Source organism: Micromonospora sp. CP22, from assembly GCF_009712475.1.
In the GTDB taxonomy this organism is placed as follows: domain Bacteria; phylum Actinomycetota; class Actinomycetes; order Mycobacteriales; family Micromonosporaceae; genus Micromonospora.
Window position 1 is genome coordinate 1 of sequence record NZ_VCJO01000006.1, and the last position, 115082, is coordinate 115082.

100 protein-coding genes and 1 pseudogene are annotated in these 115082 nt (G+C 71.5%); 47 read left to right on the plus strand and 54 right to left on the minus strand.

The window, feature by feature from the left end:
• The first annotated feature begins 21 nt into the window (after positions 1-21).
• From FF096_RS12735 to FF096_RS12755, 5 genes are all read left to right on the plus strand, one after another.
• The gene (locus tag FF096_RS12735) at positions 22-7344 is read left to right on the plus strand and encodes a non-ribosomal peptide synthetase (RefSeq protein WP_309223192.1); all 7323 of its coding nucleotides are present in this window, start codon (positions 22-24) and stop codon (positions 7342-7344) included.
• The gene (locus FF096_RS12740) at positions 7344-8327 is read left to right on the plus strand and encodes an ornithine carbamoyltransferase (RefSeq protein ID WP_155217761.1); all 984 of its coding nucleotides are present in this window, start codon (positions 7344-7346) and stop codon (positions 8325-8327) included. The genes FF096_RS12735 and FF096_RS12740 overlap by 1 nt, the downstream gene beginning before the upstream one ends.
• Positions 8297-9697 carry an MFS transporter gene (locus tag FF096_RS12745; RefSeq protein ID WP_155217763.1) on the plus strand — a complete coding sequence of 467 codons (1401 nt, stop codon included), beginning with the start codon at positions 8297-8299 and terminating at the stop codon, positions 9695-9697. Before FF096_RS12740 ends, FF096_RS12745 begins: the two co-directional genes overlap by 31 nt.
• A gap of 115 nt (positions 9698-9812) precedes the next feature.
• Positions 9813-10748 carry a TauD/TfdA family dioxygenase gene (locus FF096_RS12750; RefSeq protein WP_155217765.1) on the plus strand — a complete coding sequence of 312 codons (936 nt, stop codon included), beginning with the start codon at positions 9813-9815 and terminating at the stop codon, positions 10746-10748.
• A gap of 88 nt (positions 10749-10836) precedes the next feature.
• Positions 10837-11586 carry a thioesterase II family protein gene (locus FF096_RS12755; protein WP_155217767.1) on the plus strand — a complete coding sequence of 250 codons (750 nt, stop codon included), beginning with the start codon at positions 10837-10839 and terminating at the stop codon, positions 11584-11586.
• 17 nt (positions 11587-11603) lie between these two features.
• Here FF096_RS12755 and FF096_RS12760 read toward each other — a convergent pair whose 3' ends face one another.
• The 13 genes and pseudogenes from FF096_RS12760 to FF096_RS12820 all read right to left on the minus strand — a co-directional run bounded on the left by FF096_RS12760 (position 11604) and on the right by FF096_RS12820 (position 31508).
• Positions 11604-12533, minus strand: coding sequence for an NAD(+)/NADH kinase (locus tag FF096_RS12760; protein WP_155217769.1), 930 nt, complete (start codon positions 12531-12533; stop codon positions 11604-11606).
• A gap of 94 nt (positions 12534-12627) precedes the next feature.
• A complete protein-coding gene (locus tag FF096_RS12765; protein ID WP_155217771.1) occupies positions 12628-15732 on the minus strand; it encodes a M14 family metallopeptidase in 3105 nt (1034 codons plus the stop codon).
• Positions 15733-16025: 293 nt separating this feature from the next.
• Positions 16026-17870, minus strand: a complete 1845-nt coding sequence (locus FF096_RS12770) for a nucleoside-diphosphate sugar epimerase/dehydratase (protein ID WP_230462570.1) — start codon at positions 17868-17870, stop codon at positions 16026-16028.
• 325 nt (positions 17871-18195) lie between these two features.
• Positions 18196-19464: a glycosyltransferase family 4 protein gene (locus FF096_RS12775; protein ID WP_155217775.1), complete on the minus strand. Its 1269-nt coding sequence runs from the start codon at positions 19462-19464 to the stop codon at positions 18196-18198.
• 43 nt (positions 19465-19507) lie between these two features.
• Positions 19508-21721, minus strand: coding sequence for an acyltransferase family protein (locus tag FF096_RS12780; RefSeq protein WP_155217777.1), 2214 nt, complete (start codon positions 21719-21721; stop codon positions 19508-19510).
• On the minus strand, positions 21718-23274 hold the full coding sequence (locus FF096_RS12785; RefSeq protein ID WP_155217779.1) for an oligosaccharide repeat unit polymerase: 1557 nt from the start codon (positions 23272-23274) through the stop codon (positions 21718-21720). Before FF096_RS12785 ends, FF096_RS12780 begins: the two co-directional genes overlap by 4 nt.
• Complete coding sequence (locus FF096_RS12790; protein ID WP_155217781.1) at positions 23271-24617, minus strand: lipopolysaccharide biosynthesis protein; 1347 nt, start codon at positions 24615-24617, stop codon at positions 23271-23273. Before FF096_RS12790 ends, FF096_RS12785 begins: the two co-directional genes overlap by 4 nt.
• Positions 24614-25411: an N-acetyltransferase gene (locus FF096_RS12795; protein ID WP_155217783.1), complete on the minus strand. Its 798-nt coding sequence runs from the start codon at positions 25409-25411 to the stop codon at positions 24614-24616. The genes FF096_RS12790 and FF096_RS12795 overlap by 4 nt, the downstream gene beginning before the upstream one ends.
• Positions 25396-26031, minus strand: a complete 636-nt coding sequence (locus FF096_RS12800) for a sugar transferase (RefSeq protein WP_155217785.1) — start codon at positions 26029-26031, stop codon at positions 25396-25398. The genes FF096_RS12795 and FF096_RS12800 overlap by 16 nt, the downstream gene beginning before the upstream one ends.
• Positions 26032-26098: 67 nt before the next feature.
• Positions 26099-27190, minus strand: coding sequence for a GNAT family N-acetyltransferase (locus FF096_RS12805; RefSeq protein WP_155217787.1), 1092 nt, complete (start codon positions 27188-27190; stop codon positions 26099-26101).
• 31 nt (positions 27191-27221) lie between these two features.
• Entirely contained in the window at positions 27222-28394 is a 1173-nt protein-coding gene (locus FF096_RS12810) for a DegT/DnrJ/EryC1/StrS aminotransferase family protein (protein WP_155217789.1), read from the minus strand.
• A 124-nt stretch (positions 28395-28518) separates the two neighbouring features.
• Positions 28519-28950, minus strand: coding sequence for a hypothetical protein (locus tag FF096_RS12815; protein WP_155217791.1), 432 nt, complete (start codon positions 28948-28950; stop codon positions 28519-28521).
• A 94-nt stretch (positions 28951-29044) separates the two neighbouring features.
• A pseudogene (locus FF096_RS12820) lies at positions 29045-31508 on the minus strand (Tex family protein).
• Between FF096_RS12820 and FF096_RS12825 the strand changes: the two are divergent.
• The 3 genes from FF096_RS12825 to FF096_RS12835 all read left to right on the plus strand — a co-directional run bounded on the left by FF096_RS12825 (position 31507) and on the right by FF096_RS12835 (position 34740).
• Positions 31507-33018 (plus strand): deoxyguanosinetriphosphate triphosphohydrolase family protein, encoded by a 1512-nt coding sequence (locus tag FF096_RS12825; RefSeq protein WP_155217795.1) that lies wholly within the window; start codon positions 31507-31509, stop codon positions 33016-33018. The pseudogene FF096_RS12820 and the gene FF096_RS12825 sit on opposite strands and share 2 nt — an antisense overlap.
• Positions 33019-33142: 124 nt before the next feature.
• Positions 33143-34072 (plus strand): methionyl-tRNA formyltransferase, encoded by a 930-nt coding sequence (locus FF096_RS12830; RefSeq protein ID WP_155217797.1) that lies wholly within the window; start codon positions 33143-33145, stop codon positions 34070-34072.
• Complete coding sequence (locus tag FF096_RS12835; protein WP_155217799.1) at positions 34069-34740, plus strand: PIG-L deacetylase family protein; 672 nt, start codon at positions 34069-34071, stop codon at positions 34738-34740. Before FF096_RS12830 ends, FF096_RS12835 begins: the two co-directional genes overlap by 4 nt.
• Before the next feature lie 17 nt (positions 34741-34757).
• On the opposite strand, the gene FF096_RS12840 is transcribed toward FF096_RS12835, so the two are convergent.
• The 5 genes from FF096_RS12840 to FF096_RS12860 form a co-directional block, all read right to left on the minus strand.
• A complete protein-coding gene (locus FF096_RS12840) occupies positions 34758-35909 on the minus strand; it encodes an MBL fold metallo-hydrolase (protein ID WP_155217801.1) in 1152 nt (383 codons plus the stop codon).
• A gap of 126 nt (positions 35910-36035) precedes the next feature.
• A complete protein-coding gene (locus FF096_RS12845) occupies positions 36036-37217 on the minus strand; it encodes a zinc-dependent alcohol dehydrogenase (RefSeq protein WP_155217803.1) in 1182 nt (393 codons plus the stop codon).
• Positions 37218-37367: 150 nt separating this feature from the next.
• Positions 37368-38129, minus strand: a complete 762-nt coding sequence (locus FF096_RS12850; RefSeq protein ID WP_309223193.1) for a succinate dehydrogenase/fumarate reductase iron-sulfur subunit — start codon at positions 38127-38129, stop codon at positions 37368-37370.
• A complete protein-coding gene (locus tag FF096_RS12855; protein ID WP_155217805.1) occupies positions 38126-40063 on the minus strand; it encodes a fumarate reductase/succinate dehydrogenase flavoprotein subunit in 1938 nt (645 codons plus the stop codon). Before FF096_RS12855 ends, FF096_RS12850 begins: the two co-directional genes overlap by 4 nt.
• A 2-nt stretch (positions 40064-40065) precedes the next feature.
• Positions 40066-40758, minus strand: a complete 693-nt coding sequence (locus FF096_RS12860) for a succinate dehydrogenase cytochrome b subunit (protein WP_309223194.1) — start codon at positions 40756-40758, stop codon at positions 40066-40068.
• A 77-nt stretch (positions 40759-40835) separates the two neighbouring features.
• Between FF096_RS12860 and FF096_RS12865 the strand changes: the two genes are divergently transcribed.
• Positions 40836-41768, plus strand: a complete 933-nt coding sequence (locus tag FF096_RS12865) for a LysR family transcriptional regulator (protein ID WP_155217809.1) — start codon at positions 40836-40838, stop codon at positions 41766-41768.
• A 70-nt stretch (positions 41769-41838) separates the two neighbouring features.
• Here FF096_RS12865 and hrpA read toward each other — a convergent pair whose 3' ends face one another.
• Positions 41839-45900, minus strand: a complete 4062-nt coding sequence (gene hrpA / locus FF096_RS12870) for an ATP-dependent RNA helicase HrpA (protein ID WP_155217811.1) — start codon at positions 45898-45900, stop codon at positions 41839-41841.
• Between the two features lie 431 nt (positions 45901-46331).
• On the opposite strand from hrpA, the gene FF096_RS12875 reads away from it, so the two are divergent.
• Entirely contained in the window at positions 46332-46754 is a 423-nt protein-coding gene (locus FF096_RS12875; RefSeq protein WP_155217813.1) for a cytidine deaminase, read from the plus strand.
• Between the two features lie 41 nt (positions 46755-46795).
• Here FF096_RS12875 and FF096_RS12880 read toward each other — a convergent pair whose 3' ends face one another.
• The 4 genes from FF096_RS12880 to trmB form a co-directional block, all read right to left on the minus strand.
• A complete protein-coding gene (locus FF096_RS12880) occupies positions 46796-47689 on the minus strand; it encodes an endonuclease domain-containing protein (RefSeq protein WP_155217815.1) in 894 nt (297 codons plus the stop codon).
• A 153-nt stretch (positions 47690-47842) separates the two neighbouring features.
• Positions 47843-48484, minus strand: a complete 642-nt coding sequence (locus FF096_RS12885) for a hypothetical protein (RefSeq protein ID WP_309223195.1) — start codon at positions 48482-48484, stop codon at positions 47843-47845.
• Between the two features lie 119 nt (positions 48485-48603).
• Entirely contained in the window at positions 48604-51108 is a 2505-nt protein-coding gene (locus FF096_RS12890) for an RNA helicase (RefSeq protein WP_155217819.1), read from the minus strand.
• Positions 51109-51232: 124 nt separating this feature from the next.
• Positions 51233-51859, minus strand: coding sequence for a tRNA (guanosine(46)-N7)-methyltransferase TrmB (gene trmB, locus FF096_RS12895; protein ID WP_230462583.1), 627 nt, complete (start codon positions 51857-51859; stop codon positions 51233-51235).
• 229 nt (positions 51860-52088) lie between these two features.
• On the opposite strand from trmB, the gene FF096_RS12900 reads away from it, so the two are divergent.
• Together FF096_RS12900 and FF096_RS26660 are read left to right on the plus strand one after the other, a co-directional pair.
• On the plus strand, positions 52089-52766 hold the full coding sequence (locus FF096_RS12900; protein WP_375335331.1) for a hypothetical protein: 678 nt from the start codon (positions 52089-52091) through the stop codon (positions 52764-52766).
• 342 nt (positions 52767-53108) lie between these two features.
• Positions 53109-53825: a class F sortase gene (locus tag FF096_RS26660; RefSeq protein ID WP_375335332.1), complete on the plus strand. Its 717-nt coding sequence runs from the start codon at positions 53109-53111 to the stop codon at positions 53823-53825.
• Between the two features lie 43 nt (positions 53826-53868).
• Here FF096_RS26660 and FF096_RS12910 read toward each other — a convergent pair whose 3' ends face one another.
• The 4 genes from FF096_RS12910 to FF096_RS12925 form a co-directional block, all read right to left on the minus strand.
• The gene (locus FF096_RS12910) at positions 53869-54180 is read right to left on the minus strand and encodes an antibiotic biosynthesis monooxygenase (protein ID WP_155217824.1); all 312 of its coding nucleotides are present in this window, start codon (positions 54178-54180) and stop codon (positions 53869-53871) included.
• A 179-nt stretch (positions 54181-54359) separates the two neighbouring features.
• Positions 54360-55538, minus strand: a complete 1179-nt coding sequence (locus FF096_RS27285) for a PASTA domain-containing protein (protein WP_155217826.1) — start codon at positions 55536-55538, stop codon at positions 54360-54362.
• Positions 55539-55799: 261 nt separating this feature from the next.
• Positions 55800-56597 carry an exodeoxyribonuclease III gene (locus tag FF096_RS12920; protein WP_155217828.1) on the minus strand — a complete coding sequence of 266 codons (798 nt, stop codon included), beginning with the start codon at positions 56595-56597 and terminating at the stop codon, positions 55800-55802.
• A gap of 48 nt (positions 56598-56645) precedes the next feature.
• The gene (locus FF096_RS12925) at positions 56646-57569 is read right to left on the minus strand and encodes a PAC2 family protein (RefSeq protein ID WP_309223196.1); all 924 of its coding nucleotides are present in this window, start codon (positions 57567-57569) and stop codon (positions 56646-56648) included.
• A 195-nt stretch (positions 57570-57764) separates the two neighbouring features.
• On the opposite strand from FF096_RS12925, the gene FF096_RS12930 reads away from it, so the two are divergent.
• The gene (locus tag FF096_RS12930; protein WP_155217830.1) at positions 57765-58529 is read left to right on the plus strand and encodes an EcsC family protein; all 765 of its coding nucleotides are present in this window, start codon (positions 57765-57767) and stop codon (positions 58527-58529) included.
• Here the strand turns inward: FF096_RS12930 and FF096_RS12935 are convergent.
• Complete coding sequence (locus FF096_RS12935; protein WP_155217832.1) at positions 58517-59365, minus strand: GDSL-type esterase/lipase family protein; 849 nt, start codon at positions 59363-59365, stop codon at positions 58517-58519. The two genes, FF096_RS12930 and FF096_RS12935, sit on opposite strands and share 13 nt — an antisense overlap.
• A 223-nt stretch (positions 59366-59588) precedes the next feature.
• On the opposite strand from FF096_RS12935, the gene FF096_RS12940 reads away from it, so the two are divergent.
• The 3 genes from FF096_RS12940 to FF096_RS12950 all read left to right on the plus strand — a co-directional run bounded on the left by FF096_RS12940 (position 59589) and on the right by FF096_RS12950 (position 62345).
• Positions 59589-59852, plus strand: coding sequence for a DUF6343 family protein (locus FF096_RS12940; RefSeq protein WP_155217834.1), 264 nt, complete (start codon positions 59589-59591; stop codon positions 59850-59852).
• A 14-nt stretch (positions 59853-59866) separates the two neighbouring features.
• Positions 59867-61279, plus strand: coding sequence for an NADP-dependent succinic semialdehyde dehydrogenase (locus FF096_RS12945; protein ID WP_155217836.1), 1413 nt, complete (start codon positions 59867-59869; stop codon positions 61277-61279).
• Between the two features lie 106 nt (positions 61280-61385).
• Positions 61386-62345 carry a TIGR03885 family FMN-dependent LLM class oxidoreductase gene (locus tag FF096_RS12950; protein WP_155217838.1) on the plus strand — a complete coding sequence of 320 codons (960 nt, stop codon included), beginning with the start codon at positions 61386-61388 and terminating at the stop codon, positions 62343-62345.
• 125 nt (positions 62346-62470) lie between these two features.
• Here FF096_RS12950 and FF096_RS12955 read toward each other — a convergent pair whose 3' ends face one another.
• Positions 62471-65080 (minus strand): glycoside hydrolase family 9 protein, encoded by a 2610-nt coding sequence (locus FF096_RS12955; protein ID WP_309223197.1) that lies wholly within the window; start codon positions 65078-65080, stop codon positions 62471-62473.
• 221 nt (positions 65081-65301) lie between these two features.
• Between FF096_RS12955 and FF096_RS12960 the strand changes: the two genes are divergently transcribed.
• Positions 65302-66030, plus strand: coding sequence for a PP2C family serine/threonine-protein phosphatase (locus tag FF096_RS12960; RefSeq protein WP_155217840.1), 729 nt, complete (start codon positions 65302-65304; stop codon positions 66028-66030).
• A gap of 15 nt (positions 66031-66045) precedes the next feature.
• Here the strand turns inward: FF096_RS12960 and hrpB are convergent, their stop codons facing one another.
• The 3 genes from hrpB to FF096_RS12975 form a co-directional block, all read right to left on the minus strand.
• Entirely contained in the window at positions 66046-68607 is a 2562-nt protein-coding gene (hrpB, locus tag FF096_RS12965) for an ATP-dependent helicase HrpB (RefSeq protein WP_309223278.1), read from the minus strand.
• 158 nt (positions 68608-68765) lie between these two features.
• Positions 68766-68957 (minus strand): DUF397 domain-containing protein, encoded by a 192-nt coding sequence (locus FF096_RS12970; protein WP_155218102.1) that lies wholly within the window; start codon positions 68955-68957, stop codon positions 68766-68768.
• Between the two features lie 44 nt (positions 68958-69001).
• Complete coding sequence (locus FF096_RS12975; RefSeq protein WP_309223198.1) at positions 69002-69844, minus strand: helix-turn-helix transcriptional regulator; 843 nt, start codon at positions 69842-69844, stop codon at positions 69002-69004.
• 143 nt (positions 69845-69987) lie between these two features.
• Here FF096_RS12975 and FF096_RS12980 point away from each other — a divergent pair, with 143 nt between their 5' ends.
• Genes FF096_RS12980 through FF096_RS12990 form a run of 3 tightly spaced genes read left to right on the plus strand, consistent with a single transcriptional unit; the run spans position 69988 to position 72763 of the window.
• Positions 69988-70614, plus strand: coding sequence for a GPP34 family phosphoprotein (locus FF096_RS12980; protein WP_309223199.1), 627 nt, complete (start codon positions 69988-69990; stop codon positions 70612-70614).
• A 32-nt stretch (positions 70615-70646) separates the two neighbouring features.
• On the plus strand, positions 70647-72170 hold the full coding sequence (locus FF096_RS12985; RefSeq protein ID WP_155217842.1) for an APC family permease: 1524 nt from the start codon (positions 70647-70649) through the stop codon (positions 72168-72170).
• Positions 72167-72763: an N-acetyltransferase gene (locus FF096_RS12990; RefSeq protein ID WP_155217844.1), complete on the plus strand. Its 597-nt coding sequence runs from the start codon at positions 72167-72169 to the stop codon at positions 72761-72763. The genes FF096_RS12985 and FF096_RS12990 overlap by 4 nt, the downstream gene beginning before the upstream one ends.
• 60 nt (positions 72764-72823) lie before the next feature.
• On the opposite strand, the gene FF096_RS12995 is transcribed toward FF096_RS12990, so the two are convergent.
• On the minus strand, positions 72824-73648 hold the full coding sequence (locus FF096_RS12995) for a SigB/SigF/SigG family RNA polymerase sigma factor (protein ID WP_155217846.1): 825 nt from the start codon (positions 73646-73648) through the stop codon (positions 72824-72826).
• On the opposite strand from FF096_RS12995, the gene FF096_RS26325 reads away from it, so the two are divergent.
• The 3 genes from FF096_RS26325 (at position 73542) to FF096_RS27080 (ending at position 75064) form a co-directional block, all read left to right on the plus strand.
• Positions 73542-73814 (plus strand): hypothetical protein, encoded by a 273-nt coding sequence (locus FF096_RS26325; protein ID WP_196222527.1) that lies wholly within the window; start codon positions 73542-73544, stop codon positions 73812-73814. The genes FF096_RS12995 and FF096_RS26325 overlap by 107 nt on opposite strands.
• A 227-nt stretch (positions 73815-74041) precedes the next feature.
• Positions 74042-74776: a hypothetical protein gene (locus FF096_RS13000; RefSeq protein WP_309223200.1), complete on the plus strand. Its 735-nt coding sequence runs from the start codon at positions 74042-74044 to the stop codon at positions 74774-74776.
• 159 nt (positions 74777-74935) lie between these two features.
• Positions 74936-75064, plus strand: coding sequence for a hypothetical protein (locus FF096_RS27080; protein WP_255456636.1), 129 nt, complete (start codon positions 74936-74938; stop codon positions 75062-75064).
• Between the two features lie 97 nt (positions 75065-75161).
• Here FF096_RS27080 and FF096_RS13005 read toward each other — a convergent pair whose 3' ends face one another.
• On the minus strand, positions 75162-76148 hold the full coding sequence (locus tag FF096_RS13005) for a pirin family protein (RefSeq protein WP_155217848.1): 987 nt from the start codon (positions 76146-76148) through the stop codon (positions 75162-75164).
• Between the two features lie 10 nt (positions 76149-76158).
• Positions 76159-76638, minus strand: coding sequence for a MarR family transcriptional regulator (locus FF096_RS13010; protein ID WP_309223201.1), 480 nt, complete (start codon positions 76636-76638; stop codon positions 76159-76161).
• 158 nt (positions 76639-76796) lie between these two features.
• Between FF096_RS13010 and FF096_RS13015 the strand changes: the two genes are divergently transcribed.
• Positions 76797-77318, plus strand: coding sequence for a GNAT family N-acetyltransferase (locus FF096_RS13015; RefSeq protein ID WP_309223202.1), 522 nt, complete (start codon positions 76797-76799; stop codon positions 77316-77318).
• A gap of 69 nt (positions 77319-77387) precedes the next feature.
• Here FF096_RS13015 and FF096_RS13020 read toward each other — a convergent pair whose 3' ends face one another.
• The 3 genes from FF096_RS13020 to FF096_RS13030 all read right to left on the minus strand — a co-directional run bounded on the left by FF096_RS13020 (position 77388) and on the right by FF096_RS13030 (position 81854).
• Positions 77388-77975 carry a general stress protein gene (locus FF096_RS13020; protein WP_155217850.1) on the minus strand — a complete coding sequence of 196 codons (588 nt, stop codon included), beginning with the start codon at positions 77973-77975 and terminating at the stop codon, positions 77388-77390.
• A 176-nt stretch (positions 77976-78151) separates the two neighbouring features.
• On the minus strand, positions 78152-79531 hold the full coding sequence (locus FF096_RS13025) for a glycoside hydrolase family 6 protein (RefSeq protein ID WP_155217852.1): 1380 nt from the start codon (positions 79529-79531) through the stop codon (positions 78152-78154).
• A 193-nt stretch (positions 79532-79724) separates the two neighbouring features.
• Positions 79725-81854 (minus strand): SpoIIE family protein phosphatase, encoded by a 2130-nt coding sequence (locus tag FF096_RS13030; RefSeq protein ID WP_155217853.1) that lies wholly within the window; start codon positions 81852-81854, stop codon positions 79725-79727.
• Positions 81855-82042: 188 nt separating this feature from the next.
• Between FF096_RS13030 and FF096_RS13035 the strand changes: the two genes are divergently transcribed.
• Complete coding sequence (locus FF096_RS13035; RefSeq protein ID WP_155217855.1) at positions 82043-82903, plus strand: hypothetical protein; 861 nt, start codon at positions 82043-82045, stop codon at positions 82901-82903.
• A gap of 55 nt (positions 82904-82958) precedes the next feature.
• Here FF096_RS13035 and FF096_RS13040 read toward each other — a convergent pair whose 3' ends face one another.
• Positions 82959-83333 carry a DUF6401 family natural product biosynthesis protein gene (locus FF096_RS13040; protein ID WP_155217857.1) on the minus strand — a complete coding sequence of 125 codons (375 nt, stop codon included), beginning with the start codon at positions 83331-83333 and terminating at the stop codon, positions 82959-82961.
• Positions 83334-83491: 158 nt separating this feature from the next.
• On the opposite strand from FF096_RS13040, the gene FF096_RS13045 reads away from it, so the two are divergent.
• On the plus strand, positions 83492-83938 hold the full coding sequence (locus tag FF096_RS13045; RefSeq protein WP_155217859.1) for a hypothetical protein: 447 nt from the start codon (positions 83492-83494) through the stop codon (positions 83936-83938).
• A 21-nt stretch (positions 83939-83959) separates the two neighbouring features.
• On the opposite strand, the gene FF096_RS13050 is transcribed toward FF096_RS13045, so the two are convergent.
• The 5 genes from FF096_RS13050 to FF096_RS13070 form a co-directional block, all read right to left on the minus strand.
• Entirely contained in the window at positions 83960-84247 is a 288-nt protein-coding gene (locus FF096_RS13050) for a hypothetical protein (RefSeq protein WP_230462572.1), read from the minus strand.
• A gap of 105 nt (positions 84248-84352) precedes the next feature.
• A complete protein-coding gene (locus FF096_RS13055; RefSeq protein WP_155217861.1) occupies positions 84353-84610 on the minus strand; it encodes a hypothetical protein in 258 nt (85 codons plus the stop codon).
• A 136-nt stretch (positions 84611-84746) separates the two neighbouring features.
• A complete protein-coding gene (locus tag FF096_RS13060; RefSeq protein WP_155217863.1) occupies positions 84747-85208 on the minus strand; it encodes an SRPBCC family protein in 462 nt (153 codons plus the stop codon).
• A gap of 44 nt (positions 85209-85252) precedes the next feature.
• Entirely contained in the window at positions 85253-85669 is a 417-nt protein-coding gene (locus FF096_RS13065; RefSeq protein WP_155217865.1) for a DUF2795 domain-containing protein, read from the minus strand.
• A 45-nt stretch (positions 85670-85714) separates the two neighbouring features.
• Positions 85715-86692: a YihY/virulence factor BrkB family protein gene (locus tag FF096_RS13070; RefSeq protein WP_155217867.1), complete on the minus strand. Its 978-nt coding sequence runs from the start codon at positions 86690-86692 to the stop codon at positions 85715-85717.
• A gap of 149 nt (positions 86693-86841) precedes the next feature.
• Here FF096_RS13070 and FF096_RS13075 point away from each other — a divergent pair, with 149 nt between their 5' ends.
• Positions 86842-87243 carry a ChaB family protein gene (locus FF096_RS13075; protein ID WP_155217869.1) on the plus strand — a complete coding sequence of 134 codons (402 nt, stop codon included), beginning with the start codon at positions 86842-86844 and terminating at the stop codon, positions 87241-87243.
• Between the two features lie 87 nt (positions 87244-87330).
• Here FF096_RS13075 and FF096_RS13080 read toward each other — a convergent pair whose 3' ends face one another.
• Positions 87331-88764 carry an aldehyde dehydrogenase gene (locus tag FF096_RS13080; RefSeq protein ID WP_155218113.1) on the minus strand — a complete coding sequence of 478 codons (1434 nt, stop codon included), beginning with the start codon at positions 88762-88764 and terminating at the stop codon, positions 87331-87333.
• Between the two features lie 69 nt (positions 88765-88833).
• Here FF096_RS13080 and FF096_RS13085 point away from each other — a divergent pair, with 69 nt between their 5' ends.
• The gene (locus FF096_RS13085) at positions 88834-90447 is read left to right on the plus strand and encodes an NAD(P)/FAD-dependent oxidoreductase (RefSeq protein WP_155217871.1); all 1614 of its coding nucleotides are present in this window, start codon (positions 88834-88836) and stop codon (positions 90445-90447) included.
• Between the two features lie 9 nt (positions 90448-90456).
• Here FF096_RS13085 and FF096_RS13090 read toward each other — a convergent pair whose 3' ends face one another.
• Positions 90457-91224, minus strand: coding sequence for a polyprenol monophosphomannose synthase (locus tag FF096_RS13090; protein WP_155217872.1), 768 nt, complete (start codon positions 91222-91224; stop codon positions 90457-90459).
• Between the two features lie 94 nt (positions 91225-91318).
• On the minus strand, positions 91319-91765 hold the full coding sequence (locus tag FF096_RS13095) for an SRPBCC family protein (protein ID WP_309223203.1): 447 nt from the start codon (positions 91763-91765) through the stop codon (positions 91319-91321).
• 240 nt (positions 91766-92005) lie between these two features.
• On the opposite strand from FF096_RS13095, the gene FF096_RS13100 reads away from it, so the two are divergent.
• The 8 genes from FF096_RS13100 to FF096_RS13135 all read left to right on the plus strand — a co-directional run bounded on the left by FF096_RS13100 (position 92006) and on the right by FF096_RS13135 (position 100703).
• Positions 92006-93697, plus strand: coding sequence for an HAD-IIIA family hydrolase (locus FF096_RS13100; RefSeq protein WP_155218114.1), 1692 nt, complete (start codon positions 92006-92008; stop codon positions 93695-93697).
• Positions 93694-94665: a glycosyltransferase gene (locus FF096_RS13105; protein WP_155217874.1), complete on the plus strand. Its 972-nt coding sequence runs from the start codon at positions 93694-93696 to the stop codon at positions 94663-94665. Before FF096_RS13100 ends, FF096_RS13105 begins: the two co-directional genes overlap by 4 nt.
• Positions 94656-95873: a glycosyltransferase gene (locus tag FF096_RS13110; protein ID WP_155217876.1), complete on the plus strand. Its 1218-nt coding sequence runs from the start codon at positions 94656-94658 to the stop codon at positions 95871-95873. Before FF096_RS13105 ends, FF096_RS13110 begins: the two co-directional genes overlap by 10 nt.
• Positions 95873-96520, plus strand: coding sequence for an SIS domain-containing protein (locus tag FF096_RS13115; RefSeq protein ID WP_155217878.1), 648 nt, complete (start codon positions 95873-95875; stop codon positions 96518-96520). The genes FF096_RS13110 and FF096_RS13115 overlap by 1 nt, the downstream gene beginning before the upstream one ends.
• Positions 96521-96530: 10 nt before the next feature.
• Complete coding sequence (locus FF096_RS13120; protein WP_309223204.1) at positions 96531-97967, plus strand: PfkB family carbohydrate kinase; 1437 nt, start codon at positions 96531-96533, stop codon at positions 97965-97967.
• Positions 97968-98081: 114 nt separating this feature from the next.
• A complete protein-coding gene (locus FF096_RS13125; protein WP_309223205.1) occupies positions 98082-98786 on the plus strand; it encodes an SDR family oxidoreductase in 705 nt (234 codons plus the stop codon).
• Positions 98783-99736 (plus strand): glycosyltransferase family 9 protein, encoded by a 954-nt coding sequence (locus tag FF096_RS13130; RefSeq protein ID WP_309223206.1) that lies wholly within the window; start codon positions 98783-98785, stop codon positions 99734-99736. The genes FF096_RS13125 and FF096_RS13130 overlap by 4 nt, the downstream gene beginning before the upstream one ends.
• Positions 99720-100703, plus strand: coding sequence for a DNA topoisomerase IB (locus tag FF096_RS13135; RefSeq protein ID WP_309223207.1), 984 nt, complete (start codon positions 99720-99722; stop codon positions 100701-100703). The genes FF096_RS13130 and FF096_RS13135 overlap by 17 nt, the downstream gene beginning before the upstream one ends.
• A 9-nt stretch (positions 100704-100712) precedes the next feature.
• Here FF096_RS13135 and FF096_RS13140 read toward each other — a convergent pair whose 3' ends face one another.
• Positions 100713-101504: a TetR/AcrR family transcriptional regulator gene (locus FF096_RS13140; RefSeq protein WP_309223208.1), complete on the minus strand. Its 792-nt coding sequence runs from the start codon at positions 101502-101504 to the stop codon at positions 100713-100715.
• 94 nt (positions 101505-101598) lie between these two features.
• Here FF096_RS13140 and FF096_RS13145 point away from each other — a divergent pair, with 94 nt between their 5' ends.
• Complete coding sequence (locus FF096_RS13145; RefSeq protein ID WP_155217882.1) at positions 101599-102561, plus strand: ATP-binding cassette domain-containing protein; 963 nt, start codon at positions 101599-101601, stop codon at positions 102559-102561.
• Positions 102554-103318, plus strand: coding sequence for an ABC transporter permease (locus FF096_RS13150; protein ID WP_309223209.1), 765 nt, complete (start codon positions 102554-102556; stop codon positions 103316-103318). The genes FF096_RS13145 and FF096_RS13150 overlap by 8 nt, the downstream gene beginning before the upstream one ends.
• Before the next feature lie 66 nt (positions 103319-103384).
• Here FF096_RS13150 and FF096_RS13155 read toward each other — a convergent pair whose 3' ends face one another.
• The 3 genes from FF096_RS13155 to FF096_RS27085 all read right to left on the minus strand — a co-directional run bounded on the left by FF096_RS13155 (position 103385) and on the right by FF096_RS27085 (position 106046).
• Positions 103385-103888 carry a hypothetical protein gene (locus tag FF096_RS13155; RefSeq protein ID WP_309223279.1) on the minus strand — a complete coding sequence of 168 codons (504 nt, stop codon included), beginning with the start codon at positions 103886-103888 and terminating at the stop codon, positions 103385-103387.
• A 125-nt stretch (positions 103889-104013) separates the two neighbouring features.
• Complete coding sequence (locus tag FF096_RS13160; protein ID WP_155217884.1) at positions 104014-105645, minus strand: ATP-dependent DNA helicase RecQ; 1632 nt, start codon at positions 105643-105645, stop codon at positions 104014-104016.
• Positions 105646-105923: 278 nt separating this feature from the next.
• Entirely contained in the window at positions 105924-106046 is a 123-nt protein-coding gene (locus FF096_RS27085) for a hypothetical protein (protein ID WP_255456639.1), read from the minus strand.
• A gap of 137 nt (positions 106047-106183) precedes the next feature.
• Here FF096_RS27085 and FF096_RS13165 point away from each other — a divergent pair, with 137 nt between their 5' ends.
• Positions 106184-107704, plus strand: coding sequence for a glycoside hydrolase family 3 protein (locus FF096_RS13165; protein WP_155217886.1), 1521 nt, complete (start codon positions 106184-106186; stop codon positions 107702-107704).
• Here FF096_RS13165 and FF096_RS13170 read toward each other — a convergent pair.
• Positions 107688-107969, minus strand: a complete 282-nt coding sequence (locus FF096_RS13170; protein ID WP_155218121.1) for a GNAT family N-acetyltransferase — start codon at positions 107967-107969, stop codon at positions 107688-107690. The two genes, FF096_RS13165 and FF096_RS13170, sit on opposite strands and share 17 nt — an antisense overlap.
• A 72-nt stretch (positions 107970-108041) precedes the next feature.
• On the opposite strand from FF096_RS13170, the gene FF096_RS13175 reads away from it, so the two are divergent.
• The 7 genes from FF096_RS13175 to FF096_RS13205 all read left to right on the plus strand — a co-directional run bounded on the left by FF096_RS13175 (position 108042) and on the right by FF096_RS13205 (position 112317).
• Positions 108042-108398 carry a hypothetical protein gene (locus FF096_RS13175; protein ID WP_309223210.1) on the plus strand — a complete coding sequence of 119 codons (357 nt, stop codon included), beginning with the start codon at positions 108042-108044 and terminating at the stop codon, positions 108396-108398.
• A gap of 56 nt (positions 108399-108454) precedes the next feature.
• Positions 108455-109276 (plus strand): DUF1206 domain-containing protein, encoded by an 822-nt coding sequence (locus FF096_RS13180; protein WP_155217888.1) that lies wholly within the window; start codon positions 108455-108457, stop codon positions 109274-109276.
• Between the two features lie 137 nt (positions 109277-109413).
• Positions 109414-110628 (plus strand): mechanosensitive ion channel domain-containing protein, encoded by a 1215-nt coding sequence (locus FF096_RS13185; protein WP_309223211.1) that lies wholly within the window; start codon positions 109414-109416, stop codon positions 110626-110628.
• Positions 110629-110775: 147 nt separating this feature from the next.
• Complete coding sequence (locus FF096_RS13190) at positions 110776-111246, plus strand: phage holin family protein (protein WP_155217890.1); 471 nt, start codon at positions 110776-110778, stop codon at positions 111244-111246.
• Positions 111243-111557 carry a DUF3618 domain-containing protein gene (locus tag FF096_RS13195; RefSeq protein WP_155217892.1) on the plus strand — a complete coding sequence of 105 codons (315 nt, stop codon included), beginning with the start codon at positions 111243-111245 and terminating at the stop codon, positions 111555-111557. The genes FF096_RS13190 and FF096_RS13195 overlap by 4 nt, the downstream gene beginning before the upstream one ends.
• Positions 111554-111826 carry a DUF4235 domain-containing protein gene (locus FF096_RS13200; RefSeq protein ID WP_309223212.1) on the plus strand — a complete coding sequence of 91 codons (273 nt, stop codon included), beginning with the start codon at positions 111554-111556 and terminating at the stop codon, positions 111824-111826. The genes FF096_RS13195 and FF096_RS13200 overlap by 4 nt, the downstream gene beginning before the upstream one ends.
• Before the next feature lie 287 nt (positions 111827-112113).
• Positions 112114-112317, plus strand: coding sequence for a cold-shock protein (locus FF096_RS13205; RefSeq protein ID WP_011905669.1), 204 nt, complete (start codon positions 112114-112116; stop codon positions 112315-112317).
• A 96-nt stretch (positions 112318-112413) separates the two neighbouring features.
• Here FF096_RS13205 and FF096_RS13210 read toward each other — a convergent pair whose 3' ends face one another.
• Both FF096_RS13210 and FF096_RS13215 read right to left on the minus strand, forming a co-directional pair.
• Positions 112414-112608: a hypothetical protein gene (locus FF096_RS13210; protein WP_155217894.1), complete on the minus strand. Its 195-nt coding sequence runs from the start codon at positions 112606-112608 to the stop codon at positions 112414-112416.
• 83 nt (positions 112609-112691) lie between these two features.
• On the minus strand, positions 112692-113675 hold the full coding sequence (locus FF096_RS13215) for an aldo/keto reductase (protein ID WP_155217895.1): 984 nt from the start codon (positions 113673-113675) through the stop codon (positions 112692-112694).
• Positions 113676-113987: 312 nt separating this feature from the next.
• Here FF096_RS13215 and FF096_RS13220 point away from each other — a divergent pair, with 312 nt between their 5' ends.
• Entirely contained in the window at positions 113988-115013 is a 1026-nt protein-coding gene (locus tag FF096_RS13220) for an adenosine deaminase (RefSeq protein ID WP_309223213.1), read from the plus strand.
• The last annotated feature ends 69 nt before the right edge of the window (positions 115014-115082 follow it).

Genomic DNA, 115082 nt, shown 5'->3' on the forward strand with positions numbered 1-115082 from the left:
CCGGTGGTGCCGTTCGCGTTGGTGGGTGAGGCGGATCGGGTGTTGCTGCCCGCCGGACTCACCGACGCCTACCCGGCGTCGCAGACCCAACTCGGCATGCTGGTCGAGCTGGCCACCAGCGGCGACCGCGCGGCCTACCACAGCGTCATCGCCCACCAGGTCCGCGACGGGCGGCCGTTCTCGGCCGACGCGTTGCGCGCCGCCGTCGCCACGGTCATCGCCCGGCACGAGATCCTGCGTACCTCGTTCGACCTGACCGGCTACTCGGTGCCGATGCAACTCGTGCACGCCGAGGCCACCGCACAGGTGACGGTGGTCGACGGCCGAGACGTCCCACCGGGCGAGCAGGTGCGCCTCTTCGAGGAGTTCGTCGCCGCCGAGCGGGCCAACCGCTTCGACCTGGCCACGGCACCGCTGCTGCGGGTCGCCGCGCACCAGGACGGCCCGGAGAGCTGGTGGCTGACCTTCACCATCTGTCACGCCGTGACCGAGGGTTGGAGCACCGCCCAACTGCTCGCCGAGCTGCTCGCCGCCTACGCCGAGCTGGCCGACGGACGGCAGCCGACCGAGACCGAGGCGCCGCCGGTCCGCTACGCCGACTTCATCGCCGCCGAACTGTCCTCGCTCGCCTCCGACGAGGACCGGGACTACTGGCGTACGACGATCGAGGAACACGCCCCGTTCGCCCTGCCCACCGGATGGGGTGACGTCGGCGCGCCGACGGCCATCTCGACCAGCGTCGACATCAGCGACCTGGACGAGGCCGTCGCCCGGCTGGCGTCCGAATCGGGCGTCTCGGTCAAGGCGGTGCTGCACGCCGCGCACCTGAAGGTGCTCAGCCAACTCACCACCGAGGAGAGCTTCCACGCCGGGCTGGTCTGCGACGCCCGGCCGGAGATGCTCGGTGCCGAGCGGGTGCACGGCATGTACCTCAACACCCTGCCGTTCGGCTACGACCGCACCGCCCGGACCTGGCGCGACCTGGTCACCGCCGTCTTCGACCGGGAGGTCGAACTCTGGCCGCACCGGCGCTACCCGCTGGCGGAGATCCAGCGCGGCAGCGGGGAGCGCCTGCTGCGGGTGATGTTCAACTACCAGGACTTCTCCCGGGCCACGGCGGGCGTGACCGCGACGGGCACCGAGCCGGTCGTCGTCGGCAGCGCCGGTGACGGTGCCACCGAGTTCGAGTTGTCGGTCTTCGCACACCGGAGCGCGTACCAGCTCTCCAGCCGCAGCGACGTGCTCTCCCGGGCCAACCTGGAGCGGATCGCCGGCATGTACCGGGCGGTGTTGACCGCGATGCTCGCCGACCCGGACGCCGACGCGCAGGCGGTCTGCCTCCCCGGTGGCGAGCGGGAACGGCTGCTCGCGGTGGTCGACTCCGGCATCGAGGAGCAAGCGACCGGCACCGTCGTCGAGGCGTTCCAGGCCCGGGTGGCCGCCGCGCCCGAAGCGGTCGCGGTGGTCGCCGGCCCGACCCGACTGACGTACGCGCAGGTCAACGCGCAATCGAACCGGCTGGCCCACCACCTACGGGCGGCCGGTGCCGGTCGGGGAACGGTGGTCGGCGTCCGCCTCGACCGGAGCGTGGACCTCGTCCCCGCGCTGCTCGGTGTGATCAAGGCCGGGGCGGCGTACCTGCCGCTGGACCCGGCGCAGCCCGCCGAGCGGACCGCGTACCTGCTGGCCGACGCGGGTGCCCAGGTGGTGGTCACCAACAGTGACCACGCCGACACGTTGGACGGATACGGCGGGACGCTGGTGCTGCTCGACCGCACCGACCTCGACGGCCGACCGGAGACCGACCCGGTGCCGGTCAACGACGCCGACGACGCGCTCTACGTCATCTACACCTCCGGGTCGACCGGCCGCCCGAAGGGTGTCTGCGTCAGCCACGCCAACGTGCTGCGGCTGCTCGCCAGCACCCAGGAGCACTTCGCCACCGACGAGACCGACGTGGTCGCGCTGTTCCACTCGTACGCCTTCGACGTCTCGGTGTGGGAGCTGTGGGGCGCGCTGCTGCACGGTAGCCGACTCGTGGTGGTGCCCCGGGCGGTGAGCCGGTCGCCGGAGGACCTGCTCGACCTGCTGGTCGAGCAGGACGTGACCCTCCTCGCCCAGACCCCGACGGCGTTCCGTGGTCTGGTCAGGCTGGCCGCCGACGGCGACCCACGACTGCGCCGGCTCGCGTTGCGCGCGGTGGTGCTGGCCGGTGAGCGCCTCGACTTCGCCGAACTCACGCCGTGGGTCGACCGGCTCGGGCTGGCCCGGGTCGCCCTGATCAACATGTACGGCATCACCGAGACCACGGTCTACTCCACCTATCACCGCGTCACCCGGGCCGACCTGGCCCCCGGTGTCGGTAGCCGGATCGGCCGTCCGCTGCCCGGCCTACGGATCTACGTGCTCGACCGGTACGGACAACCGGCGCCGCTCGGCGTGCCCGGCGAGATCCACCTGGCGGGGCACGGGGTGACCCGGGGATACCTGAACCAACCGGCGCTGACCGCCGAGCGGTTCCTGCCCGACCCCTACGGCCCCGCCGGTACCCGCATGTACCGCACCGGTGACCAGGGGATCCGACTGCCCGACGGCAGCGTCGAGTTCCTCGGGCGGCTGGACGACCAGGTGAAGCTGCGCGGCTACCGGATCGAGCTGGGCGAGGTGGAGTCGGCGCTGGCCGCGCTGCCGCAGGTCGCCGAGGCGGCGGTCATCCTCCGCGAGGACACCCCGGGTGACGCGCGACTGGTCGGCTACCTGGTGGCCGCGGCCGAGTCGGGCCCGACCGTCGGCGAGCTGCGTGCCGGGCTGTCCCGCAGCCTGCCGGAGTACATGATCCCGTCGACCTTCGTGACGTTGGAGCAGCTGCCCCGCAACAACAGCGGCAAGCTGGACCGGCGGGCGCTGCCCGCGCCGACGGACGACAGCCACGGCGACGGGCGCACCCCGGTCGCCCCCCGCACCGACCTGGAGGCCCGGGTCGCCGAGATCTGGGCCCGGGTGCTCGGTCGCTCGGTGGTGGGCGTCAAGGACGGCTTCTTCGAGCTGGGTGGCCACTCGATCAAGGCACTGGTGCTGGCCAGCGCGCTGCGGGAGGACGGCCTCGACGTCTCCGTCGCGGACATCGTCGACCTACAGACCGTCGCCCAGCTCTGCGCCGCGCTGGTCGAACGCACCGCACCGACCCGCGTCGAACCGGTACGACCGTTCGAACTGGTGAGCGCGGCGGACCGCGCCCTGCTGCCGGATCGCCTCACCGACGCGTACCCGCTGTCCCAGGTGCAGCTCGGGATGCTGCTGGAGATGCTGGCCGACAACGGCTGGCAGCACTACCACAACGTCGTCTCCTTCCTGGTCACCGAGGACGACCCGGTGGACCTACCGGTGTTGCGTCAGGCGGTGGGCCTGGTGGTCAACCGGCACGAGGTGCTGCGCTCCTCGGTCGACCCCACCGGCTACTCGGTGCCGATGCAGCTGGTCCACGACGCGGTGCGGGTGCCGGTCGTCCTGCGTGACCTGCGCGAGATGACCGCCGACGAACGCGAGGCGGAGCTGCGTCGACTGGTCGCCGTGGAGTACGCGTCGCCGTTCGAGCCCGACCGGCCGCCGCTGCTGCGGTTCACCGCATGCCAGGAGACCGACCGCAGTTGGCGGCTGATGTTGACGATCTGCCACGTGATCGTCGAAGGGTGGAGCCTGCACGCACTGGTGGCGGAGATCCTCGACCGGTACCGGTCGCTGCGGGCCGGCAACGACGCCGAGCCGGAGCCGTTGCCCCGGGTACGCTTCGCCGACTTCGTCGCCGCGGAACTGCGTGCCCTGGCATCGGCGACGGATCGACAGTTCTGGCAGCAGTTGGTGGACGGGCACGCCAAGTTCACCCTGCCCACCGCGTGGCGACCGCAGACCCCGTCGCCGACACCGACCGCGCACACCGTGCGGGTGCCGTTCGCCGACCTGGAGCCGGGACTGCGCAAGCTGGCCGCCGACGCCCGGGTCTCCCTCAAGGCGGTGCTGCACGCGGCGCACCTGACCGTGCTCAGCCAGCTCACCGACGAACCCCGGTTCTACAGCGGCCTGGTCTGTCACACCCGACCGGACATGGTCGGCAGCGACCGCGTCTACGCCATGTCGCTGAACACGTTGCCGTTCCCGCACGACCGCGACGCCACCAGCTGGACCGATCTGGTGCGTCGGGTGCACGCCCGGGAGGTGCGGATGTGGTCACACCGGCACTTCCCGGCCCCGGCGATCCGGCCGGCGGTGCCCGGCACCCGCCTGGTCGACGTCTACTTCAGCTACCTCGACTTCGACGAGGTGATCGGCCAGCGGGTGTCGACCGACGCCGGATACGCCGCCGCCAGCTCGGAGTTCGCCCTGGCCGTCGCCGCGGTACCCGGGCAGTTGCAGCTGAGCAGCGACAGCGACCACCTGGACCGCGCGGAGGTCGACCGGCTGGCTGCCCGGTACCGGCTCGTCCTGGAGGCCATGGTGGCCGACCCGGACGCCGACCCGACCGTGGTGCGCCTGCCCGAGGGCGAACGACACGACGTGCTGGTCGGATGGGCCGAGGCGGCCGACGAGGACCGCTCGACGCAGCCCGGCCTGGTGCCCGACCTCGTCGAGCGACGCGTCGCCACCTCGGGTGACGCCGAGGCGGTGGACGGGTACAGCTACGCGGCCCTCGACGCGGCGGCGAACCGGATCGCCTGGCATCTGCGGGACCGGGGTGTCGGCCCGGACCAGGTGGTCGGGGTGCTGCTCAGCCGGGGCGTGGACCTCGTCTCGACGTTGCTCGGCATCTGGAAGGCGGGCGGGGCGTACCTGCCGATCGACCCCTCGTACCCGGCGGCCCGGGTCGCGTCCATGCTGGCCGACGCGGGCGTCACCGTCGTGGTGACCAGCACCGACCACGCCGACCGATGCGCCACCGTGGACCGCGTCCTGCTGGACGTCGAAGCCGACACCATCGCCGCCCGCCCCCAGGAGCGACCGCCCGGCCGGATCGACCCGGACCAACTCGCATACGTGATCTTCACCTCCGGGTCGACCGGACGACCCAACGGTGTGCAGATCAGCCACGGCAGCCTCGCCGGCTACCTGGACTGGGCGGTTCGTGAACTCGTGCACGACCGGCCGGGCGGCGCGCCACTGTTCTCTTCGGTGGCCTTCGACATGGTGGTGACCAGCATCTGGGCACCGCTGGTCGCCGGGCAGCGACTGTGGCTGCTGCCCGCCGACGCCGGGCTGGACGAACTGGGCCCACGACTGGCCGAGGCGGGTCCGTTCAGCTTCGTCAAGTTGACCCCGAGCCATCTCGACCTGCTCGCCGGGCAGTTGACTCCCGAGCAGGCGGCGGCGCTGAGCCCGCTGCTGGTGCTCGGTGGCGAGCCGCTCACCCGGCGGACCTGCGCCCGCTGGCAGGCGCTCGCCCCAGGATCGGTGCTGCTCAACGAGTACGGCCCGACCGAGGCGACGGTGGCGGTCAGCCGCCACCCGGTCACCGCCGCGCTCACTCGGGACGTGGCACCGATCGGGCGGCCGTTGGGCCGGATGCGCACCTACGTGCTGGACGAGCGGCTGCAACCGGTGCCGGTCGGCGCGGTCGGCCAGGTCCACCTCGGCGGGCCGGGGCTGGCCCGAGGGTACGCCGGCCAGCCGGAACTCACCGCCGACCGGTTCGTGCCCGACCCGTACGGGCCGCCCGGCTCCCGGCTGTACCGCACCGGCGACCGGGGACGCTGGTTGCCCACCGGGGAACTCGACCTGCTCGGTCGGGTCGACGACCAGGTGAAGATCCGTGGACACCGGGTGGAGCCGGGGGAGATCCGCGCGGTGCTCCTCGACCATCCGGCGGTGCGGGACGCGGCGGTGACCGCCCGACCGGCACCCGGCGGCGGCAACCAACTCGTCGCGTACCACGTGGGCGACGCCGACGACCTGGCCGAGCACTGTGCCCGGCGGCTGCCCGCCGCCCTGATCCCGGCGGCCTTCGTGCCGGTCGACGCCATCCCGCTCAACCCCAACGGCAAGATCGACCTGCGGGCGCTCGCGGCCGTTCCGCTGCGGGCGGAGACCCGAACCGACCCGCCACAGGGGCCGACCGAGACCACCCTCGCCGGCATCTGGGCCGAGGTGCTGGGTGTGCACAGCATCGGTCGGCAGGACCGGTTCTTCGCCCTCGGCGGGCACTCCCTGCTGGTGGTGCCGGTGGTCACCGCCGCACGGCAGGCCGGTCTCCCGCTGACCCTCCGACAGGCCATGGTGGACCTCCCACTCGCCGACCTCGCCGACCTGCTCACCCCGGCGGTACGCGCCGGTGCCACGGCGGTGACGGTGCCACGGATCGAGCCGCTGCTCGCCGAGGAGCGGGTGCCGGGCGCTTCGCTGGCCCTGCTGGTCGACGGTGAACTGGCCGAGGTCAGGGGGATCGGGCAGCGCGCGGCGGGCGACGACAGCCCGGTGACACCGGAGACCGTCTTCCAGGTGGGTTCGGTCAGCAAGGTGGTGGCCGCGATGGGTGTGCTGGTCCTGGTGGAGCGGGGAGCCCTCCAGCTCGACACGGACGTGAACGCGTACCTCAAGTCCTGGCAGCTACCCGCCGGCCGGGCGGTGAGCCTGCGGCAACTGCTCAGCCACGTCGCGGGGCTGACCTCCACCGGCAGCAGCGGACACCCCCGCGACGGTGCGGTGCCGACCCTGGCGGACCTGCTGCACGGCCGGGGCGTACCCACCGACCCGGTCGGGCTGCTCGACGCGCCCGACGCGGTGGCGGTGGAACGCAACAGCCACTTCGTCGTGGTGCAGCAGGTGATGGAGGACGTCACCGCGACGCCCTTCGCCGACCTGATGGCCGAGGTGGTATTCGAACCCCTCGGCATGACCGGCAGCAGCTTCGACCAGCACTTCCCGGAGACGTCCGGTCGGCCGGTGGCCGTCGGACACGACGAACGGGGCGCACCGCTGCCGGGAGGCTGGCAGGTGCGGGCCGACCCGGCCGCCGCCGGGCTCTGGACCACCGCCACCGACCTGGCCCAGCTGGTCAGGAGCATCCATCTCGGGTACCGGGGCGCTGCGTCCCTGTTCAGTCGGGAGACGACGGCCGCGCAGCTGACCACCGGCCCGGGCGGCGTCTTCGGGCTCGGCTGGATGGTGGACCACGTCGACGGACCGACCGGTACCCGGGTGGAGTTCACCCACCGGGGCCGCACCTCCGGTTACCGGGCGCTCGTGACCGGGCGCGTCCCCGACGGATCCGGGCTGGTGCTGCTGACCAACGGCGACGCAGGCGACGGCGTGATGTCGCGGCTGCTGTCGGACACCGCGCGTACGGAGGAGCAGTGATGACGGCCGTGTTCAGCCCCGCCACCGCACTCGTCGACAACCCGCCGACCCGACCGGTACGGCACCTGCTGTCGATCCGGGACCTCACCGACGAGGACCTGTACTCCATCGTCGCCCGGGGAGCGGCGTTCGCCGCCGGAGAACGCGGCGGCCCACTGGCCGGACAGGTGGTCGGGGCGTACTTCATGAAGACCTCGACCAGGACCCGGACCGCCTTCACCAGCGCGGCGTTGCGGCTCGGCGCGTCGGTGATCCAGTACGGACCGCATGATCTCCAGACGAACACCGGGGAGACCAGCGAGGACACCGGTCGGGTGCTGTCCGGCATGCTCGACGTGCTGGTGGCGCGTACCGCCGGTGATCCGGCCGAGATGCGCGCCTGGGCGGCCCAGGACCGGATGTCGGTGATCAACGCGATGAGCGCCGAGGAACATCCCACCCAGGCGATGACGGATCTGACCACGCTGCTGCGGCAGTTCGGCCGGATCGAGGGGCTTCGGCTGCTCTACGTGGGGGAGGCCAACAACACCGCGACCGCGTTGGCCCTCGCGCTCACCCGCATCCCGGGGGTGGAGCTGGAACTGCGGACCCCACCCGGGTACGGCCTGCCCGAGCAGATCCTGGCCGACGCCACCCGGCAGGCCGCGATCAGCGGGGCGAGCATCGTCGAGCGGCACCACATGACCGACCTTCCCGGCGACCTCGACGCCATCTACACCACCCGCTGGCAGACCACGGGCACCAACAAGCCGGACCCGCACTGGCGTCGGACCTTCGCCCCGTTCCGGGTCGAGCAGGAACTCTGGCGGCGCAGCCCGAACGCGGTGTTCCTGCACGACCTGCCGGCGCACCGGGGTGAGGAGGTCACCGCGGAGGTGCTCGACGGCCCGGCGAGCATCGCCTTCACCCAGGCGGAGAACAAGCTGTACAGCGCGATGGCGGTGCTCGACTGGTGCCGACCCGCACCGCGCGGTACGACGTGATGAGCGCGGCCAAGGCGGCGGGCGCGCCCGCCCGCCGCCGGACGGGTCTGACCGGCAACCGCGACTTCCTGTTGCTCTGGGTCGGCTCCGGCTTCTCCGCGCTCGGTGCCCGGGCCACCTCCATCGGCTACACCCTGTTGGTCTTCTGGTCGACCGGGTCGGCCACCGCGGCGAGCCTCGTCACGTTCGCCGCGCTGCTGCCGAACCTGGTCGCCCAGCTGCCGGCCGGTGCGTTGGTGGACCGGTGGAACCGGCGGACCACGATGCTGGTCTGCGCCACCGGCCGGATCGTGGCGCTGGGCAGCGTGGCGGTGGCGGTCCTGCTCGACGCGGTGTGGTTGCCGCACCTGATGGTGGTCGCCTTCGTCGAGACCACCCTCGGCATCTGCTACGCCCTGGCGGAACGGGCGGCGGTGTGCAGCGTGGTGCCGCGCGACGAGTTGGGCGCCGCGACAGCGGCCAACGAGTCACGGGCCCATGCCGCCAGCATTCTCGGCCAGCCGACCGGCACCGTCCTCTACTCGGTCGCCCGGTTCGCGCCGTTCCTGTTCGCCACCGCGACGCACGTGATCTCGCTGGTGACCCTGCTGTTCCTGCGGCGGGACCTCCGCGCGCCGCGTGCCCGCAGCGACACACCGTCGCGGCTGCTCGCCCAGATCAAGGAGGGCTTCGACTTCGTCTGGGGGCAGGTGTACCTGCGTCGGGCGCTGTGTCTCTTCGCGGCCAGCAACATTCTCTTCCAGATCCTCGGGCTCGGTCTGGTGGTGCTGGTCAAGGAGCGCGGCGGGGAGCCCTCCACGGTGGGCCTGCTGCTGGTGGCCAACAGCGTCTTCGGCATGGTGGGCGCGATGACCAGCAACGCCTACCTGCGCCGCTGGGGCATCCGCCGGATGATGATCGGCATCAACGTGGCCTGGGCGGTGCTGATGCCGCTGCTGGTGGTGGCGCCCAGCCTGTTCGTGGTCGGCGTGCTCCTCGCGTTGATCAACTATGGCGCCGGGATCGGCAACGTGGCCGGCATGCTCTACCTGCTCAAGACCGCCCCCGACGAGATGCGCGGCCGGGCCGGCTCGATCTTCACACTGCTCGCCTCGGGCGCCAACTCCGCCGGGGCGCTGCTCGCCGGCCTGCTGCTCGACCGGGCCGGCATCGAGGTGGCGTTGACGGTGGTGGGCGCGACGATGCTGGTGATCGCGGTGTTCGCGGTGCTGGCCTTCGGCACCCGTGCCGCCGCCGAGGCCGAGCGGGCCGAGGCCGAGCAGATCGAAGCCGAGCGGGCCGAGGACGAGCGGATCGAAGCCGAGCGGGCCGGGGTCGGGCCGGGCGACACCGAGCGGGCCGCCGCGCAGCGGCTGCCGACCGCGCGGTAGCGGTCGACCCCGGCGCACCGACGCCGGGCCGCCCGCAGCCGATATCGAGGAAATATGGGTCCCGCCCACAGACTGGCGGCAGCGGACCGAACTGCACCCCGTAGGAGGCGTTTCGATGAGTGAGCGCGGCACCTGGCAGCCGTACGAGATCACACCCAGCAGCGCCGGAAGCGCTGCCACCGTCGACGGGCTGGTCGACCACCTGCGGGAGCTGGACCTCACGGAGCTGCTCACCGACAAGGGGGCGCTGGTGTTCCGTGGGTTCGGCGTCGAGCCGGGCGCCCTGGACCAGGTGATGGATCTGCTGCTGCCCAACCGACTCGCCTACGTGCACGGCAACTCGCCCCGCACCAAGGTCGGTCGCAACGTCTACACCTCGACCGAATACCCCGCGCAGTACACCATCTCCATGCACAACGAGCTGTCGTACGCCGCACACTGGCCGTCCCGGCTGCTCTTCTACTGCCAGATCGCCGCGGAGACCGGCGGGGCCACCCCGGTCGTCGACGCCCGACTGTGGCTGGAGTCCCTGGACCCGGAGGTCCAGGCCGCCTTCGCCGGTGGCGTGCGATACCAGCAGAACCTCCACGACGGCATGGGGCTGGGCAAGAGTTGGCAGCAGACCTTCGAGACGGAGGACCGCGCGGAGGTCGAAGGGTTCCTCGCCGAGACCGGGGCGACCTGGGAGTGGACCGCCGACGGCCTGCGGATCAGCCACGTGCGCCCGGCCACCACCCGACACCCGGTGACCGGCGTCGAGGTGTGGTTCAACCAGAGCGACCAGTGGCACCCGGCGGCCCTGGACGACGAGGTCGCCAAGGTCATGACCCAGATGATGACGCCGGACGAACTGCCGCAGTCGGTCACCTTCGCCGACGGCAGCCCGATCCCCGACGAGTACGTCCTCCAGGTCCGGGACCGTGGCCTGGAGGCCGCGATCGACGTGGACTGGCGGGTCGGTGACCTGCTGTTGATCGACAACGTGCTGGTGGCCCACGGCCGGCGTCCCTACACCGGGGACCGCCGGATCCTGGTCGCCATGTCGAACTGACTGCGCAACGGCCCGCCGACCGGTCACCCGGACGCGTCCGCGACGGACACGCACCGGGTGCCGGTGGCGGCCGAGGAGAGAGGTCGAGATGAACGGGGCCGAGTCGCCCGGCCGGTGGCTACGGACCTTCCGCCGGACCGAGCAGTCCGACCTGCGGTTGGTCTGCTTCCCGCACGCCGGAGGGAACGCCAACGTGTACCAGCCGTGGGCGCGGCTGCTGCCGGACGCCACCGACCTGCTGGCGGTCTGCTACCCCGGGCGGCAGGACCGGCTGCTGGAACCGTGCGTGGACCGGATGGACGTCCTCGCCGACCAGATCAGCGACGTGCTCGTGCCCTACCTGGACCGGCCACTCGCGTTCTTCGGACACAGCATGGGCGCCTCGGTGGCGTACGAGGTGACGCTGCGGCTGGAGTCCCGCTACGGATTCACCCCGGGCGTGCTCTTCGTCTCCGGCCACAGCGCGCCACACATCTCCCAGGTCGAACTCGACCCGGACCTGGCCGACGACGAATACCTGCTCAACCGCATCGGCGCCCTCGGCGAGGTGGACCCGGCCATGCTGCGGTCAGCCAAACTGCGCGAGCTGATCATGCCCGCCCTCCGGGCGGACCTGCGAATGCTCTACCGCTACCTGCCACGCGAACCGGCCAAGGTGCACGCCCCGATCGTCGGCTACCTGGGCACCGACGACCCGACCTGCACGGAGACGACGGTGAACGCCTGGGCGGAACTGACCATCGGCGGTTTCACGTCCACCACGTTCCCCGGCGACCACTTCTACCTGGTGCCGCAGTACGAACAGGTGGTCGCCGCGGTGACCGCGCGGCTGGGCTGACCGCGGCGCGTCCGGCCCTAACGCGGTGGTGGCAGTTCGCGGCGATCGAACTGTCGGCGTAGATTCTCGGGAAGCAACTCGCGGAGCTGCTCCGGCAACAACGGCAGGTCGAGCAGGCTCAGCTTGAGCTGGCTGCGTTGCTGGTAGCGGCGCGGGTCGAGGCGGACCACCAGACCCGCGTCGGGGCGGTAGCGGATGTGCACCGTACCCTCCGTCGACCCGTCCCGGATGACCAGACCGTCCGCCTCCACGGCGACCGGCCCGGACCCGGGACGCAACTCCAGGTGCACCTTCTCCTCGCCGGAGAGCACCACCGACCGGGAGATGCCCGACATCGGCGCGCTCGGCGTGAGCACGACCGCCTGCGTCGCCGGGGAGACCAACGGCCCGCCCGCAGCGTAACTGTAGGCGGTCGACCCGGACGGAGTGCTCACCACCAGCGCGTCACAGCGGTAGTAGCCGTACCGCTGCCCGTCGACCGCCAGGGTCGCGTTGACGAAACTCTGACCCGGGCGGCGGACCAGCGCGATGTCGTTGAAGGCGACCACGTCGTCGCCGCACACGTCGCAGGCCAGGCAGCTGTGCGACTCGACGGTGTACGCGCCGGCCAGCAGCCGGTCCAGCGCCGCCGGCAGCTCCGGCGGCTCCACCTCCACCAGGAAACCCAACCTGCCCAGATGGATGCCGAGCACCGGCTTCGGATCATTGACGGCCGCCCGCAACGCGCCCAGCATCGTGCCGTCCCCGCCGATGCTGACCAGCACGTCCGACCCGGCGGCCAGCTGCTCCTGCGGCACCGGGCGAACCGACTCGGGTACCCGCTGCCGGTCCTGCGCCCGCACCGTCAGGGTCACCTCGTGCCGCGCGGCCCAGGCGGCGATGGTGTCCACCACCGGCGACACGTCCCGGGTGGGATGGAGCACCAACCCGAGCCGAATCCGGTCCATACCCCCAGCTCATCACAACCCGGCGCAGCTACCCGCCGGTACGCGGCAAGGCGCGCCGACGGCGGGAAACCGTCGGCGCGCCCGTCGCGCCGCGCTACCGGCGCGGTCGGCCCGTCAGATGGGTCAGCGACCGGGCGACCAGCTCGTCGCGCGCCGCCGGAGCCAACCCCTCCAGCCCGAAGCCCAGGTAGACGGTGTCCGAGGTGACCACCACGGAACCCTCCTCGAACGCCTGCTGGCTCCGCGACCAGTCGTTGGCCCCCGGAGCGGACCCGGGCGGCGGACCGGCCACCGTCCAACCCCCGAAGTCCGTCTCGAACGACGTCTCGGCGACGGTGACCCCGTCCACCACGACCCGCGTGTCGTCGACGAACAAGCCGAGGTTCTGGGTGGCCCAGTCGGTGGCGTAGGTGATCGACACCTCCACCTGCCGGCCCGCGTACCCGGACAGGTCGGCCACGAACTCCTTCCACCCGTTGGAACTGCCGGTCGCCGCGTGCCACTGCCCGGTGCTGCCGGTCGGCGAGCAGTCCGCACCCTGGTAGTGGGCGAGGAACGGGTGGATCTGCTGCACCCAACCGGAGGTGCAGCTGTTCCCGGTCTGCTGAGTGGTCAGACCCCCGGCGTCCGGCAGCGTGGTCCAGTCGTCGGTGCCGACCTCACGAGCCTCGACGAACATGAAGTCCCAGTCCGTCTCGATGTCGAACGAGGTGTAGAAGCGCAACTCGCCGCTGCTCGCCCCGGTCAGGTCCACCGTCCGGGACAGCCGCTTGTAGGACTCGTCGGACTGACCGCTGAACGCGTACCAACCACCCGTACGAGGATCGAACGGCGCCCCACCCGGCCGCTCCCAACCCACCGGAGCGGAACTGGCGAACTGCGGGAACTGCTCCGGCGGCAGGAACCCCGACGTGGTCAGGAACGACGCCGAGTGGTCCTGGTTGCCCGCCGAGCCCTCGGCGTTGAGCGCCCCGGAGAAGCCGGCGAACGCCCCGGCGTCGCCCCGGACCGGGTACGGCTGCCCCTCCGGCGAGGTGCCGCCGTCGCTGACATAGGTGTACGCACCCAGCCAGTACTGCTGGAAGTCGTTCAGCAACGGCAGACAGGTCGGGTCGGCGGCGTCCGTACACTCCGGCGGCGCGTCCGGCTGGTAGCCGTACAGACCGTCGGACGCCTGGGCGTAGAGCGCGTACTTGCCGCTGACCAGCAGCTTGCCGCCCTCGTTGAGGTAGTCCCGGACGGACAGCTCGATATCGATCGCGGCCTTCGCCGCAGTGCCCGGCACCTGCCCCTCGGAGCGCAGGATGATGTCGTCGCCGGTCTCCCAGACCACCGCCTGGTAGTGCGACAGCACACCCAGGTGGTGCGGGGCGGTACGCCCCATCACGTCGAAGTCGTAGACGTCGCTGCTGCGCCCGGCCGCCTTCAACGAGGCGGCGATCTCGTCGGCGTACCTCGCGGTGGTGGTGTCCTGGGTCGGGCTCAGACCCGTCACGTCCTCCACCGCCAGCACCAGCACGTCCCCGCCGATGTCGTGATGCACCCGGTAGGTGAACCGCTCGCTGCTGATCTTGCCCCGACCCGGCTTGTTCGCGGTGAACCACACCTGCACCCGGTCACCCGGGCGGGTACCGGTGACCGTGCCGCGCAGTTCGGCGTAGTAGTCGTTGTGGGTGTCGCCGTAGCGTTCACCACCGCGCCACTCGCGGACCGTGGCGGACTTCGCCTTGCCCCCGTTGACCGTCCAGTTCAGCTTCACGTTCTTCAACGACCGCCGGGTGATCGCCGCGACCTGCTGGGTCCGGCCGTACGACACGTCGAAGGCGTCCACCACGAAGTCCGGCGTGCTGCGCCCGACCACCGACACCGGATCGTCCGGCTGCTGCGCCGACTTCGCCACCGCCAGCGCGAACGGGATGTTCTTCGCCACCTCCGCGGCGATCAACCTCTCGTCGTCCGGGAAGGTGAAGATGCTGACGCAGTCCTCCGGACGCCACTGGTCGTCCGGATCCGAGGCGGCGGCCGTCTGGCAGGTCGACATCTCCGGGGTGAAGCCCAACGTGCCGTAGCGCACCGTGGCGTGGCTGTCGGTGTCACCGTTGGTGGTGTACAACTCGGCGGAGATGTCCGGGTCGTACCCGGGAATCGCCGGGTTGGCGTCGTCACCGGCCAACGCCTCGTAGATCACGTCGTCCGGGGTGGGCGTGGCCACCTGCCAACCGACCCCGTAGAGCAGCAACTGCGCCGCCGAGTGGTAGTTGACGAAGAACGTGAACTTGATCCGCTTGAACAGCGCGTCCAGCGCCTTCGTCTCCGGCTCGGAGTTGGGGCTCGGGCCCCGGTAGGTCTCGCTGGTCGGGTTCGGCGAGGAACCCTCGTTGTCGTAGCCCCACTTGTAGCTGAAGTTGCGGTTCAGGTCGACGCCGTCGACGCCGGTGATCTGGCCGTCGCCGTCGTTGTCGCGCAGGTTCTTGCGCCACAGCCGGTTGCCGGGCGTGAAGGTGTGGTCGTAGCCGTCGGGGTTGAGCACCGGAATGAACCACAGCTCGGTGGTGTCCACCAGCCGGGTGATCTCCCGGTCGGAGCCGTACCGGGTCAGCACGTGGTGCATCAGCCGACGGGTCATCTCCGGCGTGATCCACTCCCGGGCGTGCTGGGAACCCCCGTAGAGCACCGCCGGTCGCTTACCGTCCTTCGTGGTCTTCGCGTTCTTGGTGACCTTGATCGCGAGGATCGGCTTGCCCTGGTGGGTCCGACCGATGGTCTCCACCTTGGTCAGCTTCGGATAACGGGCCGCCGTCGCGTTGATCTCGTCGCGGATGCCGCCCGGCTCGCTGTACGACCGGAAGGCCCGCCAACCCGCTGCGGTCTGCTCCCGCAGCACCTGCGAGGCATCCTTACCGCGTACCTTCTTGACCTTGAGGTTGACGCCCTTGCGCGCCAGCCGGTCCGCCTGCCCCCGACTCAGCACCGTCTCGATCTCAGTCCGGCCCGCCCGGTCCGGCTTCGCGCCGTGCCCGATATCGACACCGGCCTCCCGCAACTGGTGCAACTGTGCCGGGTCGACCGTGCCGACGTACACCTCCAGACCGTCGCGACCGCCCGGGTCCGACGGCGGCCGTGCGCTCGCCGGTGCGGTCAGCACCAGCGCACCGACCAGAGTGAACACGCCGGCGATCGCCAGCGGTGTGCGCCTCATCGCGCCCCCTTGGGATGAAAGGACTACTGGGCGCGAGCCTCGCGGGGCGTGCGAAAGGTGTCAATAGATCGATCATGTTCATGTCAGGGGACGCCCGGGACGCTACTCGGCGTTCGGCGGTGCCCATCGGCGTGCTCCGTGGTCGCGGCGCTGACGCGGAGCCCGCAGCCCGCCGCTTCAAGCAGCCTGTGCTCGAAGCGGCGGAACAGCCGATCACGGTCGAATTGGACCTCGGCCACACGCACGGCAGCCCACCGGTGGCGACGCGCGCGTCCTGGCGTCGTGGCCCGTGGTCAGCGGGCGAGCGGTATACCCGCCTTCTGGTTGAGCGCTGTGTTGCGGTGCATGCCGCAGAGGCGGGCGAGTTGGTCGATGATCTTGGCGGGGTCGTCGAACGGGTCCAGTCCGCTGACCTCAAGAGGGTCCAGGACGGGCACCTTGACGTGCGAGATCAGCGGATGCAACGGGCGGTGGTCGGACTCGCCGCTACCCAGCAGGTCCTCGTGCAGCTTCTCACCCGGTCGCAGACCGGTGTAGACGATCTCGACGGGGCTGGCGGCCTGCTCGATCATCCGACGGGCGATGTCGTCGATGCGCACCGGTTCACCCATGTCCAGCACCAGGGCTTCGCCGTCGCGACCGATGTTCGCTGCCTGAAGGACCAGGTGGACGGCCTCCTGCACCGTCATCAGATACCGGGTCACGTCAGGGTGGGTGACGGTCAGCGGCTGCCCCGACTCGATCTGTCGTTGGAAGGCGGTCACGACCGAGCCGCGACTGCTCAACACGTTGCCGAACCGGACGCTGAGGAAGGTGCCCGGGTAGTTCGCCGCCGTGTGCGCGGTCAACATCTCGGTGATCCGCTTCGAGTAGCCCAGCACGCTGATCGGGTCGGCGGCCTTGTCGGTGGAGATGTTCACGAACCGGGCCACGTCCCGGCAGGCGTCCAGCACGGTGAGGGTGCCCCAGACATTGGTCTTGACCGCCTCACCCGGGTAACGCTCCAGCAGCGTCAGGTGCTTGAGGGCCGCAGCATGAAAGACGATCTCAGGGCGGCGTTGCCGCATGATCCGTCGAACACCTTCGTCGTCGCGTAGGTCGGCGAGGATCAGCTCGGGGCCGTCCAACAGTGCCCGACCGGTGAGCGACATCTGAAGGCCGTGCAAGGCCGACTCGTCGCGGTCCAGCATCATCAGCTCACCGGGGTTGGCCCGCATGATCTGGCGGCACAACTCCGAGCCGATCGAGCCGCCCGCGCCGGTGACCAGGACCCGCCGACCGGTGAGCACGTTGTCGTCGAGGGTGAGGTCGCAGACGACCTGGCGTCGACCGAGTAGGTCACTGATCTGGACATCGCGTACGTCCCGGACGGTGATGCGGTGGTCCACCAACTCCCGAACGGGTGGGAGGACCTTGAACGAGGCGCCCGCGTTCAGGGTCGCCTCGCGGATCTGACGGATCAGTGTCGCCTCTGCGTTGGCCACCGAGAAGATCAGGGCGGTGGCACCGGTGCGGCGGATCGCGGTGGACACGTCATGTCGGCCGCCCAGCACCCGGACGCCGGCGATGCGCAGGTCCCGCTTGTCTGGGTCGTCATCGAGCGCCCCGACGGGCAGGTAGCGGCCCTTCGGGTCGCTGAGCATCGCCCGGATCAGCCCTTGCCCCGCCTCACCCAGGCCGAACAGCAGGACGGGCGCGGCCGAACGGACGTTCGGGCGCATGGCGCGGTCGCGCCGGTGGCGGTGGAGTAGCCGCAAGCTCAGCATCGACAGCAACGCCAGCGCTCCGCCGACCAGTGGTGTGCTGGCCGGGACCGGCCGGTCGGCGAATGCGAGGAGGGCGATCAGTGCGATGACGGCGGTGCTGGCCGTGGTGCCAGCCAGACCCCGTACCTCCTCCACACTGCCCAGCGGATGACGGCCGTAGTAGATGCGGCGGAGCACTCCGATTCCGACATGCAGCCCGGCGGCGACGGCGCCGAGTCCGGCGGCGGCGAGCACCTGACCGGTGGTGAGGTCGAGTTCGTACCGGGCCCACCCGGCGACGGCGAACCCGCCGATCCAGGCGAGTACGTCGGTGACCAGGAAGGTTGCGGTACGGCGATGCGCCCGCGCTCGCCCCGCGGTCGTTGCTTGCATTGGCTGGTCGCGCTGTGCTTCCGGCGGCATATGGAATCTCCCTGTCCCGTCCGTAGCCGACGTGACCCACGGCAGGTCAGGGGCCACGTACGTCCCCTACCTGCTTAGCGGACCGGGGGAGGTTTGCCCCGGCTTTCACATTTTTGTGGCTGACTGTCTGATTCGACAGCGTAGGTAGGGTCAGCGCCTTCCGCCGGATCAGCGCGGCAGCGCCCACCTGCGGCTGCGCAGCCGTCGTCCCGGTAGCGGCAGGCGGCCCTGGGCGGAAATGCCTACGGCCGGCCGAACTTGGGCGAGGCGGTGGGGGTGGTTGTCTTACCCACGCTCAACGGCCTTTGGCGGGGGTCGCCGCACTCTCGGGCCGGCGGGTGGCGGGAAGCACCGGACGTGCGGTGTCGAGCAGGATCTGCTCGAACTGATCGAAGAGCACATCACGGTCGAAGCGGGTCTGCGCGAGCCGCTGTGCGGCCCGTCGTGCCCTGGCCGTGCGCTCGGAGTCGTGCAGGAAGCCCGCGACCAAGCGGGCGGCAAGCGCGGGGTCCCCAGCCGGTAGGACCACCCCGCAGTCGTTCTCGCGGATCAGGTCGGCGATCCAGCCCTCGTGGTTCACCGCGACCGGTCGTCCGGCGGCCAACCCGTCGAAGACCTTGTTCGCCGAGTTGGCGTGCAACTCAGGTATGTCACGAACCGTGGAGATGGCCAGGTCGCAGGCACCGAAGTAGGAGGCCATCTCGGACTTCGGTAGCGGATCAAGTAGGAAGAGGTTCCGGCCCAGTACGCCTAGCTGTTCCGCCAGCGAGCGGACATGTTCCCGTTCGGGGCCCTGCCCGATGATCGCGAAACGGATGTCCGGCTTGTCGGCCCACGCCGCAGCCGCCATCCGCACTACATACTCGACCCGGTTGAGGTAACCGAGCGCGCCAGCGTAAAGCACCAGGTGTCGGTCGCCGAGCCAGGGCGTCGCGGCCCGCAGGCGGGTGCCGAACCGGTCCGCGTCGGCGAAGAGGGACCGGTCGCAGCCGTTCGGGATCACGGTGACGGGAAGGCCGGGGAAGCGCCGTTCGATGCTCTCGGCCATCCCCGGCGACAGCGCGATGATGTGCCTCGCCCTGTGGTAGGCCCACCGTTCCAATCGGTGGGCGGCCCACCGGGAGGCGGGCGTGCGCAGGGCGCCGAGCGCCACCGGGACCTCCGGCCACACGTCCCGTACCTCGAGCACCATCGGAACCCGACGCCGCCGAGCGGAGTAAGCGCCCGGGATCGCGATCGTCAGTGGGGTGCTGGTGGCGAAGACGACGTCCTGCGGCAGGGACGCGGCCCTGGTGGCCGCTACCCGGGCGAAGCGGAAGAACGCCCGGATCCGGTCGGGATACGACATGGCCCCTCGATAGGGCACCGCGGCCCAGTGCACAGTGGCCCCCACCTCGGTGGAGACTCGCCACGAGCCGAGCGGCGCGTCGCCTGGCTCGGTGTCGCTGGTGACGACGTGAACCTCGTGTCCGCGGGCCACCAGCCGCCGGGCGAACTCGAAGGAGCGGGTTCCGCCAGACATCTGCGGAGTCCGGAAGTACTGATGCAGGTAGACAATCTTCATCGAAACCGTTCCTGTGAGGCAGTTGCCCGGAGGCTGACTACGGTCACTTGTCGAGTGCCCGGTCCAGGGCGTCGGCCAGTCGGGGCGCCAGCGTCGCGGCGTACGTGGCGGTCAGGTGGTTGGTGTCGCGGTACACGAGCACGCCACCGATCACCGCCGAGCACGGGTCGGTGGGGCAGATGGCGTCATTGAGGTCGATCAAGGTGACCTTGTCCAGGTCCGACGCCGCCCTGGCCTGCTGGTCGCCGATGCCGGCGAGCGCAGCCTCGCGGCTGACCGCGCACTTCTTCATCCGATCGGGGTACTTGGAGGCGCACTCGGCGATGTCGATCCGAGGGTTGGGAGTGTCGCGGAGCACCATGGTCGGTACGCCGGCCGTACCCAGCGCGCGCCACGTCGCTCGCATGCCCGCACCGAGGGCCTCCAGGCTCTCGTCGCTGCCGAGTACCCGACCGTCCTCGACGACCAGGTAGTTCGAACTGCTGGTGATGACCAGATCCGGCCGCTGGTCACCGGTGAGCCGTTCCCGCACCGCCTTGTTCCAGGCCGTGCATGAGGTGTACGCGTTCTGCCCGCTCTGCACCTCGGCGTCGAGGAACGGGCAGGCGGACTTGGTGTAGGTGACGAGCTTCCAGCCCTTAGCGGCCGCGATCGCCTGCAACGCCGGGGCCCATTGCGCGGCGTGCGAGTCGCCGACCAGCGCCATGGTGAACGAGGCTGAGGTATTGCCGTAGGTGCAGGTACGCGGTTCCACGTCGGTACCGCTGGCCTGGCAGCCGTCCGCGTAGAGGGCGGGTAGGTCCGACCGGGCGGTCAACGGGTCGGGTACGAAGTCACCGGGCCGGTTCACCGCGGTGCCCTTGTCGTCGCCACGTGGCCGCGCCGCCAGCACGGCCGCGCCGATCTTCGGTGCCGTCGGGTCTGCCGACCTGTCCAGTCCCTGAGCGGCGACGACCCCGGGGGTGGGCCGTGCCGACGGTGCCGGCCAGACGGTGAACTGGAAGAGCAGCCCGGCGATCACCGGGACGGCGGTGCAGAGCAGGCCCAGTTTGATCGCATGTCCCGGCGAGTACTGGAGCAGGTCGGCGAAGCGGAACGGATTCTCGACGAATCGGTACGTGAGATAGGCCGGAACGGCGGAGCAGGCGACGACCGCCAGGGACTGGGCGAGTTCCAACTCGCCCAGGGCGCTCTCGGCGATGATCAGAAGCGGCCAGTGCCAGAGATACAGCGAGTAGGAGAGGGCTCCGATGGCCCGCATCGGTGCGATGCCGAGGGCGAGCGCCGGTCCCCACCGTCCCGCCGCTGGCCCGGCCGCGATGACCGCTGCGGTGCCGAGGGTCGGTAGCAGCGCCGCGTAACCGGGGAAGGGCATGCTCTGATCGATGACGAACAGCGCTGTCAGGACGGCGGCCAGACCGGCCCAGCCCAACGCGCCGGCCACTACGCGGGGTAGGCGGACCAGACTTCCCGCGCCGATGGCCAACCCGGCGCCGATCGCCAGTTCCCAGGCCCGGGTGGTGCTGTGAAAGTAGGCGCGCCCCGGATCGGCGGTGCTCAGGTGGATGGACCAGAGCAGCGACGGTACGGCGATCAGCGCCATGCAGACGAACAGGGGAGTCCGCACGCTCCGGCCCGGACCACGAAGGCGGTGGGAGAGCAGTACGGCGAGCAGTACCAGAGGCGGCCAGAGGAGATAGAACTGCTCCTCGACAGCCAATGACCAGAAGTGCTGCACCACGCTCGGCGCCTGGTCTGACGCCAGATAGTCGACCGACCGTTCGGCAAGGCGCCAGTTCACCGCGTACAAGCCGCTGGCGACCACGTCCCAGCCGGTCTCCGCCCACCGGATCCGGGGCAGGAAGACGTAGCTCAGCACGAGGGTGGTGACGAGTACGACCGCAGCGCCCGGTAGCAGCCGCTTCGCCCGGCGACCGTAGAAGCCGGTCAGGGAGAGCCGCCCGGTCTCCTCGATCTCTTTCACGATCAGCCGGGTGATGAGGAAGCCGGAGATGACGAAGAAGACGTCGACTCCGACGAAGCCGCCAGAAACGGCGCTGAGCCCTCCGTGCCAGAGGAGCACGGCCAGTACTGCGACAGCCCGGAGTCCTTCGATGTCGCCGCGGAACCTGCTACCCGACCCTTCCTGGCCGCCAGCGTGCGGAGGTCCTGGTCGACGAGGGGCGACGGGTGGTGATGCGCTTTGGACGCTGGGCGTGTTCCACAGGCTCGCGGAAATCGGCGTCGGTCGTGTCATCGTGTAGATCCTCTGTCGAACGGTGAGCGCCAAGGGTTGGCATTCCAGGCGGCAGCTCGTGCGTGCGGCTGCGCCCTATGCGTGGCGCCATGTCGTCGTCCTGGCGTTGTCAGCGGCACAGTTCGGGCCGACCCGGGGTATCGGTGGGTGCCGCCAGCTCCGGCTGCCAGCACTGAAACCACCACCACCAGCAGCAGGATCACCGGAAGTCGAAGCAGTGCCCGGGCGCCGTAGGTGTGGGTTCCCGACCACAGCAGGTCGGGGATTCCCGCGCTGATGATGACCGCCGCAACGATTCCCAGCAGGCGAGCCGGCCCGAGCCGTATCCGCAGCATCGTGGACATCTGCCGGTCGAGGAGCCGCACCGCGATCCCTACCACCAGCAGCATCGCCACCAACCCGGGGTACCCGAAGTTGAAGAACCATTCGCCGAGCATCGAACTCGCGTCCGAGTAGCCGGTGCCCATCCGCTCCGGGGCGGTGATACGTGCCAACTCGTAGCCGAGGGCGATGGGTTTGTCCGCCCAGATCGACTCTGGGATGAGCAACGCGGGAATGCTGAAGAAGGTGCGGCCACCGGCTACTTCGAAACCGTACGTCTGATAGTGGTAGAGCAGTTCGGCGAAGGCGTGAGGTGGACGGACGGCCGACTCGAGACCGGTGCGGCCGTACGAGCCGTCGACAGCCAGCCTGTCCAGGTACGAGAGCCGTTCCCGGGCCATCCAGTACAGGACGGGGGCGGTGGTCAGCACGATGCCGATCTTGATCGCCCGGGTCCGAAACCGGATCGCGTAGAGCGCGGCGATGGTGAGGCCGAGCGTGGCCACGACGAGTCGGCCGGTCCCTCCGTGCACGTATTGCACGAAGACAACGAACTGCGCGCCTATGTAGAGAGTGCGCCAGGACAATGCCTTCGCGTTCGGGTCGAGCACCAGCGCGGCGGCGGTCAGGGTGACCGCTGCGAACGCGGCACCCAGAATGAGGTTCTGTAGCTGCTCGGAGGTTGTTCCACCGGCCGTCGCCGCCACTGCCGCGAGCAGTACTGCCATACCGGCAGCGGCGACGCCGAAACGGGTGCCGGGGGAGAAGTCGAGGAGCCCGGCGGAGTCGTCCTCGTGGGTGGTGCGTCGGTTCCAGAACCCGAAGAAGAGGATTACCTGCGCCACGAAGCCGAACAGCAGCGACTGCCAGAGCCAGGGTTGGATGAAGTCCAACGTCAATATCGCGTGGTACACCCCGCCGACCCCGAAGAAGATCGCGAAGGCGAAGCCGAAGATGCTGACCGTGGTCAGGCGGTGGCCGCCGTGGCCGACGAAGATCCGGATTCCGAGTAGGCAGCAGCAGATGCCGAGCAGCGCGTTCGCCCTGCGGTAGTCCCCGCTGGCGGAGACGGCGGCGGTCGCGGTGACGATCACGGCGAGGGCCAGCCAGGCAGAGCCTTCGAGTAGCCCGGGGCTGAGTCTCGGCCGGTGGTCGGCGCGGACGGGCACGCCGTGCGGACCGGTGTCGAACCGGTGCCGCACTGGAAGTAGCTGTGCGACCTGTTGTGTCACGTGGTCAACCTTCTTCCGTGCTGAACAGCGTCCGTCGAGTCGAGAGACGCTTCCTGGTCGTCAGACGCCCTGCGGGGGAGCCACCCAGCCAGCAGCAGCGCCAGAAGCGCCCCGACGCCGTACGCGATCGCCGAGCCGGTGGCTGCGCCCAACGCGCCGTACCGGGGGATCAGGACGAAGTAGGCGATGAGAGCCACCACCATCGCCGGAATGTCGGCGGCGAGCGCGCCCCGGGCCCGGCCTGCGGCCACGCCAAGGCCGATCGCCACCCGGCTGACGCTGTAACAGACGACGCCGATGGCGAGCGGCACGAGCAGCGCCACGGAATCCTGGTACTCGGTGCCGAATACCGGCACAACGAGTGGGCGCCCAACCAGCAGCAGGGCACAGCCGGCGACCAGACCGTAGGCCGCCGCCGCCAGTAGTGGCCCGGTACGGCGCAGGTCGCCGGAGAGGAATCGCTGGTGCCAACGCGGCGACTGTGCGTCGACCCAGCTCTGCACCGGCCAGATGGCGAACTCCGCCACGGTGGCGACGATGATGTACAGGCCGAGTTGCTCGTAGCTGCCCAGCCAGGGCAGCAGCAGCCGGTCGGCACGGAGCATCACCATGCCCGCCACGGCCGCCGGAAGCAGCCGTAAGCCGAGGCGGCGGGCCGGGACAAGGCTGTGCGGCTGCTCCGGAAGGCCCCGGTCACGCCGCATCGACACCCACGCGGCCGCTGGTCCCGCGCCGAGGGCCACCCCGTACACCAGCAGCCAGAGGTTTGGCGAGTCGACCCCGACGGCGGTGAGCACCACCGCCGCCGCGACCAAGGTCAGCTGACCGACGACTGTGGCGATCAGGTACGGCCGGACGACTCCCGCCGCGGCAGCCCCGGTCCGCAGCGACGCCGTGACCACCAGCACGATCGCGCTGACCAGGAAACCGGTGACGGCCAGCAGACCACCGGTGGGCGTGTCGGAACCGATGGCGTACACGATCGGCGTGGCCATCACGATGACGACGACGGCGGAGGGACTGACGAGGCGCAACATGTCGATGGAGGTGTTGCGTACGCCGCGGCCGAGCGGAACGGTCGCCGGATAGGAGCGGTCCGTGCCCGCGATGGCGAGCATGTTCGCCAGGTAGGCCACCTGTAACAGCAGGGCCAGATTGCCCCGACCGGCCGGCCCCATCGACCGGGCGGCCATCGCGTTGATGGCGAGACTGGCGAAGCCGACGGCTAGTTGCGCCAGGACCAGATTCCCGGCCGTTGCCAGCGACGACAGTCGGGCGGCCGGGCGCGGGGACGGACCTCGGGTGCCGGACGGACCGTCCACGACGGTCTGGGGTTTGGTCATCGTCTGGACGGGTCCGGCAACTCGACGCGCATGCGGGTGAACGCGGCCAGAGCTGGCGCGGAACGCGGCGAGAGCGCCACCGCGGTGGGCTCCAGGGTGTCCACCGTGAAACACCGCTCGACTGGTAGGAGCCGGGCGATTCCGGCGGCCAACCGCCCGGCGTCGGACTCGGCCGGGACACGCAGCGCCGTACCGACCGTTCGGACCTCGAACTGGCGCTCGCCCAGCCGGACGGTGAGATCCCCGAAACCGTACGCCTCCCGGTGCACCTGGAAGGTCGGCCAGTTCACCACCTGGACGGCGGCTGACGCGTCAGGATCCGCGAGGGGTACCGCACGCCAGCGGCACTGGGAGATGTCGACGAAGCCGTGCCGCACGTACAGCCGGCGGGCTGCGGGATTGTCCGTCGAGACGTCCAGCAGAAGAGTCCGGCGCCCCAGCCGCTCGGCGAGTCGTCGTCCGTCATCCAGGAGGCTGGCCCCCAGGCCTCTCCCGCGCTCCGATTCGCGGACCGCCACCCCGTTGAGAAGCAACCCTCCGGGCAGGAGACGCCAGTCGGCCACGGCCCGAATACCCACCCGACCACGCACAGCGCGCAGGATCAGCGTACGGGCGGCCGGCGGGGGAGTGATGGCTGCGGCCAGGAACCGTCGATAGCCGTCGGCGTGGTAGGCCACCAGGCCGGCACAGGTTTGCGGGACCGAGCTGGCCAGCAGTTCAGCCGCAGCGCCGAGGGCGGGATCGCCGGGATCGTCGATCGTCTCGATCTGGGGCTCGGTCAGGACGATATGCATGACAACTGCCGTTCCCGGTCCAGGTCGAGCATCTCGGCGGCCGGATCGACCGCCACGCCGCTGCCGCTGAAGACCTTCTTGACGGTGGCGGCGAGGATGCGTAGGTCCAGCCCGAGGCTCCAGTTCTCGACGTATCGCACGTCGAGTTCCAGGCGGTCGTCCCAGGGAAGGCTGTTGCGTCCACTGATCTGAGCCAGCCCGGTGATGCCCGGCCGGACGTCGAACCGGCGTCGTTCCCGTTGCCGATACCAGTCGTCGTAGCGGGGTAGCAACGGGCGTGGACCGACCAGGCTGAGATCACCACGAACGACGTTCACCAGCTGGGGTAGCTCATCGATGCTGAGTCGGCGCAGCAGACGGCCGACGCCACGGCAGCGGATCCCGTCGGCGAGCAGGTTGCCATCGCTGTCACGCTCGTCGGACATGGTGCGTAGCTTGATGATGCGGAACGGGCGTTGCCCCCGGCCGGTGCGTTCCTGCACGAAAAAAACCGGGGCACCCAATTGGAGCCTTACGCACAGGGCGGCGACCGCCATGACCGGTGCGGACAGGACCAGGACGACCAGCGCGAGCGCGATGTCCAGTACGCGCTTCACGCGTAGTTGTGCGGTTTTCGACATGACCTCGCCTTAGGCGATCGACCTTGACTTCGTACGGTTCATATCAGGAAAGCAGCCGATTCATGGCCTATTTCGTATTTGCCGGGAGGGGCTGCCGGTACTCCGGAAAGAACGCGGGATCCGGACGCCATGCCGGGTCCCGTCGCCGTCCCTCCACCTGGTGGGCGCTGGTCAGCGCCGCATAGCGCGCAGGGTCGAGCACCCTGGTGCCGGTCGAGTAGGTGAGCAGGTTGTGCGGGGCGAAGGCCCGCTTGTAGCGAAAGATGCCATCGTTCGGGGCGTACCCGCCGCCAAGCAGGAATCGCTGATGGCCGTGCTGTCGACCCCACTGAAAGATCTCGTACTTCAGAAGGTCGTTGGGGCGTAGGTCGAACGCCTCCTCATCGGTGCCGCCGAGAAAGGAGTACATGTTTTGCGCGGAGAGGAGGACGAGTTCGGTCGACACCACCCGGCCGCTGTGTAAGGCATGGAAGAGGACCGCACCGCCGGGCAGATCCCGCAGCAACACCTGGAAGAACTCCGGCGGGAAGTGGTAGGTCTCGCTGGCTCCCCGCCGTTGCATCGTCGCGTGATAGATCCGAAGGAAGTCGGCCAGTCGTTCGCCGGTCACGTCGACCTCGACGGTGACCCCGTTTCGCCGTGCCTTGTTCACGTTCTTGCGGACCTTGTGCTCGAACTCCCGCCACATCTGTTCGGGCGGGGTGTCGAGATCGCGTACCACGTTGACCAGCCGTGGCTGGATCTTGCCCGGGTAGGGCAACCGTTGCTCGGGGAAGACATGTAGCCGGCAGAACTCGCTGACCACCCGGCGGGATCGGCAGAAGTCATCGAAGGCGAGCCAGAACTCCTTCGCCTCGACACTGTCGACACCCTGCTGGAACGCTCCGCCACTGCTACTGCCGTAGGGGCTGGCGAGATCGAACACCGGTGGTCCGGCCGCCTGTAGGTGTGGGGCGTCGACCGGACGCAGCAGAAACGGGTAGAGCACGAATCCGCTACGGGTGCGAACGTATGCCGCGAGGGGTTCCTCCCGCTCGTCGGCGAAGAGCCGCACATAGCGCGGGTGGGCGCACACCTCCCGGTTCGCCCATGCCTCGTACGCCCGCAGCCAACGCGCCTCGTCCTGCGGGTCGCGGGCGTTCCAGATCTCAAGCCTCATCGCTGCACACCTTGGGTTCGGCCGGCGCTCCTCATCGGCGGTCGAGGAAGTCGCCGATCGCCGTGGACACCCGCGCGGCCTGACGTTCGCTCATCGCGGAGCCGCTGGGCAGAGTGAGCCCGTCAGTGAAGAGGCTCTCGGCGACGCCGGACAGGACGCCACGAGCACCGGCGAACACCGGCTGCAAGTGCATCGGTTTCCAGATCGGGCGAGTCTCGATGCCCAACGCGTCCAGGTGGCGCGCGAGATCGGCGGCACGCCATCCCGCCACCTCGGGATCGACGACGATGCTGGTCAACCAGCAGTTGGATCCGGCGTCACCGTCGCCGAGCAGCCGAACACCCGGTACGGCGGCGAAGAGCTTCGCGTACCGCTCGCGGTGGGCCCGGCGTCTGGCCAGCATGCCGTCGAGCCGGCGTAGCTGCGCACGCCCGAGGGCGGCCAGCAGGTTGCTCAGCCGGTAGTTGTAACCGAGCTCGACATGCTCGTAGTGCGGCACGGGTTGCCGGGCCTGGGTGCTGAGGTAACGGCACCTGGCGACCAGTTCGGCGTCGTCCGAGACCAGCATGCCACCACCCGAGGTGGTGATGATCTTGTTGCCGTTGAACGACAGCACGGCGGCGCGGCCGAAGGAACCGGCCGGCTGTCCGTCACGAACGGCGCCGAGCGCCTCCGCGGCGTCCTCGACCACCGGCACTCCGGCCGCCGTGCAGACGGACAGGATGCGCCGATAGTCGGCGCAGGATCCGAACATGTCCACCGGCAGCACCGCGGCCACCCGACGGTTCGCGGAGCGTAGCTCGCTCAGCGCCTGGTCGAGCAGAGCCGGATCAAGGTTTCCCGACTCCGGCTCGCAATCGACGAAGACTGGTTCTGCTCCGGTGTAGACGACCGCATTGGCGGTGGCGATGAAGGTCAGTGTCGGCACCACCACGACATCGCCGGGCCGCGTGCCGAGGGCGACAAGAGCCAGGTGTAGTCCGGCGGTGCCGGAGGCCAGGGCGACCGCATGCCGACGGTCCACCCGTGCCGCGACCTCGCGTTCGAAGGCATCCAGATCCGGGCCGACCGGCGCGACCCATCCGGAGCGCAGCGCACTCAGCAGGTACGACTCCTCCAACGGCCCGACGTCCGGCGGCGATAGCAGGACGCGATCCGTCGCCTCTCCCGACCGTCGGCTGGTGTCGTGTTCGCGTACCGCCATCTTCGGTCCCCGTCCGTCCCGATCTGTCTACGGAGGGGTCAACGACCTAGCTGGTCGGGAGTATTGCCCTAATGCGACTTATATTGTCCTTCACGTCTGCAATGTGAATAGCCCACTCCGCCGATCACGTCCAGCTGTTACCGGCTTCGAGGCGTCGGTCGAGCAGGTCACGCAGCGGCACCGACTCTCCGTCGCGACCGCCCCGCCCGATGACCAACGGCGCCGGAGACGGCTCGGGCACGGCACCGAACAACCGTGCGCGCAGACTGGCCGGCACAGACAACAGGTAGAACCGTCCTGACGTGTCGATCGCGCGGAGGCGGGCCTGATCGACGTACCAGCCGGTGAGCGGGGTGCGGTAGCGGGCACGCCCGTCGTAGGAGCGGACGACGAGCCGACTGCTGCGCAAACCGCGCCGGAGCGCCTCGGTGACGAACCCGGCCACCAGCTCGGCAGCCTCGGCATGCTCAGCCGCCCGCCGTCGTGCCTCGGCCTCGGCGTGCGCCCGTACCGCGTGGCGTTGTTGTTCCCGCCACGCCGAGTCGTCCTGTCTCATGTGTTGCTCCTTTGTCGAGCCGCTGCCGGAGGCAGGTCCGGCTACCGCACCGCCGCCGGCGCGTTCGCCGGACCGCCCGTCGGCGATGACTGACTCAGGCGAGGCCGGCGCGGCGTAGCGCGTCTGCCATCGCACCGTTCGCCGGCGCGGTTTCCCCGCCCCGCCCCTGACGCGGCTGCCCGTCGCGTCGGCCGCCCGACCCACCGCGACCGCCGGTGCCGCTCTGGGATCGGCGTCCCCCGTCGCCCCGCTGACCAGCACGATCGCTGTTGCGCTCGCGCCGACCGCCGTCGCCGCGTCCGGTGTCGGCGTCGTCCTCCAGGCGCAGGGTCAGCGAGATCCGCTTGCGCGGCACGTCGACATCCAGCACCTTGACCTTCACCACGTCACCGGACTTGACCACGTCGCGCGGGTCCTTCACGAAGGTGCGCGACATCGCCGACACGTGCACCAGGCCGTCCTGGTGCACCCCGACGTCGACGAACGCCCCGAACGCGGCGACGTTGGTGACGACACCCTCCAGGATCATCCCGGGCGTCAGGTCGCTGATCTTCTCCACACCCTCGACGAAGGTCGCCGTCTTGAACTCCGGCCGTGGGTCGCGGCCCGGCTTCTCCAACTCGGCGATGATGTCGGTGACGGTGGGCAGGCCGAACGTGTCGTCGACGAAGTCGGTCGCGCGCAGCCCGCGCAGGAGGGCGCTCTTACCGATGATCGAGCGCAGGTCCTGACCGGTGCTGGCCAGGATCCGGCGCACCACCGGGTACGCCTCCGGGTGCACGCTGGAGGAGTCCAGCGGGTCGTCACCGTCCGGGATGCGCAGGAAGCCGGCGCACTGCTCGAACGCCTTCGGGCCGAGCCGGGCCACCTTCTTCAGGTCGGCTCGGGTGCGGAACGGGCCGTTGGCGTCCCGGTGCAGCACGATGTTCTCGGCCAACCCGGCCCCGATGCCGGAGACCCGGGTCAGCAGCGGCGCGGAGGCGGTGTTGACGTCCACGCCGACGCCGTTGACGCAGTCCTCCACCACGGCGTCCAGCGAACGGGACAGCTTCACCTCGGACAGGTCGTGCTGGTACTGCCCGACACCGATGGAGCGTGGGTCGATCTTGACTAGCTCCGCGAGCGGGTCCTGGAGGCGGCGGGCGATGGAGACCGCGCCGCGCAGCGACACGTCCAGGCCGGGCAGTTCCTGGGCGGCGTACGCCGAGGCGGAGTAGACCGACGCGCCCGCCTCCGAGACCACCACCTTGGTCAGCTTCAGCTCCGGGTGCTTCTTGATCAGGTCACCGGCCAACTTGTCGGTCTCCCGGCTGGCGGTGCCGTTGCCGATGGCGACCAGCTCGACCCCGTGCGCCGCGGCGAGCGTGGCGAGGGTGTGCAGCGAGGCGTCCCACTGTCGGCGCGGCTCGTGCGGGTAGATCGTGTCCGTGGCGACCACCTTGCCGGTGGCGTCCACGACGGCCACCTTCACCCCGGTCCGCAGACCCGGATCCAGCCCCATCGTGGGCCGGGCACCGGCCGGTGCGGCCAGCAGCAGGTCCCGCAGGTTGGTGGCGAAGACCCGCACGGCCTCCTCCTCGGCGGCCTGCCACAGCCGCATCCGCAGGTCCGCGCCGAGGTGGATGAGGATGCGGGTACGCCACGCCCAGCGCACCGTGTCGGCGAGCCACCGGTCGGCGGGCCGTCCCTGGTCGCTGATGCCGAACCGGCCGGCGACGGCGGCCTCGTAGCGGCTCGGCCCGGTCACCGCCGCGTCGACGTCACCGTCGGCCTCCGGATCCATGGTGAGGTCGAGTACGCCCTCCTTCTCGCCCCGGAACATGGCCAGGATGCGGTGCGAGGGCAGCTTCGGGTACGGCTCGGCGAAGTCGAAGTAGTCGGCGAACTTCGCCCCGGCGCTCTCCTGCCCTTCGCGTACCCGGGACACCAGCCGGCCCCGCGACCACATCTGCTCGCGCAGCGTGCCGATCAGGTCGGCGTCCTCGGCGAACCGCTCGATCAGGATGGCCCGTGCCCCGTCGAGCGCGGCGGCGGCGTCGGCCACGCCCTTGTCCGCGTCGACGAAGGTCGCCGCGACCGTGCGAGGGTCCTGCGTCGGGTCGCCGAGCAGCGTGTCGGCCAGCGGCTCCAGCCCGGCCTCGCGGGCGATCTGTGCCCGGGTCCGCCGCTTCGGCTTGTACGGCAGGTAGATGTCCTCCAGGCGGGACTTCGAGTCGGCCGCCATGATCTGTGCTTCCAGCGCCTCGTCGAGTTTGCCCTGGGAGCGGATGGACTCCAGCACCGCCGCGCGCCGTTCGTCCAGCTCACGCAGGTACCGCAGGCGCTCCTCCAGGGTGCGCAGCTGGGTGTCGTCGAGCAGGCCGGTGGCCTCCTTCCGGTAACGCGCGATGAACGGGACGGTGGCACCACCGTCGAGCAGTTCCACGGCCGCGCGTACCTGGCGCTCGGCGACGCCGAGTTCCTCGGCGATCCGCTGATGAACAGAGAGGGTCACGATGTCGCTCCGCCTTCGGGTCTGGGTTCCGTGGTGCATTCTGCCGGGCTACCGTGGCGATCATGGAACCACCTGTGGCCCCCCGGGCGCGCCGACTCTTCGGCGGCAGCGCGCGGGCCCTCGGCGACCTGGCGGTCAGCCCGTTCCGCGCCGACCGGGACCGGATCGTCGGCTCGCCGTTCTTCACCCGGCTCGGCGGCGTCACTCAGGTGGTCAGTCCGGGCGGGACGGGGCTGCTGGTGCACAACCGGCTCACCCACAGCCTCAAGGTGGCGCAGGTGGCGCGGGCGATCGCCGAGCGGATCACCGCCGACGAGGACCAACGCGACCTGGTGGAGAAGCTGGGTGGCTGCGACCCGGACGTGGTGGAGGCCGCCGCGCTCGCCCACGACCTCGGCCACCCGCCCTTCGGGCACCTGGGGGAGCGGGTGCTGGACCGGCTGGCCCGGCACCGGCTCGGCCTGACCGACGGTTTCGAGGGCAACGCCCAGTCGTACCGGATCGTCACCTCGACCGAGATCCGTGGCGCGGCGACCACCGGCCTGGACCTGACCGCGGCGGTGCGGGCGGCGATGCTGAAGTACCCCTGGACCCGGCTCGACCATCCCGATCCGCATCCGCGCCTGATGGATCCGCCGCCGCGTGGGGCGACGCCGCCGCCGGACGATCCGGGCAGCGGCTCGGCGAAGTTCGGGGCGTACCGCACGGAGCTGGACGACCTGCGGCAGGCGCGGGCACCGTTCGCCGGCCGGATCGCCGAGTGGCAGCAGACCGTCGAGGCGTCGGTGATGGACACCGCCGACGACATCGCCTACGCCATCCACGACGTGGAGGACTTCTACCGGGTCGGCGTGCTCCAGCAGGGCGCGGTGGCCGCCGAGCTGATGGCCTGGCAGCGTGAGGGCGGTCAGCTGCGGGGGGTCACCGACTCCGCGCTGGCCACCTCGGCGCGCCGGCCCGGTTCGTCGATCGAGCGGCTACGCCGCCAACTGCACCACAAGGACGCCTGGATCGCCGATGACGAGGCGTTCGCCGCCGCCGTCGAACACGTCCGGGAGGAACTGGTCGAAGGGCTGCTCGCGACACCGTTCGACGGCTCGATCGAGGCGGAACAGTACATCGCCCGCTTCTCCGCCCGGTGGACCACCCGCTTCGTGGACGCGATCACCGTCGTCGAGCAGCCCGCCGTACGCTCCGGGCACGTGTTGCTGGCCCCGGCCCAGTGGCACGAGGTGCAGGTGCTCAAGTTCGTGCACCACCGGTTCGTGCTGGCCCGCCCCGACCTGGCGCTGCACCAACGCGGGCAGGCCCGGCTGCTGGACACCCTGGTCGAGGCGTTGCGGGAGTGGCTGCTCGACCCGGAGGAGGAGTCCCGGCTGCCGCGCCGACTGCACGACCTGGTGGAGTTGGCCGAGGCGGAACTGCACCCGCGTACCCCGGACCGGATCGGCAAGGCGCGCGGTCGGGCCATCGTGGACTTCGTCGCCCAACTGACCGACAGTCAGGCGGTGGCGATGCTGGACTCGCTCTCCGGTCGGTCCGGCGCCCTCTGGACCGACGCCTTCGTCCTCTGAGCTGCATTGGCCGAAATGGCCTCCTCCGCGATTTGTCCGTCTTAGCCCCTGAAAAGCTCCTAAGATGCGCGAAAGCGGCTGAGGGTGCTGTGGCGGATGAGCCGGCTGAGACGAAGGGGTGCCGATGAGCAAGCGCTTGGTATGGGTCAGTTTCGACACCATAGGCAGAGCCTGTCTGGAAGCTGCCGCCGAGGTGGGGGCCGAGGTGGCGGGCATCGTGACGCTTGCGGGTCCGGTCCGTCCGGAAGTCTCGGGCATGTGCTGCTTCGATGATGTGGCCGATCGGTTCGGCGCGGAGCTGATCGAGGCCCGCAACGTCAACGACCCGGACTGCGTCGCCGCCGTACGCCGGCTGGCTCCGGACACCCTCTGGGTGGTCGGCTGGTCGCAGTTGCTCCGGGAGGAGCTACTCGCGATCCCGCGTCGCGGCACCTTCGGGATGCACCCGACCCTGCTTCCCCGGCACCGGGGTCGTGCCCCGATCCCCTGGGCGATCCTGACCGGGCTGGCCCGCACCGGAGTGACGCTCTTCGAGATCCCCGACGCCACCGCCGACTCCGGGGCCATCGTCGGACAGGCGCAGGTCGACATCGCTGCCGACGAGACTGCGACAACCCTGTACGCCAAGTGCGCGACGGCACACGTCGAGTTGGTGCGCGAGTACTTTCCGCTGATCGCGTCGGGCACCCACCCACGGCTTCCGCAGGATCCGAAGCGGGCAAGTCACTGGCCCAAGCGCACCCCGGCCGACGGCCTGATCGACTGGGAGACCCGCGCGGAGTATCTCGATGTCTGGGTGCGTGCGCAGACCCACCCCTACCCGGGTGCCTTCACCTGGCTCGGGGACCGTCGGTTGGTGATCTGGGCTGCCCGGCCGGAGTCCACCGGGCACCGGGCACCTGCGGGTACGGTCCTGGCGCATCGCCCTGACGGGGTGCTGGTCGCGGCAGGCGCTGGTGCCCTGCTGATCCGTGAGGCGTCGGTCGACGACCGCCCGCCGGCCAGCGGAGACGAGTTGCGCGACCTGCTCGACGTCGGGGCGGTGCTCGGATGAGCGCGCGACGGATCCTCATCTTCGCCGCCCACCCCGACGACGAGATCCTGGGCATGGGCGGCACCATCGCACGGCACGCCGATGCTGGTGACGCCGTACGCATCTGCTGCGTCACCGACGGATCGTCCACCCAGTACGCAGGCGACCTCGAGATCCTGCGGCAGAAACAGCAGGAGGCACGGAAGGCGGCTGAAACCCTCGGCGTCAGCGACTACGTGCACCACGACCTGCCTGACATGCGGCTGGATACGCTGCCGCACGTGGACGTGAATCGGGTGGTCGAGCGGCAGGTGGCCGAGTTCCAGCCGGACACCGTCTACTGCGTGCAGGCCGACATCAACCTCGACCATCGCACCGTCTTCCACTCGGTCGCGGTAGCCACCCGGCCGGTACCGGGACAGTCGGTGCGCAGGCTGCTCACCTTCGCCCCGAGTTCCAGCACCGAGTGGACTCCGGCGCCGGAGAGTTGGTGGCAGCCGAACTGGTTCGTCGACATCTCGGACACGCTGGAGCGGAAGCTGGAAGCGTTCAGGTGCTACCGCTCGGAGTGGCGGGACTGGCCCCATCCGCGCAACGACCGAGCACTGCGGGTACAGGCCGAGCACTACGGCACGGTGATCGGCTGCGACGCAGCCGAGCCGTTCGTGATGGTTCGCGGTATCGAGTGACAGGAGCCGGGTAGCCGTCAGGCGACGGCCTGCCACCAGCCGTCGACCGGCGGCGGGTCGTCGACCACCACCCGCTCGCCGGGGCGCGGCACGGCCAGCCGCACGTCGCGGGCCTTCGCTTCGGCCCAGAGCCGGTCCACCGGCTCGGACCAGTCGTGGATGGCGAGGTTGAACGTGGCCCAGTGCACCGGCACGAACAGACCGCCGCGCAGGTCCAGGTGGGCGGCGACGGCCTCCTCCGGGAACATGTGGATCCCCGGCCAGGCCCGGTCGTACGCGCCGATCTGCATCAGCGTCACGTCGAACGGCCCGTGTGCCGCGCCGATCTCGGCGTACCCGCCGAAGTAGCCGGAGTCCCCGGTGTAGAAGACCCGACGGTGGCGGCCCGCCACCACCCAGGAACTCCACAGCGTGACGTTGCGGCGTAGCCCTCGGCCGGAGAAGTGCTGGGCGGCGGTGCAGGTGATCTCCAGTTCGGCCACCCGGTGGGTCTGCGACCAGTCCATCTCGATGATCCGCTCCGCCGGTACGCCCCAACGGTCGAGGTGGGCCCCGACGCCGAGCGGCACCAGGAACGGCGCCGACTGGCGGGCGGTCAACTCCCGCACCGTGCCCATGTCGAGATGGTCGTAGTGGTCGTGGGAGATGAGGATCGCGTCGAGGTGGGGCAGTTCGTCGAGGCGTACCGGCGGTTCGTGCAGTCGACGCGGGCCGACGGCCGTCGAGGGGGAGCACCTGTCACTCCACATCGGATCGACCAGCACCCGTCGACCCTCGATCTCGATCAGGGCGGAGGCGTGGCCGTACCAGACGACGTTCAGCTCGCGTTCCGGATCGATGCCGGTCTCGGCGGTGGGTCGCAGCAGTGGCACGGGCGCGGCGGGCCGGCGCTTCTGCTTGCCGAAGAGCAGTTCTCGGAAGAGGTTGCGGTCGGAGACCGGCACCATCGTGCGGGTGTCCGTCCGGTTGTGGAAGGTGCCGTCGCGGAACTGCGGTGACCGGGCCGCCCGTGCGGCGCGGTCACCGGCCAGTCGGCCACCCATCGCCGCCGGCACGTTCCGTGCGGCCCAGGCCGCCCCGGCGAGCCCGGCCAACGCGGCCAGGCCCGCCACCGACCCGATGATCCGCCAACCCGTGCTCCGTCCGGTCGGCTCGTTCGGCGCCCGCATGGTCCCCCCTCGGTTGATGCCGTGTCCACATTAGCCGCCGCCGGTCCATCACCCGCCGTCGCTGGGGCGGTACGGGTCCGCGGCGGGCGGGCTCGCCGGGGTCGGCGCGAGCGGGCCCGCGGTCGGTCACGGGGCGAGGACGACCTTCACGCAGCCGTCCTGCTTCTGCTGGAACATCTCGTACGCCTGCGGCGCCTGCTCCAACGGCAGCCGGTGGGTCATCAGGTCGGTCACGCCGAGCGGGTCCTCGTCGGTGAGCAGCGGGATGATCTCGTCGGTCCAGCGCCGCACGTGGCACTGGCCCATCCGCAGCTGGATGCCCCGGTCGAACATCTCCATCAGCGGCAGCGGGTCGACCTCGCCGCCGTACACCCCGGAGATGGAGACGGTGCCGCCGCGTCGGACGGCCTTGAGCGCGGCCTTGAGGGTGACCAGCCGATCCACCCCCACCTTGTCGATCATCGGTTGGGCGAGGGCGTCCGGTAGCAGCCCGGCGGCGGCCTGGCCGAGCTTGCCCAGCGGCGCGCCGTGCGACTCCATGCCGACCGCGTCGATCACCGCGTCCGGCCCACGCCCGTCCACCAGGTCGATCAACGTGCCCGGCACGTCGTCGAGTTGGGAGATGTCGAGCACCTCCACGCCGTGCCGCCGGGCCATCTCCAGCCGCTCCGGCACCAGGTCGAGGCCGATCACCCGGTCCGCGCCCAGGTGTCGGCCGATCCGGGCGCAGAACTGGCCCACCGGTCCCAGCCCGAAGACCGCCAGGGTGCCGCCGCGCGGAGTGTCGGCGTACCGCACCGCCTGCCAGGCGGTCGGGAGGATGTCGGAGAGGTAGAGCCACCGCTCGTCCGGGCCCTCGGTGGGCACCTTGATCGGGCCGAACTCGGCGTGCGGGACGCGGAGGAACTGGGCCTGTCCGCCGGGCACCGCGCCGTAGAGGGAGGTGTAGCCGAACAGCGCGGCACCCTTGCCCTCGGCGGTTACCTGGGTGGTCTCGCACTGGGCGTAGAGCTGCCGCTGGCACATCCAGCAGGACCCGCAGGCGATGTTGAACGGCACCACCACCCGGTCGCCGGGCTTGAGTCGGGTGACCCCGGGGCCGACCTCCTCGACGATTCCCATCGGTTCGTGGCCGAGGATGTCACCCGGCTTGAGGTAGGGCCCCAGGACCTCGTACAGGTGCAGGTCGGAGCCGCAGATGGCGGTGGAGGTGATCCGTACGATCGCGTCTGTCGGGTCCTCGATTCTCGGATCGGGCACCTCCTCGACCCGCACGTCCCGCTTGCCCTGCCAGGTCAGTGCCCGCATGTCCGCTCCCTCTCGCCGCCGTCCCGTAGCTGGACTGCTACCCGTCACGGACCGCTTGAATCGGTCGAGCCGGTGATCGGAGGGATCAGCGCGAACGGCCGCCGCGCCCGTTCCGGGCGAGGCGGCCGTCGCACGGGCGCGAGGGGGCGCTCAGGTGCCGGGGGTGTCGGCGCGTCGGGTGGTCGCCGCCAGGTAATCGCGGTTGAGCCGGCCGATGGTGGTCAACGGGATACCCTTCGGGCAGACCACCGTGCACTCGCCGGCGTTGGTGCAGCCACCGAAGCCGGCCTCGTCGTGCGCCTCGACCATGCCGAGCACCCGGGTGTAGCGCTCCGGCTGGCCCTGCGGCAGCAGCGAGAGCTGGGTGACCTTGGCCGCGGTGAACAGCATGCCGGACCCGTTCGGGCAGGCCGCCACGCAGGCGCCGCAGCCGATGCAGGCGGCGGACTCGAAGGCGGCGTCGGCGTCGGCCTTGGCCACCGGTACGGAGTGTGCCTCCGGCGCGCTGCCGGTGGGTGCGGTGACGTACCCGCCGGCAGCGATGATCTTGTCGAAGGCGTTGCGGTTGACCACCAGGTCCTTGACGACCGGGAAGGCACGGGCCCGCCACGGCTCGATGGAGATGGTGTCGCCGTCGGAGAACTGCCGCATGTGCAGCTGGCAGGCGGTGGTGCCGCGCTGCGGGCCGTGCGCCTCCCCGTTGATCATGAGGCCGCACATGCCGCAGATGCCCTCGCGGCAGTCGTGGTCGAAGGCGATCGGCTCCTCTCCGGCGAGGATGAGCCGCTCGTTGAGCACGTCGAGCATCTCCAGGAACGACATGTCCGGGGAGACGTCTTCGACCTGGTAGGTCACCATCCGACCCTTGTCCTGGGGGCCGGACTGGCGCCAGATGCGCAGGGTCAGATTCACTTGTAGCTCCGCTGCGTGGGGTGGACGTATTCGAAGTTCAGGTCTTCCTTGTGCAACACCGACGGCTCACCGGTGCCGGTGAACTCCCAGGCCGCGACGTACGCGAACCGCTCGTCGTCGCGCTGGGCCTCGCCCTCGGGAGTCTGGTGCTCGGCGCGGAAGTGGCCGCCGCAGGACTCCTCCCGGTGCAGGGCGTCAATGCACATCAGCTCGGCCAGTTCGAAGAAGTCGGCGACCCGGCCGGCCTTCTCCAGCGACTGGTTGAGCCCCTCACCGTTGCCCGGGACCCGTACCCGCTGCCAGAACTGGTCCCGCAGGGCGCGGATCTCGTCGATGGCCTTGCGCAGTCCGGCCTCGGAGCGCTCCATGCCGCAGTGTTCCCACATGATCTGGCCCAGTTCGCGGTGGAACGAGTCCACCGTCCGGTCCCCGTCGACCGCGAGCAGCCGCTGGATGCGGTCCTCCACGTCACGACGGGCCTCGACGGCCGCCGGGTGGGTGGCGTCGACCTTCTCGAACGGACCGGCGGCGAGGTAGTTGGCGAGCGTGTTGGGCAGCACGAAGTACCCGTCGGCCAGGCCCTGCATCAGCGCCGAGGCGCCGAGCCGGTTCGCGCCGTGGTCGGAGAAGTTCGCCTCACCGATGACGAACAGGCCGGGGATGGTCGACTGGAGGTCGTAGTCGACCCAGAGCCCGCCCATCGTGTAGTGCACCGCCGGGTAGATCCGCATCGGCACCTCGTACGGGTCCTCGCCGGTGATCCGCTCGTACATCTCGAAGAGGTTGCCGTACTTGGCCTCGATGGCCTTGCGGCCGAGCCGCTCGATGGCGTCGGCGAAGTCGAGGTAGACCCCCAGCTTCGTCGGGCCCACGCCCCGCCCCTCATCGCAGACGTTCTTCGCGGCGCGGGAGGCGATGTCGCGGGGCACCAGGTTGCCGAAGGACGGGTAGATGCGCTCCAGGTAGTAGTCGCGCTCGTCTTCCGGGATGTCGCGGGGGTCGCGGTCGTCGTCCTTGGCCTTCGGCACCCAGACCCGACCGTCGTTGCGCAGCGACTCGCTCATCAGGGTCAACTTCGACTGGTGGTCGCCGGAGACCGGGATGCAGGTCGGGTGGATCTGCGTGTAGCAGGGGTTGGCGAAGTACGCGCCCTTGCGGTGGGCCCGCCAGGTGGCGGTGACGTTGCAGCCCTTGGCGTTGGTGGAGAGGTAGAAGACGTTGCCGTAGCCGCCGGAGGCGAGGACCACGGCGTCGGCGAACTCCGTGGTGATCTCACCGGTGACCATGTCCCGGACCACGATGCCCCGGGCCTTGCCGTCGACGACGATCAGTTCCAGCATCTCGTGCCGGGCGTTCATCTCCACGTTGCCCAGGCCGATCTGGCGCTCCAGCGCCTGGTACGCGCCGAGCAGCAACTGCTGGCCCGTCTGGCCCCGGGCGTAGAAGGTGCGCTGCACCTGCGCGCCACCGAAGGAGCGGGTGTCGAGCAGACCGCCGTACTCGCGGGCGAAGGGCACGCCCTGGGCGACGCACTGGTCGATGATGTTGACCGAGACCTCGGCCAGCCGGTGCACGTTCGACTCGCGGGAGCGGAAGTCGCCGCCCTTGACGGTGTCGTAGAAGAGCCGGTGCACCGAGTCGCCGTCGTTGCGGTAGTTCTTCGCGGCGTTGATGCCGCCCTGCGCGGCGATCGAGTGCGCCCGGCGGGGGCTGTCCTGGTAGCAGTACGACTTGACCCGGTAGCCCTGCTCGGCGAGCGTGGCGGCGGCGGAGCCACCGGCCAGTCCGGTACCGACCACGATGACCGTCATCTTGCGGCGGTTGGCCGGGTTGACCAGCTTCGCCTCGAAGCGGCGACGCTCCCAGCGGGTCTCGATCGGCCCGTCGGGCGCCCTGGTGTCGGCGATCGGGTCGCCCTCGATGAACAGTTCCATGGTCAGGACACCAATCCGGTGAGTACGGCGAACGGGACCAGGAGGTAGCCGGCGCAGAGCGCGACGGCGAAGACCAGCGCCACCACCCGGGCCCGCTGCTCGCCACGCGGGGTCTGCTGGCCGAGGCTGCGCAGCGCGCTGAACACGCCGTGCCGCAGGTGGAAACCGAGGGTGACGACCGCCAGGGTGTAGAAGAGCGTGACGTACCAACGCTCCGGGGCGAAGTCGGCGACCACGTTCGCGTACGGCCGGGAGGAGTCGCCGACCGGGTTCAGCGTGCCGGTGGTCAGGTCGAGGATGTGGTAGACCACGAAGAGCAGGATGATCACGCCGCCCCACCGCATGGTCCTCGCCGCGTAGCTGCCCCGGACCTTCTTGCGGTGGGCGTAGCGCACCGGGCGGGCGGCGCGGGCGCGCAACGCCAGGACCGTGGCGGCCCAGATGTGCAGGACGGCCGCGGTCACCAGGCCGACCCGCTGCACCCACAGGAACCCGCTGGCGGGAAGCAGCGGCACGCCGAGTTCGCGTAACCAGTGCGCGTAGTGGTCGAACGACGTCGCACCCGAGAAGATCTTCAGGTTGCCCAGCATGTGGGCGATGAGGAACAGCACCAGCAGGATGCCCGTCACCGCCATGACGGCCTTGAGACCGACGTTGGATCGGATGGGCGACCGCGTTCTTGTCGTGACTACCACGCGACCGACGCTAGGAGCAGTTTGATCAGTCGTCCAATGCATCGACGTCGCAGTCTTGATAGCCATAAGCTATGTAGATGCAGCTCCATCAGCTGAAGTACTTCGTTGCGGTTGCCGAAGTACGACATTTCACCCAGGCGGCCGACATCGTGGGCATCACCCAGCCTTCGTTGAGTAAGCAAATTCACGCGCTGGAGGACACCCTCGGTGCGCCCCTGTTCGAGCGGGTAAGGGGCAACATCACCCTCACCGCGGCGGGGGAGGTCCTGCTGCCGCTGGCCAAGCGGATCCTCGCCGACGTCGACACCGCCGTCCGCGAGGTACAGGAACTCGTCGGCCTGCGCCGTGGTCGGGTACGCCTCGGCGCCACCCCCAGCCTGGCCACCTCGCTGGCCCCGCCGGTGCTGCGCCGGTTCCGTGACGCCCACCCCACCGTCGACCTTCGAGTGGAGGAGGGTGGCTCCCAGGATCTCGTCCGTGACCTGCTCCGCGGCGACCTCGACCTGGCGCTGATCATCATGCCGGCCCAGGGCGCCGACCCCGGACTGCGCGCCGACCCGATCCTCACCGAGAGCCTGGTGGTCGCCTCGGTCGACCCGGTGCCGTCCGCCACCCCCGGTGCCGACCTGCGCGTCGCCGACCTGCGCGACCAGCCACTGGTGATGTTCCGCGAGGGCTACGACCTGCGCGACGCCACCCTCCAGGCGTGCCGGGACGCCGGCTTCGAGCCGACCCTGTCGGTCGACGGTGGAGAGATGGACGCCGTGCTCAGCTTCGTCGAGGCCGGGCTGGGCATCGCCCTGGTCCCCGGCATCGCGGTGGCGCGCCGACCCGGCATCCGGGTCACCCGACTCGCCCCGCCCGGCGTACGCCGCACCATCGCCGTGGCCCGCCGCCGCGACGTGGTGCCCACCCACGCCGGCCGTGAACTGCGGCGCATCCTGCTCGACTACGTGCACACCGCCACCGCCACCGCGCAACTGCCACCCGGCGTCGAGCCGCTGAGCTGATCAGCCGGACCGGTGTCGGATCGCGGCCGGACGCGATCGCGGGCGACCTTCGCCCGACGCGCCGGCCGGCCTAGCCGCTCTCGGCGTCGTCCATGGCGCGGTAGATACGTTGCTCGGAAACCGGGTAGGGGGTGCCGAGGGCCTGGGCGAAGATGCTCACCCGCAACTCCTCGATCATCCACCGGATCCGGCGTACCGCGTCGGCGGAGCGTCGAGCCGGTGGCAGCGCGGCCAGCATCTCGTCGTACTCGCGCTGCACCACCGCGACCCGGTCCTGCTGGGACTTGTCCCGCGCCGGATTGCTCGGCAGCCGGTCCAGCCGCCGCTCGATCGCGGTCAGATAACGCAGCAGGTCGGGCAGGCGGGCGTACCCGGCCTCGGTGATGAAACCGGCGTGCACCAGGCCGGTGAGCTGGTTGCGGATGTCGGCCAGGGCGGCCACCACGGCCAGGTTCCTCGTCGCGCCGAGGCGCTGCTGCACCGCGTACGCGGTGGCGAGCACCGCCCGGACCCGCTCCATCACCTCCACCACGGTGTCCACCAGGTCGGCCCGGACCTTCTCCCGCAGCGCGGCGAAACCCGCCTCGTCCCACGCCGGGCCACCCGCGTCGATGACCAGCTTGTCGATCGCCGCGCCGGATGCGTCCTCGATCAACGCCTGCACCCCGCCGTGCGGGTTGCGGGACAACGCCAGCTTCGCCTCGTTGGACAGCCGTCCCTGGAGGAACTTCGCCGGCGAGGGCACGGTCAACCGCAGCAGCCGTCGAGTGCCCGCCCAGTGGGCGGCCTCCTGCTCCGCCGGTGAGTCGAACACCCGCACCCCGACCGTGGCGCCCTCGTCGACCAGCGCCGGGTAGGCGGTCACCGCGTAGCCGGCCCGGACCTGCTCGATGGTGCGCGGCAGCGTGCCGATCTCCCAGCCGGTCAGCCCCGAGCGGGCCAGATCCGGCGCGGCGGCGGCCACCACCTGGCGTACCTCCGCCTTGAGTCGGCGTTGCAGGGCCGGCAGATCCTTGCCCTCGGCGACCGGCTTGTCGTCCTCGCCGAGCACCCGGAAGGTGACCCGCAGGTGCGGCGGAAGTTTGGCCAGGTCCCAGGCGTCCCGAGGCACCGTCACCCCGGTCATCCGCCGCAGCTGGCGGGTCAACGCGTCCAGCAGCGGCGCCGCGCCCGGGGTGATCTCCGCCAGCGCGGCGCGGGCGTAGTCGGGTACCGGAACGAAGTTGCGCCGGATCGGCTTCGGCAGCGACCGGATCAGCGCGACGACCAGTTCCTCCCGCAGCCCCGGCACCTGCCAGTCGAAGCTCTCGGCGGGCAGCTGGTTGAGCAGCGGCAGCGGGATGTCCACCGTCACGCCGTCGGTCGGGGTCCCCGGATCGAAGGTGTACGTCAGCGGCAACGCCACCCCGTCGGCCTGCCACTGGTCGGGGTAGTCGGCCTCGTCGAGCCCGCCCCGACCGGAGTTGACGAGCAGTTCGCGGGTGAAGGTGAGCAACTCGGGCTGCTGGCGGCGGGCCGTCTTCCACCAGCTGTCGAAGTGCCGACCGGAAACCACCTCGGCCGGGATCCGTTCGTCGTAGAACTGGAAGATCGTCTCGTCGTCGACCAGGATGTCGCGTCGCCGGGCGCGGTTCTCCAGCTCCTCCACCTCGGCCAGCAACCGCTGGTTGTCCCGCCAGAACCGGTGGTGGGTGGACCAGTCGCCCTCGACCAGGGCGTGCCGGATGAACAGCTCCCGGCTCAACGTCGGGTCGATCCGGCCGAAGTTGACCTTGCGGGAGGTGACCAGCGGGACGCCGAAGAGGGTGACCTTCTCGTACGCCATCACCGCCGCCTGCTTCTTCTCCCAGTGCGGCTCGCTGTAGCTGCGCTTGACCAGGTGTTGGGCCAGCGGCTCGACCCACTCCGGCTCGATGCGTCCGTTCACCCGCCCCCACAGCCGGGAGGTCTCCACCAGCTCGGCGGCCATCACCCAGCGGGGCGGCTTGCGGAACAGCGCCGACCCCGGGAACAGGGCGAACTTCGCGCCGCGCGCACCCAGGTACTCGTGCTTCTGCGCGTCCTTGAGGCCGATGTGCGACAGCAGGCCGGGCAGCAGCGACTGGTGCACCTTCGCGGTGTCGATCTCCTCCGGCAGATCCGCGCCGACCTGGCGTCGGGCGGCGCCGCCGTCGGGCTCAGCCGCCGCGGGGCCCCGCCGGCCGCGTCTGCGTCCGTCCCCCTCGGGCGTACGCAGGACCTGCCGCAACTGGCTGACGATGTCCTGCCACTCCCGCACCCGCAGGTAGTTGAGGTACTCGGCCCGACACATCCGCCGGAACGCGCTGGAGGAGAGCGCCCGCTGCTGCTCCCGCAGATACCGCCACAGGTTGAGGTACGCGACGAAGTCGGATTCGGCGTCGGCGAACCGGGCGTGCGCCTGGTCGGCCTGGGCCTGCTTGTCCGCCGGCCGTTCACGCGGATCCTGGATCGACAGGGCCGCCGCGATCACCATCACCTCGGTGGCGCAGCCGTTGCGTTCGCCCTCCAGCACCATCCGCGCCAACCTCGGGTCGACCGGCAGTTGGGCCAGCCGCCGACCGAGGGAGGTGAGCCGCCGTGCCGGCTCGGTCTCGGTCGGGTCGATCGCACCCAACTCGTGCAGCAGGTTCACCCCGTCGGTGATGTTGCGACGGTCCGGCGGGTCGATGAACGGGAAGGCGGCGATGTCACCCAGCCCGATGGCGGTCATCTGGAGGATGACCGAGGCCAGGTTGGTCCGCAGGATCTCCGGGTCGGTGAACTCCGGGCGGGAGGCGAAGTCCTGCTCGTCGTAGAGCCGGATACAGATGCCGTCCGAGGTACGCCCACAGCGGCCCTTGCGCTGGTTGGCGCTGGCCTGGGAGATCGGCTCGATCGGCAGCCGCTGCACCTTCAGGCGCTGCGAGTACCGGGAGATCCGGGCGGTGCCGGGATCCACCACGTACTTGATGCCGGGCACGGTCAGCGAGGTCTCCGCCACGTTGGTGGCCAGGACCACCCGTCGCCCGGAGTGCGGGGCGAAGACCCGGTGCTGCTCGGCGACGCTGAGTCGGGCGTACAACGGCAGGATCTCGGTGCCGAGCAGCGACCGCTTGTTCTGCACCAGCTTGCCCAGCGCCTCGGCGGTGTCCCGGATCTCCCGCTCACCGCTGAGGAAGACCAGGATGTCGCCCGGTCCCTCGGCGGCCAACTCCTCGACGGCGTCGCCGATGGCCTGGATCTGGTCGCGGACGTTCTCCTCGTCCGGGTCCTCCTCGTCGCCGTCGGCGACCTCGACCAGCGGCCGGTAGCGCACCTGGACCGGGTAGGTCCGGCCGGAGACCTCCACCACCGGCGCCGGCTCGCCGTCGGGATGTTCGGCGGTCGGTGGCCCGGCGAAGTGCCGCGCGAACCGGTCGGTCTCGATGGTGGCCGAGGTGATGACCACCTTGAGGTCGGGGCGGCGCGGCAGGAGTTGCTTGAGGTACCCGAGAATGAAATCGATGTTGAGGCTGCGTTCGTGCGCCTCGTCGATGATCAACGTGTCGTACTGGCGCAGCATCCGATCGGTCTGCAACTCGGCCAGCAGAATGCCGTCGGTCATCAGCTTGACCAGGCTGTTCTCGCCCACCTGATCGGTGAAGCGCACCTTGTAGCCGACCACGTCGCCGAGTTCGGTGCCCAACTCCTCGGCGATCCGGTCGGCCACCGTCCGCGCGGCCAGCCGCCGAGGCTGGGTGTGGCCGATCAACCCGTGCACACCGCGACCCAGCTCCAGGCAGATCTTCGGCAACTGGGTGGTCTTCCCGGAGCCGGTCTCGCCCGCCACGATCACCACCTGGTGGTCGCGGATCGCCGCGGCGATGTCGTCCTTGCGTCCGCTCACCGGCAGACTCGCCGGGTAGGTGATGGTCGGCACGGCGGCTTTCCGCCGCTCCAGCCGGACCTCCGCCGCGGCCGTCTCGGCGACGATCTCGGTCAGCACCGCTTCGCGTCGCTGTGGGTCGCGTAGCTTCCGCAACCCGTCGAGTCGACGGCGCAGGTGCCGCTGGTCACGGAACATCAACGGTGACAGGCGGCGCTGCAGGTCGCGGACGGGGTCGGTCGAGGTGGGTGAGCCTGGATTCTGCATGTCGTGGCCAAGGATAGGCAGCCACTTCCCGGACCGCCTCCTGGTTACCCCCTGCCCGGCCCTGTCCTGGTTAGCGCCTGTCCGGCCTGGCCGTCTCCCGCCTGGCCGTCTCCTGCCTGGCGCTCTCCTGCCTGGCGCTCCTGCGTGGTGGTGCCCGGCCCTTCCTGCGTGGTGGTCCGGCGCTGGTCGGCGGCACGGTGACAATCCCTCTGGGGCTGCCCCTGCGCCTGCTTGCTCTGCTTCACTCGGCGCAACGGTCGCGGCCATGAACCGGTGCGTGGGTTGAAGCAGAGCGGCACCGGCCGGCCGGGACAGGGGAGTCGAAGGCGGGTAAGACGGGGCGGTGGTCTGGCACCAGCGTGTTGGCGGTCTATCGTTGATCGCCTTGCTGGATGTTGAGCGCGAGCTATGAGCGGACCACGGGGACACCGATGACGATGCGCGACACCGATCGGGCGCTGGTGCAGGCCGCCAGCGCGGTGGCGAAGCTGCGCTGCCGCAGCGCCATGCACACGCTCGCCACGGCGGCCCGTACCCCTGACGGTCGGGTCATCTCCGCCGTGAACGTGGTGCACGCGACCGGCGGCGCGTGCCCTGAGACGGTCGCCCTCGGCACCGCCGCCACCCAGGGCGTGACGGAGCTGGAGACCGTCGTGACGGTCGGCGACCGGGGCCGGTCCCTGGTCGCTCCCTGCGACGCCTGCCGCCAACTCCTCACCGACCGTTTCCCCGCCGTACGCGTCATCGTCGGCCCCCCCGACGCCCCCACCCCCCTCCCGCTAACCGACCTCCCCCGCCACCCGACCCAAGATCCGGACAACTTCCCGGATGTTGCTGGGTCCGACGGCGCCTGAGGCAGCAACTTCCCCGAAGTTGCTCGGATCTTGGACGGGGGTCACCCCGAGCGGCGGGTGAGGGTCTGGCGGAGTTCGGTGAGGAAGCCGTCGAAATCCTCGCGCATCCGCTTGGCAGTGACGTGCAGGACGATCCAGTCCTCGCCGAGGATGCGGTTGAGGCGTCGCCGGTCACGGTGGAACTGCTCAGGATCGTCGTGCCACAGTCCGTCGTACTCGACGGCCACCCGCAACTGCGGCCACGCCAGGTCGACCCGCGCGATGAACCTGCCCCCGCGGGTCACCACGAACTGGGTCACCGGCCTGGGCAGCCCGGCCAACACGATGCGTACCCGCAGCCGTGACTCGGGGATGGACTCGGCCCCGGCGTCGGCGAGCTCGACCACCCGCAGCAGTCGTCGCCAGCCGCGCAGACCGATCCGGCAGCGGGCGTACGCGGCGACCTGGTCGAGGCGCACCGTGCCTCGGGCGGCGAGCTGGTCCACGGTCGCCACCGCCTCCTCGACTGGGCACCACTGCGCAAGGTCCCAGCAGGTGCGCTCAGGGCTGGTCACCGGGACGTCGTCGCGCAGGATGATCTCGTCGCTGCCCAGCTCGGCGGTGTGCACGACCAGACCCGAGACCGGGCCGAACCGTCGTCCGGTCGGGACGAGCACGTCGATCGGCTCGTCGGCGGCCACCCCGCGAACGCCGAACAGCGCCGCGGCGCTGCGGCCCGCCACCGCGGCACCGGTGGGCAGCAGCAGTCGTGCCGCCGCCTGACAACGGGTGCGGTGCGACACCGTGAGATGGGAGTCCGCGTAGACATCCCGGAAGAGCTGACGCCAGGCTTTGCTGCGCAGCTCGGTGCGGGTGAGCAGCCCTCGGGCGACCATCTCGGAGCCTCGGAAGATGCGCCCCCGCAACTGGGCGGGCCGCCTCGGTGACACCGGCATCGCTCCACCTTGGCCGAGCGGTGACCGGCGTCGCTGCCCCTGTGGATAACTCCGGAACCTGTCGGGGACGGCCGGCCCTAACCGCCGACGAGGCGGCGTTGGTGTCGGGTCCGGATGCACGACCGGTGTCCGGACCCGACACCGCTGACGTTCCTAGGCGGCGGACCAGATGGCGCGGAAGGCGGCGGCTTCGCCGGCGAGCCACCGTTCGATCTCGTCGGGCTTGGCGCCCTCGGGCATTCGATGGGTGACGCCTCGGCGCACGTCGACCAGGACCGGCTCGGCGTGCGGGAGGACGGCGTCCATGTGCCGGGCGGTCAGGTGCAGCGCGGCCAGCAGCGCCTCATCACTGGGCGGAGCCTCGTCGAAGTGCAGGCGCACCGCCTCGGCGTGGCCGTCCGCGTACCGGATGCCGAAGTGGGGGTTGATCTTGATCGGGAGGTCGCCGAGCATGGCGAGTGCGTCGCGGGTCTGGGCCAGGTCGACGCCGCGCGGCTCGCCGAGCGAGTGCAGCCACGCCGTCGCGCCGGGCACCAGCGCCTGGTAGAGCGGACGCCACCGGGGCTTGACCACGTCGACCACCTGCGCCAGGTGGGTGCCGCCGGTGTGGAAGGCGATGTCGGCCTTGAGCGCCTTGACGAACTGGCCGTGCGGGTTGAACCCGGAGCGGCTCGCGCGCTGTCGACGCAGGCCGCCGACGAAGCTGGCCTTGGTCGGGCCGGTGCGGTCGACGTACCGGGTGAAACCGAGGAGGGTGGCGTACGGCGAAAGAGGGGCGGAGATGGGCGCGGTCACGAGCATCCTCCCAGGTCAGGAACTCGATTAGTACATATATTCTAATCGACGGGTCTGACATCGCCCAGGGAACGAAAGGGGCCGCCCGGGCATCCCGGACGGCCCCTTTACGGAAAATCTCAGAGCTGGCCGACGTCGGTGATCGCCACGACGGCCGCGCCCGCCTCGTCGGAGGCGGCGAGGTCGATCTCCGCGCTGATGCCCCAGTCGTGGTCGCCCTCCGGGTCGTCCAGAATCTGCCGCACCGTCCAGCGTTCCCGGCCCTGATCGATCATCAGCAGCGCCGGGCCACGGGCGTCCGGACCGGTGCCGATCTCGTCGTACGCCTCGAAGTAGGGCTCCAACGCGTCGGCCCAGGCGTCGGCGTGCCAGCCGGAGTCCGCGTCCAACTCGCCCAACGCGTCCCACTGCCGTAGCGCGGCCAACTCGACCCGACGGAACAGGGCGTTGCGCACCAGCACCCGGAACGCGCGCGGGTTGCGGGTCACCGCCGCCGGTCGGTCGTCCAGAGCCGCGGCGACCTCCGGCAGGTCCGTCGGGTTGCGCAGTCGCTCCCACTCGTCGATGAGGCTGGAGTCGACCTGGCGGACCAGCTCGCCGAGCCACTCGATCAGGTCGACCAGTTCCTCGGTCTTGGCCTCCTCCGGCACCGTCTGCCGCAGCGTCTTGTACGCGTCGGCGAGGTAGCGCAGCACCAGGCCCTCGGAGCGGGACAGCCCGTAGAACTGCACGTACTCGGTGAAGGTCATCGCCCGCTCGTACATGTCCCGCACCACGGACTTGGGGGAGAGCTGGTGGTCGGCGACCCAGGGATGCCCCTGCCGGTACATCTCGTAGGCGTTCTCCAGCAGCTCGGCGAGCGGCTTGGGCCAGGTCACCTCGTCGAGCAGTTCGAGTCGGGCCTCGTACTCGATGCCCTCGGACTTCATCGCGGCGACCGCCTCGCCACGGGCCTTGAACTGCTGCGCGGAGAGCACCTGACGCGGGTCGTCGAGGATCGACTCGATCACCGACAGCACATCCAGGGCGTACGACGGCGACTCCTGGTCCAGCAGCTCGATGGTGGCCAGCGCGAGCGGCGACAGCGGCTGGTTGAGCGCGAAGTCGAGTTGGAGGTCGACGGTGAGCCGGACCCGCCGCCCGGTCTCGTCCGGCTCGGGCAGTTCCTCGACCACCCCGCCGGCCCGCAACGCGCGGTAGATGGCGATGGCCCGGCGGATGTGTCGACGCTGCGCGGCCCGGTCCTCGTGGTTGTCGGTGAGCAGGTGCCGCATGGCCGCGAACGCGTCGCCGGGGCGGCCGATGACGTTGAGCAGCATCGAGTGGCTGACCTGGAAGCTCGACGTCAGCGGCTCCGGTTCGGCCTCCACCAGGCGGTCGAAGGTGGGCTTGCCCCACCCGATCGAGCCCTCCGGCGGCTTCTTGCGTACCACCTTGCGGCGCTTCTTCGGGTCGTCGCCGGCCTTGGCGAGGGCCTTCTCGTTCTCGATGACGTGCTCCGGTGCCTGCACCACGACCCGGCCGAGAGTGTCGAACCCGGCCCGCCCGGCCCGCCCGGCGATCTGGTGGAACTCGCGGGCCTTGAGCAGCCGGGTGCGTACCCCGTCGTACTTGGACAGGCCGGTGAACAGCACCGTGCGGATCGGCACGTTGATGCCGACGCCGAGGGTGTCCGTACCGCAGATGACCTTGAGAAGCCCGGCCTGGGCGAGGGTCTCCACCAGCCGGCGGTACTTGGGCAGCATCCCGGCGTGGTGCACCCCGATGCCGTGCCGGACCAGCCGGGACAAAGTCTTGCCGAAGCCGGAGGTGAACCGGAACCCGCCGATCGCCTGCGCGATCATGTCCTTCTCGGCCCGGGTGCAGACGTTGACGCTCATCAGCGCCTGGGCGCGTTCCAGGGCGGCGGCCTGGGTGAAGTGCACGACGTACACCGGGGCCTGCTTGGTCTCCAGCAGCTCTTCGAGCGTCTCGTGCAGCGGCGTCATCGCGTACGAGAAGAGCAGCGGGACCGGCCGCTCGGCCGAGCGCACGACGGCGGTCGCCCGACCGGTGCGCCGGGTCAGGTCGTCGACGAATCGGGTGGTGTCCCCCAGGGTGGCCGACATCAGCACGAACTGCGCCTGCGGCAACTCGATCAGCGGCACCTGCCAGGCCCAGCCCCGGTCCGGTTCGGCGTAGAAGTGGAACTCGTCCATGATCACCTGGCCGACGTCGGCCTTGGCGCCCTCGCGGAGCGCCAGGTTCGCGAGGATCTCGGCGGTGCAGCAGATGATCGGGGCGTCGGCGTTCACGCTGGCGTCGCCGGTGAGCATCCCGACGTTCTCGGCGCCGAAGATCTCACACAGCGCGAAGAACTTCTCCGACACCAGCGCCTTGATCGGCGCGGTGTAGAAGGTCGTCCGGTCGTCGGCCAGGGCGGCGAAGTGGGCGGCGATGGCGACCAGGCTCTTGCCCGAGCCGGTCGGCGTATTCATGATCACGTTGGCCCCGGAGACGATCTCGATGACCGCCTCCTCCTGGTGGGGGTAGAGGTCCAGGCCGCGCTCGGACGCCCAACTGGCGAACGCGTCGTAGAGGGTGTCGGGATCGGCGGTCTTCGGCAGCGCGGCGGTGAGTGTCATGGCCGCTCCATGGTGCCTGGATCACGCCCCCATACGCCAACCGGCCTTTGGCGGGTGCCTGGGCGGGCGGTGGTGTTAGCAGGGGGCCCTTCCTATACACCAGGCGTTAACAAGGTGCCCTTCCTTACCGGCGGCGGTGGTAGATCAGGTCGGCGATCGGGCGGCCGGCGCGCAGTGCCCGTCGCTCGAACCGGGTCACCGGCCGGTACGCGGGCCGGGGTGCGTAGCCGTCGAAGGCGTTGACCAGACCGGGGTCGGCGTCCAGCGTCGCCCGCATCGACTCGGCGTACTCGGCCCAGTCGGTGGCGCAGTGCAGCGTGCCGCCGACGGCCAACCGGGAACGCAACCGGGCGACGTGACCGGGCTGGATCAACCGCCGCTTGTGGTGGCGGGACTTCGGCCACGGATCCGGGAAGAAGACGTGCACCGCGTCCAGCGACGCGGGTGGCAGCAGGTCGAGCAACTCCATCGCGTCGCCCTCGACGATCCGGACATTGCCCAGGTCACGGCGGTGGATCAGGTCCAGCAGGTTGGCGATTCCGGGGGTGTGCACCTCGACCGCCAGATAATCTCGATCCGGGTCGGCGGCGGCCATCTCGGCGGTCGCGTCGCCCATGCCCGATCCGATCTCGACCACCAGTTTGGCGCGACGGCCGAACAGGGCGACGGGGTCGAACGGGTCGGCGTCGGCGACGCGCAGACCGTACCGGGGCCAGAGCTGCTCCAACGCCGCCACCTGGCGGCCGCTCATCCGGCCGCGCCGTGGGTGGTAGGTGCGAATCGCCCGCGCCACGGGCGGCGCGGCGACAGCGGGAGTCGGGTCGGTGGAGGTCACCACCAACCGAGCCTACGTGAGCACCGCGCCGAACCGGATGTGATGTACGCCCGGTGGTGAGACCATCATCGGTGGAAGGCAGCACCGGGTGCCCGTAGGGCCCGGCGACCGCCCCGGCGCACCGGGAGGGGGCATCGTGCCAGCAGTGACCCGCACTCGTCCGGGGCCGTCCGCCGCTGGTCTGCGTACCCTCGCCACCATCGCTCCGCTGCTCTCGATCGCCCTGGTCGCTCCGCTGCCGACGGCGGCGTCGGCCGGGGCGGTGACCGTCGCGCCGGGCTCGGCGCCCGCGCCGACGCCCGCCTCGACCACTGCCGAGTCACGCACCGCCGGGTGGCCCGCCGTCGCGCCGCTCGCCGCCGGACAGCCCGGCGATGGGCAGCCCGGTGTGCCCGTGGGCGCACCGCAGCCCGGCCCGACCGTGTTCGTGGAGGTCTCGCCGAGCATGGTGGAACCGGGACACCTGGTCGGTCTGCGGGCGAGCTGCCACGACAACTCGGTGGGGGCCATCGTCGTCTCGGACGCGTTCGGCCGGGTCGCCGTCCAGCCGCAGCGCGGCCTGCTGACCGGAACGGCCATGGTGAAGGACCGGGTGCTCCCCGGCAACTACCGGGTCAAGCTGGAGTGCCGGGGCGGCGAGACCGCCTCCACCATGATCCAGGTGGTACGCCACGCGAAGCCCAGCCGAGGGCCGGCGACCGGCTTCGGTGGGTCCGCCAGCACGGTCACCGCCGGTCTGCTGCTCCCCGGCGGGCTGGCGCTGACCGTCACCGGCATGGTCCTCTGGGTCACCGCTACCCGCCGTCGCGGCACCCGGCGGTGAGCCGCCATGGCCGCCGCCCGCGCACCCCGCCCCACCGGCTCGGCCGGTTCTGGTCGTCCGGCCCGGCCCGTCGGCGCCGGTCGTGCGGCCCGTCCCACCGGTAGCCCGCCCCGCCCGACCCACCGTCCCGATCTGTTCGTTCCCCCGCCCGACCCGGCGCGTTCGCCCCACCCCGCGCGTTCGCACGGCTCCGCCCGGCCGTTCGATCCCGCGCGTTCGCACGGCTCCGCCCGGCCGTTCGATCCCGCGCGTTCGCACGGCCGCGACCACGTGCCCGATCCCACGCGCTCGCGCGATCCCGCGCGGCCGTCCGATCGCGCGCGGCCGCGCGGCCGGGCGGCCGTGCCGGACGTCGCCGCCCGGCGCTCCAGCCTGTCGCCGCTGCCCACCGACCGGCGTCGTGCTCCCCGCGCCACCGGAAGGCCCGAGCGGGCGCGGCGGTCCGGGCGCAGCCCGTGGTCGCTGCCGCTCGCGGCGGTGCTCGTGCTGGCCGGCGTCTTCGCCACCGGTGCCGGGCTCGGGCATCGGGTCGGAAGCCCCTTGGACTGGGCCGCCACCGGCGGTGAACGAACGTCCAGCCCACCGGCGGTGGCGCCCGCCGCGCGGCCGGTGAGCCTGACCATCCCGACCATCGACGTCTCGGCGCCGGTGAAACCGGTCGGTGACGCGCCGGACGGTTCGATCGACGTGCCACCGTTGAGCCGACACGAGGAGACCGGGTGGTACGACCGTGGGCCGGTGCCGGGCGAGCCCGGTCCGGCGGTCATCGTCGGGCACGTGGACACCAAGAGCGGCCCATCGGTCTTCTACCACCTGGGCAGGCTGAAGGCGGGAGACACCGTCGAGGTGGTTCGGGAGGACGACTCGGTCGCCGTCTTCACGGTGAACTCGGTGGAACGCTTCCCGAAGGATCGACTACCGGCCGACCGGGTGTACGGCCACGAGGGCCCACCCGGCCTGCGGCTGATCACCTGCGGAGGCCAGTGGGTGGGCGGCGGCACCGGTTACGCCGACAACGTCATCGCCTTCGCCACCCTCACCACCACCCGCCCCGCCTGACGCCGACGCGGCACCTGGCCGTCGCCCGGTGCACGGGCACCGGTCAGGGAACCTGTTGCACGACCTCGAATTCGAGCAGGGTGGCGCCGGAGGCGACCGGGGGCCGTTGTTCGGCGCCGGGCGGGGCGGCATGGGCGGCGCGCGCCGGACCGGAGGCCCAGTCCTGGTACGCCTGCTCGCTCTCCCACCTGGTGTAGACGAAGTAGCGGCTCTCCCCGGCCACCGGGCGCAGCAGCTCGAAGCCGAGGAAACCGGGGGAGTTCTCCACCGCGCGGGCCCGGGCGGCGAACCGCTTCTCCAACTCCTCGCCGGCACCGGGCGGGACGTCGATCGCGTTGATCTTCACGACTGCCATGGCCTCAACCCTAGTCCGGCGGCCACCGCCGGGAATCGTGGCCGCAGTACCCGAGGTCGCGGGTGTGGCAGGGCCATCACTGGCGAGGCAGCGGCCCCGCCACCCCTCCGTCACCCGCCGGATTGCGACCCTGCCCCGGGGGACCGGGCCGGACCGGGCCGGTTACGGGACCGGGCCGGTTACGGGAGCGGGCCGGACTGCATCGTCATCGAGACCGCGCTGTCCGCGACCACCTTCGTCCCACCTGCGGGCGACTGGCTCGCTACCCATGCCGCCGGACTGGTCGACCCGGTGAAGACCGGCACCAGACCGGCGGCTCGTACGGCCTGATCGGCCTGGTGGCGCAGCATCTCGCGGACGTGGGGGACGGTCTTGTCCAGCGGCAGCTCCACCGAGAGGGCGAGGCTGCACGACGAGTTGGCGTTGAAGGTGGACAGCCCGGTGAGGTGGCCACCGGCGTAGAAGCCCTGCTCGGGAGGGAGGTTCAGCGGCGGCGGGACCAGGTTGTTGGGGATGCGACTGGGCAGGTCGGGCCAGAGCTCCGGCGGCAGGTAGTTGGCGAAGAACATGATCAACAGGTCGTCGGTGGCGATGCCGACGTGGGGACAGGCTCCGCTGCTGGTCCGGCAGGGCAGGTCCTGGTTGTACGGGAAGTAGTCGTAGTGGTCGGCTCCGCCGTAGACGGCCCGGTGCCGGGGCTTGGCGATGGCGTTCCAGGTCGGGGCGTCGAGGGTGGCCTGCGGATCGTCGGTTCCCCAGGTCAACAGGCGGGGCACCGTGCCCTGGTGGATGGGCTTGGTGCCGTAGCCGGGCTGCCAGTCGTTCCACACCCCGCTGAGCGAGGCGACGGCAGCGACCTGGATGCGGGTGGCGAGGATACCGGCGTGCAGCGCACCGTAGGAATGGCCGGCCAGCCCGGTCTTCGCGGCGGGCAGCAGCACCTCCTTGCCGGGCCAGCCCTGCCGCATCCAGGTCACGGTGCTGGCCAGCACCTGCTGGGTGCCGGGGCTCTGCGCCGGGTGCACGTGAATGTTCGGCAGTTCGGGTACGGCGACGATGTAACCGGAACGGGCCAGCGCCGCCGGGGTGCGAACCCAGCGCTGGTAGTGGTTGTCGTCCTGCTCGCAGTAGCCGTGGGCGAACACGATCAACGGGTACCTGCCGCAGCCGCTGAGCAACTGCGCCGTGTTCGGAGTGGAATCGATGCTCGGATGGAACACCCGGACCCGGGTGGGTGCGCCGTCGGTCGGCCCGTACTCGCGCCAGCCCCAGAAGACGGGGGCCAGGGCACTGGGCTGCCAGCCGAGGGCGCAGCCGGACGGTGGGGTGAGGGCGGTGGGTCGGATCTCGTCGGTCACGGGCTTACTCCTCGCCGTGCGGACGGTCTGCCAGCGCGTCTGCCGCGCTGCTCAACCCAGCGTATTGGCGCAGGTCAGGCCATGTCCCCTGAGTTTCAGCGAGCTGCCGCTGATCCGACAGACCACAGCGGCCAGGTGCGTCCGACGGACCGCAGCGGCCAGGTGTGTCCGACCGACCACCGGGGGCAGGCGCGTGCGACGGACCGCCGGGGCCAGGTGCGCCCACGGCGGGCGGCGACACCACCCGCAGCTACACCGCGCTCAGAGTGACTCGACGGTCGGGACCAGGTCGGCGTCGACGACGACGGGGGCGTGGTCGGAGGGGCCCTTGCCCTTACGGGCCTCCCGGTCCACGTAGGCCGATCGGACGGCGCGGGCCAGCCGGGCCGAGGCGTACACCAGGTCGATGCGCATGCCCTTGTTCTGGTGGAACATCCCCGCCCGGTAGTCCCAGTAGGTGAACGGATGCTGACCCTTCATCGGGGTGGGCACCACGTCGACCAGGCCGAGATCACGCAGCGCCGCCAGGGCGGCCCGTTCGGGTGGCGTGACGTGGGTGGAGTCGACGAACAGCGCCGGATCCCACACGTCGTCGTCGGTGGGGGCCACGTTGAAGTCACCGCAGACGGCCAGCGGCACCGAACTCGCCAGCTCGGTGTCCAGCGCGTCGCGCAGCGCCGCCAACCAGGCCAGCTTGTACGCGTAGTGCGTGTCGTCGGGCGTGCGGCCGTTCGGCACGTACACCGACCAGACCCGCAGCCCGCCGCAGGTGGCCGAGATCGCCCGGGCCTCCGGCTCGGGGAAGCCGGGCTCGCCGGAAAACCCGACGGCGACGTCGGCCAGGCCGACCCGGGACAGGATGGCCACCCCGTTCCACCGCCCGTCACTGTGACTGGCCACCGTGTAACCCAGCGCGCCCACCTCGGCCACCGGGAAGGCGCCGTCCGGGCACTTGGTCTCCTGGAGGCAGAGCACATCCGGAGCGGTGCCGGCCAACCAGTCGAGCAGCCGGGGCAGTCGGGCCTTCACCGAGTTCACGTTCCACGTCGCCAGGCGCATGGTGCCAGCCTGCCCCATTCCGGTCGGCTCCGCGTGACCCCGCCCCGCTCAGCCTCCCGGGGTGTCGTTGTTCGGGCGGGTCTGCTCGGCGAGGAAACGCTCCAGCTCGGCGCCGAGTTCCTCTGCGGTGGGCAGCGGGCCGCTCTCCGCGGCGAGCAGGTTCTTCTCACCCCGACCCCGGGCGTACGCGTCGTACTGCTCCTCAAGGGCCTGGACCAGGGTGGTGGCCTCGTCGCTCTGGGCGACCTGCCGGTCGATCTCGACCCGTACCACCTCGGCGGCCGACCGCAGCCCGTCCCTCGGCAGCAGCAGCCCGGTGCTCCGGGACACCGAGGCCAGCAGCACCTCGGCGGCGGCCGGATACTCGGCCTGCGCCACGTAGTGCGGCACGTGCGCGGCGAAGCCCAGCGCGTCCCGCCCCGCCTCGCCCAGCCGGAACTCCAGCAGGTGACCCACGCTGCCGGGCACCTGCACCCGTTGCAGCCACGGTTCGTAGCCGGAGATCAGGTCACGCCGGGTGGCGTGCGCGGTCACGCCGGTCGGTCGGGTGTGCGGCACCGCCATCGGGATCGCGTTGAGCCCGACGGTGAGCCGGACGTCCAGCCGGGCGGCGAGCCCGGCGACGGCGGCCGTGAACCGCTCCCACTGGAGGTCGGGTTCCGGGCCGGTGAGCAGCAGGAACGGGGTCTCGTCGTCGTCGTGGAGCAGGTGCAGCTCCAACACCGGGTCGTCGTAGCTCTCCCAGTGGTCCTCGACGAAGGTCATCACCGGGCGGCGGGAACGGTAGTCGAAGAGCTGGTCCAGGTCGAACCGGGCGATCGGGCGGGACTCCAGCGATGTGAGCAGCTGTTCGCGGGCGAGCCGGCTCGCGTTCCCGGCGTCGACGAAGCCGGTGAGCGCCTGGATCAGGACCGGCTGACCGAGGTCGGGCAGATCGTCGGTGAGTTCGTAGAGCTCGTGTGGATCGAGCACCGGTGCGGCCTCCCTGCGAGTGCGTAACGGGACGCCGAACAGACGCCGGCTCCCGATCGCCAAAACGTACCTGCCATCCTCGTCCATTCCTGTGGCGCGGGTCCGCCCGGCCCGACCGTCGGTGGCTGATCGGCCGACGGTACGGCGTTGCCCGCGCGGGGTACATATGGATGCGCGCCACCGAAGGGAGAGGTGATGAGCGATCCCGTGCCCGCCGAGGGCCAGTCCGTCATCCCGCCCACGCCACCGTCGGGCGACCAGGATGACGAGTCGCCCCCGGCCACGCTGTGGGACCGGATGCGCCAGGATCCGCAGTACGCCCCGGAGCACCTCGCCCTGGAGGCGGTGCGCCGGCTCGGTCCGGAGGCCGCGCAGTGGGCGCAACGGATCCGGGCCGCCCAGCCGGGGATCAGCACCGAGGCCCTGGCGGAGCAGGCGGTGCGGCGGTTCGTCAACCAGGCCCGGCTTTCCGGTGCCGTATCCGGCGCGGCCGGACTTCCCGGCGCGGTGATCGACGTCGGCGTACTGGCCTGGACCCAGGCCCGGATGGTCCTGCACGTCGCCGCCGCGTACGGCACCGATCCGACCCACACCGACCGTGCCACCGACCTGTTGGTGCTCCAGAAGGTGCACAAGGCCGCCGCGAGCGCCCGCCTGGCGCTGGGCGTGGCGGCCGGCCGGGAGCGGGCGGGTGCGCTGTTCGGCGGTGGTGCGCAGGCACCGCTCGGCCGGGTGATGCTGCACCTCGGGATCCGGCTCGCCCAGATGGCCGGGGTACGCGCGGCGAAGCGAGTCTTCGCCAAGCTGGTCCCCGGAGCGGCGATCATCCTGGGCACCTGGGCGAACTCCTCGGCCACCAAGAAACTGGCCGAGCGTTCCCGGGCGCTGTACCGCCAGCACGGCACCCCCCGCATCCCGTCACCACGTCCCGGCGATGAGTCGGGCGATCAGTCGGCGTAGCCGGAGGGGCGCCACGTGACCTCGGCGAGGCGGGACTGGCCGCTGGTGTTGGGGTGGAAGTAGTCGAGCGGGTTGACCATACTCAGGTCGAACCGGACCCGGTGCGCGGCGCCGCCGTCGTAGCGGCAGCGGGATCCGTAGGCCCGGCACGCCGCCTTCAGTTGACCGTTGTACGCCGAGATCTGTTTCCGGAAGGCCGCGCGGCGGCTGCGGTCCGCCGGTGCGGTCGACGTCGCGTCGGCCAGCAGCGCCGGACACACCCCGTGCCGCCAGGCGCGTACCGCCCGGGGTTCGTCGTGGCCGACCTCCCAGAGCCGGTACAGGTTCGGGATGCTCACGACCAGCACCCGGGCCTTGGGGCGTCCCTCGCGCAGCACCCGCAACCCTCGGTCGATGTCGGCCCGGAACTGGTCGACCGGCGTCATCGCATCGATCGTGGCGCGGCAGGCGTCGTTGGCGCCGACCAGCACCGTCACGTAGTCGGCGCGGTCGCGTACCGCCGCCTCGGCCTGCCCGGCCAGCGCGTCGGCACGGGCCCCCGGCCGGGCGTGGTTGTACGCCTTGCCGCGCAGCCCCGGGTTGCGGTCGAGCAGCCGTCGGTAGTGACTGTCGACCCGCAGCCCGTCCCCGGTCGACCAGGAGTTGCGCTGACACGAGGTGAGCAGCAGACAGGACCCGAAGCCCGTGGTGATCGAGTCGCCGAGGGCGGCGACGACGCGGGGGGAGCCGGGCTGGGCCGTGCCCGACGGTCGGGGCGCCGCCTCACCACCGGCCTCGCAGGCCAGTGCGACGAGTGCGAGCAGGCAGACGGCGGCGGTGGTCCAGCGTCCAGGCATGACGTCCCCAGCCTCACAGCTCACAGCGATGGCACGGTGACTCTACGCGTAGAGGTCGGGTCGAGCGGGCGCTGCTGTCGGGGATGCGGCAGTGGTCTGTCGTACCGCGATCCGGCGTGCTACATGCGGCGCCGAGCCTCCGGGGGCCGCGACGACCGGTTCTCCGGTGAACGCCGTGCGGGTCGTGACGGTTAGCGCTGGCGACGTGGGGTAGGAGGAGGTGATGACGAGATCACAGCCTCGGCGTGCCCGTGGCACGGTCGGTCACGCGTACAGCGCGCTGAACCTGCGCCTGGCGCTGGCCAGTTTCGGGCTCGTCACCATGATTGTCTTCGCGGTGCTGGCGTTTCGGGCCGACGTGGTCTGGTTGGGTGTCGTCTGCGCCGTCTTCGCGCTGGTCGCCGTCGTCGACCTGATCGTCATCCAGCGTCGTCGCGCCGCCCGCCGTCGGGAGGAGCCCGGCGTGCGGCACTCACTCTTCGAGTGACGGGAGTAGCCCTGATGACCATCGCCACCACCAACCCGGTCAACGGCCAGGTGCTCAAGACGTACGAGGCGATGTCCGACGAGCAGATCGACGGCGCGATCGAACGGGCCGACCTGGCGTACCGGCAGCTGCGCGGCACCACGATCGAGCAACGTGGGCGGTGGTTGACCGCCGCCGCCGAGCTGCTGGAGGCGGAACGGGACGAGATCGCCCGGCTGATGACCACCGAGATGGGCAAGACCCTCGCCGCCGCCAAGGCCGAGGTCACCAAGTGCGCCACGGCCTGCCGCTTCTACGCCGACCGGGCCGCCGAGTTCCTCGCCGACGTGCCGGCCGACGCCGAGGCGGTCTCGGCGACCCGGGCGTTCGTCCGCTACCAGCCGATCGGGCCGGTGCTGGCGGTGATGCCGTGGAACTTCCCCCTCTGGCAGGTCATGCGCTTCGCCGCGCCGGCCCTGATGGCCGGCAACACCGGCCTGCTCAAGCACGCCTCCAACGTGCCGCAGACCGCGGTGCTGCTGGAGGACCTGTTCCGGCGGGCCGGTTTCCCCGAGGGCGCGTTCACCACCCTGCTGGTCGGCTCCGAGGCGGTGGACCGGATCCTGAGCGATCCCCGGGTACGCGCGGCCACGCTGACCGGCAGTGAGGTCGCCGGCCGGTCGATCGCGCAGATCGCCGGCCGGGAGCTGAAGAAGACGGTGCTGGAACTGGGCGGCAGCGACCCGTTCGTGGTGATGCCCTCCGCCGACGTGGAACTGGCCGCCCAGGTGGCCACCACCGCCCGCTGCCAGAACAACGGACAGTCCTGCATCGCGGCGAAGCGCTTCATCGTGCACACCGACGTCTACGACGCCTTCGCCGAGGCGTTCGCCAAGCGGATGGCGGCGCTGCGGGTGGGCGACCCGATGGACGACGCCACCGATGTCGGCCCGCTGGCCTCCGAGCGGGGCCGGGACGAGGTCGACGCGCAGGTTCGTGACGCCGTCGACAAGGGCGCGACAGTGCTCTGCGGCGGCGAGAAGCCGACCGGGCCGGGCTGGTTCTACCCACCGACGGTGGTGACCGACCTGAACCCGGGCATGCGGATGTGGCACGAGGAGGTGTTCGGGCCGGTCGCCGGTCTGTACCGCGCCGCGTCGTACGAGGAGGCCGTCGAGCTGGCCAACGGCACCAGCTTCGGGCTCGGCTCGAACGCCTGGACCCGCGACCCGGGGGAGCAGCAGCGGTTCGCCACCGACCTGGAGGCCGGGGCCGTCTTCATCAACGGGATGACGACGTCTCACCCCGAGCTGCCCTTCGGCGGAGTGAAGAACTCCGGCTACGGCCGAGAGCTGTCCGCCCAGGGCATGCACGAGTTCTGCAACGTCAAGACGGTCTGGGTGGGGGAGGGCACCGCCTCCGCCGGTGCCGGCGCCCACTCCGAATAACCCGCCATGCGACGCAGGGGTGTAAGGAAGGGGCCCTTCCTATACACGAGGCGTTAGCAAGGGGCCCTTGCTTACATCCGTCCTGGGGTGGGTAGTGGAACGCGGTATGACGGCGATCGCTTTTCACGCTTCCCACGAGCAGATCCACCCGCGTGAGCTGCTGGCGGCGGTGGTCCACGCCGAGCACGTCGGCTTCGACGCCGCCATGTGCTCGGACCACTTCGCGCCCTGGAGCGAACGTCAGGGGCACTCCGGATTCGCCTGGTCCTGGCTCGGCTCGGCGTTACAGGCCACCGGCCTGTCGTTCGGGGTGGTCAACGCGCCCGGACAGCGCTACCACCCGGCGATCATCGCCCAGGCGATCGGCACCCTCGCCGCCATGTATCCCGGGCGGTTCTGGGCCGCGCTGGGCTCCGGCGAGGCCGCCAACGAGCACATCACCGGCGACGTGTGGCCGCGCAAGGAGGTACGCAACGCCCGGCTGCGCGAGTGCGTGGAAATCATCCGGGCGCTGCTGGCCGGTGAGGAGGTCAGCCACGACGGTCTGGTCCGGGTCGACCGGGCGAAACTGTGGAGCTGCCCGGAACAGCCGCCGGCGCTGGTCGGCGCCGCGGTCAGCGTGGCCACCGCGCGCTGGTGCGCCGAGTGGGCGGACGGCCTGATCACCGTCAACGCGCCGACCGACCACCTGCGCCGCATGGTCGACGCGTACCGGGAGGCCGGAGGCCGTGGACCGGTGCACCTCCAGGTGCACCTGAGCTGGGCACCGTCCCAGGACGAGGCCGAGGCGATCGCCTACGACCAGTGGCGTAGCAACGTCTTCGCCCCGCCGGTCTGCTGGGACCTGGACACTCCGGAGCACTTCGACGTGGTCTCCGAAGCGGTACCGATGACCCGGCTCGCGGAGGTGGTCAACATCTCCGCCGACCTGGGTCGGCACGTGGGCTGGCTGGAGGAGTACGTCGATCTCGGCTTCGACCAGATCGCACTGCACCACGTCGGGCAGGAGCAGCGGCCCTTCCTGGACGCCTTCGGCGACCAGGTGCTGCCGAAGCTGCGCGCCTGAGCCGACGAGTCCGGTCCGGTGAGCCGACGAGTCCGGTCCGGACCCCGCGCGGGGGGTCCGGACCGGACGTCGATCAGATGGGGGCCGGGTGGGGCGCCGGTCGCCGTCGGCACCCCACCCGGGGATCAGGAAACGGTGCAGGCTGCGCCGTTGACCGTGACCAGGTTCGGCGCGGGGTTCGCGCCGCTGCCGGTGGTGGCGTTGAATCCGAACATCACCGAGCTGCCCGGGTTGATCCGCGAGTTGTACGACTCACCCTTCGCGGTCACCGTGGCCCCGGACTGCGTCACGTCGGCCATCCACGCGTCGCGCACCTTGGCGTCGCCGGTGAAGGCGAACCGGGCGGTCCAGCCGTTGACCGGCGCGGTGCCGGTGTTGCGGATGTTCACCTGGGCGGTGAAGCCGGTGCCGCCCTCCCACGAGCCGTAGTTGGTGTAGGAGACCGTGCAGGTCGGTGCCGGCACCGCCGCGGAGTCGCCCTGGTCGGCCACGAACGAGGCGACCCAGGCCAGCGCCGAGTTCCAGTTGATCGCCACCTCGTTGGTGGAGTACGAGGCGATGTCGTCGACGAAGCAGAACATCGGCGCGCAGCCCTCGAGCAGCTGCTCCACGAACGGGTCCTGGAGCGCGGCGTTCGGTCCACCGGCGATCGACCCGGCGGGCGGCTTCGGCATGCTCGGGTCGAGCTGGTAGCCGAAGATCCGGCTGTGCTGGTTCTCCGCCGCGTGCTCGCCCCACCCGGTGACGTACGAGATGTTCAGCGCGTTGCGGCCGAGGATGTAGTCCATCGTCTGCACCGCACCGTCCCGGTACTTCTCGTCGCCGGTCAGGTCGAACGCGGTGGCCAGCACGACGGCGTTGTTGAGGATGGCGCCGTTGCCGCCCCAGAAGTAGCTACCCGGGTCGCCCGGCATGGGCAGCCCGTACGCCTGACGGCCGATCTCGGCGAGGTAGCCGTCGGCGGCGGTGGTGACCGACGCGCGGACCCGGGCCAGGTCGGCGGCGGGCAGCCCGTTCGGCACCGTCGCCAGGTCGAGGCGGCCCAGCGCGGCCACGCTCTGCCAGCCGAAACCACGCACGTCGAAGACGTCGCCGGTGTGGTGCGGCGAAGCGGTCAGGTCGGTCAGGTAGGTGGCCGCACCGGTGGTCAGGTACAGCTCGACGGCCGCCCAGTAGAACTCGTCGGTGACGTTGGTGTCGTCGTACGGGCCACCGCCGTTGCCGGACGACGGCGCGTACCGGGCCGGGTTGGCCTTGGCCGCCGCGTACGCGGTCTTCGCCGCGCTGCCGCAGCGCTGCGCGAACTCCTTGTCGTACGGGGCGAACAGCCGGGCGCACTGGGCGGTCACGGCGGCCAGGTTCAGGGTGGCGGCGGTGGACGGCGGGTGCAGCTCGCGCGGCTCCGGGTCGTCCTCGGGCCGCATCGGCAGGCCGGTCCAGTTCCGGTCGTGGATCTTGTGGTGGGCCATGCCCGCCAGCGGCTTACCGGCCGGCACCTGCATCCGCATCAGGAACTCCAGCTCCCAGCGGGCCTCGTCGAGGATGTCCGGCACCCCGTTGTCCCGCTCGGGCAGCCGCAGCGTGCCGTCGCCGAGGTTGGCGCCGAACTCGCCCGTGGGGGCGTTCTTGGTCCGCTCGAAGGCGCTGAGCAGCTGGTAGGTGGCGATGCCGCCGTTGACCACGTACTTGCCGTGGTCACCCGCGTCGTACCAGCCGCCGCGTACGTCGAGGCGGTAGTCGCAGGCTCCGGCGGCACAGGGCACGTTGGTGTCACCCTGGTTCGGGGCGACGTCCAGGTGACCGGCGGGGCGGGCGTACTCCTCGCCGACCAGGTCACCGTCGATGGCGATGCCACTGCGCTGGATGTAGAAGAACTGCAACGCGTCCGAGCGCAGCTGGTCGTAGATGGTGCCGGAGATGTCGAACGGGTGGCTGACCTCGCCGTCCACGGCCAGCGTCAGCCCCTGACCCGGGGTGCGGTACGAGGAGAAGTCGACCGTGTGCACGTGCTGCGCCGACGCCTCGTCGACGCCCCGGACGGTGGTGGTGCCGCTGGCCAGCACGGCGCCGGAGGCGGAGTGCAGCTTCCAGGGCAGCGCCTCGGTCGCGTCGGTGACCACGGTGGCGTTCTTGGGCCCGCCGGGCAGGTAACCGACCTGGTTGACCCGGACCCGGGGACCGGTGTCCGGCACGTACGGCTCGGGCGGGTTTCCGCCGCGCAACGAGATGTTGTCCAGACAGACGGTCTGCGCCTCGGCGGCACCGCCGACCTGGAAGATGAGCTGGGCGCGGTCGTCGTCGGTCGGCGCGACGAAGGTGCGTTCGATCCGCTGCTGGGTCGGCGTCGCGGCGGCGGTGACCGAGTAGTAGCCGGTGTAGGGTTCGCTGCCGAGTTGCAGCACGGCGGCGACCGAGCCGCCGGGCGTCGCGGTGACGTCGAAGCCGAGGGTGTACTCGGCGCCGGCGATCAGCGGAAGCGCGTCGTGGCCGATGCCGGCGTCCCAGGGGTTGGCCAGGCCGCCGGCCACGGTGGCACAGAGCTGGCCGTCGACCACGCCGAGGGAGTCGGTTCCGTAGGAAAACCAAGGCGACGAGCCGTCGCTGAAATCACCGTTGCGGATCTGTTCGGGGGCGTCGGCGGGTGGGTCGGCGAAAGCGGTGCCGGCACTACCGCCGACCAGCGCCACGGCGGTCGCCGCGGCGAGCACCGCGAGACGACGTCGGGATGGCGTCACGGGGGGAGTCCTTCCGACGAGCGGGACGGAACTGGTGAAGTGGGGGTACGGACCTGGGAGCGCTCCCAGGTATCGGGCATGTTTCCAGGACGCGCAACACATGTCAATCGACCGCGCCCGATGAGCGTTAACGTTCACACTGAGTGAGATTCGCCGCGCCACGCCGGGTCGTACCGATCTCCTAGAGACAACTGAGCCCTACTCCTGGCAGGCTGCGTGCCATGACCCTGAAGCTGCGTTCCGCCGGGACGAGCGACCGTGGGCTGATCCGTAGCGGAAACCAGGACGCCTTGCATTCCGGCACCTGGCTGGTCGCCGTCGCCGATGGCATGGGCGGCATGGCCGCCGGGGACCTCGCCAGCGCCATCGCCATCTCGTCAGTGGCCCCGTTGGACGTGGAGACACCGGAGGACGCGCTGGTCGCCGCGCTCCAGAACGGCATCCAGCTCGCCACCGAGCGGATCCGCCAGGCGGTCGCCGAGGATCCCCAGCGGCAGGGCATGGGCACCACCTTGACCGCGCTGCTGTTCGCGCGTACCGGTAGCTGCCTGGCGCTGGCCCACGTGGGCGACTCCCGGGCCTACCTGTTCCGCGACGGCGTGCTCAAGCAGATCACCCGGGACGACACCTTCGTGCAGATGCTCGTCGACCAGGGGCTGATCACGCCGGACCAGGCCGGAAGCCATCCCCGCCGCGCCGTGGTGACCCAGGCGTTGCAGGGCGACGAGGTCTCCCCGACGTACGCCACGATGGTGCCCCGGGCCGGCGACCGCTGGCTGCTGTGCAGCGACGGGCTGTCCAACGTCGTACGCGCCGAGACCCTGGCCGAGGTGCTGGCGAGCCAGCCGGATCGGGAGGCCTGCGGGCGTACCCTCATCGACCTGGCGTTGCAGGCCGGTGGGCCGGACAATGTCACGGTCGTCATCGCCGACGTGGTCGAGGAGCCCTGACCGGCGGACACCGGGCTACCGTCGACGCCCGCTGTGCCGGGTCGGCGTGGCCGTGGTGGGATCCTCCGGCCAGGGGTGGCGTGGGTAGCGTCCGCGCAGTTCGGCGCGGACCTGCCGGTAGCCGGAGTGCCAGAACGAGGCGAGGTCGGCGGTGACCGCCACCGGTCGACCGGCGGGGGAGAGCAGGTGCAGCAGCACCGGCACCCGGCCCCCACCGACCCGGGGCGCCTGCGACCAGCCGAAGGTCTCCTGGAGCCGGACCGCGAGGACCGGGGCCGCCGGATCGGCGTAGTCGACCCGGATCCGCGAACCGCTGGGCACCGCGATCCGCTCCGGTGCCAACTCGTCCAGCCGCCCGGCCAACGGCCAGGGCAGCAGCCGGCGTAGCGCGGCGGTCACGTCGACCCGGGCCAGGTCGCTGCGACGTCGGGCGTCGGACAGCTCCGGCCCCAGCCAGTGCGGGGCGCCCGTCAGCAGCGCCTCGTCGGAGACGTCAGGCCAGTCGTCGCCGAGCGCGTGTCGGCAGAACGCCAGGCGCTCGCGCAGATTCGTGGCCGACGGCGTCCAGCTCAGCAGGTCGAGGCCGGTGTCGCGCAGCCCGGTCAGCAGGGCGGCGACCACCGCCTCCCGGTCGGGGCGGGCCAGGGGCCGGTCGACCACCTCGATGGCCCCCAACCGGAGCACCTCCCTGGCCACCACGTCCCCGCCCGACCAGCCGATCTGGCGTTCACTGCGCAGCAGGGAGCCGGCCACCTCGCGGGCGGTGACCTCGTCGAGGACGGCGGCGAGCCGGATCCGCGCGGCCGGTGCGCCGGGGGCACGATCGGCCACCGCGACGGCCAGCCATTCGACGCCCGCCAGCTCCGAGCCGGGTGCCAGCTCCGCCGCGGTCCCGCCGCTCATCAGGTACGCCGAACCGCCCGGCCGCCGCACCCGGGCCAGCCGCTCCGGGTAGGCCAGTCCGACCAGCAGCCCGGCGGCGAGGTCGTCGGGCAACCACACTGGCCGTCGGCCATCCCGTCCCTTGTTCACCGGCACCCCGTCCGCCGCCTCCTGCGGCTGGTCCGGGGCGGCGGGCGGCAGAGCGGCGCGCAGCCGGCGTACCTCCGCACGCCATCGTGCGGTGGCGGCCGGGTCGGTGCCGGCGCGCAACCGACGCCAGGCGGCAGCGAGATCGTCGCCGGAACCGGCCACCGCCGACTCGGCGAGCAGCGCCACCACCTGCGCGGCGCGGTCGGCACCCACCCGGTCGGCCCCGTCGATGAGGGCGCGGGCGAGCCGGGGATGCGCTCCGGCGGCGACGACCGCCCGGCCCCGCTCGGTGATCCGCCCGTCCGCGTCGAGCGCGCCGAGGGCGGTCAGCGTCTCGGCGGCCACCGCCATCGCCGCCGCCGGAGGCGGGTCGGGCAGCGCGAGTCCGGTCCCGCCGGGAGCGCCCCAGGCGGCGACCTCGAGGGCGAACCCGGTCAGGTCGGCGGTTGCGATCTCCGGCTCCGGCTGCGCGGGCAACCGCTCGTGCAGCCCCGGCGACCAGCAGCGGTACACCTGGCCGGGGGCCTCCCGACCGGCCCGACCGGCTCGTTGGGTCGCCGCCGCACGGGACACCGGCACGGTGACCAGCGCGCCCAGCCCTCGCGCCAGGTCCAGCCGGGCCACCCGGGACAGGCCCGCGTCCACCACCGTCCGCACCCCCGGCACGGTCAGACTGCTCTCCGCCACCGCAGTGGCCAGCACCACCCGCCGTCGCTCTCCCGAGCGCAGCGCGGCATCCTGCTCGGCGCTGCTCTGGCGGCCGTGCAGGCGTAGCACGTCGACATCGTCGCGCAGGTCGGAGAGTCTGCCGGCGACTGCGGCGATCTCGCCCACCCCGGGCAGGAAGACCAGCAGGTCGCCCTCCTGCTCGCGCAGCGCTCGTCGGACGGTGGCCGCGACGTGGTCGAGCAGTGCCCGGTCCACCGGTCCCGCGCCGGGCGGTGGCACCGGTCGAGGCGGTGGGGCCCAGATGCGGGTCACCGGATGCAGCGCCGACTCCGCCCGCACCACCGGCGCCGATGTCGCGCCGCCGATCAGGGCGGCGAAGCGGTCTGCCTCCGGAGTGGCTGACATGGCCAGCACCCACAGCTCCGGCCGCAGCGCCGCGCGGGACTCCACGCTGAACGCGAGCGCCAGGTCGGCGTCGAGCTGCCGCTCGTGGATCTCGTCGAGCAGCACCGCGTCGATGCCGGGCAACTCCGGGTCATGCTGCAACCGGCGGACCAGCAGCCCGGTGGTGACCACCTCCACCCGGGTACGCGGCCCGACCCGCCGCTCACCCCGAACCGCGTAGCCGATCCGGTCGCCGACCGGCTCGCCGAGCAGGGCGGCCATCCGCCGGGCAGCGGCCCGCGCGGCCACCCGGCGAGGCTGGGCGACGATCACCCGCCGGGCCACCGCGTCGGCCACCGCGAGCGGGGCGAGCGTGGTCTTGCCGGTGCCGGGCGGGGCGACCAGGACCGCGCTGCCGGCGGACTCCAGCGCCGCCACCAGCGTCGGCAGCACTGGCCGGACCGGCAGGTCGAGAGGCACGTCGGAGAGCACGGCCCAGTCTCGCACCGCCCCGCCCAGCCCACCTGCGCCGGCATCCACGGAGGGGCGCGGCGCTCCGGTCGTCCGGGCGGCGCGGCGTCGATCCTGGCCGCGCGGGGACGTGGGCGGCAGGATGCGTCGGGAGGGCGTCCGCCCGGAGCCCGGAGGGGTCAGCGACTGTGGACGCTGGTGACGAAGGCGCTCCAGGCCGACGGCGGGAAGGTCAGCACCGGGCCGTGGCGGTCCTTGCTGTCCCGTACCGCGACCCCACCGTCGATGGTGGCCACCTCGACGCAGTTGCCGTTGCCCACGCTGCGGGTGCTGGTGCGCCACTTCGCCCGGGACAGGTCGAGCGCGGTCATCGCGATCCCCTTCATCGTTACCGAAAGTGACCGCGATGCAGCGGTCACGTAAAGTAGCGAGAAGCTTCCTTCAGGCGGACCAGGGACGCCGCTGGATCAAGTGCCAGAGCGCACAGCCTCTCGTGCACAAGGCTATACGAGCGCACCTGCGCGGGCTCCTCCAGTGCCATGCCCACGGAGAGATTTTCCAGGTAGACGACGGCCGCGTCGGCCGCGTCGGCAAAGGTGAGCAGCACGTACGACGAGTTCATCGCCGGATGTCCGCCGACGTCGAAGGGAAGTACCTGGATGGTGACGTTCGGTAGCTGCGCGACGGTTTCCAGGTGGCTCATCTGGCCTGCCATGACGCTCCGATCGCTGACAGGGCGTAGCAGTACCGCCTCGTTCAGCACCACCGACAGCTCCACCGGGGCGTTGCCGTGCAGCACGTCCTGGCGGCGTAGCCGGGCGGCCACCTTACGGTCCAGTCCCGACTCGCCGGCGGTGAGTCGGTACACCTCGCGGGCGTACGCCTCGGTCTGTAGGAGGCCGGGCACCGCCTCGGCCTCGTACGTGCGCAGCGTGGCCGCCTCGGCCTCCAGTCCGACGTAGAACTCGAACCAGTCCGGGAGCACGTCGCTGTAGTGCTGCCACCAGCCGCGCTGCTGGGCGCCCCGGGCGATCTCGATCAGCGCCTCGGCGTCGGAGCCGGTGACCTGGTACAGCGCCAGGGCGGCTCGGACGTCGCGGGGCTTGATGCCGATCTGGGCGTTCTCGATGCGCGACAGGTTGCTCTTGGACATGTCCAGTTGGCGGGCGGCGACGTCCAGGGTCATTCCGGAACGTTCTCGCAACTGGCGCAGCTCGCGGGCGATGCGGCGGCGTCTGACGGTGGGGCTCGCAGTCACCCTCCGAGTCTGTCACGGGAAAAGGCGCAGGTCGCACCACCACGGAGTGCAACTAAGAAAAACGGGAGTTGCGTTGCAGTTGCGCTCAGTGCATCCTTTCCCGGGTTAGCGATCACTTTGGACGGCCGGCTCGGGGAGGACGTGTGCTCACCGCCGACGAGTTCTTTCTGATCGCGCACAACGACAACCGGGGCAAGGCGAAGCTGCACCCGGCGGCGACTGGCCTCGGGCTGGCCGGAGGGCTCCTCGGTGAGCTTGTCCTCTACGGACACGTGACGGTCACCGCCGGCCAGGTCGCCGTGATCGACCGCCGACCTCCGGCTGACGCGTTGGCGCACACCGTACTGGATCAGTTGGTCGGCGAGGCCCAACACCAGTCGGTGCGAACCTGGCTCAGCTTCCTCGCCCAGACCGCGGTGACCTCGGTCGGGGAGCGGCTGTGCCGGGCCGGTGTGCTGCGGCGGCAGGAGACCCGGCGGCTGCTGCGGACCGTCGTCACGTACCAACCGATCGACCTCAACGTCGTGGCCTGGCCGGCCACCCGGCTGCGGGCGTTGCTGGAACGCGCCGAACCCCCCACCGTGCCCGACGCGCTGCTGCTCGGGCTGGTCACCGCCGCCGGACTGACCCGCGAGGTGCTGTGGAGCGCCGGTCCGCGCGCGCACCACCGACTCAACCTGATCATCCCGGCCCTGCCGGACCCGCTGAAGGAACTCGTCGCGCACACCGAGGCCGCCGTCGGTGCGGCGGTGCTGCGCGGCGCTCCCTGACCCGGCACCCCTTCCCCAGACCGGAGCGGTACATGTCCTCGACAGCGACATCCCAACGACCGAGCAACGTATCCGAGGCGCTGGCCCGTGGCCGGCTCGGTGTCCCCTCGGTGATCTTCTTCGTCCTCTCCGCGGCGGCACCGCTGACCGTGGTCGCCGGCGTGGTCACCACCGGCTACGGCGTCATCGGCGTGCTCGGCATTCCGCTGGCCTTCCTGGCGGTGGCCCTGGTCCTGACGGTGTTCTCCGTCGGCTACGTGGCGATGGCCCGGCGGATGGCCAACGCCGGTGCCTTCTACGCGTACGTGGCACGTGGGCTGGGACGACCCGCTGGGGTGGGTACGGCCTGGGTGGCCCTGATCGCCTACAACGCCCTCCAGGTCGGGCTCTACGGGACCATCGGCGCGGCGGCCACCCCGGTGCTGGACCGGCTGTTCGGGATCACGCCACAGTGGTGGATCGTGGCCCTGGTGGCGTGGGCCATGGTGGCGGTGCTCGGCCTGCTCCGGGTGGACATCAACGGCATGGTGCTGGCGGCGCTGCTCTGCGCCGAGATCGCCATCATCGTGGTGTTCGACCTCGGCCAACTGGGCAACCCGGCCGGCGGCGACGTGAGCTTCACCGCGTTCTCGCCGGACAACTTCTTCGTACCCGGACTCGGCGCGGTGCTGGTGCTGGCGATTCTCGGCTTCGTCGGTTTCGAGGCCGCGGTGGTCTTCAGCGAGGAGAGCAAGGACCCGAGGCGTACGGTGCCGCTGGCCACCTATCTGTCCGTGGCGATCATCGCGGTGGTCTACGCGCTCTCCTCGTGGAGCATGACGGTGGCGGTCGGACCGGACCGCATCGTCGAGCAGGCCGGTACCCAGAGCGTCGAGCTGATCTTCAACCTGGCCGGGGAGCACCTGGGCGACACCGTCCTGACCATCGGGCAGGCGCTCTTCCTGACCTCGGTGCTGGCCGCCATGATCTCGTTCCACAACACCACCGCGCGGTACACCTTCGCGCTCGGCCGGGAGCGGGTGCTGCCGGCGGTGTTCGGGCGGACCTCGCCGGTGACCGGCGCGCCCCGGGCCGCCTCGCTGGCCCAGAGTGCCCTCGGCCTGCTGGTGATCCTCCTGTACGCGGTCAACGGCTGGGATCCGGTCCTGCAACTGTTCTTCTGGCTGGGTACCAGCGGCGGGTTCGGCGTACTGCTGATGATCGCCACCACCTCGGTCGCGATCATCGCGTTCTTCGCCCGGAGCGGGGAGCGGGAGACGCTGTGGCGCAGGTTGATCGCGCCCGGCATCGCGACGGTCGCGTTGATCGCGATCATCATCCTGGCGGTGCAGAACTTCGCCAACCTGCTCGGGGTCGAGCCGGACTCGCCGCTGCGTTGGGCGATCCCGTTGGCCTACCCGGTGGCGGCCGTGCTGGGCGGTTTGTGGGGCCTGTCGCTGCGGCGGCGGCGTCCCGACACGTACGCCCGGGTCGGTCTGGGCGCGGAGAGCGCGGCGGCCGGCGTGGTCTCGCAGTCGGTCACCGAGCCGACGCCGACGGTGGGGGTGCGGCGATGACCACGACGCAGATCACCCGGCTCGGTGCGGACGACGCCCGCTGGGTCGCCGAGCGGATCGCCGAGTCGTTCCTGGTGCTCGACGCGACGCGGTGGCTGGTGCCGGACGAGGCCAGGCGGGAGACGGTGCTGGCCGGGAACTTCGAGATCATCGTGAGTCACGCGATGCGGCACGGGCTGGTCTTCGGCACCGACGACCGGGCCGGCGTGGCGGTCTGGCTGCCGTCGGTCGGCGAACCGTTGCCGCCGCCGGAGGACTACGACGCCCGGTTGGCCTCGGCGTGCGGGGAGTGGACCCCGAACTTCGTGCACCTGGACGACCTGTTCGCCGCCAACCATCCGCACGCCGACCACCACCATCTGGCGTTGCTCGCGGTGCGGCCGGACCGCCAGGGCCAGGGCGTCGGGACAGCGTTGCTGCGTCACCATCACGCCTGGCTGGACGCCAACGGCATGCCGGCGTACCTGGAGGCGAGCAGCGAGACCAGCCGCGACCTGTACGCGCGGCACGGCTACCGGGTCGCCGAGCCGTTCCGGCTGCCCGACGGTACGCCGTTCTGGCCGATGTGGCGGGAGCCCGTGGCCGCCGCCTGAGGTGGTGCGGACACGCCGGTGGCCGGGTCCGACGGACCCGGCCACCGGCGCCACCCCCTCCTAGTACGTTCCGTCGAGCTGCCCCCGCAGCTTCGTCAGCGCCCGAGCCAGCAGCCGGGACACGTGCATCTGCGAGACGCCGATCTGCTCGGCGATCTGCGACTGCGTCAGGTTGCCGTAGAACCGCAGCGTCAGGATCTTCTGCTCCCGCTCGTCGAGCGTGGCCAGTGCCGGGCCCAGCGCCACCCGCAGCTCGGCCAGCTCGAACTCGCTGTCCTCACCGCCGAGCATGTCGCCGAGTTCGGTCGCGCGGTCACCGTCGCCGGTCGGGGTGGACAGCGACACCGCGTTGTACGCGCGAGCGCCTTCCAGACCCTCCAGCACCTCTTCCTCGGTGAGCTTGAGGTGGGCGGCGATGTCGGCGACCGTCGGGGAGCGACCCAGGGTCTGCAACAGGGAGCTGTTGGCGTCGGAGATCGCCAGCCGCAGCTCCTGCAACCGGCGGGGTACCCGGATGTCCCATGTCCGGTCGCGGAAGTGCCGCTTCAGCTCGCCGATGATGGTGGGGATCGCGTAGCCGGCGAAGTCGACGCCACGGGAGGGGTCGAACTTGTCGATCGCCTTGATGAGGCCGACGGCGGCGGTCTGCGCGAGGTCGTCGGTGGGCTCGCCGCGACCGCTGTAGCGGTGGGCGAGGTGGTTGGCCAGGGGCAGCCAGGCTTCGATCGCCCGGTCGCGCAGCGCGGCCCGTGAGGGGTGCCCGGCCGGCAGCGCGGCCATGGCGTTCAACAAGTCGGCGGCACTGTCGGTGAGCGCCCGCGGGTCGAGCTTAGGGGCCGTGGTTGCCGGGGCGGGCGTCGATTCGGTGATCGTTGACGCGGTCATTGGTGGTCCTCCCTGCACCTCGTCCGCGGATATAGACGTGACGCTTTGGTTGTTTCTGTTTGTACGTTCGGAAGTCACCTTAGCCCGACCGTCCAACAAAAATCTAGCCGAACGGACGATGTACTTATGGGATGCCAAGGAAGAAATGCCTCATACCGCGCGCTGAAGGGTCGGTTTCTGCGCTGAGGGGATGAAGGGACGTAGCATCGAGGTAGCCGATCGGGCCAGTTAGGTAAGCCCGAACGTCGCCGTTGCCGAGTCGGACGGCGGGGGGAAGGTGTCGAACGGATGATGCCGGGCGGTGGGCTGCCCGTCAGTGTCACCAATCCGTCGTTGTCCCGTTGACGGGACCGGGCATAGCGTCGCGGGGTACACCCCTGATCCGGAGGCGCCGTGCTCGATCCTGCCGTTCCTCACCTCGTCGTGAACTGCCGGACGCTGTACTTCAGCTGGCTCCCGGCGGACCCGGACGCGGTGGCGGCGCTGGTCCCCGCAGGACTGCGGCCCCACCCGGACCGCGAGGTCTTCATGAACCAGTACGTGGTGGACGACGAGAGTCAGACCTCCGGCTTCGGCGCCTACTCCCTGACCTACATCGGCATCACGCTGCTCGACATGGACGCCCCGGACGGGGTGACCCCGGGCGGCTGGTGGACCCACTACGTCACCTGTAGCGAGCGGGTACGCGGCTACGCCCTGGCTCGGGGCGCCCCGGCCATGTCGGGGCGTACCAGCATCACCGAGCGGAACGACACGATCGTCACGGAGACCGCCATCGAGGGCCTGCCGGTGATCCGGGCCCAGGTGCGGGTCGGGGAGACCGGACACCTCGTGCACAACGGCCACCACCGCTACCTGACCGAGTTGCACGGTCAACTGGTCAGCAGCATCTACCCGGTGGTCGCCGAACCGTCCGCCTCGTTCGAGATCGAATCAGTGGAGTTCCTCGACCCGGATCATCCGGTGTACGCGTTGCGCCCGGAGAACCCGCTCACCATCGCCTGGGGTTACTACTCACCGAGGTCGTCGTTCGCGTACCCCGGTGGGCTGACGGTGCTCGGCGAGGTGGAGCCGGTCCGTCGGTCGCCACACCGGACGGCGGCTACCGGCCTGTCGTCGAGATCCTGACCGGGCGGTACGCGGCGACCCACCCCGCGTTGGCGTGGTGGGTGGTGGTCGGTGGATCGGGGCGGCCCGGTGAGGTTTTCACCGGGCCAGGCGGGTAACTCGGTGACCGGGTCGGCGTGTTCCGGCCGATCCCCACCCCGAGCAGCGAGGAGCCGTAGCATGTCCGGCGAGCCGACGAACTCCGCGACCGAACACCGTGAGCAGGCGGTGGAGGGCGAGCGGGGGGCGCTGTTGACCGTACTGGTGATGGTCGTGCTCGGCGTGGCCGGCATCTTCGCCGTCTCCTGAGCCACGGCCCGTCGGCCCGCACCGCGCAGCGGGACCGGTCGGTCGCGCCGGGTGGGCGGCCCCGGACATCGGAGCCGCCCCGGCGCCCGATCTGCGATCAGGGACGCTCGCCCTGACCTCCGGTGTGCGGCAGCCGCTCCGCCGGGATCACGCCGAGGCGTCCGGCCTGGAAGTCCTCGAACGCCTGGAGCAGCTCGTCGCGGGTGTTCATCACGAACGGCCCGTAGTGCGCCACCGGTTCCCGGATCGGCAGGCCGCCCATGATGTAGAGGTCCAGCGTCGAGTTGCGGCTGTCCTGGCGGGCGTTGGCCTTGAACCGCAGGGCGTCACCCGGCCCGTGCACGGCCAGCTGGCCGGTGCGTACGCCACGGCCGTTCGCGCCGACGGTGCCCCGACCGCCGAGCACGTAGACCAGCGCGTTGAAGTCGGGCCGCCAGGGCAGGTCGACCTGCGCCCCGGGCTCGACCGTCACGTGGGTGACGGTGATCGGGGTGTACGTGGAACCGGGTCCCCGGTGACCGGCGATCTCACCGGCGATCACCCGGATCAGCGCGCCGCCGTCCGGGGTGGTGAGCAGCGCCGCCTGGTTGCCCCGGATGTCCTGGTATTTCGGCGGGCTCATCTTGGCCGCCCGGGGCAGGTTGACCCACAACTGGGTGCCGTGGAACAACCCGCCGCTGACCACCAGGTGCTCCGGCGGAGCCTCGATATGCAACAGCCCACTGCCGGCGGTCATCCATTGGGTGTCACCGTTGGTGATGGTGCCGCCGCCACCGTGGCTGTCCTGGTGGTCGAAGATCCCGTCGATGATGTAGGTGACGGTCTCGAAGCCGCGGTGCGGGTGCCAGGAGGTGCCCTTCGGCTCGCCGGGGGCGTAGTCCACCTCGCCCATCTGGTCGAGCATGATGAACGGGTCCAGCTCGCTCATCGGCACCCCGGCGAAGGCCTTGCGCACCGGGAAGCCCTCGCCCTCGAAGCCGCTGGGCGCGGTGCTGAGTCGGCGGACCGGCCGGAACGTGGTGGACTCGTCGAGCCGGGGCAGCCGGGGCAGGACGAGGACGTTGTCGACGGTGATGGCGGGCATCGGGGCTCCTTCAGTTGTCGCCGAGGATGGTGTCGCCGGCGGCGTCACGCAGCCGTCGGCCGAGCCGGGTGAAGATCCCGGTCAGGCAGGCGACCTCGGCGTCGTCGAGGTCGTCCATGAGGTGGGTGCGTACGGACCGCAGGTGGTGCGGTGCGGCCTCGCGCAGCGCCAGCAGCCCGGCGGCGGTCAGGACCGCCTCGCTGCCCCGCCCGTCTCGGGGACAGGGCTGCCGGGCGACCAGGCCCCGCCGTTGCATGGCGGAGATCTGGTAGGTCAGCCGGCTGGGGGAGAAGACCAGGCGGTCGGCCAACTCGCCCATCCGCAGTCGTTGCCCGGGCACCTCGGAGAGCAGCACCAGCACGTGGTAGTCGGCGAAGCTGAGCCCGCTGGCGGCGCGTAGGTCGTCCTCCAGCCGGGTGAACAGCCGTTGGCTCGCCTCGATGTAGGTCCGCCAGGCGGTCAGGCGGGTCTGGTCCAGGCTCTCGGTCACGGTGCCAAGGTAGCACTTACTAAAAATTTGAACAATGTGCCCCTGTCCTGTCGCGAGGCAGGAGGATGACGAGCCAACGGTTCGGTCGTGCAGGTTTGAAGAGATAGACGGGCGAAACCGGTGCGCGTCGCGTGGGGGTGGTGTGAGACGCTGCCGCGGTGGAACTGACCGCACCTGGCCTGCTGCTTCGTCCCTGGCGGGAGGCGGATGCGCCTGCCGTGCTCGACGCCTGGCACGATCCGGCCATCGCCCAATGGAACCCGCCGGGAGACTCGCTCGACCTCGACGCCGCGCTGCGCTGGCTACGGTGGCGCGCCGACTGGTCCGGCGGTGGCCACGTGGCGTTGGCGGTGGTCGACCCGACCGATCCGGACGCGCTGCTCGGTTCGGTCTCGTTGCACCGCATCCACGCGGGCGACGCCTCGATCGGCTACTGGACCGTGGCTGCCGCGCGTGGCCGAGGGGTCGCGACGGCCGCGGTCGTACGGCTCACCGAGTGGGCTTTCGCCGACCTGGAGCTGGAGCGGATCGAACTCTGTCACGCGGTGGCCAACCCGGCCTCCTGCCGGGTCGCCGAGCGCGCCGGTTTCCTGGCCGAGGGAACCCTGCGGCAGTCGCACCGCTACGGCGACGGTCGACGCTACGACGAGCACCTGCACGCCCGGCTCGCCACCGACTGACCCGACGCGCGACACCACCACCGGCGCCCCACGATGGGACCGCCGGTGGTGGCGTCGGTGGTGGTGGTGTCAGGCGGCCGTCTGCGGCGCGCGTCCGCCCAGGTTCAGTCGAGCCAGCAGCTGACGGGCCTGGTCGGCCACGTCGGCCTCCACGGTGACCGCGTACTGGTTGGCCCGCAGCGAACTGGCCGAGGTGAAGTCACGCTGCCCGCCGGTCATCGCGTGCGCGATGGCACCGAAGACGGCACCCCAGATCGCGCCGATGACCAGGCCGGCCAGGATCACCGCCACCCAGTTCCCGACGGTGAAGATGCCGAACAGCAGGCCGATGAAGAGACCGAACCAGGCTCCGGTGCCAGCGCCGACCAGCGCCGCGCGGGCGGTGGTCATCCGGCCCAGCACGGTCTCGACCAGGGTCAGGTCGGTGCCGACGATGGCGGTGCGCTCCACCGGGAACCGGTTGTCGGCGAGGTGGTCCACCACCCGCTGGGCGGCCGGATAGTCCGGGAACGCGCCGATCGTCACGGTCGGTGGACCGGTGGGAGGTCCGTGGCCGTTACCACTGGGAGCGGCGGGACGGCCGCCGGGGCCCGACGGGAGGGTGCCGCCGCCGGTCACACCCGGCTGCCAGGCCGAGGGGTTCGACTGTGTGGTCATGGTTCTCCTCCTTCGTCACCTGTCGCCTTCCCGGGTCGACGCGGCGGTAACACCCTGAGGCGGCCCCATGTTGATCCGGCCCGGCAGCTCGAGCGGCAGTGCCCGAGGGGGCAGGGGTGGGCCCCCGATGCCGCCGGTCTCGGCGGCGTCGGGGGCCCACGGGTCGGATCGGCCGATCAGGAACAGGCGGTGCCGTTCAGGCTGTACCCACTCGGCGTGGCCAGGTTGCCACCGGTGAAGGTGCCCTGGAAACCGACGCTGAGCGTGTCGCCGCTGGGCAGGCTGCCGTTCCAGGCGGCGTTGCGCACCGTGATCTGGTTGCCGGACTGGCTCCAGTCACCGTTCCAGCCGTTGCTCAGCTGCACCCCGGACGCGACCGTGAAGGTGAGGGTCCAGCTGTTGAGCGAGGCACCTTGGTTGGTCACCCGGATGTCGGCGGTGAAGCCACCGGGCCAGGTGTTCGGGGTGAACGTCACCGAGCAGCCACCACCACCGGGCGGCGGGGACGACGGCGGCGGCGGGGACGAGGGCGGCGGCGGGGACGAGGGCGGCGGCGGAGACGAGGGCGGCGGGGTGGTCTGCACCGGGCCTGCCGCGATGGCCAGGTCGTACGCCCGCTGCGGGACGAACTGACCCGCTGCCGCGATGCAGCCGTCCGCCTCACCCGGAAGCTTCACCCAGAGGAAGGCGTCGATGGCGGAGTCGCCGGTGTTGGTGGTGCTCGGCGTGCCGATCGCCCGTCCCGGCGGGTCGCACCACTCGGAGCCGGCCGGGCCGTTGCCGTTACGGCTGGTGTCGATGACCGCCTTGAGGTGGGAGTGGCCGGTGGCCGCGATGATCTGCTTGGCGTACGCGACCTCGTCGTGCGTGTACCGGTAGTTCGACACGTTCACCGAGATGCCGTCGGCGCTGTTGGCGATGTCGGCGGCGTTCAGCCGAGCGGCGGCCTCCCCGGCGGAGAGCCAGCCGCCGTGGCCGATGTCGTAGTAGACCTTCGCGGCCGACGAGCCCCGCTTGAGCGCCTTGCCGGCGTACGCCATCGAGGCCCGCACCTCGGCCTGCTGGTTCGCGTCCATGCAGCTGGTCATGATGGGCAGCACGTCCGGTTCCAGGATGATGCTGGCCGGGCGGCCACCGAGACCTGCGGCGACCTGGTCCACCCACTGCCGGTAGGCGGAGTGGTTCGGCGCGCCACCCGCGCTGTGGTTGCTGCAGTCACGGTTGGGGATGTTGTAGACCACCAGAATCGGGATCTTGCCGGCGGCGGCTGCGGCGCCGACGAAGGAGTCCACCTCGGCGCGTACGGTCGAGGTGTTGGTGGTGGTGTACCAGCGGGCCTGCGGCACGTTGGCGATCCGGTCCCGGATCACGGCGGCCTTCGGGTCGTTCGGGTTGGCGGCCACCCACCGGGCGGCGCTGGCCTGCGGATCGACGTAGAAGACGGAGTCGGCGGCGGCGGCGGGCGCGGGGCGCAGCGCGCCCACGCCGACGGTGGCGGCCACGGTCAGTGCCGTCGCCGCGGCGCCGACCAGAGCGAACGTACTTCGGTTTCTCATGGTCTGCTCCTCGTACCCATCGAAGAAAGTGCGTGGAAGCGCTCCCACATGTCCGACAAGGTACGGGTCGATTGCCGGCTTGTGAAGACTTTCGGAACAACTCGATGCGTGCGGGGTTACGACACCCACCCCGCTACCGTCGGTCGCCGTGCGATCGCCGACCCGACCGCGACCGGTGCCGCCCCAGGTCAGATCAGGTCGGCGGCAACAGGATCTCGAACCAGACCGTCGAACCGCGCACCGTGGGGTCGGTGCCCCAGGCGTCGCTCAGCTCCTCGATCAGACCCAGGCCACGTCCCCGGCTGCTCAACGTCTCCGTACGGGTCCGGGTGACGGTGCCCCGGGAGCCCGAGTCGGCCACCGACACGAGCAGGCGCTCGGGGCTCAGGTCGACCTCCACCCGGGCGGCCGTGCCCGCGTGCAGCAGCGCGTTGGTAGTCAGCTCGCTGGTGCACAGCACCGCCGCACCGATCACCGACTCGGCGACCTCCCACTCGGTGAGCTGGGCGGTCATCCAGTGCCGTACCCGGCTCGGCGCGGTCGGCTCGGCCGGCACCTCCATCCGCGCCGACCGGCTCGGCCGCACCGCGTACTCGACGGCGAGGACCGCCACGTCGTCCTCGGTCGCGCCGGGCACGGCCGCGGAGGCCACCGCGCACAACGACCGCGGATCGCCGCTGGGCGCCCCCGCCACCGAATCCGCCAGGCGGGTCAGGCCGTCCGTGAGCGGATACCGGCGTCGCTCCACCACACCGTCGCTGAACAGCAGCAACGTGTCGCCGGGGGAGAACGCGACGGTACGCGTCGCGGCGCGGTAGCCGATCCCCAACGGGGTGCCGGAGGGCACGTCGAGGTACTCGGCCCTCGGCTCACCCGTCGGTGAACAGCGACGCACCAGCGGTGCCGGATGCCCGGCGCTGGCCAGGGTCAGCTCCTCCCGTTCGACGTCGATGACACCGAACGCCACGGTGACGAACAACTCGTAGGTGCCGGCCTCCGCGCCGAGGCTGCCCACCAGCCGGTCGAGCCCGGCGAGCACCCGGTCCGGGCGGGGGTCGTTGAGCGCCAGCGCGCGCAACGCGGCCCGCACCTGGCCCATCCGGGCGGCGGCCTGGACGTCGTGGCCCGCCACGTCACCGAGGACCACCCCCAACTCGCCGGTGGGCAGCACGAACGCGTCGTAGAAGTCCCCACCGGCGGCGTTGCCGTCCACGCCCGGGTCGTAGCGCGCGGCGATCCGCAGGCGGGGCAGGACCGGCAGGTTCTCCGGCAGCATGCTGCGTTGCAGCAGCTGGGCGGTGCCGTGCTGGGTCTCGAAGCGGCGGGCCCGTTCGGTGGCCTGCCCGATCAGCTCGGCCGAGGCGGCCAGCAGCGCCCGCTCCGCGGCGGACCACGGGTGCGGGGATCGGTAGCCGACGGTCAGCGCCCCCCGCACCACCGAGGCGCGCAACGGCACCGCCGCCAGGGCGCGGATCTTCTGATCGTGCCGGTCCACCGCGATCTCGTGCAGCGGCTGGCCGTCGTCGGTGAAACTGGCCTGCCCGCTGCGGGCGCTGACCACGGCCGGGGCCGACCAGTCGGCCGAGCCGCGCCGCCACAGCGGGGGCAGCCGCTCGTCCGCCTCGTCCACCAACTCGCCCCGCACCCGCCGGACCATCCGCCACCCGCTGCCACCGCCGCCGTCGTCCACGGCGAAGGAGACCCGGTCGGCGTCGAAGGTGGTGATCGCGTAGCGCAGCGCGACCCGGGCCACGTCGTCCAGGGTGAGGGTGCCGGAGAGCACCGCGGCGAAGTCGCTGAGGCCCTGCAACTGGCGGGCGGCCGGGCTGGTCTCGGCCACCACGGCCAGGACACCGACGACCCGGCCCCGGCTGTCGCGTACCGGAGAGCAGGCGCGGGTGTAGACGGATTGTTCGACCGCGCCGGAGGCACGGTACAGCGGAAGCGGGATCTCCCGGTCCAGCAGGGCAGCGGCACTGCGGTACGCGTGCTCGATCACGTCGCCGATCCCCGGGCGCTGCCAGACGTCGGCGAAGACCTCCGCGGCGGGACGTCCCACGGCGTCCGGATGCCGGTCGCCGATCAGTTCGGCGTACGCCTCGTTGTAGAGCAGCAGCAAGTCCGTGCCCAGGTGCAGGGCCATCGGGGCCGGTGAGGCGAGCACCACGTCGGCCACCGCTCGCACCGCGGGATCCCACGACTCGTACGGGCCGAGCGTCGTGGCAGCCCACCGGGGGTGGCCGGCGACGGTCTTCGTGCCCGGGACCGCCGTGCCCGGCAGAGGGCCTGCTGGCGTGGGTACTCGCCCGACCGTTCCTGGCATGAGCGCAGCCTAGTCCGCCCGCTCGACCAACGTTCCCGATCATCGACCGGGCGCGTCGGGCCGGGACATCAGGGCAGGTCAGAGCCGCTCCGGTGGGCTCTGTCCGGAAAAAGGGGGTGATCGCGGCGGCGTGCTGGCCGGGTGACGGGGTAAGCGCGCCGGGCAAACCATGCGACAGGAGGGACGTCATGCCGGAAACCCTCGCGGCCAGGCAGGTCAACATCGGTGACGCCGCGGCCGACATGTGGAGGTCGGTGCTGCTGTTCGTACCCCGGGCCATCGCGTTCATCGCGATCCTCGTGGTCGGATGGCTCATCGCCAGAGCCGTGCTCAAGATCGTGGATACGGTCCTGGAACGGGTGGGGTTCGACCGGGCGGTCGAACGGGGCGGTGTCAAGCGTGCGCTGGAACGGACGCGGTACGACGCCAGTGACATCCTGGCGAAGCTGGCGTACTACGCGGTGCTGCTGTTCACCCTTCAGTTCGCCTTCGGCGTCTGGGGCCCGAACGCGATCAGCGATCTGATCGCGGGTGTGGTGGCGTGGCTGCCACGAGCCTTCGTGGCGATCGTCATCGTGGTGGTGGCCGCCGCCATCGCCAACGCGGTGCGGGATCTGGTCACCGGGGCGCTCGGCGGGCTGTCGTACGGCCGCTTCCTGGCCGACGTGACGGCGATCTTCATCATCGCGCTCGGGGTGATCGCGGCGCTCAACCAGGTGGGTATCGCCACCACCGTCACCCAGCCCGTGCTGATCGCGGTGCTCGCCACGGTGGCCGGCATCCTGATCGTCGGCGTCGGTGGCGGTCTGGTGCGGCCGATGCAGCAGCGCTGGGAGGGCTGGCTCACCAGGGCGGCCGAGGAGTCGCGGGCGATCCGTGAGCAGCGGCAGGGTGCCGAGGCCGGCCGCGGCGACATGCAGCGGCAGATGGCCGACCGGACCGGTGCCGCCCAGCCGGCCTCCCGGGGACCGGAGTCCTCGATGGCCGGGGGACGGGGTACCTACCAGTCCGGCAACGCGGGTGACGAGACCCAGCAGTTCCGTCCGTGACGGGCGGTGGTGTCGCGGGACGGGTGTCCACCCTGAGGGTGGGCACCCGTCACCGTCACAGCGGCGGCGGCTGTGGCGACGGCGTGTCCAGCGCGGCCGTCAGCGCGCAGATCGCGAGCAGGCGCAGCAGCACCCAGTCCGCCTCCGCCCAGTCGATCGGCGCCTCGGCCGGCCGCCAGCCGTGCTCCTCGGCGGCGGCGCACATTCCGTCGGCGTAGCCGGCGAGGGCCGCGGCGGTCAGCGGACGCCGGTCCCCGCGCAGGCTGTCCCGGACCGCGGCGGCGTGCTGGTCGACGGCGGCGAGCAGGCCCGGCCGGACCCGGGCGGCGGCGAGCCCGTCAAGGCCCACGGCGTTGGTGAGCGTGACGAGACTGGACCGCACCCAGTCGACGGCGGTGGGGGAGGTGACCCGGTTCGACGACACGCGCATGGGGAACGAATGTAGCCAACCCGCAGCGCCGTGACCTCGGCCGCTCGGACGGTCACGGCCTCCCCGGCGGTGTTCGCCGGGTGACCGGGGGGATCGAGTCGGACGCGGCGGGGCGCGGAAACCGGACGCCGTGGCAGAGCCGGCACGAGGAGGTACGGATGAACACCGTCGACGGACCCGACCCGCTACACCGGCGCCCCACCGGTGTGAGCGACGACACCGTGGCGGCGCTCGGCAAACTCAGCGAGGCGCTGGAGTGCGTGGAACGCGCCCGGGGGCACCTCTACTCGCTGCACCAGCTCATCGGACACGCCGACCTGATGCTCGACGAGGCGGTCCGGATGTTCCGCGACGCCGGGCACCCCGGAATCGCCGACCGGATCGGCGACGAGTTGATCGGTCGCAACGTCATCGCCGGTCGGTGGACGTTCCAGATCGTCGAGGACTTCGACGACGGCTACTACGCGCTCTTCCGTGACCTGGACCGGTCGGCGCGCGAGCAGCTGGTCGACGGCCGACGCCACCTCTACGAGGCGGAGATGAAGGAACGCCGCCGGACACCCGGTCGCCCGGGCCACGAGGCGCGGCCGACCGGCGAGCGGTGACCATCCCGACGTGCGGCGGGCCTACTCCGAGGAGCGGGCGTCCGCCGGGCGACGACGTGCGGCGTCGTCGGCGATGATCACGGTCGCCACCATCAGCGCGACGCAGAGGCTGAACAGCCACGAGCTGTCGTCGACCAGCCGTGCGGATACCGGCGCCTGTATGGCGGCGAGAAGGAAACCGAGCCATGTCAGGCGGCGCTGACGCGTGGTGAGGAAGCCGGAGCCCTGATGCATTCCGAAAGTCTTGCGCGCGACGCGGCCATTGCCGTCAGCCGAACGGCCGATTCTGCCGGAGCTGTCCGAATTCACCGCCGTTCGGCTGAACCTGGACCTGGCCGCCGCCCCGACCGCCGCTGAACTCCTCCGGCTACTCCGGGCCGGTGGCGGCCGGTCACCCCCCGGCGCGTCACCGTGTCACAGGGTGTCGGGGCCGGTGCGTCCGGTGGTGGACGGTCGGTAGGCGCGGTCCCGGTCGGTCGGTTCACGCCCGGTGCCGGGCACCTCGGCGCCCCGGTCGGCCGCCTCGGGGCCGTGCCCGAAGGCGGCCTCCTCGCCGGCGTCGTTGCCGGTCACGTCGTCGGCCTGCCCGTCGAGCGTGGACCGGGCGACGGCCCGGTCCAGTTCCTCCAGCGGGAGCCGTTCCTCGTCGCGCCACGCTCTGTCGTCGGTCATGCCTTCGCGGTACCCCGGCCCGGTCTCCCCAAACGACGCGCCCGACCCGGGGCGGTCCAGGGCCGGCGGGCCGACCGGCCGTACGGCGACGACCGCCGGGTGGCCCCGGCGGTCGTCGACGATCGTGTCGTGGGGGTCAGGGCTGCGGACGGTCGACCTTGCCCCGCCAGGCGCCGGTCTCCTGACCGCGCCGCTCGATGAAGGTCTTGAAGCGCTGCAGGTCACCCTTTGCCCGGCGGTCGACCACGCCGAGCTTGTCGCCGGCCTGCTCGATCACCCCGTGCGGGTCGAACTCCAACTGGAGGCTGACCCGGCTGGTGTTCTCGTCCAGCCGGTGGAAGGTGACCACCCCGGCGTGCTGGGTGCCGCCGGTCGACCGCCACGCCACCCGCTCGTCGGGCAGCTGCTCGGTGATCTCGGCGTCGAACTCCCGCTTGACCCCGGCGATCTCGACGGTCCAGTGGGTCATCGTGTCGGAGAGCTGGCGAACCTCCTCCACACCCTCCATGAAGTGGGGGAACTCCTCGAACTGCGTCCACTGGTCGTACGCCGTCCGCACCGGGACGGCCACGTCGACATGCTCCATTACGCCACTCATCAGGCATCCTTCCTGGGGTTCGGGGAAGCTGCGGACCGGTTCGGCTACCAGCGCGTCGTCTCGTTGGTGTGACCCAACGCCGCCCACACCTCGGACACCGTCTGGTACCGGGTGCCCTCGGGCAGACGCTCCAGCGCCGCCAACACGTCGTCGGGGGCCTCGTTCTCGCGTGCGTTGGCCAGCAGCGCGGCTCGATCACCGGGGAGGCTCTTCATGGTGATGAACCGCCCCAGCCGGCTGCGTGCCTCGACGTCCTCGGAGGTCATGCCCTGCGGAGAGCCGCTACGCAGCTCGCCGGCCGGTGCCGTGGTCGGTTCCGGCTGGTCCTCTCCCGCAGGTTCCGGCACGCGAGACTCGTCGACCCGCGAGCCGCCGGTCCCCGGCCCCTGTACGAGGCCGCTGACCTCCTGGCTCATCTGCTCGTCGACCCGTGGTGAGTGCTTGCTGCTGCCGCGATCCATGCCTTCTGCGCTACCCGACGGTGCGGGTGGTAAACCGGCAGGCGGTCACGTACCGGCGGGTGACCGGGGCGGCAGGACCGGCTCCTCGGCGTCGTCGCGGCCGGACTGGAGCACCCGCCCCCGTTGAAGTTCGGCGTTGATCTGGACACCGAGCATCAGCGCGGAGTTGGACAGGTAGAGCCAGACCAGGAACGCGATCACCGCGCCGAGGCTGCCGTACGTGGTGTTGTACGAGCCGAAGTTCGCCACGTACAGCCCGAAGCCGAAGGAGCCGAGCGCCCAGGTGACCAGGGCCACCATCCCGCCCGGGGTGAGCCAACGGAACCGTGGCTGGCGCACGTTCGGCGCGGCCCAGAACAGCAGGGACATCAACAACATCGCGATCAACGCCAGCGCCGGCCACTTCGCCACCGCCCACGCGGTGCGCGCCGCGTCGCCGGCACCCACCAGGTCACCGAGTGCGTCGGCGACCGGGCCGCTGACGATCAACCCCACGGCCACGGTGGCGAGCAGCACCAGCGACAGGGCGGCCAGCCCGATCTGGGTCGGACGCAGCTTCCACACCGGTCGTCCCTCGACCACCCCGTAGATGGTGTTCGAGGCACGGGTGAACGAGGCGATGAAGTTCGACGACGACCAGAGTGCGCCGAGCAGACCGAAGCTGAGCAGCACTCCGGCGGAGCTGTTCTGGCTCACCACCTCGCGGACCACCCCGACGAAGCTCTCGTTGGCCACCACCGAGCCGGCACCCACGTCGTGGGCCAGGTCGAGCACCGTGTCGACGGTGCGTTCCCCGTCGGAGACCAGGCCGACCAGGGCCACCACCACGACGGTGGAGGGGAACAGCGCCAGCACCCCGTAGTAGGTGAGGGCGGCGGCCCAGTCCGTGCAGTTGTCCCGCAGGTAGTTGCGCCCGGCCCGGACCAGCACGCCGCGCCAGGTCTGCCAGTGCAGTTGGCGGATCCCGGGTAGCCGAGGCATCGGGGTGTCGGCCGTCGGAGCGTCGGGGTTCGTCGTCGTCATCACCGCTCCCTGGGACACGGCCGGCGCGTACGGTCCGTCGATGGCCGGGCCGGTACCCGGCTCCGGGCAAGAGCAAACGCCGACGGTGTTTGCCGCCGCGTCGCGGGGGTACCCGAATTCGAATCGCTCGCAGACGGAGGAGGTTCGAGATGCCCGGGCGCGAGGTACTGCCCAGCACGCTGCGGCGCTCCCCGGAGAAGGCCCAGCGCACCTGGGTGAAGACACACGATTCCGCGGTCGAGACCTACGGTGAGGGCGAGCGGGCGCACCGTGCCGCGTTCGCCGCGGTCAAACATCAGTTCGAGAAGGTCGGTGACCACTGGGAGCCGAAGGGGCGCAAGGGCCCCAGCGACCAGCAGGCCGCAGGCGGCGGCCCGGCCCGGCGGGCACCGACCGCCGGTGGGGTGGACGCGAACGCATCCAAGGAGCATCTCATGCGGGTGGCTCGCGACCTGGACGTGCCGGGACGGTCGAGGATGACCAAGCCGGAACTGGTGAAGGCCATCCAGAAGGCCAACGACCGGCAGACCCGCAAGGCCCGTGGCCGCTGAGCTCACGGCCGTCCGCCCGGGGCCCGATCGGCGTACCCGTCGATCCGGCCCCGGCGGCTCGCCGGGCCCCGGTCGGTTCCGGCTGGTTCACCAGTGGCCGCCCCCGGGCGCCTCGATGTGCACCGCCTTGGTGGCGGTGAACTCGTCGAGCAGTTCAGGTCCGTAGCCGAAGCCCTGACCACTGGCGCGACGCGGATGCGCGGCACCGGCGGGCGCGCCACCGAAGACCGAGTTCACCTTGACCGTGCCGACCGGTAGCTCCCGCCAGGCCCGCTGGGCGTGGCTCATCGACGCGGTCAGCACCGTCGCCGCCAACCCGTACGGTGAGTCGGCCGCGCACCGCAGCGCCTCGGCGAACGAGTCGACCACCACCACGGCGGCGACCGGCCCGAACGTCTCCTCGCGGATGAGCGCCAGATCGTGCCGGCAGCCGTCGACGACCGTCGCCGGGTAGAAGGCCCCCGGGCCCTGCGGCAGGGTGCCGCCGACGCGCAGCCGGGCACCGTCGGCCACCGCGGCGGTCACCTGCCCGTGGACGTGGTCGCGGTGCCGTCGGTCGACCAGCGGGCCGAGCTGGGTGTCCGGATCCCGCCCCGGTCCGACGCGCAGCGCGGCGGCCCGCTCGACCAGCGCGTCCACGAAGTCCTCGGCGACGTCCCGGTGGGCGTAGATCCGCTCCACCGCGACGCAGATCTGCCCCGCGTTGGCGAACGCACCCAGCGCGGCCTGGCCGGCGGCCCAGACCGGGTCGACGTCGGCGTCGACGATCAACGGGTCGCTGCCGCCGTTCTCCAGCAGCACCTTGGCGCCGGTGCCGGCGGCGGCCGTGGCGATCGCCTGACCGGCGGCGCTGGAACCGACGTGGGCCACCATGTCCACCTCGGCGGCGGCCAGCGCCGCGCCGGTCGTGGCGTCGCCGACGATCAGCGACAGCACGCCCGCCGGCAGGGCACTGTCGAACGCGCGGGCCAGCAGCCAGCCGGTCGCCGGGGTGCGCTCACTGGGCTTGTGCAGCACCACGTTGCCGGTGACCAGGGCCGCGCCGAGCAGTCCGCAGGACACCGCGACCGGGTCGTTCCACGGCGTGATGGCGGCCACCACGCCACGCGGCTGCGGCGTCATGAAGTCCAGCGCCGCGTGGTCGCCGTGCAGGGTACGTCCACCTCGGGCCGGCGCGAGTTCGGCGTACTGCCGCAGGGTGGCGATGCCCGCGTCGACGCCGCCCCGGGCGTCGCCGAGCGGCTTGCCCATCTCGGCGGTCGTCGCGTACGCGAGATCGTCGGCGACCTCGGCGACGGCGTCGGCGATCCGGTGCAGTGTCGCGGCCCGTTCCGCCGGGGCCGTCGCGGCCCACTCGGACGCGACACCCCGGGCCGCCGCCACCGCCTTGTCGACCTCGTCGGGCGTGGCGATGGGTGCCCTGGTCACCGGCCGGTCGTCCGCCGGGTCGTGCACCGTCCACTCGCCGGCCTCCCCGCCGGCACCCCAGACCCCACCGATGAGCTGCGTGACCGTGTACATGGCGCGCTGGATGCCCGGGTCGGGCTGCGGCAAACGTTTCGTCGGTACGACTCGGGGTAGCGTCCACGGATGACTTCGCCAGGCTCCCTCGGTGCCGAGCGGGCCGACGCCGTCGTCGTCGGTGCCGGACACAACGGACTGGTCGCCGCGAACCTGCTGGCCGACGCGGGCTGGGACGTGCTGGTGTTGGAGGCGACCGAGGTGCCCGGCGGGGCGGTGCGGTCGGCGCAGGTGACCGCACCCGGCTACCTCAGCGATCTGTTCAGCTCGTTCTACCCGCTCGGCTTCGCCTCACCCGTGCTGCGCGGGCTCGACCTGACCCGCTACGGGCTCGCCTGGCGGCACGCCCCGGACGTGCTGGCCCACCTGTTCCCCGACGACCGGGCGGCCGTGCTCAACCGCGACCCCGACGTCACGGCGGCGTCGCTGGAGACCTTCGCCCCCGGCGACGGCGAGCGCTGGCTGGCCGCGTACGCGCAGTGGCAGCAGGTCGCCGACCCGATGATGGCTCTGATCACCACCCCGTTCCCGCCGGTACGCGGCGGACTCGACCTGCTGCGCCGGCTGCGGGTCGGCGGCTCACTGCGGCTGGCCCGGCGGCTGGTGCTGCCGGTGAGTCGGCTCGGCGGGGAACTGTTCGACGGCGCCGGTGGACCGGCGTTGCTGGCCGGCTGCGCCCTGCACACGGATCTGTCCACCCAGGAGGCCGGATCCGGCGTCTACGGTTGGCTGCTCGCCATGCTCGGGCAACAGGTCGGCTGGCCGGTGCCGGAGGGCGGCGCGCAGAAGATCACCGACGCGCTGGTGGCCCGGTTGACCGAGCGCGGTGGGCGGATCGTCTACGGCGCCCGGGTGGAGCGGATCCTCACCGCCCGGGGCCGGGCGATGGGGGTGCGTACCGTCGGCGGCACCGACTGGCGGGCCCGGCGCGCCGTGCTCGCCGACGTTCCCGCTCCCGCGTTGTACCTGGACCTGGTCGGTCCCGCCGGGCTGCCGCCGCGCCTGGTGGCCGACCTGGAGCACTTCCGCTGGGACGGGTCGACCCTGAAGGTGGACTGGGCGCTGTCCGCGCCGATGCCCTGGACGAACCGTCGGCTGGCCACTGCCGGCACCGTGCACCTGGGGGCGGACCTCAACGGGTTGACCGGCTACGCCGCCAAGCTGGCCCAGGGTGAGCTGCCCGCCGATCCGTTCCTGCTGGTGGGGCAGATGACGGTGGCCGATCCGAGCCACTCGCCGCCGGGCACCGAGTCCCTCTGGTCGTACACCCATCTGCCGTTTCGCCGCCACTGGCGTTCCGACGACGTCCTGGCCCACGTGGAGCGGATGGAGGCGGTGCTGGAGGCTGCCGCGCCCGGCTTCCGTGCCCTGGTGGTGGGCCGGCACGTGGCCGGACCGGCCGAGTTGGAACAGGCCAACCCGAGCCTGGTCGGCGGCGCGTTGGGTGGTGGCACCGCCGCCCCCTACCAGCAGTTGTTCCTCCGGCCGGTGCCCGGCCTCGGTCGTGCCGACACCCCGGTGGACCGGCTCTTCCTGGCCAGCGCGTCGGCACATCCCGGCGGCGGGGTGCACGGGGCGCCCGGCGCGAACGCCGCCCGTGCCGCCCTGGCCCGCGACCGGGCCCTCACCGGCGGGTGGTACCGACGCGCGATGGCCACCGCCCACCGGGCGGTGTACGCGTGAGCGGGCCGGTCAGGGCCCGATGTTGCGGTGCCGGGTGCGCAGCTTGAACGGCATCAACGCGCTCTCGATCTTGGTGGCGGTGGTCATCTTCGACGCGCCGTCGCGCCGCTCCTCGAACCGGATCGGCACCTCCAGGATGGTGTGCCCCAGCTTGGTGGCGAGGTAGTGCATCTCGACCTGGAAGCTGTAACCGTTGGACTGCACCCGCTCCAGGCCGATGTCGCGCAGCGCGTCGGCCCGCCAGATCTTGAAACCGGCGGTGAGGTCCCGGATCCGTACCCGCAGCAGCGTGTGCACGTACAGGTTCGCCCAGCCGCTGAGCGCCCGCCGGTACAGCGGCCAGTTCTCGTCCAGCTCCCCGCCGGGCACGTAGCGTGACCCGATGACCACGCCGGCCTGAGTGGACAGCAGGGCACCGAGCATTCCCGGCAGGGCCTCCGGTGGGTGGGACAGGTCGGCGTCCATCTGCGCCACGTACTCGGCCCCGCCGTCGAGGGCCCGGCCGATTCCGTCCACGTACGCCCGGCCGAGACCCTCCTTGCCGGGCCGGTGCACGACCTGTACCCGCTCCGGATGCTCTATGGCGAGTTTGTCGGCGACCTCGCCGGTGCCGTCGGGGGAGTTGTCGTCGGCGACCAGGATCTTCAGGCCGGGAAGGGGCAGCGCGAGGAGACGCTCGACCAGCACCGGCAGGTTGCCTGCCTCGTTGTAGGTCGGGACCACGACGGTCAGGCGCACGTCCCGCCACGGCGAGGGTAACTGGACGGGTTCGATCATGGGGGACATCCTCGGTCTGCGGACAGGGCTACTGAGAGCGTAGCTACTTGTCCCTTCCGGGGGGAAATGGCTCCCCTGGCGCAGCGCCCCGCGCTCAGCCCGGCGACTTCTGCCGACGGGCGATGTCGGCGAGCCGGTTCAGGGTCTCCTTGTTGCGTTGGTGCAGCACCAGGTCGTTGATTTTGGTGCGGATCCAGCGCAGCGGCCCGGCGGCGAAGTCCTCGGCCAGCCTCACCCGGGTCGTGTCCGAGCCGACCGGTTCCAGGGTGAAGACCACGACGGCCTCCCCGGCCGGCCAGAGTTGGACGCGGAGCACGAGCTTGCGCTCCGGTTCACAGGCCAGCACCACCGAGCAGTCCTCCAGGGAGAACGGCCAGGGCCCGGCCCGGTGGTGCAGCCGGGTGCCGACCCGGGGCCACTCCTCGTCCACGTCGCGCATGTGGGCGGTGCCCACCACCCAGTCGCTGTAGGTCCACCCGTCCGCGAGCACCGCCCACACCTGCCGGGCCGGGGCCTCGATTACTTGCTCCACAACCGCCACCGCCCCTCGGTACCCGGCGCACGGCCCCGGCTAACGGGTGGGCCGGGTTAGCTTCTCGGCGACCGCGGGTAAGGCCATCGCGGGCGGCCGAGTGGGTGCCGTCGGCGCGCGGTATCGCCGACCGCGTCGCGGGTGACGTTTACTCACCGGGGCGCAGGGAACCCGCCGCCCGTGCGACAGGACCAGGAGGAGCCGGATCAGCGCAGGTCAGCCGGGGTGCTGGCCGATCCCGGCCGGGTCATGTCCCGCCCGATCCTGTTCGACGCGGTGCTGCTGGACCGAGACGGCACCCTGGTCGAGGACGTGCCGTACAACTCGGATCCGGACAAGGTGCGGCCGATGCCGGGGGCCCGCGCGGCGCTGGACCGGCTGCGGGCGGCCGGGCTGAAACTCGCCGTGGTGACCAACCAGTCCGGGCTGGCCCGGGGGCTGTTCACCGAGCGGCAACTGGACCAGGTGCACCGCCGCATCGAGGACCTGCTCGGCCCGTTCGACTCCTGGCAGGTGTGTCCGCACGACGACGGGGACGACTGCGCGTGCCGGAAGCCGAGACCGGGCCTGGTGTACGCCGCCGCCCGAGCGTTGGGCACCGTACCCACCCGCTGCGTCATGATCGGTGACATCGGCCGGGACGTCACGGCGGCGCTGGCCGCCGGTGCCGCCGGGGTGCTGGTTCCGACGCCGGTGACCCGCGCCGAGGAGGTGGCGGCAGCCCCCTGGGTGGCCGCCGATCTGCCCTCGGCCGTCACGGAGATCCTGCGCCGCCAGGCGGCGCTGAGCCCGGCGGAGTCGGTGGCGCGGGCCGGTGCCACGGTCGCCCGCCGTGTTCGCGTCAAAGGTCCCGGCAACGGCCGCACGGTCCTGGTGGTGCGGTCGGACTCGGCGGGGGACGTGCTGGTGACCGGACCGGGAATCCGGGCGGTCGCCGCCGGGGCGCGGCGGGTGGTGCTGCTCTGCGGACCGCGCGGGCGGGCCGCCGCCGACCTGCTGCCCGGCGTCGACGAGGTGATCGAGCACCGGCTGCCCTGGATCGACCCGGCACCCGGGCCGGTGGATCCGCAGGAGATGGCCGCCCTGGTCACCCGGTTGGCGGCGGTGGGCGCCGACGAGGCGGTCGTCTTCACCTCGTTCCACCAGTCGCCGTTGCCGTTGGCCCTGCTGCTGCGGATGGCCGGGGTCGCCCGGATCGCGGCGATCAGCGACGACTACCCGGGCAGCCTGCTGGACGTGCGCCACCGGGTGCCGGTCGGTGTGCCGGAGGCCGAGCGGGCCCTCTCGCTGGCCGCCGCCGCCGGCTACGTGCTCGACGGCGACGACGAACCGCACCTGCGGCTGCGTCCGGTCCCACCGCCGCCGCCGGAGGCCGGCGAACCGGGCTACGTGGTGCTGCATCCCGGCTCGGCGGCCCAGGCCCGGGGGTGCCCGCCCGAGCTGGCCGAACGGATCGCCGAGGAACTGTGCGCCGCCGGGCACCGGGTGGTGGTCACCGGCGGCCCGCACGAGCGGGACCTCACCGCGCGGGTCGCCGGTCGGCACGGCCGGGACCTCGGTGGCCGGACCGACCTGGCCGAGTTGGCCGGGATCGTGGCCGCCGCCGGTGCGGTGGTGGTCGGCAACACCGGGCCGGCGCACCTGGCCGCCGCGTACGGCGTGCCGGTGGTCAGCCTCTTCGCCCCCACCGTCCCGTTCGGCCAGTGGGGGCCGTGGCGGGTGCCGACGGTACGCCTCGGCGACGCCACCGCCGCCTGCCGGGACACCCGCGCCGCACGGTGTCCGGTACCCGGGCACCCCTGTCTCAGCGGCGTCGAGCCGGCCGCCGTCCTCGACGCGTTGCGGCTGTTGGGCGTACCGCCGGACCGGCCGGCCACCGGCTCGACCGGATCGCGGGCAACCCCCGAGGTGGCCACCGTCGGCGGTGGGGGCGGCCGATGAACATCCTGCTCTGGCACGTGCACGGGTCCTGGACCACCTCGTTCGTGCACGGCAAGCACCGGTATCTGATCCCGGCCACCCCGGACCGGGGACCGTACGGGCTGGGCCGGGCCCGGACCTACACCTGGCCGGAGAGCGCCGCGGAGGTGAGCCCGGAGCAGTTGCGTACCGCCGAGGTCGACGTGGTGATCCTGCAACGTCCCGAGGAACTCGACCTGGCGCAGCAGTGGCTCGGTCGCCGCCCCGGCCGGGACCTGCCGGCGATCTATGTGGAGCACAACACGCCGAAGGACGGTCAGGTCCCCAACAGCCGCCACCCGATGGCCGACCGGGACGACCTGCTCATCGCCCACGTGACGGCCTTCAACGAGCTGTTCTGGGACACCGGCGCGACCCGTACCACCGTCGTCGACCACGGCATCGTGACGCCGACGGCGACCTGGACCGGTGAACTCGACCGGCTGGCCGTCGTGATCAACGAGCCGGTACGCCGCTGGCGGGTCACCGGCACCGACCTGCTGCCCCGGTTCGCCGAGATCGCCCCCCTGGACGTCTTCGGCATGAAGGTGGCCGGGCTGGCCGAGCACCTCGGTCTGCCGGCCGACCGGCTGACCAGCCACGACGACGTGCCACAACACCGGATGCACGCCGAGTTGGCGCGCCGCCGGGCGTACCTGCACCTGTGCCGGTGGACGTCGCTGGGGCTGAGCCTGATCGAGGCGATGACGATGGGCATGCCGGTGGTGGCGCTGGCCACCACCGAGGCGGTGATGGCGGTCCCGCCGGGCGCCGGTGCCCTCGCCACCCGGGTGGACGTGCTGCTGGAGGCCGCCGAACGCCTCGTCACGGACCCACAGCGGGCGGCCCGCGCGGGCGCGCAGGCCCGCGTCGCCGCCCGCGAACGGTACGGCCTCGACCGATTCCTCACCGACTGGGACCGGCTGCTGGAGGAGGAAGTATGCGGATAGCGATGATCTCGGAGCACGCCAGCCCGCTCGCCATCCTGGGCGGTGAGGACGCCGGTGGCCAGAACACGCACGTGGCGGAGCTCTCCGCCGCGCTCGCCGCCGCCGGACACGACGTCCGGGTCTACACCCGCCGCGACGCGGTGGACCTACCGGTGACCGTCCGTAGTCCGGACGGTTACGACGTGGTGCACGTCCCGGCCGGTCCGGCCGAGCCGGTGGCGAAGGACGCGTTGCTGCCGCACATGCGCCCGTTCGGGGCCTGGCTGATGGACCGGTGGCGAGGCGGCGACTGGACCCCCGAGGTGGTCCACGCGCACTTCTGGATGAGTGGGCTGGCCGCGCTGGAGGCCGGCCGGCGCACCGGGGTGCCGGTGGTGCAGACGTTCCACGCGCTCGGCACGGTGAAACGGCGTCACCAGGGCGTGCAGGACACCAGCCCGGCCCGGCGGATCAGCTACGAGCGCCACCTGGGCCGCTCGGTGGACCGGGTCGTCGCCCAGTGCCGTGACGAGGTCGGCGAGCTGGTCCGGATGGGCGTGCCCCGCTCGGCGATGACCGTCATCCCGTCCGGGGTGAACCTGACCACGTTCGCCCCGCTCGGCCCGGCCGCCGAGCGGGAACCTGATCGGCCCCGGATCCTCACCGTGGGTCGGCTGGTGGAACGCAAGGGCTTCCAGACGGTGGTCCGGGCGATGGCGCACGTGCCCGAGGCCGAGTGCGTGGTGGTCGGTGGCCCACCGGCCGGTCTGCTGGAGACCGACCCGTACGCCCGGCGGTTGCGGGCGCTCGCCGGTAGCTGCGGCGTCGTCGACCGGGTCCGCCTGGTCGGCGCGGTGCCCCGGGAGGAGATGGGGCGCTGGTACCGCTCGGCGGACATCCTGGTCGCCGCGCCCTGGTACGAGCCGTTCGGGCTGACCCCGCTGGAGGCGATGGCGTGCGGGGTTCCCGTGGTGGCCACCGCCGTCGGTGGCCTGCGGGACACGGTGGTCGACGGCGTGACCGGGGACCTGGTGCCGGCGCGGGACCCGAGGGCGCTGGGGGAGGCGCTGCGGGCGCTGCTCGACGATCGGATCCGCCGGTTCGCGTACGCGGGCGCGGCGCGCGCCCGAGCCCGCCGGCACTACTCGTGGGAGGTCACCGCCCAGCGCCTCGCCGAGGTGTACGACGAGGTGGTCGCCGTGCACCGACCCACCCGGGTGGTGGCCTGATGAGTCTGCTCGACGCGCACCTGGCACACCTGACCGCGGCGCTGCCGCCGTTCCGGCGCTGCGAGCCACTGCTCGCCCGGTGGGGCGCGACGCTGGCCCGGCGGCTCACCGACGGCGGTCGGCTGCTCGTCGCCGGCAACGGCGGCAGCGCGGCCGAGGCCCAGCACCTGACCGCCGAACTGGTCGGCAAGCTGCGCGACGACCGGCAGCCGTTCTCCGCCATCGCGCTGCACGCCGAGACGTCGGCGTTGACCGCGATCGGCAACGACTACGGCTACGCGGAGGTCTTCGCCCGGCAGGTCCGCGCGCACGGCCGACCCGACGACGTCCTGCTGCTGCTGTCCACCAGCGGCGGCAGCGGCAACCTGCTCGCCGCCGCGCGGGCCGGTCGGGAGGCGGGGCTGCGGTGCTGGGCGTTCACCGGGCCGACGCCGAACCCGCTCGCCGAGGCGTGTCACGAGGTGCTCGCCGTGGACTCCCCGGACACCCAGGTGGTCCAGGAACTGCACCTGGTCTCCAGCCACCTGCTCTGCGAATACGTCGAGCAGGCGATGGCGGAGCAGCCGTCGGTCGGCGCGGCCGACGTGGTGCGGGCCGGTGTCGAGGTGGTGCTGGACGGCGACGCCGTCCGGCCGGTGCAGGCGTGAGGAGGCAAGCGTGACGGGACCCGTGGTGGTGGTCGGCGACACCCTGCTCGACCGGGACGTCGAGGGTGTGGTCAACCGGCTCTGTCCGGACTCGCCGGTGCCCGTGCTCGACGAGATCGCGCACGTGGACCGGCCCGGCGGGGCCGGCCTCTCCGCCGTGTTCGCCGCCGCGCAGGGTGCCGAGGTGGTGCTGGTGACCGCGTTGGCCGACGACGCCGGTGGGGCTCGGCTGAGCGTCCTGCTCGCCGCCGCCGGGGTACAGGTCTATCCGCTGCGGCTGACCGGTGCGACCCCCGAGAAGATCCGCCTGCGCTCCGCTGGTCGGGTGCTGCTGCGCCACGACCGGGGCGGCGGGGTGGGGGAGTTGGGGGAGCCGAGCGACGCCGTGCTGCGGGTGCTGGAGCGGGCGTCGGTGGTGCTGGTCAGCGACTACGGCCGGGCGGTGGCGCGGCATCCGGCGCTGCGGGCGGCCCTGGCGTCGATCCGCGCCCCGCTGGTGTGGGATCCGCACCCCCGGGGGCCCGCCGCAGTGCCCGGGGCGAACCTGGTCACCCCGAACGAGGCCGAGGTGCGGGAGCTGATGGAGGCACCGATCGGCGCCACCCGACTGGCCACCGCCGCCGAGGGGGCGCAACGGCTGCGGCAGCGCTGGCGGGCGGGTGCGGTCGCGGTGACGCTCGGTGCCGACGGCGCGTTGCTCAGCCATACCGCGTCGACTCCGCTGATGGTGCCCGCTCCGGTGGCCGCCGAGGGGGACACCTGCGGTGCGGGTGACCGCTTCGCCGTCGCCGCCGGTCTCGCGTTGGCCCGTGGGGCGTTGGTCTCCGAGGCGGTGCAGGAGGCGGTGGCGCAGGCTTCGGCGTACGTGGCGGACGGCGGGGTGGCGACCGCCCTGCCGACGGCGGTACGGCGTGCGCCGCAGGCGGTGCACGCGGCGGTGGCCGGCGATCGGGTCGGGGTGGCCGCGTCCGCCGCCGTGGTCGCTCGGGTCCGGGCCGCCGGGGGGACGGTCGTGGCGACCGGTGGCTGCTTCGACCTGCTGCACGCCGGCCACGTGGCGACGTTGCAGGCCGCCCGGCAGCTCGGTGACTGCCTGGTCGTCTGTCTCAACTCCGATGCCAGCGTCGCCGGGCTCAAGGGGCCGGGTCGTCCGGTGATGCGTCAGGACGACCGCAGTCGGCTACTGGCCGCGCTGAGCTGCGTCGACGCGGTGATGATCTTCGACGAGCCGACGCCGGAGGCGGCATTGTCCTGGCTGCGTCCGGACATCTGGGTCAAGGGTGGGGACTACGCCACCGGCGGTGGTGACGGCACCGACCTCCCGGAGGCGGCGCTCTTGCGTCGATGGGGCGGGCACACGGTGGTGGTGCCCTATCTGGACGGTCGCTCCACCACCGAGCTGATCGCCGCGAGCGCCGACCGCAGCATCCTGGAGGTTCGTCGGTGAGTGCGAGGAGTGAGCCGGTGTTGCGAGCCCCGCAGTCGCGAACGGAGGTTTCCGGGTGAGTGCGAGGAGTGGGTCGGTGTTGCGAGCCCCGCAGTCGCGAACGGAGGTTTCCCGGTGAGTGCGAGGAGTGGGTCGGGTACCGGGCGGACGGTGCTGGTCACCGGGGGGTCCAGTGGACTGGGCGCGGCCGTGGTGGCGGCGGTGGCCGCCACCGGTGGTCGGCCCCTGGTGCTGGACCGGCAGGCGCCGGCGGACGGGGTGCCCTGGGTGGAGTGCGACCTGGCGGACACCCGTGGCGCGGAGGCCGCCACCCGCCAGCTGGCCGAGCAGGCGGGCGGGCTGGACGGCGTGGTCACCGCCGCCGGCATCGACGTGCCCGGTCGGCTCGCCGACGTGCCCGGCGAGACCTGGGACCGGATCGTCGCCGTCGACCTGCTGGCCACCGCCGCGGTGATCCGGGCCGCGTTGCCGTTCCTGACGGCCTCCCGGGGCACCGTCGTGACGGTGGCCTCCACGCTCGGTGTCAAGGCGGTCAGCGATGCGACGGCGTACTGCGCGGCGAAGTTCGGGGTGGTCGGGTTCACCCGGGCGCTCGCCGCCGAACTGGCCGGTTCGGTCGGTGTCACGCTGCTCGTCCCGGGTGGGATGCGGACGGCCTTCTTCGACGAGCGTGACGCGCAGTACCGGCCCGGTCCGGACGCGATCCTCAACGATCCGGCCGACACCGCTGCCGCGGTGATGTTCGCGCTGTCCCAGCCGGCCGGCTGCGCGATCCGCGAGATGGTGGTCTGCGCCGATCAGGAGACGTCGTACCCGTGATCCTGGCCTTGCGTGCCCTCGGCGTCGGTGACCTCGCCACTGCGGTCCCGGCGTTGCGGGCGTTGCGGGCGGCCTACCCGGACGAGCGGTTGGTGCTCGCCGCGCCGGCCTGGCTCGGTCCGCTCGTCGAGCTGGTCGGCGGGGTGGACGAGCTGCTGCCCACCGCCGACCTGACGCGGCTGGACCGCCCCGGTGGGCGGGTGACGGTGGCGGTGAATCTGCACGGCCAGGGGCCGCAGTCGCACCGGCTGTTGGCGGCGGTACGCCCCGGCCGACTGCTCGCGTTCGCCAACGCCGAGGCGGCGCACGTCGACGGGCCGCCGTGGCACGATGACGAGCACGAGGTGTCGCGCTGGTGCCGGCTGCTGCGCGGGTACGGGATCGTGGCCGATCCGGGCGACCTGGATCTGCGTCGGCCGGACGCAGCGGTGACGGCCAGCGGTGTCACGGTGCTGCATCCCGGCTCGAAGGAGCGGGCCAAGCGCTGGCCGGCGGACCGGTTCGCGGCTCTGGCCCGGGAGCTGACCGGGCGGGGACACCGGGTGGTGGTGACCGGCAGCGCGGCGGAGCGGGCGCTGGCGGCCGGTATCGCGTACCAGGCCGGGTTGCCCGCCGCCTCGGTGCTGGCCGGCCGGACGGACCTGGCCCGGCTCGCCGCGCTGATCGCCGGTGCGCGCCTGGTGGTCAGCGGGGACACCGGCGTGGCGCATCTGGCCACCGGTTACCGCACCCCGTCGGTGGTGTTGTTCGGTCCGGTCCCGCCCGCCCGGTGGGGGCCGCCGCCGGAACGTCGACGACACCGGGTGCTCTGGGCCGGTGCGCGGGCATGGCCGGACTGGGACGGGGTAGGTGACCATCCCACGATGGTCGCTCTCGGGGTGGACGAGGTGCTGGCCGCCGTCGACGACGTGGAGCGGGTGGTGCGGGGGGACCGTGCGGTTGCGGCGTAGCGATCCGAGTCGGCCCGGGTACCGGCGGCGTCGGCGCGGTAGCGGCTGGTCGTTCCTGGACCCGCGCGGCGAGCCGGTACGCGATCCCGACGAGTTGGCCCGCCTGCGGGCACTGGTCATCCCGCCGGCCTGGCAGGAGGTGTGGATCTCGCCGTATCCCAACGGGCACATCCAGGCCATCGGCGTCGACGCTGCCGGTCGCCGACAGTACCTCTACCACCCGGTGTGGCGGCAGCGGCAGGACGAGGCGAAGTTCGACCACGTGCTGGAGGTGGCGGGTCGGCTCCCGGTGTTGCGCGAGCGGGTCGGCCACGACCTGACGGTGCGGGGGCTGCGCCGGGAGCGGGTGCTGGCCACGGTGACCCGACTGCTGGACATGGGCGCCTTCCGGGTCGGCAGCGACCAGTACGCGGCGGGCGACGATCCCACGTTCGGGGTGGCGACCCTGCGCCCGGAGCACGCCCGGCTGCGCCGGGGCTGCGTGCTGTTCGAGTTTCCGGCCAAGGGCGGCATCGAGCAGGCACGGTTGATCACCGATCCGCAGTTGTGCCGGGTGCTGACCGACCTGCGGCGGCGTCGCCGGGCGGCTGACCGGTTGTTCGGCTACTGGGACGGGCGGCAGTGGCGCGACGTCCGGGCCGACGAGGTCAACGACTATCTCCGTGAGGCCAGCGGCGGTGAGATGACCGCGAAGGACTTCCGTACCTGGCATGCGACGGTACGGGCGGCGACGGAGCTGTCCGCGCTCGCCTCCGCCCGGTCGGCCACCGCCCGCCGTCGGGCGGTGGCGTCGGTGATGCGGCAGGTGGCGGAGCTGTTGGGTAACACGCCGACGGTGGCTCGGGCGTCGTATGTGGATCCGAGGGTGGTGGACCTGTTCCACGACGGTGTGGTCGCCCCGGTGCCCGAGGGGACCTCTGCGGAGCAGGCCGAACGGGCGGTGTTGACCCTGTTGACGCGGGGCTGACCGGGGGCGTCAATCGTCGGCGGACGTACCGTCACCGGCGGGGTCGGCCACCTCCTCGGCCCGTTTCTCGATCATCGCGGCCACGCCGTCGAGGATCCGGCCCAGCCCGAACCGCCACTCGAGGTCGATGTCGCCGTCGTCGTGATCGTCGCCCTCGGCCAGCAGTTCGTGGATCGCCGGGTAGGGGCCGGAGCCGGTGACCCTGGCGAGGTGATGCCAGTAACGCTGGCCGACCTGCTCGGGCGTCTGCCCGGTGCGGGCGGCGGCCTCGGCGATGTCGGCGGTGAGCGTGGCCCAGCTGCGGGCGTACCCGCTGACCAGCATGATCACGGAGATCCGTTCGTTGGCCCGTAGGTGGGTGCCGCGCAGCGCGGCGAGACCGTACTCCATCCACCGCACCTGGTTCGGGGTGATGGGTGGCCCGCTGATCGGCACGTGCCGCATCCAGGGTTGTCGGCGCAGCGCCGCGACGTTGCCCTCGCCCCATCGCGCCAGTGCCGGCCGCCACCCCTCGTCGGCGCCGCGCGGGGCCGGTGGCGGACCGAAGGCGGTGTCCACCATGAAGTCGAGCAGGTCCTGTTTGGTCGGCACGTACCGGTACAGCGACATGGTCGCCACGCCCAACTCGCCGGCCACCCGGCTCATCGACACCGCCGCCAGCCCTTCGGCCTGGGCGATCTGGATGCCGGCGGCGACGACCTGTTCGAGGCTGAGGCTGCGTTTCGGGCCACGGCTCGGGTGGTCGCGAAGGCCCCAGGCGAACGCCACGTTCTCGGGCAGCTCGACGTCGGGTTCGTCCACTCCACCTCCCACACCGGCGTTGACCGCCAGCATAACTTCTGCGTATTGTCTACGCATATAAGCGTATGGCATACACAGATTACGGGTTGTGGTAATGGTGCATGGGCCGCCAGCGGTCGAACTCGTCGACCTGCGCAAGTCCTTCGCAGACCTCGTCGTGCTCGACGGGCTGACCCTGCGGGTACCCACCGGCGGGGTGCACGCCCTGCTGGGTCAGAACGGGGCCGGCAAGACCACCACGGTGCGGATCCTGGCGACGCTGACCCGGCCGGATTCGGGTACCGCCCGGGTCGCCGGGCACGACGTGGTGCGTGAGCGACGACGGGTACGCCGCACGATCAGCCTCGCCGGACAACACGCGGCGCTCGACGACACGCAGACCGGCGTGGAGAACCTGACCATGCTGGCCCGGCTCGCCGGGTTACGGGCACCGGCGGCCCGGGCCCGCGCTGCGGCGCTACTGGACCGCTTCGACCTGGCCGACGCCGCCCGGCGGCGGGTGATGACGTACTCCGGCGGGATGCGCCGCCGCCTCGACCTGGCGGCCAGCCTGGTCGGCTCCCCGTCGGTGATCTTCCTGGACGAGCCCACCACCGGCCTGGACCCGCGCAGTCGGCAGGCGCTGTGGGAGGTGATCGGCGAGCTGGCCGACGCCGGGGTGACGGTGCTGCTCACCACGCAGTACCTGGAGGAGGCCGACCGCCTCGCCGACCAGATCATGGTGCTGCACGGCGGCGGACTCGTCGCCGAGGGGACGGCCACCGACCTCAAACGCCGCTTCGGTGCCCAGCGGTTGGAGCTGACCTGGCGCGACGCCGCCGCGCTCGCCGAGGCGGCGCGGCGGTTGGGCGACCGCGTCACCCACCGCGAGCCCGCCCGGCTGGCGTTGTCGGTGGCCACCGACGGCAGCGCCCCACAGGTCCGCAGCCTGCTCGACGAGGTCGACCCGTCCCGGGACGCAGTGGTCCGGTTCACCGTCCGGGAGGCCACCCTCGACGACGTCTTCTTCACCCTGACCGGGCGACCGAGCCCCGAGCGGGAGGTGGCCGGTGTCTGAGCTGACCCTGCGCCCGACGCACACCGCCGTGATGATCGGCAGGTGCCTGCGACTGTCCAGCCGCAACATCGACGCGCTGCTCACCTCGCTGCTGCTGCCGGTGATCCTGATGGTGCTCTTCGTCTATCTCTTCGGCGGGGCGATCGAGACCGGCTCGGCGTACGTGACCTACGTGGTGCCCGGTGTGCTGCTGCTCTGCGCCGGCTTCGGTGCCGCCGGTACGGCGGTCAGCGTCACCATGGACCTGACCAACGGCATGATCGAACGGTTGCGCACCATGGACGTGGGTGCCACCTCCATCCTCACCGGGCACGTGGTGGCGAGTGTGGCCCGCAACGCGGTGTCCACCGTGCTGGTGCTGGGGGTGGCCGTAGCCATCGGGTTCCGGCCGGCCGTCGTGCCGCTGCGCTGGCTGGCCGCTGCCGGGGTGCTGCTGCTGTTCCTGCTGGCGGTGTCCTGGCTGTCGGCGGCGTTCGGCCTGCTGGCCCGGACCCCGGAGGCCGCCAACGGCTACACCTTCCTGGTCATGTTCCTGCCCTATCCGAGCAGCGCCTTCGTGCCGGTCGAGACCATGCCCAGCTGGCTGCGTGGTTTCGCCGAGCACCAGCCGGTCACGCCGGTCATCGAGTCCCTGCGCGGGCTGTTGCTGGACACCCCGGTCGGTACCGCACCCACCCAGGCGGCGGCCTGGTGTGTCGGCCTGCTCGCCCTCGCCGTGCTGCTGTCCGGCGTGCTCTTCCGCCGTCGGCTCGCCTGACGCGCCCGCCCCGTTGCCGCGACGGTCGGTAGACCGTCACCGACAACGGGGCGGGCGGAGAGTCGCTCAGTCGTTGAGGACCTGGGCCAGCCGGTCGCGGAAGCGGCGCTCCGACGGACTGACCACGCTGCCGCCCAGGCCCAGCACGCCGCCGGTGCTGGCCGCGGTGACCACCTGATCGGCGATCTCCACCAGCCAGTGCCGGTACGCGCCCGCCTCGCCCTCGTCCACCTTGGCGGCCAGCAGGGCGGACGCCTCCTTGGCCCGGCCCAGCACGTCCTCGGCGTAGCCGCGCGGGTCTGCGGGCGCGATGAGCGGCAGCTCCTCACCGGCCTCCGGGTCACCGACCCGGCTGACGATCTCGCCGGCCACGGCGGCCACCAGCGGGCTGGCCGACTCCCGACCGCCGGAGATGGTCTCCAGGCCGGCGGCGCCCTCGGCCATCGTCGCCCGGGTGCCGTCGGACTCGGCGGCGCTCGCCGCGGTGAGCACCGACTGTGGCAGGCCGACCAACAGCCCCCACTCCTCGTCGGAGAAACCGAAACCGGTGTACGCCGGTTCTTCGATCACGACCCGCCCCTCCCGCTCGTCGTTCACGTCGTTGTCTGCTGCCGCCCACGCGGCCCGACCCGTCCCGTCGTCGGTGGCGAACCTCCAGTCGACGTGCCGTCCGGGGCGGCAGCGGCCGGCTCAGGTTAGTCCAGCGTCAACAACCCCTGTTCGGACACCACGCTGACCGACAGCGTCTTGTACCCGACCTCGTCGAACAGGACGGTCATCCGCCCTTCCTCGTAACTGAGCACCAGCCCGGAACCCCACTCGGCGTGCCGCACCTGGCTGTGTACGGGGAACGGGCCGACCGAGCCGTCGTCGGGCACGCTGGTGCCCGCGTGGCAGTTGTCGCAGTGCCCGCAGATCCCGGTCATCTGCTCGCCGAAGTAGGCCAGCAACGTCTGGCCCCGGCAGGCGGTGGTCTCGGCGAAGGCGCGCATCATGTCGGTACGCGACCGGGTCAGGCTCTGCTGCCGCTCCGCCTCGGTCACCGCTGCCGCCGCCGCGTCGACCGGTGTCGGGGCGTAGCGCGGCGCGCCGATCCGCTGTCCCGCGCGCTGCTGGGCGGCACCGATCTGCTCCAACAGGGCGAGGTACTGCCCGAGCTTGCGGGGGCCGAGCCCGGTCACCTCGCGCAGCTGCTTGCGGGTGGTGGGTTCCTGCCGCAGCACGGCGGCCAGATCGCGCAGCTCGGTGGCGTCGGGCAGGCCGCCGCTGAAGTAGCGCTGCAATCCGACGTCCTCGGCCTGCCACAGCAGCAGCACCCGGGCCGGCTGGCCGTCCCGGCCGGCCCGGCCGATCTCCTGGAAGTAACTGTCCGGCGAGTCGGGCAGTGCCATGTGCACCACCCAGGCGATGTTGGGTTTGTCGATGCCCATGCCGAAGGCCGAGGTCGCCACCATGATCGGCACCTGGTCGGCGAGGAACTCCTGGTGCAGCCGGGAGCGGGCGTTGGCCGCCATCCCACCGTGGTAGTACTGCGCGGGAAAACCGGAATCGGTCAGCCGGGCGGCCAGCTCCTCGGCGGCGCGGCGGGTGGGCACGTAGATGATGCCGGGCCGCTTGTCCTCGCGCAGCAGGGCGATCAGCCGCCGCCACCGGTAGTCCTCGGTGGGGCAGTGCGCCACCTCCAGGAACAGGTTAGGCCGGTCCAGGCCGGACACCACGATCTCGGGTTTGCGCAACCGCAGCCGGCTGACGACGTCGTCGCGTACCGGTGGGGAGGCGGTGGCGGTCAGCGCCACCACCGGTGGCCGGCCGATGCCCTCGATGAGCTGCCCGAGGGCGAGATAGTCCGGGCGGAAGTCGTGACCCCAGGCGGAGATGCAGTGCGCCTCGTCGATCGCCACCAACGCCGGCCGCAGGGCGCGGACCTCGGCCATCCGGTCGGGGTTGGCCAGCTGCTCCGGGGTGATGAAGAGGAACTCCGCCCGCCCGTCGCGGATCTCGGCGATCGCCTCGGCCTGCTGGGCCGCCGTCTCGTCGGAGCTGATCCGGACCGCGCGCAGCTCTGCTCGCTGCCGCTCGTTGAGCGCGGCGATCTGGTCCTGCTGGAGCGCCAGCAGCGGTGAGATCACCACGGTCGGGCCGGGGATCAGGCTGGCCGGGATCTGGTAGATCGCGGACTTGCCGGCGCCGGTGGGCAGCACCACCAGGGCGTCGCGGCGGCGCATCACGGCCCGCATCGCGGCCAACTGGTTGGGCCGCAGGGCGGTCCAACCGAACAGGCTGCGCGCGGCTCGGCGCAACGACATCGAGTGCGTGGTCAGCTTCATCGAAGGCCGCAGGTACCCGGGTGGCTCCGCGCCGAAACCCGAGTCGATCAACTCGCCGTCGACCGGAACCTTCGCCGCTCGGCGGCGTCCTCGGGCCGCTGCCGCTCCGTCACCCCGCTCGCTCGCGCCCCGATCTCCCGCCCGCCGGAACGCGGCGTCGCGATCATGGACAGTTGCCGTTAGCCGCTAACGGAAACCGTCCAAGATTTCCTTGGTGGGCGCTGCTGCGCGGGGGAGCGGCGTCGCGCGGTGGTTGGGCGTGGGTAGCTCCGGGCGGTTCAGCGACGGAACATCGCGCGGATGGCGAGGAGCAGGAACAGGCCGCCGACGACCAGGCCGAGCAGGCGTACGCCGGGGATGTCGGCCGCGCTCGTCGCGTCGGCCAGCAGGAGGGGGTCCATACCCGCACTGTCGCGGGACAGCGCCCCCAAGGCAACTGTAAGGTTTATTGACTATTGCGTGGCGCGGTGTGACCATGTCTGCACCGCCAGGTGGCGGGGGAGTCCACGGCGGAAAACTGCGGGGGGTACGGCGCCGAATGAGTGAGCGAGTCGAGCGCAACGGTCAGCTGGCGACTCTGGCGGCCACGGTCCTACAGCCCGGTTTCGTCGGCACCGTCCCGCCCGCCTGGATCCGCCGTTGGCTCGGCGACGGGCTCGGCTCGGTGGTGCTGTTCAGCCGCAACATCGTCGATCCCAACCAGGTGGCCGCGCTCACCGCCGCGCTGCGCGCGGAGCGTCCGGACGTGATCGTCGCCATCGACGAGGAGGCCGGTGACGTCACCCGGGTCGAATCCGGGCGGGGCAGCTCCCGTCCGGGCAACCTGGCACTCGGCGCGGTCGACGACCCGGCCCTCACCGAGGAGGTGGCCCGCGACCTCGGCGAGGAACTCGCCGCCGTCGGGATCACCCTGAACTACGCGCCGGACGTCGACGTCAACTCCAATCCGGACAACCCGGTGATCGGCGTCCGGTCGTTCGGTGCCGACGCACCCCTGGTCGCCCGGCACACCACCGCCTGGGTACGCGGCCTCCAGGCCGGTGGTGTCGCCGCCTGCGCGAAGCACTTTCCGGGCCACGGTGACACCCGCGTCGACTCCCACCACGCCCTGCCCCGCATCGACGCCGACCGGGCCCGGTTGCACGCCGTCGAGCTGGCCCCGTTCCGGGCCGCCGTGGCGGCGGGCGTCCAGGCGGTGATGACCGGACACCTGCTGGTGCCGGCCCTGGACCCGGATCTGCCGGCGACCCTGAGCGACCGGATCCTGGGCGGCCTGCTGCGCGAGGAGCTGGGCTTCGAAGGGGTCGTGGTGACCGACGCGGTGGAGATGCGCGCGGTGTCGGGCCGCTACGGTCTGGCCGGTGCGGCGGTACGTGCCCTCGCCGCCGGGGCCGACGCGATCTGCGTCGGCGGCGAGCACGCCGACGAGGAGACCGCCCGTCATCTGCGTGACGCCATCGTCGACGCGGTCGTCGCCGGTGAACTGCCGGAGGAGCGGTTGGCCGAGGCGGCCAAGCGGGTCGGGCAGCTCGCGGCCTGGACGGTGGCGGCCCGTGCCACCGGCACGCGGACCGTCCGGGCCGGTGCCGGTTCGACGATCGGGCTGGCGGCGGCCCGGCTCGCCGTCCGGGTCACCACCGCCGACCCCACCGCCGACCGGGTGCCGTTGGTCGCCCCGGCGCACGTGGTGGAGTTCCAGCCGCCACACAACATCGCGATCGGGTCGGAAACCCCGTGGGGGGTGGCGGCGCCGCTGGCCGCCCTCGTGCCGGGCACCACCAGCGTCCGGTACGCCGAGAATTCAGTGCCGGTCGACCCGGCCGCCGGTGCCGTCGGCCGACCGCTGGTGTTGGTGGTGCGGGACCTGCACCGGCACGCCTGGATGCGGGACGCGGTCGACCGGGCGCTCGCCGTCCGCCCCGACGCGGTGGTCGTCGAGCTCGGGGTACCCGCGCTGGTCACCGGGGCGGTGCACATCGCCACCCACGGCGCCACCCGGGCCGCCGGTCGGGCCGCCGCCGAGCTGCTCGCCGGCGGGCCGGTCAGTCCGAGCTGGTGAGCAGGTCGGCGTACTCCGGGTGGCGTTCGATGAAGGCGGCCATGAACGGGCAGCGCGGCACCACCCGCTGGCCCCGTTCGCGGACCTGGTCGAGGGTGCTGCGCATCAGCGCCGCGCCGACCCCCATGTTCTGGAACGTCGAGTCCACCTCGGTGTGGGTGAAGATCAGCACCCCGTCCCGGGGCAGGTACGCGGTGAAGCCCGCGAACGCGTTGTCGACCAGGATCTCGAAGCGGTGTTTGGCGGGATTGTCCTCAACCAGCATGCTCACCCCTGCATTGTCCACCGACCTGCGGCCGGGCCGGTCGGTTCGCCAGGGTCTCGTACGCTGAACGCCGTGACGAATCGACTCCTCGCCCGTAACACCTCCGGCCGCGTGGCCGGGCTGCTGACCGGTCTCGCGCTCAGCGCGGCGCTGCTGACCGGTTGCAGCTCGGAAGGGGCCAGCACCAACTGCGGGCTGGACGCCTGCACAGTGACCTTCGACCGGGGCGTGGACGCCCGAGCCAGCATCCTCGGGGTCGAGGCCCGACTCGTCGAGGCGCAGGACGACGTGGTCACCATCGAGGTCGGCGGGGAGCAGCTGTCACTCACCGTCGGTCAGCAGGCGGCTGACGTCGGTGGGCTCGCGGTCACCCTGGACAGCGTCACCGATTCCGAGGTGAAGGTCCGCATCGCGCGTAACGGCGCCTGACGCGAGCCGAGCGACCGGCACGTTTGGAAAACCTCGCGTTCGGAGATTGAGGCGCCATGTCTCTTACCCGGAACGCCGAAGCCACCGCTGCCCGTACGGCCGACAGCCGGTGGCTGGAACTCCTCGCCCGGGCCGGTTTCATCGGCTACGGGATCGTGCACCTGCTGTTCGGCTGGCTGGCGCTGCAAATCGCGTTCGGCAACTCGTCCGACGACGGCGACCAGTCCGGCGCGCTGCGTACCCTCGCCGCGCAACCCATGGGCAAGTTCGTGGTCATCGCCATCGCCGTGGGCATGGTCGCCATGGCGATCTGGCAGGCCCTCGAGGCGGCGGTCGGGCACCGCACCGAGCGGGGCAACGACCGGGCCAAGGAACGGGTCGTCTCCGCCGCCCGGGCCGTCATCTACCTCTGGCTGGCCTGGACCGCCTGGAAGGTCTTCTCGAACGCCAACTCCGACAGCGCCTCCCAGCAGGAGGAGCTCACCGCCCGGATGATGGAGTCCACCGGTGGCCGGTGGCTGATCGGTCTCGCCGGCCTGGCGCTCATCGGTGTCGGCGTCGGGATGGCCATCTACGGGGCCAAGAAGAAGTTCATGAAGCGGCTGAAGACCGGCGAGATGAACGCCAAGACCACCCAGCTCGCCCGGCGGCTCGGCATGGCCGGCTACCTCTCCCGGGGCAGCGCGTTCGCGGTCACCGGTCTGCTGGTCGTGCTCGCCGCGGTGAACTACGACCCGGAGAAGGCACGGGGCCTGGACGCCGCCCTGCGCACGCTGCGGGACCAGCCGTTCGGCACCTTCCTGCTCATCCTCGTCGCGCTCGGCATCGCCGCCTTCGGCGCGTACTGCTTCGTCCAGTCCCGCTACCGCAAGGTATGACCTTCTCCTCCGCAGGCCCCCCGACGGTGGCCGGCGACGGCGATCCGAGGCACGATAGCCCCTTTGCCGGATCTTGATCGCCTGTAAGCCGGACACCGTCGGGGGTCGCCCGTCGGGTCGGAAGGAGAAACACACACGTGCACAGCTACCTCGTGACGGTCGTCGCCGCGCTCGCCGGGGCGGCGATCGCCCTTGCCGTGGTGGAGGTGGCGCATCGCCTCACCCGCCGGTGGGGTCGCCGATCGCTACTGCTGACCGAGTTGGCCGAGCACTCGCACCGAGCGTTCCAGGTCGCCACCACCGTTCTCGCGGTGCAGTTCGCCGTCCGCTTCAGCACCGGGTACGCGGTCGGCACCGCCTGGCGTCAGGCGTTGCTGCATCTGCTGCTCCTCGCCGTCATCGCGGCCGTGGCCTGGCTGGTCGCCTCGCTGCTGGTGGTGGTGGAGGACACCGCGCTGGCCCGGTTCCGGGTGGACGTGCCGGACAACCGGCACGCCCGGCGGGTGCGCACCCAGGTGGTGATGCTGCGTCGGGTGACGATCGTGGTGATCGTCGTGCTGACCCTCGGCGTGATGCTGATGACCTTCCCCGCCGTGCGGGGCATCGGCGCCGGTGTGCTGACCAGTGCCGGTCTGGTCGGTGTCGTCGCCGCCCTGGCCGCGCAGAGCCTGCTGGGCAACGTCTTCGCCGGTCTGCAACTCGCCTTCAGCGACGCGGTGCGCCTGGACGACGTGGTGGTGGTCGAGGGGGAGTGGGGTCGGATCGAGGAGCTGACGCTCAGCTACGTGGTGGTCCAGATCTGGGACGACCGGCGGCTGATCCTGCCCACCTCCTACTTCACCAGCACACCGTTCCAGAACTGGACCCGTACCGAGGCGGCGGTCCTGGGCACCGCCGAGTTCGAGGTCGACTGGTCGGTCCCGGTGCAGGCCATGCGGGAGGAGTTGCGCCGCATGGTGGAGAGCACCGAGCTGTGGGACGGCCGGGTCTGCGTCCTGCAGGTCACCGACGCCACCGGCGGCATGATCAAGATTCGGGCGCTGGTGAGCGCCGCCAACGCGGGCGCGCTGTGGGACCTGCGGTGCCGGGTGCGGGAGCACCTGGTCGCGTGGATCCGCGACCACCGACCCACCGCGATGCCCCGGCTGCGTACCGAGGTCGGCGATGCCGGAGGCGACCTGCCGTGGCAGTGGGTGCGGCCCCGACCCTCGACGCGCCGCCGCACCGAGGCCGAGGTCCCCGACGACGCCCGGCTCTTCGGCGGCAGCGACGACGGCGAGGCCCGCAACGAAGCCTTCGTCGGCCCCGACGAGACCGGCGACCTTCGGGAGCCCGCCGAACCTCGCCGCTGAGCATCTCGTTATCCACTCGGATGTGGAGGTTTGGCGCGCCGTTTGGCGGGGACGTGCTGCCCGACACTTCTGCCCCCTTTTTCGGGAACAGGATTGACGAGCGGCGACTCCGGGCATACAGCGCGGTGATGACGAGAGGGGGACAGCATGGCTGACGTGGCGAACGCCCACACGTCCCACAACGGGCGTACACCCCACATTGGGCGTACCTCCCACAACGGGACCGAGCCGTCCACCGCCGAACTGGTCCAGCGGGCGACGGAGCAGGTCTCGCGCCTGGTCCGGGACGAACTCGCGCTGGCCCGCGCCGAGCTGACCGAGAAGGGCAAACAGGCCGGCATCGGCGTCGGTCTGTTCGCCGGGGGCGGCGCGCTCGCCTTCTTCGGTCTGGGAGCCCTGGTGACCGCCGCGATCCTCCTGCTGGCCCTGGTGCTGCCGGCCTGGGCGGCCGCCCTGATCGTGGCGGTGGCCCTGTTCCTGGTCGCCGGGGTGTTCGCGCTGATCGGCAAGCGCCGGGTCAGTCGCGCGGTCCCACCGGTGCCCGAGGCGACCGTGCGCAGCCTGCGGGCCGACGTCGACGTGGTCAGCGCTGCGGTGAAGGACAGGGGACGGGCATGACAGGCAACGGTACGGGCGACACCGAGGCGCTGCGGGAGGAGATCCGGCGCACCCGGGTGGAACTGGGCGAGACGATGGAGGCGCTGGCCGCCAAGGCGGACGTGAAGAAGCGGCTGCTCTCCTCGGCGGACCAGGCCCGGGAACGGGTACGCGAGCAGGCCGCGTTGACAGTCGCCCGGGTGCGCGCCCAGGCTGGTCTCGACCTTCAGCAGGGACGGACCCGGCAGGGCCCGACGCCGTTCATCGCACTCGCGGCCGGCGCGCTCGCCGCCGCCGTGGTGTTGATGATCATTAGAGGGAGGCGTGGGTGAGCAAGGGAATCGGCAAGGTCGCCTACAGACCGGTGGGCGTGCTGATGGGTTTCGCCGCCGGTGCGATCGCGGGCGCGGTCTTCCGCCAGGTGTGGAAGATGACCGCCGGTGACGGTGAGGCGCCCAACCCGACCGACGAGGACCGCCGGTGGGGCGAGATCCTCGCGGCAGCCGCCTTGCAGGGCGCCATCTTCTCCGTCGTACGCGCTGCGGTGGACCGGGGTGGCGCGGTCGGTGTACGCCGGTTGACCGGTCGTTGGCCGGACTGAAGTGCGCTGGCAAGGCCCTCTCACCAGGTCTCGGTGAGGGGGCCTTTTGCCTTATTCAGCGCCGCCGCGCGACCGATCTGACGCATCCGTCAGGTCACATGTCGGAGAATTTCGTCCGGTAGGCTGTGCAGAGTTTTTGCGTACGTGGTTTGCTGTTCCACGCTGTTGAGAGATGGCGTGGGTTGAGAGAAGTCTCCTTCACCGGGGGCCGCCTCAGGCACCGCTGCTCGAAAACGGCCAACCGGCCGCACGGTGTGCTCGGCCGCCAGTTTTAGAAGGAGATACACATGGCGCAGGGAACCGTGAAGTGGTTCAACGCTGACAAGGGCTTCGGCTTCATCACCGTCGACGGCGGGGGTGCTGACGTGTTCGTCCACTTCTCGGCCATCCAGACCAGCGGCTACCGCACGCTGGAGGAGAACCAGCGGGTGGAGTTCGAAATCGCCCAGGGCCAGAAGGGTCCGCAGGCCGAGCAGGTCCGCCCCCTCTGAGGCACCGGTCGGCGACCGCCGGCCAGTGGCGAGGCAGTCCCCGAATCAGTGCGAAGCCCCGCGTCCCGACGGACGCGGGGCTTTCCGCATCATGCGTCAACGACGGTTGCGGGCGCGTACGCCGAGCCAGAGCAACACCAATCCGACCAGCACCAGCAGCGGTCCGATGACCGCCCAGACACGCTGGTCGGTCATCACGCTGCCCTCGACGTAGCCGAGGCCCTGCACCGTCCAGACCGCGCCCACGACGACGGCCAGCAGGCCGAGGGTGAGCCGGAACCAGCCGCTCATCGCGGTCTCCCTCTGTTGTGGCCCGCCGCCGGGCGTGCCGCCGTCAGGTCCGCCGTCTGGCCCGCCACCGGCGGGGCCGCCGCTCACCATCGGTGGTGTACCTGGGGGCGGATCAGGTCGTCGTAGACCGCCGCCACCTCGGCGAGTTCCTGGGTGGACAGTGGTGGTTGACCGGCCACGGCGGCGTTGTCGCGGGCCTGGGCCGCGTCGCGGGCACCGGGGATGACGACCGTGACGCCCGGCTGGTCGAGCACCCAGCGCAACGCGAACTGGGCCATCGTGCGCTCCTCGCCCACCAGCGGGGCGATCCGCCGTACGGCGGCCAGACCGGTGCCGAAGTCCACGCCGGAGAAGGTCTCGCCGACGTCGAACGCCGCACCGTGCCGGTTGTAGGTGCGGTGGTCGTCCGCGGCGAAGGTGGTGTGCTCGTCGTACCGGCCGGAGAGCAGCCCACTGGCCAGCGGGACGCGGGCGATGATGCCGACCCCGGCGGCCGAGGCGGCCGGCAACACCCGTTCGAGCGGCTTGTGGCGCAACGCGTTGAGGATGATCTGCACACTGGTCACCCCGGGCCGGGCGATCGCGGCCAGCGCCTCGTCGCAGGTCTCGACGCTGACGCCGTACGCGGCGATCCGCTTCTCGGCCACCAGGGTGTCGAGGGCGTCGTAGACCTCGTCGGTGGTGAAGACGGCCGTCGGCGGGCAGTGCAGCTGCACCAGGTCCAACGTGTCCACGCCGAGGTTCGCCCGGGACCGGTCGGTCCACCGGCGGAAGTTGTCCAGGGTGTACGCCTCGGGTGTCTGCGCCACCCGCCGGCCCATCTTGGTCGCCACGGTCAGCCGGGCGTCGGGGTGGGCCGCCAGGAACCGCCCGATCAGCTGTTCGCTGCGCCCGTCGCCGTATACGTCGGCGGTGTCGAGGAAGGTGACCCCGGCGTCGACCGCGGCGGCGAGCACCGCCATCGCGTCGTCCTCGGTCACCGTGCCCCAGTCGGCGCCAAGCTGCCAGGCGCCGAGCCCGACCACGCCGATCCGGCGGTCCATGCGGGGGAACGTGCGTTGCTCCATACGGTGAGCCTAGTGACCCCGCTCGCCGTGACCGGGAGCCGGGCCGCCCGCGACGGGACCGGCCGACCGCGCCGGGGCGCTGGTCACCGCCGCCCGCCCGGGGCGGCCTGGAAGACTACGGGTGTGCACCTGCCGCGCGACGCGGACCGACTTACGTGGGGCCGACCGCATCAGGCCGCGACCGGGCACCACCGGCCCGTCCGCTCCGGTGTCACGTCGCACCGAGGCGTACCCGATGCGTCACGGCCAGGCGCACGCCCCGTTCCGGCGGGTAATCCTCGTCGTCCATACCGGTTTCACCCAGGAGAACTCGTGACCGACCTGCGTTCCTTCATCGCCGGACTTCCGAAGGTGGAGCTGCACGTTCACCACGTCGGCTCCGCCTCACCCGACACCGTGGCCAAGCTGGCCGCCCGGCACGAGGGGCGCAGCCCCGTCCCGGCAGACCCGCAGCTGCTGGCCGAGTACTTCGTCTTCCGCGACTTCGCCCACTTCATCGAGCTGTACCTGAGCGTCGTGGACCTGATCCGAGACCCGGACGACGTCTGGATCCTCACCCACGAGGTGGCCCGGGAGCTGGCCCGCCAGCAGGTCCGCTACGCCGAGTTGACGGTGACGCCCTACTCGCACGTGCGACGCGGCATCCCGGCACCCGCGTTCTGCGAGGCGATCGAGGACGCCCGCAAGCGGGCCGCCGCCGACTTCGGCATCGAGCTGCGCTGGTGCTTCGACATTCCCGGCGAGGCGGGCCTGCCGGCGGCCGAGGAGACGCTGCGGATCGCGCTCGACCAGCGACCCGACGGGCTGATCAGCTTCGGCCTCGGTGGCCCGGAGCTCGGTGTACCGAGGCCACAGTTCAAGCCGTACTTCGATCAGGCCCGCGCGGCCGGGCTCCACTCGGTGCCGCATGCCGGGGAGACCACCGGCCCGCAGACGATCTGGGACGCGCTGCGCGAGCTGGGTGCCGAACGTATCGGCCACGGCATCTCCGCCGCGCAGGACCCGGAACTGCTCGCCCATCTGGCGGAGCGCCGGATTCCGCTGGAGGTCTGCCCGACGTCGAACGTGCGTACCCGGGCGGTCGCCCACATCGACGAGCACCCGCTGCGCCGGTTGGTCGACGCCGGGGTGCTGGTGACCATCAACTCCGACGACCCGCCCATGTTCGGCACCACCCTGGACGACGAGTACGCGGTCGCCGCGCGCCTGCTCGACGTCGGTGAGGAGGGGGTGGCCGCGCTGGCCCGCAACGCGGTCTCCGTGTCCTTCCTCGACGAGCCCGGCAAGCAGCGGATCCTCGGGGAGATCGACACCTATCTCGCCGGTCGGCGCGGCTGACGCCGTCGGCACCGCTCAGGTGGCGCGCGGCGGGAGGAGGTGTGGGGGGACCGTGACTCCCGCCGCGCG

Coding starts and splice junctions, on each gene's coding strand:
- FF096_RS12740 (WP_155217761.1), top strand. CDS start 7,344: ATGACGGCCGTGTTCAGCCCCGCCACCGCACTCGTCGACAACCCGCCG.
- FF096_RS12750 (WP_155217765.1), top strand. CDS start 9,813: ATGAGTGAGCGCGGCACCTGGCAGCCGTACGAGATCACACCCAGCAGC.
- FF096_RS12755 (WP_155217767.1), top strand. CDS start 10,837: ATGAACGGGGCCGAGTCGCCCGGCCGGTGGCTACGGACCTTCCGCCGG.
- FF096_RS12760 (WP_155217769.1), bottom strand. CDS start 12,533: ATGGACCGGATTCGGCTCGGGTTGGTGCTCCATCCCACCCGGGACGTG.
- FF096_RS12765 (WP_155217771.1), bottom strand. CDS start 15,732: ATGAGGCGCACACCGCTGGCGATCGCCGGCGTGTTCACTCTGGTCGGT.
- FF096_RS12770 (WP_230462570.1), bottom strand. CDS start 17,870: ATGCAAGCAACGACCGCGGGGCGAGCGCGGGCGCATCGCCGTACCGCA.
- FF096_RS12775 (WP_155217775.1), bottom strand. CDS start 19,464: ATGAAGATTGTCTACCTGCATCAGTACTTCCGGACTCCGCAGATGTCT.
- FF096_RS12780 (WP_155217777.1), bottom strand. CDS start 21,721: ATGACACGACCGACGCCGATTTCCGCGAGCCTGTGGAACACGCCCAGC.
- FF096_RS12790 (WP_155217781.1), bottom strand. CDS start 24,617: ATGACCAAACCCCAGACCGTCGTGGACGGTCCGTCCGGCACCCGAGGT.
- FF096_RS12795 (WP_155217783.1), bottom strand. CDS start 25,411: ATGCATATCGTCCTGACCGAGCCCCAGATCGAGACGATCGACGATCCC.
- FF096_RS12800 (WP_155217785.1), bottom strand. CDS start 26,031: ATGTCGAAAACCGCACAACTACGCGTGAAGCGCGTACTGGACATCGCG.
- FF096_RS12805 (WP_155217787.1), bottom strand. CDS start 27,190: ATGAGGCTTGAGATCTGGAACGCCCGCGACCCGCAGGACGAGGCGCGT.
- FF096_RS12810 (WP_155217789.1), bottom strand. CDS start 28,394: ATGGCGGTACGCGAACACGACACCAGCCGACGGTCGGGAGAGGCGACG.
- FF096_RS12815 (WP_155217791.1), bottom strand. CDS start 28,950: ATGAGACAGGACGACTCGGCGTGGCGGGAACAACAACGCCACGCGGTA.
- FF096_RS12825 (WP_155217795.1), top strand. CDS start 31,507: ATGGAACCACCTGTGGCCCCCCGGGCGCGCCGACTCTTCGGCGGCAGC.
- FF096_RS12830 (WP_155217797.1), top strand. CDS start 33,143: ATGAGCAAGCGCTTGGTATGGGTCAGTTTCGACACCATAGGCAGAGCC.
- FF096_RS12835 (WP_155217799.1), top strand. CDS start 34,069: ATGAGCGCGCGACGGATCCTCATCTTCGCCGCCCACCCCGACGACGAG.
- FF096_RS12840 (WP_155217801.1), bottom strand. CDS start 35,909: ATGCGGGCGCCGAACGAGCCGACCGGACGGAGCACGGGTTGGCGGATC.
- FF096_RS12845 (WP_155217803.1), bottom strand. CDS start 37,217: ATGCGGGCACTGACCTGGCAGGGCAAGCGGGACGTGCGGGTCGAGGAG.
- FF096_RS12855 (WP_155217805.1), bottom strand. CDS start 40,063: ATGGAACTGTTCATCGAGGGCGACCCGATCGCCGACACCAGGGCGCCC.
- FF096_RS12865 (WP_155217809.1), top strand. CDS start 40,836: ATGCAGCTCCATCAGCTGAAGTACTTCGTTGCGGTTGCCGAAGTACGA.
- hrpA (WP_155217811.1), bottom strand. CDS start 45,900: ATGCAGAATCCAGGCTCACCCACCTCGACCGACCCCGTCCGCGACCTG.
- FF096_RS12875 (WP_155217813.1), top strand. CDS start 46,332: ATGACGATGCGCGACACCGATCGGGCGCTGGTGCAGGCCGCCAGCGCG.
- FF096_RS12880 (WP_155217815.1), bottom strand. CDS start 47,689: ATGCCGGTGTCACCGAGGCGGCCCGCCCAGTTGCGGGGGCGCATCTTC.
- FF096_RS12890 (WP_155217819.1), bottom strand. CDS start 51,108: ATGACACTCACCGCCGCGCTGCCGAAGACCGCCGATCCCGACACCCTC.
- trmB (WP_230462583.1), bottom strand. CDS start 51,859: ATGAGCGGCCGCCAGGTGGCGGCGTTGGAGCAGCTCTGGCCCCGGTAC.
- FF096_RS12910 (WP_155217824.1), bottom strand. CDS start 54,180: ATGGCAGTCGTGAAGATCAACGCGATCGACGTCCCGCCCGGTGCCGGC.
- FF096_RS12920 (WP_155217828.1), bottom strand. CDS start 56,597: ATGCGCCTGGCGACGTGGAACGTGAACTCGGTGAAGGCCCGACTGCCC.
- FF096_RS12930 (WP_155217830.1), top strand. CDS start 57,765: ATGAGCGATCCCGTGCCCGCCGAGGGCCAGTCCGTCATCCCGCCCACG.
- FF096_RS12935 (WP_155217832.1), bottom strand. CDS start 59,365: ATGCCTGGACGCTGGACCACCGCCGCCGTCTGCCTGCTCGCACTCGTC.
- FF096_RS12940 (WP_155217834.1), top strand. CDS start 59,589: ATGACGAGATCACAGCCTCGGCGTGCCCGTGGCACGGTCGGTCACGCG.
- FF096_RS12945 (WP_155217836.1), top strand. CDS start 59,867: ATGACCATCGCCACCACCAACCCGGTCAACGGCCAGGTGCTCAAGACG.
- FF096_RS12950 (WP_155217838.1), top strand. CDS start 61,386: ATGACGGCGATCGCTTTTCACGCTTCCCACGAGCAGATCCACCCGCGT.
- FF096_RS12960 (WP_155217840.1), top strand. CDS start 65,302: ATGACCCTGAAGCTGCGTTCCGCCGGGACGAGCGACCGTGGGCTGATC.
- FF096_RS12970 (WP_155218102.1), bottom strand. CDS start 68,957: ATGACCGCGCTCGACCTGTCCCGGGCGAAGTGGCGCACCAGCACCCGC.
- FF096_RS12985 (WP_155217842.1), top strand. CDS start 70,647: ATGTCCTCGACAGCGACATCCCAACGACCGAGCAACGTATCCGAGGCG.
- FF096_RS12990 (WP_155217844.1), top strand. CDS start 72,167: ATGACCACGACGCAGATCACCCGGCTCGGTGCGGACGACGCCCGCTGG.
- FF096_RS26325 (WP_196222527.1), top strand. CDS start 73,542: ATGGCGTTCAACAAGTCGGCGGCACTGTCGGTGAGCGCCCGCGGGTCG.
- FF096_RS12995 (WP_155217846.1), bottom strand. CDS start 73,648: ATGACCGCGTCAACGATCACCGAATCGACGCCCGCCCCGGCAACCACG.
- FF096_RS27080 (WP_255456636.1), top strand. CDS start 74,936: ATGTCCGGCGAGCCGACGAACTCCGCGACCGAACACCGTGAGCAGGCG.
- FF096_RS13005 (WP_155217848.1), bottom strand. CDS start 76,148: ATGCCCGCCATCACCGTCGACAACGTCCTCGTCCTGCCCCGGCTGCCC.
- FF096_RS13020 (WP_155217850.1), bottom strand. CDS start 77,975: ATGACCACACAGTCGAACCCCTCGGCCTGGCAGCCGGGTGTGACCGGC.
- FF096_RS13025 (WP_155217852.1), bottom strand. CDS start 79,531: ATGAGAAACCGAAGTACGTTCGCTCTGGTCGGCGCCGCGGCGACGGCA.
- FF096_RS13030 (WP_155217853.1), bottom strand. CDS start 81,854: ATGCCAGGAACGGTCGGGCGAGTACCCACGCCAGCAGGCCCTCTGCCG.
- FF096_RS13035 (WP_155217855.1), top strand. CDS start 82,043: ATGCCGGAAACCCTCGCGGCCAGGCAGGTCAACATCGGTGACGCCGCG.
- FF096_RS13040 (WP_155217857.1), bottom strand. CDS start 83,333: ATGCGCGTGTCGTCGAACCGGGTCACCTCCCCCACCGCCGTCGACTGG.
- FF096_RS13045 (WP_155217859.1), top strand. CDS start 83,492: ATGAACACCGTCGACGGACCCGACCCGCTACACCGGCGCCCCACCGGT.
- FF096_RS13055 (WP_155217861.1), bottom strand. CDS start 84,610: ATGACCGACGACAGAGCGTGGCGCGACGAGGAACGGCTCCCGCTGGAG.
- FF096_RS13060 (WP_155217863.1), bottom strand. CDS start 85,208: ATGAGTGGCGTAATGGAGCATGTCGACGTGGCCGTCCCGGTGCGGACG.
- FF096_RS13065 (WP_155217865.1), bottom strand. CDS start 85,669: ATGGATCGCGGCAGCAGCAAGCACTCACCACGGGTCGACGAGCAGATG.
- FF096_RS13070 (WP_155217867.1), bottom strand. CDS start 86,692: ATGACGACGACGAACCCCGACGCTCCGACGGCCGACACCCCGATGCCT.
- FF096_RS13075 (WP_155217869.1), top strand. CDS start 86,842: ATGCCCGGGCGCGAGGTACTGCCCAGCACGCTGCGGCGCTCCCCGGAG.
- FF096_RS13080 (WP_155218113.1), bottom strand. CDS start 88,764: ATGTACACGGTCACGCAGCTCATCGGTGGGGTCTGGGGTGCCGGCGGG.
- FF096_RS13085 (WP_155217871.1), top strand. CDS start 88,834: ATGACTTCGCCAGGCTCCCTCGGTGCCGAGCGGGCCGACGCCGTCGTC.
- FF096_RS13090 (WP_155217872.1), bottom strand. CDS start 91,224: ATGATCGAACCCGTCCAGTTACCCTCGCCGTGGCGGGACGTGCGCCTG.
- FF096_RS13100 (WP_155218114.1), top strand. CDS start 92,006: ATGTCCCGCCCGATCCTGTTCGACGCGGTGCTGCTGGACCGAGACGGC.
- FF096_RS13105 (WP_155217874.1), top strand. CDS start 93,694: ATGAACATCCTGCTCTGGCACGTGCACGGGTCCTGGACCACCTCGTTC.
- FF096_RS13110 (WP_155217876.1), top strand. CDS start 94,656: ATGCGGATAGCGATGATCTCGGAGCACGCCAGCCCGCTCGCCATCCTG.
- FF096_RS13115 (WP_155217878.1), top strand. CDS start 95,873: ATGAGTCTGCTCGACGCGCACCTGGCACACCTGACCGCGGCGCTGCCG.
- FF096_RS13145 (WP_155217882.1), top strand. CDS start 101,599: ATGGTGCATGGGCCGCCAGCGGTCGAACTCGTCGACCTGCGCAAGTCC.
- FF096_RS13160 (WP_155217884.1), bottom strand. CDS start 105,645: ATGAAGCTGACCACGCACTCGATGTCGTTGCGCCGAGCCGCGCGCAGC.
- FF096_RS27085 (WP_255456639.1), bottom strand. CDS start 106,046: ATGGACCCCCTCCTGCTGGCCGACGCGACGAGCGCGGCCGACATCCCC.
- FF096_RS13165 (WP_155217886.1), top strand. CDS start 106,184: ATGAGTGAGCGAGTCGAGCGCAACGGTCAGCTGGCGACTCTGGCGGCC.
- FF096_RS13170 (WP_155218121.1), bottom strand. CDS start 107,969: ATGCTGGTTGAGGACAATCCCGCCAAACACCGCTTCGAGATCCTGGTC.
- FF096_RS13180 (WP_155217888.1), top strand. CDS start 108,455: ATGTCTCTTACCCGGAACGCCGAAGCCACCGCTGCCCGTACGGCCGAC.
- FF096_RS13190 (WP_155217890.1), top strand. CDS start 110,776: ATGGCTGACGTGGCGAACGCCCACACGTCCCACAACGGGCGTACACCC.
- FF096_RS13195 (WP_155217892.1), top strand. CDS start 111,243: ATGACAGGCAACGGTACGGGCGACACCGAGGCGCTGCGGGAGGAGATC.
- FF096_RS13205 (WP_011905669.1), top strand. CDS start 112,114: ATGGCGCAGGGAACCGTGAAGTGGTTCAACGCTGACAAGGGCTTCGGC.
- FF096_RS13210 (WP_155217894.1), bottom strand. CDS start 112,608: ATGAGCGGCTGGTTCCGGCTCACCCTCGGCCTGCTGGCCGTCGTCGTG.
- FF096_RS13215 (WP_155217895.1), bottom strand. CDS start 113,675: ATGGAGCAACGCACGTTCCCCCGCATGGACCGCCGGATCGGCGTGGTC.